The organism is Oligella sp. HMSC05A10, assembly GCF_001808335.1.
Classification (GTDB): domain Bacteria; phylum Pseudomonadota; class Gammaproteobacteria; order Burkholderiales; family Burkholderiaceae_B; genus Oligella; species Oligella urethralis.
In genome coordinates this window covers 1-115343 of the sequence record NZ_KV792844.1, presented here as the reverse complement: position 1 = coordinate 115343, position 115343 = coordinate 1, and the positions used below count along the sequence as shown (strand labels likewise).

Here is a 115343-nt window from a genome sequence, read left to right as displayed (position 1 = left end):
GGCAAGTTTATCCATCCACAGTCGATACGGTGGCGCAGGAATTGATTAACGCATCCATACAGGCGCGTGTGCAGGCTCAGCATTGGCCTAGCGCCACGTTGTATGTGGTCGCAACACCCATTGGTAATTTAAGCGATATCTCGCAACGTGCGCTTTACGCTTTGCAATTGGCGGATGTGATTGCGTGTGAAGATACCCGTGCGACCCAAGTCTTATTAAATGCTTACTCCATTCATAAGCCTTTAATTGCCGCGCATCAGCATAATGAGGCGGGTGTGGCTGATAAGCTGATTGAACGGTTGGCTGCGGGTCAACGGGTGGCGCTGGTGTCTGATGCCGGGGCCCCAGCGGTGAGCGATCCGGGCGGTAAAATTGTGGCTAAGGTGCATGCGGCAGGTTATCGCGTGTGTGCTATACCTGGACCTTCTGCGGTGATTACTGCATTGATGGCCAGTGGATTTAGTAGTGATGAGCAGCCTGCCTTTGCTTTTGCAGGTTTTGTTCCGAGCAAAAAAGGTGCACGCCAGGCCTGGCTTCAATATTGGTTAGCTCAGCCAATGGCCGTGATCATGTATGAAGCACCGCATCGTCTTAAAGATTGTTTTAAAGCCTTAGTAGCTCTTGCGGCTGAGGAACCGACGCGGCGAATTATGGTGGGGCGTGAATTAACCAAGCGCTTTGAAGAAATTGCGGTGTTACCGATAGTTGAGCTTGTTAATTGGCTAAGCGAGGATCCTCAACGAGAAAAGGGCGAATTTGTATTGGTGCTTGAAGCGGCGACACAGGCACAAGCTAAGCAGGACTATGAACCTTTATTAAAGGAGTTGTTAGCCCATGGGATCTCTGTGCGTGACAGCGCAAAAATCCTGCACAAAACCATGGGTGTAGCCAGAGACGAAGCCTACCAAGCAGCGCTAGCGCTAAAAGACAAATAAGCAGCTGTAAAAATGACAGCTGCCTATCTATATTGCCTTGTTGGCTTAAACGATTTTACCTACCATCAGCGCTAGGTCTTAGAGCGTCGGTTTACCCTTGGGTAAAAGCTCGATTTTTACTTGGGCCTTGCCTTTTTGAACCATGCCAAGTGCTTTGGCAGCAGCGTAGGATACGTCAATGATGCGGTTGTCATGAAAAGGACCGCGATCATTAATGCGTACAACAACGCTTTTACCGGTGACCTCATGCGTCACACGAACGACGCTATTTAGCGGTAGCTCCTTGTGTGCAGCAGTTAAGCTGTGCTGATTATAAAGCTCGCCATTAGCCGTTTTGCGGCCATGGAAGCCAGGACCATACCATGAGGCTTCACCTGTCTCGGTAAATTCAGAGATAGAGGCAAAAGGTGTATAGCGTCGACCCTTAACAACGTAGGATTTACCACGTTTGGCGCGTAAGTGCTCAGTTGCTAAACCCTTTTGGCTTTTAGCGCGTAAAGCTGGCTCAGTGTCTAAATCAGTGGTCGCTTTATCCTCCGCTAGCGGACTAACAGCCTCTTTTAGTCTCTCTTCACTATAGGTGGGTGCATTTTCCAAGGTGCCATTAAAGAGGCGTTCGTACTCGCTCTCTGGGAAAATACCATGCACAGTGATACGGAAAGACTCAGTCTTGGCGCTGCTTGAGCCATCGACGATCTCAGTTATTGAGGTGTTTTGCTGCAGGGCGGCGGAGGCAGAATTAGCTGCGAGGATTAAACCACCGGCACTTAACACCGTTAATAATGACTTTTTAATACTCATATGCTTACTGGTTGGGCGTCTGGGCTCGATGCCTGACGCGTAGCGGCTTATGGTCGGAGAATAATTTAGCCAGTTGCTCTACTACATAAACCGAGCGATGCTGACCGCCAGTACATCCAATGGCTACGGTGAGATAACTGCGTGTGTCTTGTTGATAATAGGGTAGCCACTTCTGAATGTAATTGGCAATATCGCTAATTAATTCGTGCACAATATCAAATTGTGCTAACCATAATGCTACGGGCTCATCACGACCAGTCAAGGGACGCAGTTCACGGTCGTAATAAGGATTAGGTAGACATCTTACATCAAAAACTAAATCAGCACTAGTTGGTACGCCAATCTTAAAGGCGAATGACTCAAAGGTTAAGAGGATATTGCTCGTATCGATCCCGACGAGCTCCTTTATCCATGCACGAAGTTGCGCAGGCTTTAAGTTTGAAGTGTCAATGTTGTGTTCTTGCAACTTAAGCGGTGCTAAATACTTTCTTTCGTAGCGCACGCATTCCTCCAAAGAAGGTGCTGCGTGACCGGCAAGGCTGAGTCGCTCAGTTAAGGGATGACGCCGCCGCGATTCGGAATAGCGCTGTAGAATCGTCTGATCATTTGCTTCTAGAAAAATAGTAAGTATCGGCGTGCCCTGACTCCGTAGGGCGGTGATAATATTTGGTAAGTCCCCAATATCCCCCGGTGTTCTGATGTCAATGGCGACGGCGACCTTTTTAATCTCGGCTTCACGCGTGGTTGCCACAAAATCATGCAGTAATTGGATGGGTAAATTATCGACACAGTAGTAGCCTAGGTCCTCTAATTGATTTAAGGCAACACTTTTGCCTGAACCTGAGATACCGGTGATAACAACTAAGGGAGTTATCTCGTCATTCATTGTTTGAGCTTTCCTGTATGGCTAAGGATTGGCGCTTCATAAATTCGGCTAGGGTATCAATGCCTCGCAGTTTTAAAATGGTGTTACGCACAGCGGCTTCAACCAATACCGCTAAGTTACGTCCGGCCAGTACGGCCAGTTTAACACGCAGTGTGGGTACGCCTAAAATGTCTTCGCTTTGATCTTGGAATGGTAAGCGCTCGAAATCTTCACCGTGCGACTTCACTAAATGCACAATCAACTTTAAATTCATCTTGCGCCGAACGGAGGTTTCACCGAAGATGGTTTTAATATCCAGCAGACCGATACCACGCACTTCTAAGAGATTTTGTAAGAGGGGGTTGCAGCGACCCTCGATCACATGTGGTGAAGGACGTGTAAATTCGACGATATCATCAGCCACTAAGCCATGTCCGCGTGATATTAGCTCCAGGGCAAGTTCACTTTTACCCAGTCCAGATTCACCGGTAATTAATACACCTAAGCCCAGCACGTCCATAAAAACACCATGAACGGTCGTTTTGGGTGCAAAATAACGACTTAGATAAATCCGTATCACCTCAATTAAGTAGGCGGCTTCGGCTGGACTGCTTAAGAGTGGGACCCCTTGTTTGCTACAAAAACGATGTAAGGAGGTGGGTACCTCAAGCCCCTCGGCAATAATAATGCAGGGCACATCATGTGTTTTCAGCTCTTTGAGTAAGCGATTTTGAGTAGGCTTTGGTAGGCGAATATAAAAAGTCACCTCTTCGATCCCAAACACTTGAATGCGGTCGGGATGAACCATGTTTAAATGACCCACTAGGTCGGCGGAGGAGAGTGCTTCATCAGTGATGGCTCTGTCACCATGCTCCTCGTTGGCTATCCAAGATAATTTTAAGCTGTCTTTATGCTCGTTGATCAGATCCCGGATAGTAACCATAACGCTGTCTAGTACCTATTGCTGAGTGAATAAATCGTAGATGGCCTCAGGATCATCCAAACTGAGTAACTGCTCTCTCGTCTCTGCATTAGAAAGCGTTTTGGCAAGTGAGGCTAAAATTTCCAAATGCTCTTGGGTGGCGTTTTCAGGCACGAGCAAAATCACCATGATGCCAACATTTTGATTGTCCGGTGCATCAAAAGGGATTGGGTTGCTCAGGCGCATAAAAGCAGCCGCTGGCTTGGTCAAATTAGGGATGCGCCCGTGGGGCACGGCCACACCATGACCTAGTGCCGTCGAACCGAGTCTTTCTCTGGAAAAAAGACTATCAAAGACGGTGGCACGAGGGATGCCTTGAGTGTTTTCAAAGAGTAGCGCTGCCTGTTCAAAAGCACGCTTTTTGCTAGTGACATTGATATCCAAAAGGATGTTGTTGACGCTTAAAATATTAGCAAAATGGTTCATAGGTGAGTTAATTTCCTCAATGAGAGGCTTCTATCATAACCAAAAATCATGTCAAGAATCAAAAACTAGCATCAAGCCAGGTAAATACTTTAAAGTTGATGATATGCTAGTGGCAAATATAATTCAAGAAAGCCGATTAAATCGGTGGTTTAATCGGCCATGCTACCTAATATCTTAAGACTGTAGACCCTTAGACAGCCGCGCGGCGAGCTGAATGTGAGCGGTCATGCTGCTTACCCTTGTGCTTTAGCACCATACGGTCGGCCTTGTCTGCCAAGGCATCAATCGCAGCGTATAAATCATCGGCAACGGATTCGCAAAATAGCTCTTTGCCGGGTACTCGTACCGTAATATCAGCGCAATGCTTAAGCGGCTCCACCGAGAGGTTAACAATCGCAGCCGTCGCGCCCTCGGTGTGACGTAAGACACGGTCTAAGCGCTTAAGCACATACTCTCTGATGGCAGGGGTTAATTCCAAACGATGGGCGTTAATAGATAAATTAGCAGAACTCATAGGGACCTCTCTTAATATATCGTCATGAACTTCTACTCTAGCATGTTGCCAGTTAAAAACAAGATGGCAAATTACGGATAGACATTTTCAGGATTATGTATAGAATAGGTGGAAGTGGCTGCATATCGCTGCGCAAAAGACCGTTTTGTGGCCTAGTGTTGTAAGCTTCAGTTCTTTTTCGCATAATCACCAGTCTTAGTATCATAGCGGCGATGCGATTATTTACTCTTCACCTTAAGATGGTATTAGCATATAGGCAATAAAGCACTATTTTAGGCTATAGTGATGACTTACATACCAATCGTCATCTGACCATATACTCTTCCAGCTGGTTTGCTGATTATCCGGCTGTTAAGACAAAGGCTGAGCATCACCATGAAACACGCTAAGAAAAACACCATCAAAACACCCGCAACCTTATTTTTAGATCGTCAAAAAATACCTTATGAGGTATTTGAGTGTCAGGGCGAGATTGAAGGTACGGCAGAGTTTATGGCATCGTTTTTGGGGGTGCCCACGCATCAGGTGATTAAAAGTATTGTGCTGAGCGATGAGAAGCATAAGGGCTACATGGTCTTACAACACGGTGATCAAACCATTGATACTAAAACCTTAAGAAAGCTATTCGGTGTTAAAAACATTGTGCCTGCCTCCTATGAGTTGGCTCACAAATGGACCGGCTATGAGTTTGGCGGCACCTCACCCTTTGGGATTAAGGCGAAGCTTCCGATTTATGCTGAACGTAGTATTTTTGAGATGGACAGCCTATTTATTAATGGCGGTCGTCGCGGCCTTAGCCTAAAAATCACGCCTGAGGCATTACTGCAAATCGGTGTTAAGCCGATTGAGGCGACAAAGTAAATCGCCTTTAGTCATCTCATGCGAGACTTGCGGCATTTGTTAGAATGGTAGCTCCATCAGATAAGCGATTACTATGCGATTTTTTATCTTAATTTTTGTCTGCGTTGCCGCTTTTTATTTTATCTCCTTTAGTTCTGGTTCAAAAGGTAGTGATGCTTTATATGAGCGTGCCGAGTCTGGCGAAGTGGTTGCGCAAAGGCAATTGGGGGCGCGTTTACTTAATGGCAATGCGTCCGAGCGCAATTATAGTGAAGCCCATAAGTGGCTATTGCAGGCTGCTGCGGCAGGTGATGCGGAGGCGCAAGGATTATTGGGCGTGATTTATCAAAATGGTTTAGGTACCGCCATTAATCAAGCAGAGGCTTTTCGTTGGTTTAAATTATCGGCAGAGGCTGGTTTAACCGAGGCGCAGACTTTTTTAGCGCAAATGTATGAAGAGGGGCGTGGCACCACCATCAATTATGAAAAAGCCTTTCAATGGTATGGTCATGCTGCTGAGCGTGAGGATCCCATTGCCCAAAATGGCTTAGGTATGCTGTATATGCAGGGGCGGGGTGTGCAGCAGGATTATGCCAAGGGTCGCGAGTTGATTCGTGCGGCGGCAGCGCGTGGTTATCCGCGGGCGATTTATAATCTGGCGACCATTTATGAGCAGGGACTGGGTGTTGCAGTGAATCTGCAAAACGCCTTGCGCTGGTATAAAAATGCGGCTTCGCTTGGTTTTGTAGAAGCACAGTATCACTTAGCGACGCTGTACTTTGAAGGGCTTAAGTTGCCACGTGATGATGCGGCGGCGTTGACGCTGTATGCTGAGGCAGCGGCCCAAGATCACGCCGGCGCTAATTATCGCCTTGGGCAAATGTATCAACAGGGCTTAGGCACAGTCGCTGATGCGGCAACAGCGCAGGGCTATTTTCTTAAGGCCTGTGAATTGGGTGAGCAAGCGGCCTGTGCTTTGGTGAAAACAGCAAAGTAGAGACGCTTTAATTGTTAATAGAGTAACCAGGCAATGAGACTACCGCCAATCACTACCAACCAAGGCGGTAGTTGCCAAATCATAAGCGCACAGAGCGCAATTAAAGCAAGTGCAAAATCTTGACTGGAGTCGATCGCATCTAGCCAAGCATGACGATAAAGCGCCGCCAATAACAGACCGACTACCGCCGCATTGACACCCATTAAGGCGGCACGAATAGGGCCTAAGCGCCGTAAACTCTCCCAAAAAGGCAAGGCGCCCAACACTAATAAAAAGGAGGGTAAGAAAATGGCTAATAAGCAAAGCATTCCGGTGATAAAGGGAGCGTAAGCCGTATGCATTGAAGCTCCTAAAAAGGCGGCAAAGGTAAATAAAGGGCCTGGCACGGCTTGTGTTGCACCATACCCTGCCATAAAGGCCTCTGCGCTGACTAGACCGGAGGGTACGGTTTCGGCCTGTAATAAAGGCAACATGACATGCCCGCCGCCAAAGACCAAGGAGCCGGCGCGATAAAAGGCGTCAAACAGTATCAGCGCCTGGTTGGGGAATAGTTTTGCGGCCAGTGGCAGTAGTAATAAAAGTATGAAAAAGAGGCTTAAAAACAGGAGTCCGTGACGTTTTGACATTGGACTTTTGAGCTCGGCATCTTGCCTTTGCGTTTCTGGCTTAAAGCACACTACGCCAATGAGGGCTGCCAATAGCATGACCAGGATCTGACCCCAAGTCGATGGAAATAGCAGTAAATAGCAGGTGGCGGCGATCATCAGGGTAAAACGCGATTTGTCTGGGCAGAGACTGCGCCCCATGCCCCACACCGCTTGGCTAATGACAGCCACGGCCACAATGGCTAAACCATGTAAGACTGAGGGCGGGAGCAGAGCGCTCTCGCCATTGATGGCGTAAGCAATCAGTATAAGCAACAGCGCCGAGGGCATGGTAAAGCCCAGCCAGGCAGCAAAGGCACCGGCATAGCCGGCTTGCGAAATACCCAAGCCCATACCCACTTGACTGCTGGAGGGGCCGGGTAAAAAATGACATAAAGCAATTAAGTCAGCGTATTGTTGCTCTGTCATCCAGCGTCTTCTGACGATCAGTTCATCACGAAAATAACCTAGATGAGCAACCGGACCACCAAAGGAGGTTAGCCCTAGGCGTAAGAAAATAAGAAACACGGACCAGGGGCTGTTGGTAGACACAGTCGACTCCTTTAATTGCTATGAGGTTTTACGTAGCTAAAGTTAAAGACGGCCTTTTCATCTTCATCAGTTTTAGATATAAGGTCGGTTTCCCATTTAAGGTATTGCCTTGCGGCGGCCTTATTGTACTGATGTCTATCATGCAAGAAAAACAAATAGTCGATGCAATCCGCTTCACTCAGTAGCGCGTCGTCTTGGCTCAGTGCATGATTAGTATTAGCAAAAAAATTTGGCTCAATCTGGACTAAATAGATATGCTTAAAGCCTAAATGCGCCAGATCGGCCGCTAACAGTCTATTTTTAGCCTGATTATCACCCATTAAGAGAATGGCTTGGGATTTAGGCGCATTGAATAGGGGTTGTAGCAGTTCATGTTGATGCAGCAAATGGCTACGATTGAGCCAGATGGCGTTGTTTAAATGCTGCTTTTTGAAATCCATGCTGTTGCGTGTGTCGGCAATTAGCAAATCGGCGTGTTGCTGGATAAAATCCTCTAGAGCCTCGGCTGCTATCTCAGTGCTGTGTCTTAAAACAAGTTCAACGCTAGGCCGTTCGGGGAGTCGTTTGCTCAAGTCCTTAGTGCCCTCGCTGAGCGGCAGCAAATAGACTGACCAACCGAGTTGCTTTAACCATGAAGCAACGACAGGGGCACGAATACCGTCGGTATCAATTAAGACGAGGTTGGCATTTCTGACCCCGATAAATTCATCCGTGGCTTGGATTAACTGACCGCCAGGTGTGTGACGAACGATGCTTGGCCAAGCAGCACGCTTAAACTCCTCTTGGGTGCGAATATCGCACACATAGGTCGTGCCTTGCTCTGATGCCAGTAAATTTATCAAATCTTCAAGCGTGATGGTTGGCAGTTCGAAGCGCTGTTGTAGTGCCTGTCCTTTGACTTGCAAAGCGCTTTGGAGGGAGCTATCAATGGCTTCAGGATACTGTCGAGTTGCGCCGTGTTCCAGCTTGAAATCCTCTAAATACCAGCCTTGGGTGCCATTTTCTAGGGCATAAACGGGATTCTTAATGCCAAAATTAATCAGGCTTTGAGCGCCAATAATGCTGCGTGTTCTACCGGCGCAATTAATCACGATGGTGGTACTTTCATCGGCCACCATTTGCGTCGCCCGCAAAGCCAATTCACCGTTAGGGCAACAGATGGCGCCAGGAATATTCATTTTTTGGTACTCTGCCAGCGGTCGTCCATCGAGAATTAATAGCTTGGCACTCGGATCATTCATTAGGGCATGCAGTTGCTGAGCGCTTAGGTGAGGTGTGCGGTACGTCAGCTCTGCTAATTCACCAAAGGTTTTGCTGGGCAAATTAACCCCAGCAAAGGTGTTGTAGCCAGCCTCTTGCCAAGCCTCAATGCCACCCTCTAAGACAGTCACATTGTCATAAGCTAGGCTCTTTAAGCGCTCACTGACTTGCTGCATGAGTTGGTGTTGTTGCGCATTGGTATAGAAGACAATCGGGGTATGTAGATTGGGGACTAATTCCCTTACCCGATATTCTAATAGACTGTAGGGAATAGAAACTGCAAAAAATAAATGACAGGCCCCATATTGTCCATGTTCACGCACATCCAGCAGTGCTATTTCCTGACCGGAGCGGAGTAGTTTTTTTAAGCTTGAAGCACTTATTTTTTTCATCTTGCTAGATTAACGTGAGGTGACACCAAGGTCTTTACTAGTGTAAGTATTATCGTCGAGATTAAAGGCTTTGCGAGCAGTCAGTCGCTCCAAGGGACGACCGTAAAAGTGCAGATGGCGAATCACCGTATCCTCAATCTTAACGGCATGAATATCATCGGCTAATAAAGCAATGCCGCTACCCGGTCCAACTAACACGGTCTCACTCAGCGCTAAGGTGGCTTTACCTGGGACCGAGCCGTCATCAAGACGCTCATAGACAAAATTCTTCTCGGTGCCAACTACGCCAGCAATACAGGCCCACGTGGTGTGATCGTGGGGAACGATTTTTTTGCCCGGTTTCATCACATTAAGATAGAGGGTAAAGCCATCATCCGATGCTTGGTGAATTAAGTAGCGGTTTTGCAGGCTTTCGTCATTGGGTACTTCATACTGAGCTAGATTCCACCAATGTTGATGTGAGGCCAGTTCAATCAAGGCATGCATCACTTGATTAAGGCTTTGGCGAGTGACGCCATCTTGCATGTAGACTGCGGTTTGCTCAAAGAGCGTTTGTATGGCGGCTTCTTTGAGTGCCGTCTCTGCGGCCGTTAAATACTTACTATCACTCATCTACAGTCTCCTACTAGTCGTTTTAATTAACGCTAAGTGTAGCAGATAGCATAGCGCCGGAGCTATGGCTTTTCTCAAGTGATGATTTAGTAATTAGAAAGATTAGGTGGCGTTTTAAGCTATGATATTTGTTAAATATAGAGGAGGAAGTGATGGATCATATTTATGCGATTGATGGGATTGTTCCGGTCATTCATGAAAGTGCCTTTGTCCACCCGACGGCAGTGATTATTGGTGATGTGATTATTGGTCCTGGGGTGTATGTGGGGCCGATGGCGAGTTTGCGTGGTGATTTCGGTCGTATCGTGATGAAAGAGGGTTCAAATATCCAGGACACCTGCGTAGTTCATGGGGATGGGCGTCAAGACACCATTGTTGAGGAGGATGGTCATATTGGGCACGGTGCGGTACTGCATGGTTGCGTGATCGGGCGTAATGTCTTAGTCGGTATGAATGCGGTGGTGATGGATGAGGTCTCGGTTGGCGCAAATAGTATCATTGGCGCCATGGCCTTTGTGAAAAAGGGCATGATGATTCCTGAGTACAGTCTAGTGGCAGGTGCCCCTGCCAAAATCATTAAGCAATTAAGTGACGAGGACTTGCGGCATAAGATCTTAGGTACACACAAGTATCAGCGCTTAGCCAGACGCAGCAAAGCAAGTTTGGTGCGCGTGCAACCCTTGCGTGAGCTCCCAGCCGATCGCCCACGCTTGACCCCGGAGCAGATTCTGCCGGAGTATTTATTAAATAAATAAGGAGGTCATTGACTGATATGGCGCTGTTTGCCCCTGAGAAAATCAAAGAAAATTTCGAATTATTAGCCCAGCGTATTGCGGTAGCCTGCGAACGCGTTGGTCGTAGTCCGGACGAGCTGCGCGTGATCCCTGTGACTAAGGAGTTTGCGCCAACAGCCATTGAAGTGGCTTATGCGAATGGTTATAAGCAAGTAGGCGAAAACAAGGTGCAGGAGCTGGTTGATAAGTACGAGGCACTTAAGCAGGATGGTGCGTATGCGGATTTGGAGTTGATTTTAATCGGTCATTTACAAAGTAATAAGGCACGTTTTCTAGCCGATTATGTGAGTGAGTTTCATGCCTTGGATTCTTTGCGCCTCGCTGCACGTCTCAACCGCTTTATGGTAGAGGCAGGGCGGGTGCTGCCAGTCTACGTGCAGGTTAATACAAGCTTGGAGCAGAGTAAGTATGGTCTGCCGGTGGCAGAGACCTTGGATTTTATTGATGAGTGCGCAGCCTTTAGCCATTTGCGGGTGGTTGGTTTAATGACTTTGGCTATGAATAGTAAAAATGAGGAGGAAGTGCGCCAATGCTTCCGTACCCTAAGGCAGTTGCGTGACCAGGCACAGTTAAAGCATCCCACGGTGCGTCGTTTGTCGATGGGTATGTCGGGGGACTTTGAAATTGCCATCGAGGAGGGGGCGACCGATATCCGAGTAGGGCAAATGATTTTCGGCTCACGTGATATTCCGAATGAATTAGCACATTTCTGGCCTGAAGACCGAGCTCGTTAAGCCCTTAAGTCAAAAGCCGCCACACCATGGCGGCTTTTGATATCTATCGCTTCGCTTAGGACTTAGTCGGTGCGAATCTTAAAATACAAAACCCTATCACGGCTGAGAGAATTGAGCCGATAAAGACACCGATTTTGGCGAGGTCTTGGTGCTCAGCCTCAACAAAGGCAAGCATGCCAATAAATAGACTCATGGTAAAGCCAATACCGCAAAGCGTTGACACACCATAAAGCTGTAACCAAGTAGCGCCATGCGGTTTAGGCGCAAAGCCGCTTTTGATCATCAAAAAAACTGTCGCAAAGATACCGAGTTGCTTACCTACAAAAAGTCCCAGTGTAATACCTAAGACCACCGGATGAAATAGCTGTTCATAAGAGAAGGCGCCGAAGGAGACGCCGGCATTAGCAAAGCCGAAAATAGGAATAATTAAAAAGGAGACCCAGTTAGATAAGGCATGTTCCCAGCGTAATAACAAGGGCTCGGCATCATGCTGTGAGCGTGCCTTATCTGGCTCGCTAACGGGAATGGTAAAGGCCAAGATAACTCCGGCTAGGGTAGCGTGAATACCTGAATTAAGAATTAACCACCAGAGTAATAAGCCTAATACTAAATAGGGTAGGCTGCGCTGGTGGTTTTTAAGATTCAAGGTCGCCAGCATCGCGGTAACCACTAGCGCAATGAATAAATAAATGATTTGTAATTGTTGAGTATAGAATAGGCCGATAATGACGATCACAATTAAATCATCAATCACGGCCAAGGCCATTAAAAAGATTTTTAATGAGATGGGCACGCGACTACCCACCAAGGCCAAGATACCGAGTGCAAAGGCAATGTCTGTGGCGGCAGGTGAAGCCCAACCGGGGGCGGTTAGCGGTTCGTTCCAATTAAAATAGAGATAAATCAGTGCCGGTAGCGTAACCCCAGCAAAGGCGGCTGCAAAAGGAAGAATGCGCTTTTGACGGGTACCTAAGTCGCCTATTAAAAGTTCTCGTTTAACCTCTAACCCAACCAGTAAAAAGAAGATAGCCATCAAGGCATCATTAATCCAATGCAGTATGGATAGATTGAGGAATTTGGCTTCTAAGAAAGCAAAATAGCCATTGGCCAGAGCGGAGTTAGCAAAGACGACGCCGATAATTGAGGCCAGGATCAAAATTACGCCGGCCGCTTGTGGGCTATTAAGAATTTTTGCAGTAAAGCGTTGAGTATGTTGCGTCATAAGATGATAAGACCGTTTAAAAGCGGTTTGGTTTTTTTGCTAAAAGGGTTTTATTCTACCATCTATTCAGATTTTTGTAAGCTACTGAAAGCTGCATGATTAAGCCTTTTAAAACAATTGATTAGTCAATGATGTGGCTGAAATTGTATCGATTTAAAGGATATTTACTTACTTTTTAAAACGAAATTTAATGATCTTTGGCTTTGTAACAGGCTAAGATGAGAGGCATCTTGTTAAAGATTAAACGATTTTTTATTCGCTTATTTTCAACTTATTAAGGAGTAAGAAGATGAAGAAATTAGCATTTATTTTAGGTACTTCCGTGGCCTTAGCGACTAGTGCTTATGCTCAAACGGCTGCGGATGTCGCTGCCACCGATAGTTTAAACAGTAATGCCGAAATCCGTATTACGGAGAGTGTGGTGACTGCCACCCCAGTTGCAGAGGGTGAAGCGCGTATTGATGAGAAAGTGACCGTGACTGAAGTTGCGCCAAACCAAACGCCAAATCAAGCACCAAACCAAGCGGCAGCACCTTTGGCTCAAGAAGCTCAGGGTCTATGGGTTGGTACCGTACCTTGTGCATCTTGCCCTGGCATTGATGTTAAGCTAACGCTTAATGCTGACGGTACCTTTACTATGAACGAGAGCTATCGAGAATCGGCTGATGGTGAATTTAGTACCAGTGGTACGGCGAGTTATACCGCGACTAACGGTGTGCTTACCTTAACAACTGCTGATAATGAAAGCCGTCACTTGTTATTAAAAGACGGTCAATTACTATATATTGACGCCGAAGGTAACGCACGCGCTGATTATGTGTTAAAAAGAGCGCAGTAATTAGTTCTTAACATATTAATCCGTTTCCTAGGAAGTTCTTTATGAAAAAGTTAGCATTTGCTTTAGTTGGTGTGGTGGCTGCCTTATCCTCAGCCTGCGCTCAAGCGACCAAAGAAGCTCAGCCGCAAGCTGAAGAGATGAGTGTCAAAGAGGCGGTTGCCGATGCAAGCACTGAAGCTCAAGCAAATGCTGATCCTACCCCACATGTCGTGGATTGGGATGGACGATGGAGTGGCGTGATTCCCTGCGGTCATTGCGCTGGTATTGAGGTGGATCTTATTTTTAACACTGATGGTACCTATTTAATGCGTGAGGCTGAACTGGAATCACCTCACAAGGTCTCAGTCAATAAAGGTTCCTTAAGCTGGGATGAAGCGACACGTGTGTTGACTTTTAACGGTTATAAAGGTGCAAAAGGCGCTAAGTTGCGGATGCAGTTTGCTGAGGGTCTGGCCGTTTATCTAGATGCCCAGGGTAATTTGATGCCCGATTATCAATTGAGTAAACAGGCTGAGTATCGAGCCAGCTCACAGCAATTGATTTTGCCTTTACAAAGCATTCGGGTTGAGGATAATCATGTGTTTTTTAGTGGTTTATTAAACTTTAAAGAACCGCAAAACGGTGGTTTCAAGTCGGTCAAGGGTGAAGTGATGATTGATTGTGCCAAGCAGCATGTGAGCTTTAAGGATGCTGGCTATTACCCAGAAGCCGATGCCCTGGGTGAGCGTATTGTTGATGTGCCCCAAATGGTTAAGGGTGGTTGGAAGCTAGGCAGCAACAGCGAGGAGAGTGTGTTCTTGCAAGTGGCCGAGACCTTTTGTCCGACAATGTAGCATATAGCAGCTTAAGTCAACTTAAAAAGCGCCATTCTCATGTGAGAAACGGCGCTTTTCTTATGTTTGATGAGTTACTTCGTCGTGTCTAAGTTAGCGAGCTTTTGTTTTTGCTGCAGCACTTCAAGGGCGACTTGATAGCAATCATTGACATGGGCTCGGCCAACAATCCGCATCGCTGCATAACTAATGCCACCAGATAGGACAGGGCCTAAAAAGGGCACAAATTTAAAGCCGGTTTTGGCTGTGCTGGTAGCGGCAATTTTAGCACCAGCGGTAGTCACGGATTTAACCACCGCTTCGCGCGTAATGTATTTGCCGATTAAGCTGGTGCCGATTTTGGTAATGGCAATTAAGGTTATTTGCTTTAATTGCGGGTCTAAGGCTTCTACTTGCTCAGCGGATAAACCGAATTTCTTATTAATTTTGGGCAGTAGCTTCATCAAAATACTGACGTCTGTGGCGATATCCATGCCGGGGATCGGTACCGCCGCCACCGCACCTGAAAAGAATGAGCTGGTATTAACCATTTCATAGCATTCGTCGCGGATTCTAAGTAGCTGTAATTCCTCAATGGAGAGCTTTTCTTTATCTAGCGGCGTTGATTGACGACTTCGCGCTACGGTTGATTGGACGAGCTTGGTGAATTTGGACATATAAATACGCTTTGGAATGTGTTGAGAGTGCTTGAATACTCAATCATACTGCACTAGGCAGCTTCTTGCTATCAAGCAGGCGATGTTGGGGCTCCTTTTTTAGAGATGGGGTGGTTTGGAACTAATTCAAGGGGTTATAACCAACGCCGTACCTGCTGTTTATAGGCGCTAAACTCAGCCTTAAATTTGCTTCCTAACACACGCTCTTCAGGCATAATCTGAAATCGCGTTATATAGAGCAAGTAGAAGATAATCCCGATGCTTGCAAATAGGCTTTGTAAATACACGGCCCACGCTAAAAGTAAACATAATATGGCTAGATACATGGGATTACGACTATAACGATAAATACCTGTCATAACCAATTTAGTGCTCGCACTCGGGCGTTTTGGATTGGCTGTGGTTTTGTGACGAACAAAAGCGATAATGGCACTTAGACCGATAGCTAAAGCAAGCAGCATCAGTAAAGTGCTAATGATTAACTTTGCTTGCCAAGTGATATGAATGATGGGGAATAGTTTGGCCACAAAGTACATAAGTAGTGCGCTTAAAAAGGCGATAAGGGGTGGTGGTAGCAGGAGTTCTAAAGCTTTCATAGGCGATAGTTGCTGGGCTTGTGACGGCCTTGGCTTAGGTGGTGTGTGTAGGTAGGTGTTATGATTCAGCTTAGCACAGTAGTGGCGTGAACTGCAGTAGCGAGGAAAAGCGCTTGATGAAAGTGAGCGTGAGTTATGCTGGTATTTGAGCTGTGTGTCACTGTAGGGGGCGATTGTAGCATTATGGCAATAAAAAACTCGCTAAGCCTTAAAGCTAGCGAGTTTAAAGAATCTCTGGTGGCCTGGGGCGGAATCGAACCGCCGACACAAGGATTTTCAATCCTCTGCTCTACCGACTGAGCTACCTGGCCAACAAAAAATTTATTATATACAAAGATTGGGTAAATGTGAAGACTTTATTGAAAATTGATTAAAAATACTCAATTAATGATCTAAAGCCTGCTGAGTTGTTGTTTTTTGACAGCGCTTGTTTGAGTTGCGGCTGAGTTTTTACCACGCGTTGCCAAGATCGCAAATAGAAAGTCGCAATCAATCATTTCAGTTTGTGAAAAATAGCTAAGGGGCATATAATATAGCCTTATAAATAAGAATTATCGATAGTTTTTTTCTTTGCGAATTAAGGGCTTAACCGGTGCAGTCTGGCGTGCGTCTTAGTTTTTATTATCTAGTTTTGAGTCGATATGTCCACCGATGTTTTAACATTTGGCGTTAACCATCACTCTGCCCCGGTTGATATTCGGGAGCGAGTGTCGATGGCTGGTGATGTTGTATTACCGGCCTTACATGGTTTGCGTTCGATTTTTGGTAATTCGGTCAAAGAAGCGGCTATTCTCTCAACCTGTAATCGCACCGAGATTTACTGTGCCGCCGATCAATCGATTGCGGCTGACATCCCTGCTTGGTTGGCCGAGTTTAACTCATTAAAAGACGATGAGTTAAGACCCTATATTTACCAATTGGATCAGGATAAGGCGGTGCGTCATGCGTTTCGCGTGGCCAGTGGCTTGGACTCGATGGTTTTGGGTGAGGCGCAAATCCTCGGTCAATTAAAAACTGCAGTACGTACAGCAGATGAGGCAGGTACCCTTGGCTCTACGCTGCATCAGTTGTTTCAACGTACCTTTTCGGTCGCTAAAGAGGTGCGTACCAATACCGCCATCGGGGCGCAGTCGATTTCATTTGCGGCAGCGGCGGTGCGCTTATCAGAGCGGGTTTTTGGAGATCTCAAAAATAGCGATGTGCTGTTTATCGGTGCCGGTGAGATGATTGAGCTTTGTGCCGCACATTTTTCTGGTGCTAATCCTCGCTCCATCACCGTGGCTAACCGTACGCCTGAGCGTGGACAGCTACTAGCCTCCCGTTTTAATGGTGGCACCATGAAGTTGTCTGAGTTGCCAGAGCAGTTACATAAATTTGATGTGGTCGTGACCTGTACCGCCTCCACCCTACCTATTTTAGGCTTGGGTATGGTACAAAAGCTTAGTCGCAAGCGTCGTTCAAAGCCCGTTGTGATGGTTGATTTAGCGGTGCCACGTGATGTGGAGCCGGAGGTCGCTCAGCTGGATAATATTTACTTATACACGGTTGATGACTTAGGCCGCTACGTACAAATGGGTCAGGATTCGCGTCAGCGTGCAGTTGGGCAGGCCGAGGCCATTATTGATGCCCGCGTCTTGAATTTTATGCAATGGATGGAATCACGCCGTCTAGTTGTGCCGGTGATTCAGGGCTTAAACCAGCATGCTGAGAGCTTACGTCAAGCGGAGCTGGCAAAGGCTCGTCGACTGTTGGCTAGAGGTGAGGATCCCGAAGCGGTGCTTGAGTACTTAGCGCGCAATCTCACGCAGAAGTATCTGCATGCGCCGATGTCGCAGCTTAACCGTTCCGAGGGTGTGCAGCGTCAAGAGCTACTAAATATCGTGCCGCAGTTGTTTCCCTTTGAGTCAGAGCAGCATTAGCTAGGCTCCTTGTTATCTGCTTTGCTCGCCGGTACTGCGTAGGCGAGTGTTTTTACCCTATATTTCAACCTTCTTCCTAGATAGAATTTTAATTATGAAAGACTCAATGCGATCTCGCTTAGAGCAACTGTCTCACCGTTTAATCGAGTTAGATGCGATGTTATCTGAGCCTGAAGCTGTGAATGATATGGATAATTTTCGCAAGCTCTCACGTGAGCGTGCGGAAATCGATCCCGTGGTGCAGCTTTTTAATGAATATGAAGGTGCCGAAGCGGATTTATCAGCGGCGCAAGAAATGATGAAAGACCCCGAGCTCAAAGAAATGGGTGAGGAGGAATATCATTTACTAAAAGAGAAATTGACAGCGCTTGAAGACGAGTTACAGATTGAGCTGTTGCCTAAAGATCCGGATGACAGTCGCAGCGTGTTTTTGGAAATTCGTGCGGGTACTGGCGGTGATGAGAGTGCGCTTTTTTCTGGCGATTTATTAAGAATGTATACACGTTATGCGGAGGAAAAGGGCTGGCGTGTCGAGTTGATTTCTGAGGCGCCTTCTGAATTAGGTGGTTACCGTGAGGTGATCGCTAGAATTGATGGTGAGGGTGCTTATGGTCGCTTGAAGTATGAGTCCGGTGCGCACCGTGTGCAGCGTGTGCCCGAAACGGAGTCGCAGGGACGTGTGCATACTTCGGCGTGTACTGTCGCCATTATGCCAGAAGCGGATGAATTAGCCGAAGTGGTGCTCAATCCAGCGGATTTGCGTATTGATACCTTCCGTGCCAGTGGTGCAGGTGGTCAGCACGTCAATAAAACCGACTCGGCCGTGCGTATTACCCATATCCCTACCGGTATTGTTGCCGAATGTCAGGATGACCGTTCCCAACACAAAAATAAGGCTCAAGCCATGAGTGTATTGGCGGCGCGTATTAATGATATTCAACGCCAGGAAAGAGAGGCGGCTGAAGCAGCTGAGCGTAAAAGCTTAGTCGGTAGCGGTGATCGCTCTGAGCGTATACGTACCTATAACTACCCACAAGGGCGCGTGACAGATCACCGTATTAACTTGACCCTATATAAATTACAGCAAATTATGGACGGCTCTTTAGATGAGCTCACCGGTGCTTTAATGGCAGAGCGACAAGCAGAATTGCTGGCTGCTTTAAGCCATGACTAAGAGTCTACAGGATTGTCATCGTATTAGAGATGTGTTGGCGCTCCCGCAGTTGCCATTGTTAGAGCGCAGAATGCTGTTGGAATTTGTGTTGGATAAGCCGCGCGCTTGGTTTATCAGTCATGATGATGAAATACTGAGTACTGAGCACAAAGCGCAGTTGCAGGCGCTGTTTGAGCGTCGTTTGGTGGGTGAGCCCTTAGCCTATCTAATTGCTCAGCGCGAGTTTATGAGCTTAAGTTTTAAAGTCACACCCGCAGTACTGATACCGCGCCCAGAAACGGAGCTGTTGGTGGAACAGGTCATCGCCTTTTTAGAGGCATTAAAGGCTCAGGGTCTAAAGCGTCCGCGCGTCTTGGATATTGGTACTGGCAGCGGCATTATCGCGATTAGTATTAAGCATTATTTTCCAGAGGCTGAGGTATGGGCGTCGGATCTGAGTGCGGAGGCCTTGGCCATAGCCCGGGACAATGCACGCACGCTTCAGGTTGATATTGAGCTGCTACAAAGTGATTTATTTGAGGCATTCAACGCCTCAGACAATGGCTTTGATTTAATCGTCTCAAATCCGCCTTATATAGATCGTGACGATCCCCATTTGCAGCAGGGTGATGTGCGTTTTGAGCCGCTAATGGCCTTAACGGATAATGCCGATGGTTTGCGTTTGATCCAACGTTTAGTGGCTGAGGCACCGCGGTTTTTAAAAAGCTCGGCGCCAAATCAAGCGCTGCCAACCGCACTTTGGTTAGAGCATGGTTGGGAGCAGGCGGCGTCGGTGAGGTCGTTACTAACTCAACAAGGCTTTAAGCAGGTGCAAAGCCTGCAAGATTTGGCGGGTATCGAAAGAATTAGCGGTGGACTCTGGGATTCTGCCGCTTAAACCTAGGTCAAGCCCTATAAAGTTCAGGTGTATCGTGTTGTAAAGACCCGAATTAAGCTAAAATAAGCGTTTAGTATCCAGACAGTTATTGCACAGCGTGCAAGCGATTAGTAACGAATTTTAATTAAGGAAGTATGATGAGTACAGATGTTCGTACCTTTATTGATGAAACTGTTAAAGAGCACCCGGTGGTCTTGTTTATGAAGGGATCTGCCCAGTTCCCTCAGTGTGGTTTCTCGGCCAAGGCGATCAGTATTTTACGCGATTTGGGTGTGCGCAAATTAGTGACGGTTAACGTGCTTGATGATCAGGAAGTGCGTGAAGAGATCAAGGTCTACTCTAACTGGCCGACCATTCCTCAACTTTATGTTAAGGGTGAGTTTATTGGTGGTTCCGATATTATGGAAGAGATGCAAAGCAGTGGTGAGCTTAAAGAGCTACTTGACGCCTCAGGTGCGACTGCCGACTAGTTTTCATGAAAAAGCGATTAGTCATTGGGGTGACTGGAGCAACGGGCGCGATTTATGCGGTGCGTATGCTGCAGACGCTCCAGCAAATACCAGAGGTAGAAACGCACTTAGTGGTGTCTTCCTCTGGTGTTGTGAATTTAAAGTATGAAATGGGCATGGATCGTCATGAGCTCTATGCCATGGCAGATCATTGCTATCATTTCAAAGATATTGGTGCAACCCTTGCCAGCGGTGGTTTTAAGACTGATGGTATGCTGATTTTACCTTGTACCATGCATACCTTGGCCTCGTGTGCCATTGGCTTATCGGATAATCTGATTACCCGTACCGCCGATGTGCATCTTAAGGAGCGTCGTAAGCTGGTCTTGGTGGTACGTGAAACGCCCTTTAATCTAGCCCATTTACGTAATATGACGGCAGTCACCGAGATGGGCGGCATTATTTATCCGCCACTGCCTGCCTTTTATCATCATCCTAGCTCCATTGAGGAAATGGTGGCTCACACCAATGCGCGACTTTTGGAAATCTTTGATATTCGTGTCGACGCACCGACTTGGCAGGGCACTCAGGGCTAGTTAAGCCTTATTTTTATTGCTAGTAATACGCGCCGAGGCATCTGCGCTAAAGTGGCTGTCAATATCAATCGCACCTTGGCGTAATTCTCTGAGCGCACTCAAACCGTAGTGGGTACAGGCCAAAATTGCATAGACTGGCATCACTAAACCCATAAAGGGAATGAGGCAGAGTAAACCGCAAACCAAGCCGATAATCCAAAAGCCTTTATGATATTTTTTTAGAATAAATGTGCGCTCGGCGGGTGAGGCGTGCTCGGTAATGGCATCGACTTTGGCGATTTGGGAAAAGGCATAAGCGGTCCAAAAAACACTTAATACAATGGATGCAAAGGGGATTAGCCACAGTGGTAGGGTGACTAACCAACCCACCACAAAGATCACACCGACTTTGATCGCATTAAAGATACTGCGTGAATCGATAAATTTACCGCGCTTTTCCAGGTCTTGATAATGCGTCTTTGCGAGTAAACTGACTGCTAGCGGCGTCACAGCAACTGCAGCAACGGCTAAGCCAATCACTAAGCTAATGGCTGACAAGGCAATAAAGGCAATTAAAGCACTTAGCCAGTCGCTCAAGGTACTCATGCCCCAGAGCGAGGTAAAGCTGCTAAACCAACTCCATTTGTTGGCACTGGCGATAAACCAGTTATCCAAAGGGTTCCAGGCAACAATTAATAATAAAACTAAGCTAAGCACGGTCACGCCAAATGGCATCAGTACCGCCATCAGCATTTTTGGGTGAAGTTGACTGGCTAAGGCTTTGGCCAGCGCATCAATGGGAGTGACGTGGGTGGGCATCCTAGCGTATCCTTGATTTGAAAAAAGAGTTCTAAACGAAGTCATGAGGTGCGTGCAGCAATTCTCAAGTGACAGGCTATTATATGGTGTGAGAGGGCGATTAAATCAATACTTTTGGTAGCAATATGTAGACGAATTGTTTGGAAGGCGCAGAATTTTGTCTTTTTCTTAAAAGATGAGTAGATATATTTATAAAAAAGGAATATAATTTTCTACTTCCCTACGAGAACACGTTCTAGTGTTTTCAGTCAAATGCCCGGGTGGTGAAATTGGTAGACGCAGGGGACTCAAAATCCCCCGCCGCAAGGCGTGCCGGTTCAAGTCCGGCCCCGGGCACCACAAATCCCTCTAAGCTATCAATGGCTTAGGCAGCTATGGTTAGCTGCCGACTCTCCACGCTTTTCAATCTTCCATCATCTTCGCTAGTATAAATACTGCTTTTTAGAGCCCTTGGGCTGACGTATCATAACAGCTGGTTATTGTTAATTAATGGTATCTATCTTTAGAGGTAATTTCATGAGCGATTTGCGCATGAGTATTAATCTTGTGCTGAATAATGAGTTGCAGAGCGTAAGCGCTCATTATCCGACCAATAATATCACTAGCACCATGGTGCAGAGTGCGGCTGAGCGTTTGGAGCGCTTTGCGCCATTGTTGGCTTATTTATTTCCAGAATTGGAAAAATCGCAGGGTATCATTGAGTCAGAGCTGTTGCCCTTGACTCACTATAGCGCCTATGCCTCCAAGGGTGGACGCTTTTGGCTAAAGGGCGACCATGCCTTGGCGGTGGCCGGTTCGGTGAAGGCGCGCGGTGGTATTCATGAGGTCTTGGAGATTGTTGATGAATTAAGTGAGAAGTACTGTTTGATGCCAAATAACTCCGTTATCGATTTGTTGTCCGAACGCGCCCTAGAGGTTTTGGCTAAGTATCAGGTGACGGTAGGCTCCACCGGCAACCTTGGCATGAGTGTGGGGATTATGGCGGCTGCATTGGGGATGCAAGCTACTGTCCATATGTCAACTGAAGCCAAGGAGTGGAAAAAGCAGCATCTTCGTGAGCGAGGGGCGCAAGTCATTGAGCATGCTGGCGACTACAGCCAAGCGGTGGAGGTCGGGCGAACGGAGGCGCTAGCAGATGCCTTTAATCATTTCGTGGATGATGAGCATTCGATTTCTTTATTTTGCGGTTATGCCGTTGCCGGTCGCCGCTTAAAGGCACAATTGGAGCAACTACAGCTCACAGTGAATGCAGAGCACCCGCTGTTTGTGTATATTCCTTGTGGTGTTGGGGGCGCACCAGGTGGTATTGCCTATGGCCTAAAGGAGGAGTTCGGCGACCATGTGCATGTGTTTTTTGTGGAGCCTGAGGACTCTTCTTGCTTTGCGGTGCAGTTACAGCACCTTGATCAGCCGGGCATCAGTATTTATGATGTTGGACAACAGAATCAAACGGAGGCGGATGGCTTAGCCGTACCAGTGGCATCCCAATTAGCGGTTAAGGAAATGCGTCCACGTTTATCGGGTGTGGTGGTGATTGGTGAGGATAATTTACTGCGCAATCTGTATCTGCTAAAAGTGCAGGAGGGGATTCAAATAGAGCCCTCGGCTGCTGCCTCGCTGAGTGGGCCGCAAGCAATCTTCGATACCGCAGAGGGGCAGCAGTATCTGCAACAGCATGGTCTTCAGGAGTACATGCACCAAGCTAATCATATTGTCTGGGCCACTGGTGGTAGTTTGATGCCAGATTCGGAGTATCAGGCCTTTTGGAAACGTGGTATGGCCTTAGATAAGGCCTATAATAAGGCTTAGGCAGGGGCCTCAATTTAATCGTCGGAGAGCTTATTCATTGCGTTTACCTTGGCATGAATAAGCCCTTTTCTGTATTAACGTCTATTAGCGCTTAAAAAATAGCCAGCAAAGCGTTGTGTGCTATTTATCTATATTAACTAAAGCTATATTAGGTGGTGCTAACTTGATTTAGGATTAAACTTTTTCAATCACTGCTTGTAAAACATAGGGCTTTGTAGTGCCTTTTGCTCTTGAAATTGTCGATTCAGTCCTCAGCTAATAACACCATAGACTTTATGGTTAAGAATAATAGGATTTAAAATAATGGTAGATCAGACAAATCAAAGTCAGAATCAAGGCGCTGAAGCACGTACCATGGGTTTTCAGACCGAGGTCAAACAGCTTTTGCAGTTGATGATTCATTCCCTCTATTCCAATAAAGAGATTTTTTTAAGAGAGTTGGTATCTAATGCCTCTGATGCTTGTGATAAATTGCGTTTTGAGGCCATTGCTAATCCACAATTACTGGCAGATGATAGTGATCTGCGCATTCGCGTCAGTTTCGATCCGGAGCTAAAAACCATCACCATTAGTGATAATGGGATTGGTATGAGCGAGGAAGATGTGATTAATAACCTCGGTACCATTGCTCGTTCAGGCACCAAGGAGTTCTTTTCTAAACTCACCGGTGACCAGCAAAAAGATACGCAATTGATCGGTCAATTCGGGGTAGGTTTTTATTCTTCCTTTATTGTGGCCGATGAGGTGGTAGTACGTACCCGCCGTGCCGGTTTGGCTGCGGATGAGGCGGTCGAGTGGCAGTCACGGGGCGAGGGTGAATTTAGTATCAAGCCCATTAGTAAAGACAGTCGTGGTACGGATATTATTTTATTCTTAAAAGAAGATGCTGAAGAGTTTTTAAATAGTTGGAAGCTACGCAGCATTATGCAGCGCTATTCTGATCATATTTCCATTGCCGTACAAATGGAGCAGGAAAATTACGATCAGGAAACGGGCGAAACCACCAAGCGTGGCGAATGGGAAACCATTAACCAAGCGAGTGCGCTGTGGACGCGTAATCGTAATGAGATCAGTGATGAGCAATATGCGGAATTTTATAAGCATATTAGCCATGACTTTGAGGATCCCTTAGCCTGGACCCACCGCCGTGTTGAGGGTCGTAATGAGTACACACAGCTACTCTATATTCCTAAGCGAGTGTCTTTTGATCTTTGGGATCGTGATGCTAAACATGGCGTGAAGTTGTACGTGAAGCGTGTCTTTATTATGGATGACGCAGAGCAGTTATTGCCGATGTACTTACGTTTTGTGCGTGGGGTGATTGATTCCTCCGACTTGCCCTTAAACGTCTCTCGTGAAATTCTGCAAGAAAGTCGTGATGTCAAAGCCATTCGTGATGGTTCGACGCGTAGCGTCTTGTCTTTACTAGAGGATTTAGCAGAAAATCGCCCAGAGGATTATAAAGCTTTTTGGAGTGAGTTTGGTCAAGTGCTAAAAGAGGGTATTGGTGAGGATCGTGGTAATCAGGAGCGCATTGCGAAGTTATTGCGCTTTGCTTCAACGCACGATAATTCGGATGCCCAAGAGGTTAGCTTGGCGGATTATGTGTCACGTATGAAAGAGGGGCAGGATGCCATTTATTATGTGACTGCCGATAGTTTTGCGGCCGCTAAGAGTAGTCCTCATTTAGAGATTTTCCGTAAAAAAGGCATTGAGGTCTTGCTCATGTCTGAGCGGGTTGATGAATGGATGGTCTCTTTCTGGACGGAGTTTGAGGGCAAAAAGCTAGTCTCGGTTTCCAAAGGTGCTTTGGATTTAGATGCGCTTGCCGATGAGGATGAGAAAAAACGTCAAGAGGCGGTGAGTGAAGAATTCAAGCCTTTAGTTGAAAGACTGGAGCAGGCCCTTGGTGAACAAATTAAAGAGGTTAAAGTGTCTTGGCGCCTAGTCGATTCACCGGCTTGCGTGGTTGTTGGTCAGCATGAATTAAGCCCGCACTTGGTCAGTATGTTAAAAGCGGCTGGTCAAGAGGTGCCTAATGTCAAACCGACTTTGGAAATTAACCCAGAGCATGCCTTGATTAAGCGTATTGAAGCCGCTAGCGATGAGGATTTTGCCGATTGGGCTAGTGTGTTGTTAGATCAGGCCATGTTATCAGAGGGGGCGCAGATCGCTGATCCTGCCGCTTTTGTGAAACGCATGAATAGTTTATTTTTAAAGTAAATTATCTGGTTTAAAGGTCGATAGCTGCGAGCGCTTTAAGTAGCCATTAACTCGAGCGCTGCAAGCACCATAGCAAAAGCAAAAAAGCCCACTTTTTCCATCAGGAATCAGTGGGCTTTTATCATGTCGGTGCTTACATTTTAAAGTGCTCACCCAGATAGACCTTACGCACATCCGGGTTCTGAATGACCTCGCTCGGGGTGCCGCTTGTTAGCACCTTACCCTCACTAATGATATAGGCGCGGTCACAAATGCCTAAGGTTTCTCGTACATTATGGTCGGTGATTAAAACGCCGATTTGACGCTCTTTTAAGAAGCGGATAATGCGCTGAATCTCAATCACGGCAATGGGATCGACGCCGGCAAAGGGCTCGTCCAGCAGGATAAAGCGTGGTTGCGTAGCAAGGGCGCGAGCAATTTCTACTCGACGACGTTCACCCCCGGACAGCGACATAGCTGTATTGCTGCGTATATGTTGAATCTGTAACTCATCCAGCAGCTGCTCTAATTTTTCCTTAATCTGTGCTCGAGTAAAGCGCTTAGCCGTAGTCTTATCATACTGCAACTCTAACACTGCCTGAATATTTTGTTCAACCGTTAAACGTCTAAAAACCGAGGCATCCTGGGGTAAATAGGATAAACCTAGTTTAGCGCGTTGATGAATGGGATAGGCGGTGATTTCTTTACCGTCTACCTCAATGCGACCAAAATCAGCTGGAATCAGGCCAACAATCATATAAAAGCTGGTGGTTTTACCGGCGCCGTTAGGTCCAAGTAAACCCACCACCTCACCGCTGCGTACGGTCATTGAAACATCTTGTACCACCGCTCGCTTACCATAGACCTTACGTAAGCCGGTGACTTGCAGTAGATTGAAGGCTTTACTACTGGCTGTGTTTTGCTTGCTCAGTATTTCTGTCTCAGGCATAGTGCTTTTTAGATATCGGGAGTTTGAATGCTGGAGGGCATGGGTTTGCCCTGGTACTTGCTACGACATGCTTCGACTGCACGATCAGCCTTACTACGAGGCTGTACCAGTGAGCGCACGCGACCAGGTTCGGGGCTTTGGGGGCCGCCTTGAGCGGCATAGGTTTTATTTTTGCTATCATAAACCACCCGTTCGCCCCGTACCGTATCCACCGGTTGACCGCATACATAGCGGGTGACAACAGCCTGCCCAATCATGGTGACTACCTCAGTCTTGCCGTTATACTCAGCGCGTGAGCCGATCGCTCGAATTAGCTCGTAGTTTTCTAAATCCTCTTCCAGTAGTTCCACAAGTTTAGAAGAAGTCATGGTGGCTTTGCCGTGTCTAAAGCCCTCGGCATCTTCGACAATATTTAGCTGGTCGGAGCTAAGTCTAAAGAGACCGCGGGTGAGGATCACATTACCACTGAATTGGGTGGTTTTAGAGAGATCATCATAATTTAAGGTATCAGACAACACCAGGGTCTCGGGCTCTTGCGCCTGCTCTGTTTGAGCGTAGGCATAGGAACTGAGTAAGACGCTAAGGCTAAGTGCTAAGGCGGAGAAAGTGTTCATAGGCCTCTTTAATTTGAGTTGCTGTTAGAGTTAGGCATATCCTTAGGCGCAATACGTACGCCGCTATTGGCATATACCTCCAGTTTTCTGGTGTTATTATTGTATTTCATTCCCTCACCTACTAAGCGAGAATCACCCTGAATCACGATCGCCGGTTCATCGGTTTCAATGATATCCTCATCCGGGTGAACGATGAGCTTTTCGCTGGTGATGTCTAATGCCTTGCTGTCAGCGGTAGGAAAACGATGTACATGCCCTTTGCCCAGCATATGGATGAGCGATACATTATTATAAGCCCAAGCAGTGTTAGAAGAGGCAATAACGCGTGGTGAATCGGGCCGCTGACTGATAAGCTGAGGCTTACTAATCTCGTAGGCGCCGTTATGCGGATAATGTCGCATTTCTGAACCGTCCAAGCGGGTCACTGGCAAAGCATCGGCATCGGCCTGGAGCATGGTAAAGCTACCAGACCAAGCATCCGGCTCACGACTCTCGGCAACCTGAGTCTCTACTGGAAAGGCACGGTCGGCATAATCCGCTGCCCACCATGTGATAGCAACCAGTCCCAACAGGATAAAGCAGGCGATGATGGCCGGTAGACGATCTTTCATACGGGGTCCTGCAGTAGCGTTTATTGAATGACTTCACCGATCATTGGCTGCTCATGGCTGAGAAGCGGTCCGAGTAGACCCTGACTCGCTAGAATCATATCGCAATGCTCGCGCGCAGCACCATGACCACCGGCTAATTGACTCACCCAATCGGCAGCTTGCTGTACATAGACGGGCGCATTTGGGACTGATAAGGCGAGTCCGACGCGACGCATGGCGGGGAGATCAATCACATCATCACCGATAAAGGCCACCCGTTCTAGCTCGATAGCTAGGGTTTTGCTGAGCTCAACTAAGGCATCAGCCTTGTTGCGGACATTTTGTAGTAAATGCGTGATACCCAATTCGGCGCTGCGGCGGGTGGTGATTTCACTTTGGCGACCCGTCATGAGTGCGACCTCAATGCCGCTTTGCTTAAGCATTTTAAGGCCGTGCCCGTCTAGCGCATGAAAGCGCTTTTGACTTTCACCATTGGCTGTATAGTACAAGCCACCATCGGTTAGTACGCCATCCACATCAAAAATCACTAATTCGATCAGACTGGCGCGCTCTTTGACCGCAGCGGGTATTTTAGAAAGAACTAAGGATTCGACCGGGTGGGGGATATGAGGTTTTTTCATAAGACTATCTTTATCGTGAGTGATGGATTAAATGACTTTGGCGCTCATTAAATCATGCATATTAAGTGCGCCCACTAAAGCGCCATCATCGTCAATCACAATGATTTGGCTTAATTTGTTTTGTTCCATCAATGAGGCCGCATCAACCGCTAGGGCCTTAAAATGAATGGTTTTAGGATGATGGCTCATCACATCCTGGATTGTTAAATTGCGTATATCACCCTCACGGGAAATTAAACGGCGTAAGTCACCATCCGTAAAAATGCCGATGGGCTTGCGCTGATTATCGATAATAATCGTCATGCCAAGATGCTTGGCGCTCATCACCGCTAAGGCCTCGGGCAGCAGGTACTCGGGCGTGATGATCGGCAAATCCTCGCCACTGCGCATCACATCCTGTACATGCGTGAGTAAACGTCTACCAAGGGCTCCGCCTGGGTGTGATAAGGCAAAATCCGCAGCTCCAAACTCTCTAGCTTGTAAACACGCAATCGCCAAGGCATCACCTAGCGCCAAGGCAACGGTGGTGCTATTAGTCGGGGCAAGATTTAAAGGACAAGCCTCACGCTCAATGGCGCCGTCTAAATAAACATCGGCCAGCTTGGCTAAATCCGACTGACGGTCACCAGAGATGGCAATAATTTTAGTGCCTAAGCGCTTGACCACGGGTAAGCTAGTGGAGAGCTCAATGCTTTGCCCTGAATAAGAGATGGCCAACACAATATCACTGCCAGTCACCATGCCCAGATCGCCATGCAGGGCCTCTGCGGAATGGACAAAAAATGCGGGTGTACCGGTAGACGCAAGGGTGGCGGCGATTTTGCGACCGATATGGCCGGACTTACCAATCCCCATCACCACCACACGCCCCTGACAAGCGAGGATTAACTGTGCTGCGGCAACAAAGTCATCACCCAAGCGCTGTCCAAGTTGAGTCAGCGCCTCGGCTTCGGCAAATACGGTTTGCTGGCCAGTCGCTAGAATCAATGCGGGGTCAAAGCTTTTTTTGTTGTCCATATGCAAAATTATACGTTAGGCGGCAGACTAATGCAGTGCTTTAATTGTTTAATCGTTATAATGAAACGCTGTGTTTTCATTGTTTAAGAGCTGCAAAAGAGATGAGTATCACTGACCCCCGCCAACGTGTTCTTAACACGATTCGTAATATTCCCGACTGGCCTGAAAAGGGCGTTACCTTTAGGGATATTACCCCTGTTTTACAGGACCCCGTCTGTTTTCGTTCGCTCATTGATATTTTCGTGTATCGCTATATGCGTACTCGTATCGATTTGGTGGCTGGGGTAGATGCGCGTGGTTTTATTGTTGGTAGTGTGCTGGCATATGAACTAAATGTTGGTTTTGTGCCAGTGCGCAAAAAGGGTAAATTGCCCTTTGATACCTTGTGCGAGGATTATGAGCTAGAGTACGGTACCTCCTCCGTAGAAATTCATACTGACGCCGTGCGTCCAGGGCAGCGCGTTTTATTGGTGGATGATTTAATTGCTACCGGTGGTACGATGTTGGCAGCGAGCCGTTTGCTACAGCGTTTGGGGGCTAATGTCGTGGAAGCGGTGTGTATTATTGATTTGCCCGAGCTCGGTGGCTCTAAGTTGATCGAGGAAGAGGGGCTTAACGTATTTGCGGTGTGTCAGTTTTAGTGCATAGCGCACAGTATGATGGTAGCCCATGACACAGGTTTGGGCTACCTATCACTAGGCTAGTGGCTACCGAGGAACCATTTATAGCCCGGATTATCCGTCTCATCCACATAGGGATAGCCGATATTGGCTAAAAAGCTTTTTAATTGCGGATTATCTTTTTCCGGTACTTGAATGCCGACCAAAACCTGGCCAGAGTCGCCGCCATTATTGCGGTAGTGGAATAAGCTGATATTCCAATCCGGGTTCATCTGCCCTAAGAAGTTTTTCAAGGCACCAGGCTTTTCCGGAAACTCAAATCTAAACAGTTGCTCATTAACCGCAAAGGGTGAGTGACCACCTACCATATAGCGCAAATGCGTTTTGGCTAGGCTGTTTTTGCTGAGGTCATGCACTTCAAAGCCGGCTTTCTTAATTTCCTGATGGAGCTCATCCGCTTCACTCGCGTTATGAATGGCGACCCCTAAGAAAATATGTGCAATATCTGCATGTGAAATGCGATAGTTAAACTCCGTCACGGGACGATTGCCTACCGCCTCACAAAGACGTCTGAAACTACCCCTTTCTTCAGGGATCGTCACGGCTAGCAGCGCTTCTGTCGCCTCACCCACATCGGCACGTTCAGCCACAAAGCGCAAACGGTCGAAGTTCATATTAGCGCCGCTATTAATTGCTACAAAGGTACAGTCCCGTAGCTGATGCTGTTGAATATATTTTTTCGTGCCGGCCAGTGAGAGTGCGCCGGAGGGTTCTAAGACATTACGCGTATCTTGGAACACATCCTTAATCGCTGCACACACCTCATCCGTGGTCACGGTAATAAAATCATCCACATGCAGCTTGGTCAGGCGGAAGGTCTCGGCGCCTACCTGCTTTACCGCCGTACCGTCAGAAAAAAGACCGACCTCTGGTAAGTTAACTCGGCGATTGCGCTGCACACTTTTTACCATGGCACAGGAATCCTCAGTTTGTACGCCGATGATCTTGGTTTGAGGCTTGAGCGCTTTGATATAAGCGGCCACACCGGCAATTAAACCACCCCCACCAATGGGTACGAAAACCGCATCAATATGATTAGGGTGTTGCTGTAAAATTTCCATCGCCACGGTACCTTGACCGGCAATCACATCGGGATCGTCAAAGGGGTGGACAAAGGTTAGGCCCTCTTGCTCCTGCAGCTTGACCGAGTGAGCGTAGGCATCAGAATAGCTGTCACCATGTAACACGACCTCACCACCAAAGCGCTTAACCGCATTCACCTTGACCTCAGGGGTCGACACCGGCATCACAATCACGGCTCTACAGCCAAGCTTGTTGGCAGAGTAGGCCACGCCTTGGGCATGGTTACCGGCTGAGGCGGCAATCACACCGCGCTTTAAAGCCTCCTCGGGAAGATTGGCCATTTTATTGTAGGCACCACGTATCTTAAAGCTGAACACCGATTGCATATCCTCGCGCTTTAGTAAAATCGTATTGTGCATACGGGCAGAGAGGATGTTGGCCCTTTCGAGGGGAGTTTCAAAAGCAACGTCATAGACTTTAGAAGTCAAAATGCGTTTAAGATAGTTGTCTACAGCCATGATCTGAGGTGCTAATTAGCTAAAGTGTATATAGGAATAACATCTCAGGTTATCACATCTTTAGGGAAAATAATACTAAAGGTACTGCCTTTGTGCAGGGCACTTTCAATTTTGAGTTGAGCGTTATGGCGAAGCACAATATGCTTGGTGATGGCTAGACCCAGACCGGTGCCGCCAGAAGCGCGGGAGCGGCTTTTATCCACGCGGTAAAAGCGCTCGGTTAAGCGAGGAATATCCTGCGGCGCAACCCCTAAGCCAGTATCCTTGACGCTAAACACAGCATCCCCGTTAGCTTTGAGCCCCCAGCGTACCTGAATGCTGCCACCAGCCGGTGTATAGCGCACTGCATTGGTCATTAAATTGGTAATGGCTGACAGTAGTTCGGTTTGGTTACCAAAAACATTGAGTTCAGGATCAATCGCGTATGTAAACTCATGCTGACCATTGGACAGCGTTTCAGCTTGGGTTGAGGCAACATTAATTAAGGAGCTCAACTTGATGCTTTCGCCGCCGCTTAGTTGGCTGGACTCTAAGGTAGAGAGGGTCAGTAAATCGGCCACAATAGCTTGCATCCGATGGGCTTGTTCACGCATTAAGGTGCCGTAATGCGCAAGTTGCTCCTCACTTAGAGCATGTGGTGGTAAGTCATTAATCGTTTCTAAAAAGCCAATCAGCACGGTTAAAGGGGTGCGTAACTCATGCGACACATTGGCCACAAAATCTTGTTGTGCCGTACGTAGTCTTTCCAGGTGAGTAATATCTTGGCACAGCAGTAAAAAGCCGCGACTAGAGTGACGCGTTAATTCAAAACGCAAAATAATATCTTTATTATTCTGATGCGACTCTAAAATCAACGCTTTATTCCACTCGCCGCCTTTTGCATAGTCATAAAACTCGGGGAAACGCACGAGATTAAAAATATTAAAACCCACATCTTTGGTGGGATTAATGCCCAAAATCCTCATCGCTAAGGTATTTGCCCACTCAATATGGTAGTCGGGCGTTAGGGTAATCGCAGCATAGGGTAGTGCTTGAGCGGCGGAGAGGATGGTGTTACTGGTATGCTCTAGATTTTCTATATAGCGACTTTGTTGACGTAAATGTCGATAGATAGGATGAATGATGTCCTCATATAATCCCACATGCGGCGGCGGTGGCTCAGACGGCGTCTGAGCCCAGTTAGCGGCTTGTTTGTACTTCTTAAAATCTAGCAATAAGTAGATAAAAATACAGAGCGCATAAAGAAATATCGCCCAGCTTATCTCAAATTGCACTTGTAATAAAACAAAAAAAACCGTGAGAAGGGCAAAAAAGATAAGCCGTGATTTGAATCGCATCAATACTCCAGCGCTAAATTTCAATCAGAAGATAGGAATTTAGTAGTTTAGCTGATACTAATTGCTTTTTGTAGTAAAGCGATAACCGCTACCACGCACAGTTTCAATCATCTGATCATGTGCGGTGCTGTTTAAAGCTTTGCGCAGGCGACGAATATGCACATCGACGGTACGCTCTTCCAAGAAAACATGGTCGCCCCACACCTGATCTAATAATTGGTTGCGGCTATAAACCCGCTCTGGATGGGTCATAAAGAAGTGCAGTAGGCGGAATTCGGTAGGACCTAAAGCGATTTCCTTGCCATTGCCCTTGACACGGTGAGATACCGGATCTAAGTGTAGACCGTTGATCTCAATTTCATCGTCGGTCAATTGCGGCGCACGGCGGCGTAATACCGCCTTAATACGGGCCATCAATTCCTTAGGTGAAAAAGGCTTGGTAATATAGTCGTCGGCACCGCTTTCTAAACCCTCAACCTTGTCGCTTTCCTCACCTTTAGCGGTCAGCATAATAATTGGCACTTCCTTGGTGCGTTCTGTGTTGCGCAGTTGGCGCGCCATTTGTAAGCCTGACAGACCAGGCAGCATCCAATCAAGTAAGATTAAATCGGGCAGTTCAGCATCGATCAGTAACTTTGCTTGCTCGGCATCATCGGCACGTAATACCTTGTGACCAGCAAAAGTTAAATTGACGGCAATTAATTCCTGAATTGCCGGTTCGTCTTCAACTACGAGAATAGTGCTTGCCATAATGAAGTAAAATGTTAAAGTTAATAGGTTTTGATTCGTGCTAGCGGTGCTATTTGTATTGATATAGCAGCTTTGCCGATCATAACGATAGAATATGACATGTTTGTGACATTACGGAAAGAATACCATGGATACACAACCGCAAGCGCCTAAAAATACCTCTCAGACGTCAGTGAGCGAGGAGGTTTTAGGCCACGAGCAGAGCGTCACCGAAGGCCAGGCACCGGCCCAAACGCATTTCGGATACAGTACGGTGCGAGAGGATGAAAAGGCTGGCCGCGTGGCTGAAGTTTTCCATTCAGTGGCAGCCAAGTACGATCTGATGAATGATTTGATGTCAGGTGGTTTGCATCGCCTGTGGAAGAAGTTCACCATCGGCAAAGCCCGTCTACGTGAGGGCATGAAGGTGTTAGATATTGCCAGCGGTACGGGCGATTTAGCCATCGCGTTCGCCAAGCGGGTAGGTACCAGCGGGGAGGTGTGGCATACGGATATTAATAGCTCCATGTTGGCGGTCGGTCGTGATCGCCTGTTGGATCAGGGCTTTTTAGTGCCCTCCGTCGTCTGTGATGCCGAGCATTTGCCTTTTGAGGATAATTATTTTGATCTGGTGACCGTGGCCTTTGGCCTACGTAATATGACGCACAAGGATCAAGCCTTAGCAGAAATGTACCGCGTCTTAAAGCCGGGTGGCCGTTTGTTAGTATTAGAGTTTTCCAAGGTTTACAAGCCTTTGGCGCCGATCTATGATTTGTACTCTTTTAATGTTTTACCCGTATTAGGTAAGTACGTGGCCAGTGATGCTGACAGCTACACTTATTTAGCCGAGTCGATTCGCATGCATCCAGATCAGGAGACGCTCGCTGAGCTGATGAGAAATGTCGGTTTTGATCGCGTAAATTACAACAACCTGACAGCAGGTGTGGTAGCCTTGCATGAGGGTTTAAAACTTTAGTGATAATTGTCGGTCTAAGTACCTGCAGGATCATTTTTTTAAAGATTTTTTAAAAGGCTTTATGTTATGCGCAAATCATTTTCTCGCTTAGTAGCCGCTTTTACCATCGTGATTTCTACGCTGACCATGCTTGGCGTTACGATGGACGAAGCAGAGGCACGTCGTATGGGTGGCGGTAGTAGTTTCGGTCGCCAATCCTCTAATGTTATGAAGAATCGCACACCGGCGCAGGCGCCTCGTGCTAATCAACAACAAAGCGCCCCAAATGCTAATCAGGCCACGCCTAATCGTAGCGGTGCGGCAGCTGCTGGAGCCCAGGCTCAGCGTTCCGGTATGTCCCGCTTTTTGGGACCCATTGCTGGTATTGCTGCCGGTTTGGGTATCGCTGCCTTATTATCTAGCTTAGGTCTGAGCGGTGCCTTGTTAGAGTTTTTATCAAGCGCGATTTTAATTGCTCTGGTGATTTTTGCGGTGATGTTTGTGGTACGTCGCTTACGTGGCAATCAGGCTAAACCTGCCACTCAGGGTGCCTTTGGTGCACAGCAAGGTGCAGCACAGGATTTTTATAGCCAACGTGAGACACATGACTATACGCAACAACCGCCGCGCGCTCCAGGTGTGTTTAATCGTGCGCCGGAAGCGCAGCCCTCCGCAGCAGCGCAGCCAGTCGCTGAGTCGATGGAGAGTGCACAACCAGTCGATCCTTCGTGGTTTGTGCCTGCAGGTTTTGATACCATGACCTTCCTTAAGGTGGCCAAGGAGCAGTTTGTGCGTATCCAGGGCTTATGGGATCGGGGCGATGTGGAGCAATTAAAGGAGTTCTTGACAGAAGATTTGCTGACAGAGTTGAGCCCACAAATCCGTGAGCAGGCCGAGCAAGGGGCACACCCTACCGAAGTGGTATTGCTTAACGCTGAATTACTCGGCATGGAGCAGGTGGCCGGCGGTCATTTAGCGAGTGTGCGCTTCTCCGGTATGTTGCGTGAGGAGCCGGGTCAAGAGGCTTTCCGCTTTGAGGAGGTTTGGAATCTCTACAAGACAGCGGATAGTGGCTGGTTAGTTGCCGGGGTTCAACAAATCCCTGGGGGCTATGCGTCTTAGTGCCGGCGCTTTTCAGCGTGACTTGTTTTAGGTATAAAGGCTTCTTTTTTAAAGAAGCCTTTACCATTTTATCGGCTCGATAAGCTAAACTATCTTTTTTAATTTAATCGGGATTTGTATGCTGTCCTCCCTGTTTCAGCCAAAGTTGATCTTGGTTCGTTTATTTAATTCCTTGCTGCAGCAAGAACCTTGGGCGCAAGAGCGTATGCGGCAGTACCTCGGCAAGACAGTCAAATTTCAATTGCCGCTGTCTTCCTTGGTTTTAAGTATCAATGCGCATGGCTTAGTGGCTTTGAGCGAGAAGGAGGCGGTGCCGAATGTTATCGTCACCGTGAAGGCAGAGGATATGAGTGCTTTGCTACAGGAATTAAGTCGTGCTAAGCCTGGTAGTACGCCGGATATTAAGCGCTTGATGTCTTATGTATACATTGAGGGTGAGGCGGGTTTGGCAAATTTAGTTTCCGATTTGGCGCGTGATTTGCGTTGGGATCGAGCGTCGTATCTAGCTAATTTGATCGGACCCGTATTAACGTCGCATTTACTTAGAACCGAACGCCTGCTGTTGGAGCGGGGGCAAGCGGGTGTGAAGACTTTATTGAGAGTCGGCGCCGACAGTCTTAGCTATGATCAAGAAATTTTAGTGGCAAGCGTTCAGTTTAATGATCTGAATCGTGAGATTGAGGCCTTAGAACAGCGTTTAGGTGCCTTAGAAAGTACTTTGGCAAAGGGTCAATAGCGGAGTTCAGCATGTTTAGATTCAGAGCCTTTATTATTCTCTTTGTCATGTACAAATATGGCTTGGAGGAATTGTTGATCGATGCCATTCCTCAACGCCCTTTGTTACGACGCATTATCAGTTTATTTGGTAGAAAGTCTAAGTACAAAGAGCCGCGTGGCGTGCGACTACGTCTTGCTTTAGAAAGTTTGGGGCCAATTTATGTAAAGTTTGGTCAGGTACTCTCCACCCGTCCCGATATTGTGCCATTGGACATTGCTGAGGAATTAGTCGCCTTGCAGGACAGAGTGCCTCCCTTTTCCTCTGAAGAGGCGGTGGCAATCGTTGAGAAGTCACTGCGTAAGCCAATTGCGCAGTTATTTGCTCGCTTTGAGCGTGAACCTATTGCCTCGGCTTCAGTGGCCCAGGTGCATCGTGCCGAAACCCATGATGCAAAACAAGTGGCGGTGAAGATTTTGCGCCCCGGCATTATTAAAACCATTGAAAGTGATTTGGCTTTAATGCGTTCAGCTGCAGCGGTGGTACATTGGTTATTACCTGATGGGCGTCGCTTACGTCCTAAAGAGGTGGTGGCTGAATTCGATAAGTATTTACATGATGAATTAGATCTGCAGATTGAAGCCTCAAATTGCAGTCAGTTACGCCGTAATTTTGAACTCGAAGGACGTGAAAAACTGCTTAAGGTGCCCGAGGTTTATTGGCCACTGACCTCAAGCCAGGTGTTTACCATGGAGTGGATTGAGGGCATACCCATTAATCAGATGGCACAGCTTCAAGCCCAGGGTGTGGATATTAAAAAGCTCGCACGCGAGGGGGTAGAGATTTTCTTTACTCAGGTCTTTGATGATGGTTTTTTCCATGCTGATATGCACCCGGGTAATATCCTCGTGACCCAAGATATTGATGCTAGGGGTCGTTATGCGGCCTTGGATTTCGGGATTGTGGGTACCTTGTCCGAGTTTGACAAAAACTACTTGGCACAAAACTTTTTGGCTTTCTTCCAGCGTGATTATCGGCGCGTGGCTCAATTACATATTGAATCGGCTTGGGTACCACCAGAGACGCGCGAGGAGGAGTTAGAGGCGGCAGTGCGCGCAGTGTGCGAGCCCTATTTTGATTTGCCATTATCGGAAATTTCTTTAGGTGCGGTATTAATGCGTTTATTCCAAACTTCTAAGCGCTTTAATGTGGAAATTCAGCCGCAATTGGTGCTGCTACAAAAAACCCTATTAAATGTAGAGGGCATGGGTCGACAGCTCGATCCCGATCTGGATTTATGGCAAACTGCCAAGCCTTTTTTGGAGCGCTGGATGTATCAGCGTGTAGGACCTCAAGGTGTATTGCAAAAGCTTAAAAAGGAATCGGTGCATTGGGCTCAGTTATTACCAGAGGTGCCGCGCTTAGTGCATACGGCCTTGAGTGAGCAGGGCAATTTACCTAAAATCGCCGCGGAGCTAAAGGCACTGCGACGATCCCAAAAAAATAATCGTTTCCTTTTATATGTGATGGCAATATCTCAATTAGTCATTGCCGTGTTAGCTGTGATTTACTGGAGATAGTTATGAACATCCGCTTCGAACATAAGATATTAACTGTGGACGAGTGTTTAAAGGCCTTGGACGAGGGTAGGCTAAAGCGACCTTTAATCTTTACCAATGGGGTCTTTGATATTTTGCACCGCGGTCATGTCAGTTATTTGGACCAGGCAGCACAGTTAGGTGCTAGCTTGATTGTGGCGGTTAATACGGACGACTCGGTGAAGCGCCTGGCTAAGGGTGAGGAGCGTCCTTTAAATTGTTGCGAAGATAGGCAGGCCTTGCTAGCGGCGCTGTCAAGCGTGAGCGCAGTAACTCACTTTAGTGAGGATACGCCTTATCAGCTGATTGAACGTTTAAGGCCTGATGTGATTGTTAAGGGCGGTGATTATCAAATGCATTTGTTGCCTGAAACGACGTTGGTTGAGAGTTGGGGCGGCAGGGCAGTGGCGATTCCTTTTGTCTACGAGCGCTCAACCACGGCCTTGGTCAAAAAAATCAGACAATAAAAAACCGGTATCAAGATACCGGTTAATGTGTGCGTTCTGACTCGGGCGCCCCAAAGTTAGAACTTAAAGTTTGAGGCTACGGCGCCACGCAGTGGTTTGATATAGCTTTCTAATAGCACCTCGGATTCAAAATTGGCGGCATCCGTGCGCACAATACGATGCACTTCCATTAATGGGGCTTGACCAACGGTAATAATCAAACGACCGCCAATCGCTAGTTGATACTTTAATGAATCCGCCACAGTGGGTACCGAGCCAGTCACTAAAATGGCATTAAACTCGTTATTACCCCAGCCGGCACGGCCATCACCAACCTCTACCTGTACATTGGTGATGCCAGCTTGTCTTAAGTTTTTCTGAGCTTGGGCCGCAATGCGAGAATCAATCTCTACACTGTGCACCTGTCGACAGAGACGGCTTAGTAAGGCGGCTTGGAAACCACTACCGGTACCAATTTCTAGTACAGAGTCTTCAGGCTGAAGCTGTAATTCCTGAGCAAACAGTGCCTCCATCTTAGGGCAGAGCATGGATTCGCCGGTTTTGCTGCCGTCTACCTCAATCGGTACCTCTAGATCGGCAAAGGCAATATTATGATACTTAGGATCCATAAAGCGAGTGCGATCTAGCGCTAATAAGGCGTCCAAGACCTTATCGTCAAGAATACCCCAAGGGCGAATTTGTTGCTCAACCATGTTGTAGCGGCTAAGCTCTAGGGAATTAATAGGTTTATTCATACCCGACTCTCAATTATCAAACGTTGCGTGGGAACATCAATAAATTCTGAAATTGCTTAATTTTAACGCTTAAACTAAATTAAAACTAGGGATTTACCACCATTGATGGAAATGATGTAGGGGGCCATGACCTGAACCTACCTCCATCTCATCGGCACGCTCAATGGCTTTGATTAAATAGGCTTTGGCGTCTTTGGTGGCTCGAACAATATCATCGTCGCGGGTGGCGAGGGCGCAAATGGCGGCCGAATATGTACAACCTGTGCCATGGGTGTTTTTGGTGTTAATGCGCTGATTAGGTAGTTCGATCATTTGATCGCCGTTAAATAGTAAATCGACCAGTTCATTGTGCGGTAAATGACCCCCTTTAAGTAGTACCCAACGTTCATCAGTTTGCTTGAACAGCTGATGCAGCTTTTCCGCTAGTTGATACATTTGCTTCTTGGTCTCAGGGGTGGACTGTGAGGTTAAGATCGCCGCTTCCGGTAGGTTAGGCGTAATCATCGTGGTTTGCGGGATCAACGCCTCAATCAAGGTGGGTACTGAGGAATGCGGTAGCAATTGATCGCCACCCTTAGCCACCATCACGGGATCCAAGATGCAATGACGATGTCCCTCATAGGCGATTAGCTCTTCGGCAACCGCTTCGATCACTGGACTTTCACCAAGCATGCCCAATTTAATGGCGTCGATTTGAACATCGTTAAAAAGGGTTTTGAGCTGCAAACGAATAAACTCGGGCGGTACTGGCATCACCCCGGTCACGCCCTGGGTGCTTTGTGCAGTCAGTGCGGCAACCACCCCGCAAGCATAGGTGCCGAGGGCGCTCATGGCTTTAATGTCGGCTAAAACACCAGCGCCGCCAGAGGGATCAACGCCAGCAATTGATAAGGTACGTTGTGTCATATCGTGAAAATATCCATGATATTAATTTGATTTAATTCATCGCTTTTTAGAGCCTAGTATAATCTAAATATACAGTTTTTCTTAAGCATATAAAATAAAAAGGTAGGTTTAGCGATGGCTCAAAACACAACAGACAATAGTACAATCCCAGACCCTAGCGTAGCCGCTGCCCCCAAAGGCACGACTAGCGTAGGTAAAAAGGCGAGTAGCGCTAAGAAAGCGACTGCCAAAAAAGCGACTAAAGCGGTCAAAAAAGTGGCTAAAGCGGTCAAAACCACCTCAGCGGCCACTAAAAAAACTGGGGTAGCAGCTAAGACTGGCACAACGGCAGCTAAAAAGACCTCCACCGCAGCTAAAACCCGTCGCACCACGGCTAAAAAAGCTTCCCCTGCCACTAAGGCGCCAAGCAGAAAAGCACCAGCGACAAGACCAGCAAAGCAAGCCAAAGTCATCGAGCCAAGCAAGCTTGATACAGCTACGCCACAAAGCATCACTGACACCGATGATATTAAGGAAATTCTCGAAGCGCGCAAGGAGGAGTTGGAAAATAGCGTTGAGCGTCTTGGCAAGTTAATTGAAAGCATTGAGGGTGATACCTTATACGGTGACAGCCTTGACGAAACGCGTAAGCTCTTCGTAGAGGACCGCATTGATGCGAAGCATGATCGCCAGGTGCAAATTATTTCACAGTTATTAGGCGAAAAGCTGTCTGCGCCTTTTGATGAGCAGCAGGAGTTTATTCGTGATCTCTTAGATAGCCTGGCGGATGATGAGCGTCGTGATCTGGTGCGCGCAATTCGCTCAGAAAGACGTCGCATGGCCGCAGCACGAGCAGCCGAATATGATCGTGTATTAGCAGACGATTATGATGTTGAGGGTGTGTATCCCTACAAATACCTGATGTCACGCCGTAATTATGAGTACCAAAAGTACGATCTGCAAGTTGAATTGTTGAAGTTGCAGTCGTGGGTACAAGAGACTGGCGAGCGTGTGGTAATTATTTTTGAAGGTCGTGATGCTGCCGGTAAGGGGGGCACCATTAAGCGCTTTATGGAGCATTTAAACCCACGTTTTGCACGTGTGGTGGCTCTACAAAAGCCTACCGAGACAGAGTCAGGTCAGTGGTACTTCCAACGCTATGTACAGCACTTGCCGACCAAGGGTGAAATCGTGCTATTTGACCGCTCTTGGTATAATCGCGCCGGGGTGGAACGGGTGATGGGTTTCTGTACCGATGCGCAGTACATGGAGTTTATGCGTCAAGTGCCAGAATTTGAGCGAAACTTGGTGTCGAGTGGCATTCACTTAATTAAATTCTGGTTCTCGGTGAGTCGTGATGAGCAATTGCGTCGCTTTAAGCAACGTCAGACGCATCCCCTAAAGCAGTGGAAGCTATCACCGGTTGACTTGGCTTCGCTTGATAAATGGGATGATTATACTGCCGCTAAAGAGGCGATGTTCTACCATACCGATACCAGTGATGCGCCGTGGACTGTGGTCAAATCCAATTGTAAGAAACGGGCGCGTTTAAATGCGATGCGCTACGTACTACATCGCTTTGATTACGCAAATAAAGACATTAAGGCAGTAGGTAAAATCGATCCTTTATTGGTGGGTCGTGCTAATGTCATTTATGAAGCAGGTGAAAATGACTTAGGTGCTAAGTCGTAGTTTCATTGGCGGCTACCTAATGATTTATTTTGAAGTTTAAATTTATCGGGAGTTTTTATGGAATATCAATACGATCTTTTTGTTATTGGTGCAGGTAGTGGCGGCGTGAGAGCTGCTCGTTTTGCTGCTCAAGCCGGAGCAAAAGTGGCGATTGCCGAGTCTAAGGATTTAGGCGGTACCTGCGTGAACGTCGGTTGTATTCCTAAAAAGCTCTATAGTTATGCTGCCCAGTTTAATGAGGCCTTTAGCGAAGCTGCCGGCTATGGTTGGTCAGTGGGTGAGACTAGCTTGGATTGGGAGGTACTAAAGCGTCAACGTGCTCAGGAAATCACGCGCTTAAACGGTATTTACGATAATCTGATTAAAAATTCAGGGGCTGAACTGATTCGTGGTTGGGCCAAGTTGCTTGATGAGCATACGGTTGAGGTTGAGGGCCAGCAGTATAGCGCCAAGTATATTTTAGTTGTGCCTGGCGGTTGGCCGATGGTGCCCGACATGCCAGGCAAAGAGCATGTGATTACCTCCAATGAGGTGTTCGATTTACCTGTGTTTCCTAAACGCTTTTTAATCGTGGGTGGCGGTTATATTGCGTGTGAATTTGCCTCCATTTTTAATGCCTTAGGCTCCCAGGTTACCCAGCTTTACCGTGGCGAGCAGGTGTTGCGAGGTTTTGACGGTGATATTCGTCAGCATATAAGCGAGGAAATGCGTAAAGCAGGTGTTGATCTACGGGTTCAAAGCGATGTCGCCTCGATTGAGAAAAAAGCGGATCATTATCTGGTGCATCTCAAAAATAACGACACGCTTGAGGTGGATGCCGTGATGTATGCCACTGGTCGTGTCCCTAGAACCGCTGATTTAGGCCTAGAAAGGGTGGGCGTCACACTCGGTCAACGAGGTGAGATCCTGGTTGATGAAAACTACCGCAGTAATATCCCATCCATTTTTGCCTTAGGTGATGTCACCGATCGGGTTCAGTTAACACCTGTTGCGACTGGTGAGGCCATGGTGCTGGTGGATTATTTATTTGGCAAGGGTGAGCGTAAGCTGAGTTATGACAATATTCCGACAGCTGTTTTTACGCATCCTAATATTGGTACTGTGGGTTTGACCGAAGAAGAAGCGCATGAGCAATTTGATAAGGTGGTGATTTATCGTACCGATTTCCGACCACTAAAGCATACGCTTAGCGGCAGCAGTGCCCGTACCATGATGAAGCTCGTGGTGGATAAAGCCAGTGATAGGGTTGTGGGACTGCATATGGTGGGCGATGATGCCGGCGAAATTACACAAGGTTTTGCTGTCGCAATAAAGGCTGGTGCAACCAAAGCAGTTTTCGATAGCACCATTGGTATCCATCCGACGGCAGCTGAAGAGTTTGTGACGATGCGTCAACCGGTGACTGAATAAAGCAATTTTTTTCATCTATTAATTAAAGCTCCTATCTGTACGGAGCTTTAATTGTTTGCATGAATTGTTATTAACAAGGGAGCTTTTTATGAGAGATAGTATTCTTGGAGTGCTGGAGAGTATTGGCCTAGCTGATAACACCCTAGTCGTCAAGATTGTATTTCTTCTGTGTATTTTAACCATCACGGTTGTTTATTATTTTACGGCTAAGACCTTGGTCGATCGTATTTTTCGTCGTTTTTTACAGAAGACCAAAGGCTCCTTTTTACCGATTTTAGGGCAGTCAAAAACCCTGCATTATGTGTATTTAACCACCGTGATTATGGTCTTCCGTGCGCTCAGCGAGTTGTTGCTTGAGTCACAGGATGATTTTCTACGGTTGATTATGATGGTCGCACGGGTGTTGATACTGATCTTTTCGGCCCTTTCCATTGCCTCCTTTGTTGATGTACTAGGGCGCATGGCAAGACGTAATCATAAGTTGGACGCCTTACCGGTACAGGGTTTTCAACAAACGTTTAAATTAGTGATTGCGGTCATCACCATTATTTTGATTATTTCCGTGCTGATGGGGCAATCGCCGGGCATTGTGATCAGTGGTTTCGGTGCGATGACGGCGGTGTTGATGTTGGTGTTCCAGAGTCCGATTATGGGTTTTGTGGCAGGTATTCAGTTATCAGCTAATAACATGCTCAGAGTAGGGGACTGGCTTGAAATGCCCAAGTACAATGCGGATGGGGATGTGGTGGAAATCGGTTTAACCACGGTAAAGGTGCAAAACTTTGATAAAACGGTCACCACCATTCCAACCTCTGCTTTGATTTCTGATTCCTTTAAAAACTGGCGCGGCATGCAGGAGTCGGGTGGTCGCCGTATTAAGCGTCAAGTGTGTATTGATATTAATAGCATTCGTTTTATCGATGCTGAGGAGTTGCAAAAAATGAGCGGCAGTCGTCGCTTAGCGCAGTACTTAGTTGCTAAAAGTAAAGAAATTTCCGAGCACAATAAGGAGCTTGCTGCAGAGGGGATGGCACGCTTTTTGGATCAGCGCCATTTAACCAATATCGGCACCTTTAGGGCTTATATTGTGGCTTATTTAAAGCAGCACCCGAGGATTCATCAGCATATGACGATTATGGTGCGACAGATGGCAGCCACCGCTGAAGGGGTGCCGTTGGAGGTCTACTGCTTTACCAATACCACCGCCTGGGGCGAGTATGAAACGATTCAAAGCGATATTTTCGATCATATTTTTGCTGTTGCTCATGTCTTCGGATTGCGTATTTTCCAGGCACCCTCTGGTTATGACTGGCGCTGTGTAGCAGAAGCGACTCTGAAGCAAGCGGAAGAGCACGTGGAGTAGTTGTTTTGGGCTAATGGCTAGGCGCAGCGTGCCCGCTTATTAGCCCAAGCTTTATTTTATGTTATCGCTATGTTTTACCGATTGATAGTTAATTTGCGTAAACCTGGCAATCAGTTATGGTTAATGCCAACGGCCGGTGCCTTGTTGGCGTTGTTGATTGCCGCTGCCGCTGCTTGGGTCAATGTATTTGTGCCACCAAGCTTTTTGCCAGACATTGATTTAGATACCCTGCAGAGCTTATTGGATGTGATTGCTTCCAGTATGTTGGCGGTCAGTACCTTTTCTTTATCCATTATGGTGTCGGCTTTTTCCTCCGCCTCCAATGGTGCTACACCGCGTGCCACCGAATTGGTCATGAGTGATGATAATACACGGATGGCAATTGCTAGTTTTATTTCGGCTTTTATTTATGCCATTATTGCCAGAGTTGCGTTGGGACTGGGCTACTATGGACAAAATGGTCGTTTTGCCTTATTTATTGCCACATTATTTGTATTGCTGTATTTGATCATTACGCTGATTCGTTGGGTGCATACTTTATCGTTATTGGGGCGTTTAGCGAATACGCTGAGTAAGATTAAAGCCGCTACGCAAAAGCCCTTGCGTGAAGTGCGTCTACGACCCAACTTAGGCGCGACTTGGCAAGGCACCGTGGATGACAGGGCAAAAGCGCTGAGGCACAACAAGAGCGGTTTTTTAACCCATATTGATTTAGCCGGTTTACAAAAAAAGGCTGAAGATAGTGACTGCTATTTGCATATTATGGTGCGCCCAGGAGAAATGATTCTCCCTAGTACGGTGTTGGCCTTAGTGCAATTCAGGTCGAATGATGATAGTGAGCAGGCGCTAGCCAATATGAGGAGTTGTTTTGTGGTGGATGTAGCGCGCAGTTTTGAGCAGGATCCGGCATGGGGCTTTTTAGTGATGAGTGAGGCGGGGCAGCGCGCCTTGTCTCCCGCCGTTAACGATCCGGGTACAGCGATTCAAGTGATGTATGATTTGATGTCTTTACTGATTGAGGAGGTAGAGACAGATGAAGCACAGGCCTCGGACTCAGGCTTCGATCGCTTATCGATTGTCGCTATTGACTATCAAGAATGGTTGGTGGATGCTTTCTTGCCTTTAATGCGCGATGGTGGGCATATGCTTGAAGTGAATTTGGTGATGCAAAAGGTGTTGGCAGGCATTGCCCAGCATGCGCCTGAATCTGGTGTGCGTCATGCCGCAAAAGAGGTGGCGGAGGTGGCGCTTGAGCGCGCTGAAAAGGCGCTAGTATTTGATGCGGACCGGCAACGGCTGCGTGAAAAGCATGAGCGTCTTTTTGCTTGAGGGGGTGGGCTAATAGTTTATCAGACACCATAAAAAACAGTTCTATTTGATACTAACTCATTGATTCGTAGGGTAATGAAAAGCTGTCTCGACAAAAATGATGAATAAAGGAGAAAGTTGGGTGGCTTTTTAATTTTGTAAATTTATTAGTTCGTCGTCACGACCTCGGTTCGGACGGCGAATTTTTATTTGTACTAAAGCAATGATGTAAAACAGGGATAAGTACTAGCTTGCGAGCAGTTGGAAGGCGATGTACAGTTAGTTACTGTCTATTACTATATATTGGAATGTACACATAAAGGGGGCCCATGATCATACGAATTATTGATGTGATAAATGAGGTGATTGGGAAAATAGTGTCTTTCATAGCCATTATTTTTGCAGTCATCATTATCTATGAAGTGTTTATGCGTTACGCCTTACATCAACCCACCCGATGGTCATTTGATGTTACAAAGCAGCTTTACGGTTTTTATTTTATGATGTTGGGTGCTTATGCCCTAAAGCACCAGGCTCATGTGCGTGTAGATCTTCTGGTCCAGCATTTATCAAGAAGAGCGCAGAAATGGGTAGACATTGCTGGATACCTTATCTTTTTCTTTCCTTTTAGTTGGATATTCTTAACTCGCAGTTATGAGTTTGCTATGCGTTCAGTAGCACAGGCAGAAACTACTTATGGTGCTGTGCAATTGCCCATTTATCCACTAAAAATTTCGATGGTTGTTGCCGCTGCTCTGTTGCTTTTGCAAGGAGTGGCTGAAGTGCTTCGCCTGCTGTTTAAAAAGGATGTATAGCTCATGTCAGGTGAATATATTGCATTAATTATGGGTGGCCTACTTTTGGTAGGTTTATTTATGGGGCACCCCCTAGCTTTTGTCTTGGGCGGTGTTGCGGTATTGGGGGCGTTTATTGCTGGCAAGCCGATGGTCTTGGGTATTGTGATCAACCGTATTTATGGTGACGTGCTTGATAACTATACCTTAATTGCCATCCCTTTGTTTATTTTAATGGCACGATTTTTATCGGATTCAGAAGTCACAGATAAGATGTTTGAAGCCCTACGTCATTTGCTTTCACGCGTGCGTGGGGGCTTGGCTTTGGCTGTTGTGTTTTTATCCATGCTGTTGGCAGCAACGACTGGAATTATAGGCGCATCAATTACTGTCACTGGTATGATGGCATTGCGTCCAATGCTTAATTACGGCTATAGCCCGCGACTTACAACGGGTGTGATTGCGGCTTCTGGTTGTTTAGGTATTTTAATCCCACCGTCAATTATGCTGATTTTAATGGCCAGTTATTCACCTTTATCTATTGGTGAGTTGTTTGCCGGGGCATTGATTCCTGGTCTTTTACTAGGTCTGTTATATGCCGCATGGGTGGTGTTTGTTGCTTGGCGTGACCCAGCCAGTGCGCCGTCTGTGGAGCCTGAAGAGAAAATTAGTCGTGCTGAATTGACGAAGATGCTTATTATTGAAGCCGTGCCACCTATTTTGTTGATTTTGGGTATTTTGGGCTCAATGCTTCTAGGTGTTGCAACGGCCACCGAGGCTTCTGCCATTGGTTGTTTGCTGTCGTTTATTTTTGTGGTACTTCGCGGAAAGTTTCGCTGGCGGATGTTTTTGAGTGCGCTTTATGAGACAGGTCGTACCTCTGCAATGATTTTATTTATTGTGGTAGGAGCGACTGCTTTTACCGGGGTATTTAATATCACGGGCGGTTTAAGTGCAGTGCAGGAATTGATGCGAAGTCTGGATATGGCACCTTGGGCTTTGATTATTGTGATGTTATTTGTCGTTTTTGTCTTGGGTTGTTTCCTTGATTGGACCGGTATCGTGCTTTTATCTTTCCCGATCTTGTTACCTTTAGTTCAAGAAATGGGTATTAGCATTTTATGGTTTGTTGTGTTGGTAGCAGTGCTTCTTCAGACTTCTTTCCTAACGCCACCATTTGGTTACGCTTTGTTTTATTTACGGGCAATAACGCCTAAATCGATCCAAACGATTGAAATTGTTAAGGGGGTTATTCCTTTCATTTTCATCGTTATTTTAATGTGTATTTTATGCGCTATTTTCCCAGGTTTAATTACTTGGTTACCTCAAGTGTTATATGGGAATTAATTTATAAGATAAGGAGACAAAATGTCATTAATTAAAAAAACAGTACACGTATTAGTAGGAACTGCTATTTTGGGTGGCATGGGTTTAGCACAGGCAGCACCAAAAAAGTGGACGATGACCAGTACATGGCCAGCTTCTATTGAGTTGATTGAAACTGATAAGAAATGGGTGGAATTAGTTAATAAGCTTGCCGGCGATGAATTACAAATTGAATTCTTTGAGGGTGGCTCGCTAGTGCCAAGTGGTGAGGTTTTTAGTGCGGTAGAATCAGGCACTATTGAAGCAGGTGCAGATTGGCCGGGTTATTGGGCTGGTCGTAACCCCGCATTTTCTCCTTTAGCAACGCACTCCAGTTTGTTTAATGCAATGGATTATGCTAACTGGATTAATGAGTGGGGCGGTGCCGAAATGTATAATGAAATTTTCGGCAAGTATGGTATGGTGTATCTGCCATTTAATGTCACCAATAATGAATCAGGCTTCCATACAGTTGATCCTGTTCGTAATATCGACGAAATTAAAGGTAAGCGTTTACGCTTATCTGGCCTAGAACAAGGTCAAGTGCTTGAAAAGATTGGTGGTACCCAAGTTTCTATGGCGGGTCAGGAGCTTTATCAATCACTAGAACGAGGCGTAATTGATGGCGCTGAATTCTCAACCCCTAATGTTGATGTGTCTGCTGGCTTACATCAGGTGACTAAGCATTGGACTACCCCAGGTTGGCACCAATCGGCTTCTGTTTTTGGCGTGATGATCAATAAAAAGGCTTGGGATGCTTTAAGTCCTGCTACTCAGGAAAAGCTTAAGATTGCAGCTCAAGCCACGATGATGTGGGGTATCACTAATTCAGAAAAACAAGCACTTAAGGGTGTTCGTACCTTCCAGAAAGCAGGTGTAGAAATCCATCGCTTTAGTGAAGAAGACTTAGAAGCTATTCAGAAAGTAACTAACGAAGTGATGGTTAACGTTGCTTGCAGTAACCCTGATGCTGCTAAAGTCTACGCAAGTCAGATAGAGTATCTTCATGACTATAAAGATTGGCGTGAAATGTCTAAGCCTTTTAATTTAGGTCGTAGTATTGAGGGTCCAGATTTAGAGAAAATCAAGGCTTGCGCATCGAAGTAATTTTTAAAGGTTGGTCTTTTCATACATAACAATAAAGCACCTATTTAGGTGCTTTATTGTTAAGACTAAGTTCAGACTACAGTGTTGGCATTGAAAACTGAACCCCTTCACGAACTGATGCACTCGGCCAACGTTGTGTGATGGTTTTACGACGAGTAAAGAAGCGTACACCATCTGACCCGTACATAAATAAATCGCCGAATAAAGAGCGTTTCCATCCGCCGAAACTTTGATAAGCAACGGGTACTGGCAAGGGGATATTAATACCAACCATGCCTACCTTAATATTGTCACTAAAATATCGAGCTGCTTCACCGTCACGAGTATAAATACAAGTGCCGTTTCCGTATTCATGCTGATTAATTAGTTCCATGGCTTCTTCCATTGAGCTAACACGCATCACTTGTAATACGGGACCAAATATCTCAGCTTTATAGCTATCCATATCTTTAGTGACATGGTCCAAAAGCGTGGCGCCAACAAAAAAACCATTCTCATACCCTTCAGGCTTGGTATCAGTGCCGTCAACAACAAGAGTTGCACCTTGCTCAACACAACTGCGTATATGAGCGATAACTTTGTCTTTGTGCTCAGCTGTGATAACCGGCCCAAAATCATTGCTGGCGTCGTGGTAGGCGCCGATTTTCAGTTTCTCAATTGCTGCACTCAACTGAGCAATCATTTTGTCAGCAATTTCGTCGCCGACAGCAACCGCGACTGAAAGTGCCATACAACGTTCACCGGATGAGCCGAAAGCCGCACCCAATAATGAGTTAACGACATTGTCTAAATCGGCATCAGGCATCACAATTGCGTGGTTTTTAGCACCGCCCAAGGCTTGACAGCGCTTGCCATGAGCAGTAGCTTTACTGTAAATATATTCGGCGATGGGTGTGGAGCCTACAAAGCTGATAGCCTCTACATCTCTATGTTCTAGTAAAGCATCAACCGTTTCTTTGCTACCGTTGACTAAGTTAAGTACACCGTCAGGTAGTCCAGCCTTTTTCATTAACTCAACAACAAATAGGGTGGCACTTGGATCTCGTTCAGATGGTTTTAAAACGAAAGTATTGCCGCAAGCAATTGCTAGTGGGAACATCCATAGTGGAACCATCACCGGGAGGTTAAATGGTGTGATGCCAGCAACAACACCGAGCGGGTGGAATTGACTCCAAGAATCAATTTCAGAACCTACATTGCGGCTGTGCTCACCCTTAAGTAGTTCAGGGATGCCGCAAGCAAACTCAACGTTTTCAATAGCGCGCTGTAATTCGCCGCGAGCGTCATGGACAATTTTTCCGTGTTCCTCGCCGATTAAATGACAAATTTCATCTGCGTGATGCTCAAGAAGTTCCTTATACTTAAACATGATACGCGCTCTTTGTATGGGCGTGGTTTTGCTCCACGTTGGAAAAGCAACTTTAGCGGCTGCTACAGCTTGATCAATAGTTTTAGTATTGCCAAGCAGAACTTCTCTGCTGATAATCCCTTTTGCCGGGTTATATACTGGCTGGCTTCTCTCACCATCAGTTATTACTTGGCCGTTTATATAATGACCTACTTTTTGCATTGACTTCTCTTTGATTAAATTAAGTATTTATAAGTCATTGGAACCGCTTACCATAGTCCATGGTATAAGTTCAGCATTTCCTCTTTGGATGGTATGCGTGGGTTGTTATTAGGCGAACCTGATGCAAAAGCCTGTTCAACCATTGTTTCTACTACGCAATCAAACTTTGTTTTTTCTACGCCGAACTCAGCTAAGGTGGGCACTTGTAGTTCTTGATTTAAATCCTTCAGAAATTCAATTAGTTTTGCATTGGCTTGAGCAACTCCATCGTCCTCATTGGCAACACCTAAAGCCAAGGCACATTCTGCATAACGTGTTGCGGCCAATGGTATTGAGAACTCAGTGACTGAGGGGAGTAACATTGCATTAGAAAGTCCATGAGGTACATGAAAAAAAGCACCAATAGGACGACTCATACCATGCACTAAAGCTACGGATGAATTGCTGAAGGCAATACCAGCTAGGGTTGAACCTAACATCATTTTTTCACGCGCTTGTTCATCATTACCATTGTGATAGGCTCTTTTAATATTGGGGCCAATTAAGCGCAAAGCGGCAAGACATTGCTGATCGCTAAAGGCATTACGTTTTTGACTGACATATGCCTCAATCGCATGGCACATTGCGTCAATACCTGTGTCGGCTGTTGTACGTGGTGGTACACTGAGTGTTAAGCTGTAATCAATAATTGTGGCAATCGGCATAAATGCAATGCCAACGCAAAGCAACTTCTCATTGTTTGCTTCATCTGTGATAATTGTGAACTTTGTCGCTTCAGATCCAGTGCCCGCTGTGGTTGGAATAGCAATAATAGGCAGATTTTCTTCGTTTACTATGCGTGGAAATTTGTAGTCACCTATCACGCCCCCGAACTTTCCTAAAATGCCGATTGCTTTGGCGCTGTCTATGGGGCTACCGCCGCCCAAGGCAATCAGGCAGTCAAAATCACCGTTTTTTAATATGTTAACACCACCCATAATTGAGGTGTCAGTTGGCTCTGGGATGGTGTCGTCAAAGACTTCGGTAGTAAATTGTTGAGCATCCAAAACGGTTTGTATTCTTTTAACGTAGCCAAGTTGTACCATCATCTTGTCTGTTACAATCAAAGGCTTCGAAACTCCAAGGGATTCCATAATTGCAGGTAATCTCTCACAAGCGTTTTTGCCTACTTCCATAATACGCGGCAGGATAATGGTATTAGCCATACTTAGTCTCCTAAAGGATAGAGTAAGATATTAAATTTGGTTGGTTTTTATTTTTTATAGTGATACGATTTGTATCGTTATAATTGTATTTTATGGTAATTATGTTAGGAATAGATCTAGGGGTTATTCTAGGTTTTTAACGACAGCGTTGATGCAAGGGGTCGCCTCGGTGAAAAGAAAAAAGGGTTCTAGTGTTGAACGGGTAATGCAGATTATAGAGATGGTTGCTGAGGCTCCTCGTCCAGTCAGCCCGGCCGAACTTGCTTTAGAATTGGATATTCCTAAACCCAGTATTCACCGCCTTGTCAATCAATTACAAGAAGAAGGTTTTTTAACCTTAGATGTGCAAGGTGGGGTGATTTGTGGTCATCGAACTCATAAGTTGATGATGAGTTTACTAAAAAGTAATTTTATTTATAAAACAGAGCGTCAAGCTGTTTTGCAAAAACTCAGCAATAAAATTCAGGAAACGGTGGGGATTGCATTTATCCAGGATTTAGAGATTGTTTATATGGATAGGGTGTTATCCAATTGGCCTTTGCAAATTAATATACCTGAGGGTCATCGAATACCAATATGGGCTAGTGCTAGTGGTAAGCTGCTTTTGTCCTATATGTCGGTAGCACAGCAAAAAAAAATTATTGATAGTATGCCAATACGTGTTTTGACAAAAAACACAATTATCGATAAGGATGAACTGATTAACTGTCTGAAACACACGAATAAAAATGGCTATGGGGTGGATAATGAAGAGTTTATCCCTGGTATGGTGGCATGCTCTGTACCTGTACCTAATGGTGATAAAACACCCTTCGCAACGATTTTTACTCATGCACCCACTGTCAGAAAATCAATGGATGAACTGCTCAGCTATTTAGATGATATGCATTTAGCTGCGGCTGAGCTCGCCGCTATTTTTGCCAGATTAGAAAAAGATAGTTAGGACTATGCTTTTAAATTACGTAATTCTTTACGGATGATTTTGCCCGTAGTCGTCATTGGCAGTTCATCCAAAAAATGAATTTGTCGCGGATATTCGTGTGCTGCGACCCGAGTACGTACGTGGTCCTGTAAATCCTTTTTAAGCTGCTCGCTTGCTACATAGCCTTCTTTTAGTACAACAAATGCTGTGACAATCTCTGTGCGATCTGGATCCGGGATACCGATAACCGCCGCCATACTGATAGCAGGGTGACTTAGTAGTCCGTCTTCAATTGGACCAGGGCCGATACGGTATCCAGCGCTAGTAATTACATCATCATCGCGCCCTATAAAAAAGAAATAAGAGTCTTCATCCATCACGCCACGATCGCCGGTGAGTAGATATTCACCATTAAATTTTTGCTTAGTGGCTTCAGGGTCGTTCCAATAGTAGAGGAACATCACTGGGTCAGGTTTTAAGACAGCAATATCACCTTCTTCACCCGCAGCGACGGGCTCACCTGCGGAGTTGATAATCGTAACATGATGGCCGGGTACAGCTTTACCCATACTGCCGGACTTAGGGGCAAACTTTTTCGCACAACTAGAAACAATCATATTGCACTCGGTTTGACCATAAAACTCATTGATTATGAGATTTAAATTGTCTCGGCCCCAGTCAAGTAGTTCTTTCCCGAGTGTTTCACCACCACTAGCGATTGAACGTAACTTTAATTGTGACCACCTTTGCTGTGGTTTTTCTAAAAATCGCAGCATTTTAAGCGCAGTTGGTGGTAAAAAAGTATGGGTGATTTGATGTTTGTTCATTAAACTAAAAGCATCTTCTGCGTTGAATTTAGAGGCGCGAGAGGCAACTACAGGGCGTCCGTGATGCCATGCCGGCAAAAGCAAATCTAATAGTCCACCAATCCAAGCCCAGTCTGCGGGTGTCCAGAAAATGGTATCATCACTATCCATCTCATTGTTGTGGGAAGTTTCAACGCCAGGTAAATGACCGAGTAACACCCTGTGTGCATGGCAGGCACCCTTTGGTTTACCGGTAGTGCCTGAAGTGAAAATAATGATAGCAGGATCTTCGGCGAGGGTATTTGCGACTTCAAAAGTTAGTGGTTGAGCATTAAGCTCAGACCAGAACGAAAGAGCCTTTTCATCGCTATACTCTTGATTGATATTAAAAATATTTTTTAAACAAGGAATTTCACTACGTATCGTATTGATTTTATCTAAGCCGCCCTGATCGGTAATTAGGGTAGTAATTCCGGCATGAGCGATTCTAAAACTAAGCGCATCCAAGCCGAACAAAGCAAATAGCGGAACGGCAATAGCACCTAACTTATAAGTCGCTAAATGAGCAATGCCGGTTGCCAAACCCTGAGTTAATAAAATACCAACACGATCGCCTTTTTTTACGCCAGTCGCTTTAAGTGCATTGGCAAATTGATTAGAAAAATCACGCAGTTGATCAAAACTGTAGTGCTTGGTCTCACCAGCAACTTCTTCTATTAGTGCTAATCGTCCACTACCGTCGGCCCATTTATCACACGTGTCGACAGCAATATTGTAATACTCAGGTATTTGCCAAGAAAATCTGCTCATTTTTAACCATCCCTCCTAATTAAAATCACACACGCTCATACACCACAAAATCAAAATCATAATTATTGTCAATAGGTTGGGGGCTACGGCTAACTTCCTTCCAGGTGTTTTTATCTAGTGCTGGAAAGGCGGTATCACCCTCAATCTGATTGTGAATTTCAGTGGCATAGACTTTATTAACCACATCAGCTGCCAGCGCTTCGGCATAAATCTGCCCACCGCCGATAATAAAAATATCCTGCGCCGGTGCTTTTTCTTTGGCTAGGGCAATCGCAGCGTCGAGATCAGCAACGAGTTCAGCGCCTTCGGCGATATAGCTGGCATCACGGCTAATCACAATATTCAAACGCCCTGGAAGGGGACGCCCTAAGGACTCCCAGGTGATGCGGCCCATAATAATCGGCGCACCCATGGTGGTCTTTTTAAAATAGGCTAAATCCGCAGGGATGTGCCAAGGCATTTGTCCCTGCAGACCGATGATATTGTTTTTTGAATAAGCCACAATAATATTAATACTTGGCATGCTTTATTCCTTTGTAAAGCGCTAATTTATACAGCCACTGGCGCCTTGATATGTGGATGGTGCTGATAGTTTTCAAACTCAAAATCTTCAAAGCGATAATCGAAAATTGAGTCAGGTTTGCGCAAAATCTTTAATTGAGGGTAGGGGTAGGGCTCACGCGATAACTGCTCCTTGACCTGCTCAAAATGGTTGGAGTAAATATGTGTATCGCCCCCAGTCCAGATAAATTCACCTACCTCTAAGCCGCATTGCTGAGCAATCATATGGGTGAGTAGTGAGTAGCTCGCAATATTAAAAGGCACGCCTAGGAAAATATCGGCGCTACGTTGATAGAGCTGACAAGACAGCTTGCCTTCTGCCACATAGAATTGAAATAAACAGTGACAGGGCGGTAACTTCATCTCATCGATATTTGCCACGTTCCATGCCGCCACAATATGACGGCGTGAGTCAGGATTGCTTTTGAGCTGCGTCATTAATTGTGCAATTTGATCGATGCTGCCACCGTCTGGTGTTGGCCAACTGCGCCATTGGACTCCATAAACGGGACCCAATTCCCCCGCTGCATCAGCCCATTCATCCCAAATCGTTACCCCATGCTCCTGTAACCAACGAATATTAGAATCACCACGTAAAAACCATAGTAATTCATAAATCACGCTGCGCAAGTGGATTTTTTTTGTAGTAACGAGCGGAAAGCCCTGTTGTAAATCAAAGCGCATCTGATAGCCAAAATGTGAGCGTGTGCCGGTGCCTGTGCGATCCGACTTGTCAACACCATGGTCAAAGACAAAGCGCATCATTTGCTCATACTGATCAGAGCGAGCTGCCTGATTGCTAGTGAAAATATCCTGTGAACTCATTACTTAAACTTCCTCAATCCGATAGGAATGTGTAATTTCAGCGGTTTTATTTAGCATGGCCACGGCGGAACAATACTTTTCATGGCTTAGGTTAATGGCGCGTTCGACTACTTTGTCTTGTAAGTCGCGACCGCTGACGATAAATTCGAAGTGAATTTTGGTAAATACCTTGGGGTCTGTTTCAGCACGTTCCGAGGTGATATTTAAACGACAACGGCGAATATCCTTGCGGCTGCGTTGTAAAATCATCACCACATCATAGGCTGAGCAGGCACCAGCGCCGCTTAGCAAGGTTTCCATGGGGCGAGGGGCCAGATTATTACCGCCGCCCTCAGGCGGTCCATCCACGGTTAAGGTATGACCACTACCGGTTTGGCAAACAAATAACATACCCTCGGGACCATTCCATTCGACAGAGCATTGCATAATCTGATTTCCTTATAGCTATTCTTAAGATTCAATCGTATCTAACATTATGCCGTTTTAGTAGCGCTAATGGGTTATTTGATGGCTAAAAGAGGGCTAAAAATTAGCGACTACACGGTATGGGCATGTTAGTGTATTGAAGTTTTTTTGAAAAATGTCAAAAATACAACAATCACATCGTGCACCTAGGGTTTTCATTAGTTTTTTCTTGCAACGCAACAAAAACTTTGTTAATATTTAATTGTTGTCGGGTTATTAGGGTTTGTCCTATAGCTCGCAGTGATTTAAACTGGAGTTTGATTAGTTTTCTCCTTACTAACTCAGACTTTAGTTTATGCAGATGTCTCCTCCACCCTCCTCCTTTGGTGGATTTGCCCGGAATCTTTTGATTCCGGGTTTTTTTTGCAAAAAATTTGCTGCCCTAATGCTCAGTCGATGTAAGGACGGCTGGCCAAACGTCTGTTTTTATCAACAATGGCTGAACATGTCCAATAAATAACAATTCATCGTTGTTGCAAATTACAATATCTTTTAATACCTTAATACTCCCTCAGCTGTTAGACTTGCAGCACACAGGGTAGAGGCATTAAGTGGGCGTCAGTGCAAATGACTTACTTAAGTGCCTTTTTCAACTAATTCATTCTTTTTATAGTAGAACGTTGTGACAGAAGCTTGGCAATATCTTTTGATTTGTATTGTGGCTTTTTCGGTGGGCGGTTTGATTATCGCCTCCGAGCGTTGGCATGGGCGCTTTACTGGTGACTCTGATCTGAATAAGCCACAGGCCTCGCATGTACGGTCCACGCCGCGTATTGGTGGCTTAGCCGTGTTCGCGGGGACCTTGGCGGGCTTGTTGGTTTTAGGGAGGCCGGACAATACTACGCTCAATTGGTTTTGGCCAGCGCTATTTGTGGCTGCCATGCCGGTGTTTGTGGCAGGCATTTTAGAGGATATTACCAAGGACATCGGTGCGGGTAAGCGTTTATTAGCAGCCTTTGCATCGGCTGCCATTGCCTGGTGGTTTTTTGGTGGCGTCTCCCGTGTAGGCTTTGAATGGCTTGATTGGGTGCTTAGTTTTTGGCCGGTATCTTTACTCTTTACTATGGTAGCGGTCGGTGGCTGTACCCATGCCATGAATTTAATTGATGGGATGAATGGTCTTGCCGGCATGGTCTCTTGCTTAATTGCCATTTCACTGGCCTTAGTAGCCTATCAGGTCAATGACACGGCAATTTTTGTCATCGCTTTAGCCATGGCTTCTGCGGTGATGGGCTTTTTGGTGTGGAATTTTCCCTTCGGGCGCGTGTTTTTAGGCGATGGTGGCGCTTATTTTATCGGCTTTATGTTGGCTGAGTTGGCGGTGCAATTAGTAGCGCGCAATCCTTCGGTATCACCTTTTTATGCCATTGCGGTGCTGTTTTATCCGGTTTTTGAAACCATGTTTTCGATTTGGCGTCGTCGCTTTATCCGTAAAGTGCGGGTAGATCAGCCGGATGCCTTGCATTTACATCAATTAATTTTCCGCCGCTTAGTGAGAGTGACCTTCAGTCGTGATAGTCGCGACAGTGTACCGGCCTTATGTAATGCCTTAACCTCACCTTATTTGTGGGTACTGTGTTTGATTGGTTTAGTACCCGCCACGATTTTCTGGGATCAGGCATGGTTCCTATGCCTGTCTATGTTTGTGTTCTCAGTGCTATATTTGTGGCTGTACTCGCGTTTAGTGAACTGGCGTTGTCCGCGTTGGTTGTTATTACCCTCTGTGTTTAGTCGCAGATAAATGATATGTATTATTGTGTTGTTAGGAGTTTGCCTTGAAGTTGGAAGATATTAAACTTGCAGTGATTGGTCTAGGCTATGTGGGTTTGCCACTGGCCGTGGAGTTTGGTAAAAAGCGTTCGGTGATTGGTTTTGATATTAACCGTCAGCGCGTTGAGGAATTACAAGGCGGTCATGATCATACGCTTGAAGTCGGGTCCGAGGATTTGGCAGCAGCAACGCATTTGCGTTATGCCCACGATCCTGAGGAATTACGCGAGGCCAATGTCTATATTGTGACGGTACCAACACCGATTGATGCGTATAAGCGTCCTGATTTGACCCCCTTAATTAAGGCCTCGGAGATGTTGGCTAAGGTCTTGCAGCGGGGTGATATTGTGATTTATGAATCCACGGTTTACCCCGGGGCGACTGAGGATGATTGTGTGCCAGTGCTAGAGCAGTTTTCTGGTCTTAAGTTTAATCAGGATTTTTTTGCCGGCTATAGTCCAGAGCGTATTAATCCAGGTGATAAGGAGCGTCGCGTTAGCAATATTGTGAAGGTGACTTCAGGCTCTACGCCCGAGGTGGCAGCCTTAGTTGATCAGTTGTATCAGCAAATTATCACCGCCGGTACGCATCAGGCACCGAGTATTAAGGTGGCTGAAGCGGCCAAAGTGATTGAGAACACACAACGTGATGTCAATATTGCCTTAATTAATGAATTAGCGATCATTTTTAATCGTATGGGCATTGATACGGAAGCCGTGCTAAAAGCTGCCGGCACCAAGTGGAACTTCTTGCCATTCCGTCCGGGTTTGGTGGGTGGTCATTGTATTGGTGTGGACCCCTATTATTTAACCCATAAAGCGCAGTCTATTGGTTATCATCCCGAGATTGTGTTGGCGGGTCGTCGTTTAAATGACAGCATGGGTACCTATGTTGTGGCTCAGCTGATTAAAGCCATGACAAAAAAGCGAATTCAGGTGCAAGATTCTCGCGTCTTAGTCATGGGTCTGACTTTTAAGGAAAATTGCCCGGATCTGCGTAACACACGGGTAGTGGATATTATTCATGAACTGGCCGAATACAATATTAACGTCGATGTCTATGATCCATGGGTAGATCCAGAAGAATGTGAGCGTGAATACGGTATTAAACCCATTCAAAGCCTAGCAGAGGGCGTGTATGATGCGATCATACTGGCGGTGGGGCATCATCAATTTAAAGCGATGGGGGCAGCTAAAATCCACGCCACCGGTAAACCTGAGCATGTATTGTACGATCTCAAATATCTCTTTGATGAGTCTGAGACTGATTTGCGTCTGTAGTCTTTGTGGGTTTGCTTAATTTATTTTTAACATCGTTATGAGTACTAAATTTGAAGCAGTCAAGCAACAACTCCTAGCCCAACCCAAAACATGGTTGGTTACGGGCTGTGCTGGTTTTATCGGCTCCAATCTATTGGAGTTTTTATTAAAGCATCAGCAAAAAGTCGTGGGTCTGGATAATTTTTCCACCGGCTTTCAGCATAATCTTGATGAAGTGCAAGCTCAGGTGACGCCTGAACAGTGGGCGGGTTTTCGCTTTATTGAGGGCGATATACGTGATTTGGCGACGTGTCGTGAAGCGGTCAAGGGCGTGGATTATGTCTCTCATCAGGCAGCCTTAGGCTCGGTGCCGCGCTCCTTAAATGACCCGCTCACAAGCAATGCGGTCAATATTGACGGTGCCTTAAATATGATGGTGGCGGCGCGTGATGAGGGGGTACAGTCCTTTGTTTTTGCAGCCTCTAGCTCGACCTATGGTGATCATCCGGCGCTCCCTAAGCAGGAGCCGATCATTGGTAATCCCTTGTCGCCTTATGCGGTGACTAAGTATGTCAATGAATTATACGCCCGTGTTTTTGCCATGAGTTATGGTTTTAAATCCATTGGTTTGCGTTATTTTAACGTCTTTGGTAAGCGTCAAACGCCGGACGGCGCATATGCGGCCGTGATTCCTAAGTGGACGGCGGCGATGATCCACGGTGAGCCAGTGGTGATTAATGGCGATGGCGAAACCAGTCGCGACTTTTGCTATATCGATAATACGGTGCAGGCAAATATTCTCAGCGCCTTGCAGATGCCAGACTCTGGTTTTGAAGTGTATAACGTGGCCCTAAATCACCGTACCTCACTCAATGAGCTCTTCGGCTTTTTACAGGAGCTGTTGCAGGAAAATGGCATTGCTTATGAGCAAGCGCCTATTCACCAGGACTTTAGAGCAGGTGATGTGCGACATTCCCAAGCCGATATCTCTAAAATCACTCAGCAACTGGGTTATCAGCCAACGCATAGTATTCGAGAGGGCTTGGCTGAGGCCATGCCGTGGTATATCAATTTTCTGAAGTAAGTCGTGTTGTCTAAGCGTCTTAAAGCTCTGGACGGAGACCACCTGCGAATTGCCAAAGGCGCTTTGCGGGTGGCTTTTTTCTTGTTTATCGGGAAAATAGCGGGTGCGCTCAAAGAAATGGCGGTGGCAAATCGCTATGGGGTGAGTGATGTGGTCGATGCCTACCAGTTCACCATGACCATGAGTACCTGGTTGCCGAGCACCTTGGTGGGCGTTTTTTCGATGGTGCTAATTCCTAGCTTTGTGAAGTTGCGGCATGATGTTGAAGCAGAGCAGCATCGCTTTATTTCCCAATGTGAGGGCATCTTATTGCTGCTCGGGGTGTTGCTAAGCGGCTTGACCTTTTACTTATGGCCATGGGTGCTAACGCACGCGGCCGAGGGCTTTAGTGCGGAGACCAAGGCCTTGAGTCAACGTATGATTTATGGCTTTGCCCCCACGGTGATTCTGATTCTGCTGATTGGTCTCAGTATGTCCCGCTTAAGAGCGCGTGAAAAACATATTAATACCTTGTTAGATAGTTTGCCTGCGCTCTTTATTTTATTGTGGATTTTACTGAGTCCAGGTGATACCTCAGTGGTGCCTCTGTTATGGGGCACCTTATTAGGCTATCTGGTGCAGGCATTCGTTTTACAAATATTAGCCGCGCGGGCTGAACCGCATCGCGCTTGGTTTAAGCCCTCGATTAGTCTATCGTCACCGTATTGGGCGGCGGTGATCAGTGCTGCCGGTGTGATGTTAATCGGGCAGGTCGCCATGAGCTTTGTGGGACCCTTGGATCAAATGATTGCGGCAAAACTCGGTGATAATGCGAATGCCACTTTGGGTTATGCGGCACGGGTGCTATCGTTAATTATCGGCTTGGGGGCAGCTTCTGTGGGGCGTGCCGCCTTGCCGGTGTTGGCCGATGTACAGGCACAAGGTGAGTATGCCAAAGCGCGTTCAATGGCCCTAAAATGGGCCTTAGGGATGATGGGGCTTGGCGTGTTGGCGGTGCTAGTGCTGTGGTTATTGAGTCCTTACTTGGTGCAATTACTCTTTCAACGTGGCGCCTTTAGTGCGGACAATACTGCTACAGTCACTTCCGTCATGCGTTATGGCTTATTACAACTCCCGTTTTATTTTGGTGTGTTGATTTTAGTTCAATTGATGGCCAGTCAAAATCGCTATACCTTGATGGCAGCCATCGCCGTGGCAAATTTCGCACTTAAAGCGGTATTAAGTTTCTACTTAGCTCCTATCATGGGTGCTGAGGGTATTATGTTAGCCACAGCCATGATGTATTTACTATCTTTTTGCTGTTATTTTGTGGCAGTGACGGTGATTAAGCCCGGATTTGTGAAAATCTGAAACGGATCGGTATTGTGATAGCCAAGCTGGGACAAATTTCTTAAAATTACGATGAGCGTGCTTAAGTTTCAATAGGTTGTATGTTAAGGAATCAATTACATAGTCGCATTCTTCTATATATTCCCTCGTTGCGTGGTGGGGGAGCGGAGCGTGTCGCTGTTGAGTTGGCTAGGCGTTGGGCGTACGATGGCTATGAAGTGATTGTATTGACGCAAGCAGATCCCGCCACCGATGTTTACCCATTGGATGCGCGCGTGCAGCGCGTCAGTTTAGATACTTTCGGTAGGACTGGTTTGTTTGCGCATTTGACGCAGATTCGACGCTTACGTCGTGAGCTTAAGCGTTATCGTCCAGATCTGTTGGTGTCTTTTATGACATCCGCATCAATTTTTTCGGTGATAGCAGCGATGGGCTTACCTTGTCAGGTGATTGTGACGGAGCATGCTTATCCACCTTTTCAAAAGCTGTCAAAGCATTGGCAGCGTCTCAGACGATTTTTTTATCCTAAAGCTGCGCGCGTTGTTACCTTAACCCAAGCGACTGCCGATTATTTAAAAAAAGAGATTCCCAAAGCCTCCTTTTGCGTAATTCCAAATGCGGTGCAATGGCCTCTGGAGCAGCATGAGCCTAGAGTGCAAATACCCAAGGGGGAGGGTAAAAAATGGCTCTTAGCCGTCGGTAGGCTGCAGCCCGTCAAAGGCTTTGATTTATTGATTAAAAGCTTTGCTAAGTTTGCCGATGCCTATCCTCAGTGGGATTTATTGATTTTAGGAGAGGGGCCAGAGCGTGATAGTTTAGCGCAACAAATTGAGCGTGCTGGTCTGCAACAACGTGTCTTTTTAGTAGGGCGTGTTGGTAATATGCAGTGGTGGTATAGTCAAGCTGATTTATTTGTGCTGAGCTCGCGCTCCGAGGGTTTATCAAATAGTCTACAAGAGGCGATGTCCTGTGGTTTGCCTTGCGTGGCTTATGATTGTGATGTGGGCCCACGCGAGTTAATTCGGCATGATATTGACGGCTATTTGGTGTCGCAAACTGAGTCCGTTGATGCACTAAAAGACAGCATTGTCAGCTTGATTCGAGACCCTCAACGCATGGAGGATTATGCTCGGCGTGCGGTAGATATGCGTGACCGCTATAGTATGCGCCGCATTAGCGGTATGTGGCATAAGCTCTTCCAAGACGTTTTACAAAATAAACGCTAAAAGGCCATCCAATGCAGCCACTTGAGGCCGCAGCAAGCGGCAGAAAAATCCTTATACTGATCAGCTCAATGAACGCCGGTGGTGCCGAACGGGTGGTGGCCACCTTGGCGAATAATTGGGTGCGTCTAGGTCATGAGGTACGAATTGTGCCTTGTTTTGCGCAAGGCACCGGTCAGTCTTTTTACCCCCTTGATGAGCGTATTGATTTGCATTGGCTGGCCCAAGACCTACCTCGATCCAAACTTTTGGCTCGTCTGTTTAAACCCTTGGTGCTGCGTCGTTTACTTAAACAATGGCAAGCGGATGTGGTCGTTTCTTTTTTAACAAATGTCAATGTCACGGCGCTACTAGCAACGCTCGGCCTAACACAGCCGGTCATTGTTTGTGAGCGCACCGATCCCTTATCAGAAAGCCATTTGCCACTGATATTGAGAAAGCTTAGAAAAGTGCTTTATCCCAAAGCGGCTGCGGTGATGCTACAAACGCAGGCTGCCGCTAGCGATTATGCAGCGTTAAATCCCGCTATTAAGCAGGTGCCGACCATTGCTAATCCGCTATCTGATGCTTTGGTGGCGGAATTACGTACAAGCGCGAGCGCTCAAGCAAGGCCAGAAGCAAGTCAGTCGCCGCCTAAGGTATTATTGGCGATGGGGCGCTTGGTGCCCATTAAGCAATACGCTTTTTTAATCAATTGCTTTGCGGCAGTGGCCAAGGATTTCACCGATTGGCAATTACATATTTATGGCTCAGGTCCCTTAGCGGAATCCTTGCAAGCACAGATTGATGAGCTAGGCTTATCAAATCAAGTGCTATTAAAGGGAGCGACCAAAACGCCTTGGCAATGTATGCGTGCTGCTGATGCCTTTGTGATGACTTCTGAGCGTGAAGGCTTTCCTAATGTGTTATTAGAGGCCATGGCGAATGGCTTAGCCTCGATTGCCATTGATTGCCCCTATGGTCCAGCCGAAGTTAGCCAAGGGGGTAACTTGGCCCTATTAGTGCCATTCTCCAAGAACAGTGCGGGGCACTATGATCACAGCACGCAGGCGGCATTTATTGATGCCTTAAGACAGTTGCTGGCCAATGATGCGCTTAGGCAACGTTTGGCGGCAGAGGGTCAAGCCTATGTGCTCAAAGAATACGCCACCGAACGCATTTTGCAGCATTGGGAGGCCTTGTTTCAAACCTTAGGGATTAAGTCCTGTGTGACTGCCCAAAGCTCAGCGCCTAAGGGTTTAAAGGTGTTGCATTTAATCAGTGGTTTAGGCCATGGTGGCGCAGAAACGGTGCTGCAGCGCTTGGTGACTCATGCTAAAAAAGACCGGCATTGTGTGCTTAGTATGCAGGATGAGGGGGTGATTGGTCCGGCACTGCGGGCAGCGGGTATTGAATTGCATTGCTTAAACATGCCACCCGGCAAAATGTCCATCGGCGATTTTATGCGCCTACGCAAGACCTTAAAGCAATTAGCCCCCGATGTGGTGCAATGCTGGATGTACCATGCCGATATGGTGGGCGGTTTGGCAGCGCGTTTGGCCGGTATTAGGACGGTGCTTTGGGGGGTGCGTAACTCCGGCGATAATCTAGCCAGCAGTAGCCGTTCCTCCTATATTTTAGCCCGCTATTTTGCTTGGACTTCGTATTTGATTCCCCGTTTGATTGTGTTCTGTGCCGAGTTGGCAGCACAGCGGCATCGTGCCTGGGGTTACCAAGCTGCTAAAATTCGTGTGATTCCTAATGGCTATGATCTTAGTCGTTGGCAGCCAGCAAGCCCTGCACATAAAAAGGCCATGCGAGAGCAGTTGGGTCTGGCCATTGAGGATGAGGTGATCGGCTTTGTGGCCCGTTGGAACCCATTAAAAAATCATGCCAATTTGATTCAAGCGATGGCACATTTGCAAGCACAGCGCCCTGGTCTTAAATTATTGCTTATCGGTGAGGGCTTGGATAGCAGTAATGCAGAGCTCATGGCGCTCTTAGCCGAGGCCCAATTAGTGGTGGGGCAGCAGGTGTTGCTACTCGGGCGGCGGGACGATGTGCCTGCCTTAATGCCTATTTTAGATCTGCATGTATTAGCGAGCTTGGCCGAGGGTTTTCCCAATGTGGTGGCCGAAGCCATGGCTTGTGAAGTGCCAAATGTGGTCACCAATGTAGGCGATGCCGCCTTTATTGTAGGGGAGGTAGGTTGGGTCGTGCCACCCCAGGATGCGGCTGCCCTAGCGCAAGGCATTGATCAAGCACTGACGTTTTTAACCGGTGCTGAAGCCGCTCAGTTTAAGCGGCAATGCCGTCAACGGGTATTGGATAATTTCAGTCTACCCAAAATGGTTCAAGCCTATGAAGCAGTTTGGCGTGAAGCCATAGACAAATAAGGGAACGGTACGTATGCAAAAAATACTTATGGTGGTCAATAACCCAGCATTTTTTCTCTCCCACCGTTTAAATGTTGCACTAGCCGCTAAGGCGCAAGGTTACCAGGTGGTGATTGCCACCATGGATGGTCCGGCAGTAGCCACGATTAAAGCGCATGGCTTTGAGCATGTGGTATTCCCAATGCGTCGTAGTGGCATGAACCCCGTGATTGAATTAGCGAGTATCTGGGCGCTTTATCGAATGTTTAAGCGGGTACAACCGGATTTAGTGCATTTGGTAACGATTAAGCCGCTGCTTTACGGTGGCATTGCCGCTCGTTTAGCAGGCATCAAGGCGGTGGTCTATGCGGTCTCCGGCATGGGTTTTTTATTTACCGGTGAGCGCAGCCAATTGAATGTGGTTAGCTTGATTACACGTCAACTCTATCGTTTAGCGCTAGCGCACCCGAATAGTCGCGTGATTGTGCAAAATACAACGGATAAAGCCACCTTGCAATCGATGACGCAGCTTAAGGATGAGCAATTAGTATTAATCCGTGGTTCGGGGGCGGATTTAAATCATTACCAATACTTGCCGGAACCCCCGGCACCACCTATCGTGGTGACGATGGCAGCACGCTTACTACGAGATAAGGGGGTTAGGGAGTTTGTGAGTGCAGCGCGTCTTGCTAAGGCCCAAGGGCGTGATGATATTATTTGGCAATTAGCGGGGAGTCCCGATCCTGGTAATCCTGCCTCTATTAGCGAGCAGGAGCTGGCCCAATGGCAGCGTGAGATTCGCTATCTAGGTGAGGTGGAGGATATCGCTGAGTTGTATAGTCAATCTCACATAGTTGCTTTGCCCTCCTATCGCGAGGGCCTACCAAAGTCCTTAGTTGAAGCTGCTGCCTGCGGTAGGGCGGTGGTGACGACTGATGTGCCGGGTTGCCGAGATGCCATCGAGAGCGGCGTCACCGGTTTTTTAGTGGAAGTGTGTGATGCTGAAGCGCTCTATGAGGCGGTGTTGAAATTGGCAGATGATGCGGAATTACGTCAATCCATGGGGCGTGCCGGTCATCAACTGGCTTTGGAGGAGTTTGACGAAAAGCTGATCGCAAATAAGCAAGTAGCCCTTTATCAGGCACTACTTGCTTAATCTATTGGCTTAGAATGGCAATTCACTCTGCGGTCTAATTGCTAAAATAGCTGCTCTAAACTCTGCTTTAATACGTCTTAACGCCTCCTCATTCTGTGCCTCAAAGCGTAGTACCACCACCGGGGTAGTATTGGAAGCACGTGCTAAGCCAAAGCCGTCAGCATATTCTGCGCGTACGCCATCGATTTGATTGGTACTGAGTGCGCTAGGGAATTGGCCCTCACGCTGTAGTCGTTCAATCAAGGCATGTGGCTCGCCTTCTTGCATGGCTAGCTTTAATTCCGGTGTGGAAAGATCCTGCGGTAGTGCTGCTAGGGTGCCATTCGGATCCTCGACTTGGGAGAGAATTTCTAATAAACGAGCGCCCGCATATAGACCGTCATCAAAGCCGTACCAACGCTCTTTAAAGAAGATATGACCACTCATTTCACCGGCTAAGGGGCTGCCGATTTCGGCCATTTTTGCTTTGACCAACGAGTGACCGGTCTTCCACATTAAAGGCTTACCGCCGGCAGCTTTAATCGCTTCACCGACATGCCGACTGCATTTCACATCATAAATAATGGTGCTGCCAGGAACGCGCTTTAATACATCTCTTAAAAAGAGAATTAATTGGCGATCGGGCCAGATAATCTCACCGCTTTTAGTGACCACACCCAAGCGGTCGGCATCCCCGTCAAAGGCTAAGCCAAGCTCACAATCGGTATTTTGTAGATGCTTGATAATCGCTTGTAAGTTGTTTGGATCGGCTGGGTCGGGGTGGTGATTAGGAAAGCTACCATCGACCTCACAATAGAGTTCATCGACCTCACAGCCCAAGGCTTGAAAAAGCTTGGTGGCTGCCACCGCACCTACGCCATTACCACAATCAATAACGATTTTCATGGGGCGGGCTAATTTGACATCACGGCTAATACGGGCAATATACGCTTCGATCACATTCTCTGTAGTGGCTTGGCCCTGCGCCTCGGGTGTACGCTCCGCTGCAATTGCTGTACCGCTTAAGGCCTGCATCTCTCTATGCAGTGAGGAAATATCTTCGCCGTAAATGGCCTTGCCGTCTAGCATGATTTTAAAACCATTGTAGGCGGGCGGATTATGACTGCCGGTAATGGCAACCGCTAGGCCGATGGCATGCTCAGCTGCTTGATAATAAACCATCGGCGTAGGCACCATGCCGATATCCAGCGTATTGATACCCTCAGCACGCATGCCTGCCGTGAGTGCCGCTGCGAGTTCGGGACTGCTGTGCCGGCCATCATAGCCCACCACGGCCTCATGAATACCCAGTGTCAGTGCGCGTCGTGCCAAGGCGCGCCCTAGTAACTGCGCAAACGGGGCATTTAATTCGCTGGGCACAATGCCGCGAATATCATAGGCTTTATAGACTTGTGGCGGGAGCTCGAGAAATTGTGTCACAAAATCACCTTTGCATGAAGTACAGTACATTAAACAGTTAAAGAAGTATAATACCAGTACATTAGGATATGTCCGCATTTCATCTATTATTTAGGTTTCATAATGAGTTTAATCAATGATTTAGTTAGTATCGTCGGCGCCGAGCACGTATTAGAGGGTGAGGAAGCGGCGCCATATTTAAGCGATTGGCGTAATCGCTACAAGGGTCGTGCCCAAGCGGTGGTTCGTCCGGCTAATACGCAGGAAGTGGCTGATGTTGTTAAGCTATGCGCTCGTTATGAAGTGCCGATGGTGACACAGGGTGGTAATACCGGCCTTTGCGGCGGGGCCACCCCGAGTAACAAAGGCGATGCGGTGCTGATTTTGATGACTCGTCTAAACCATATTCTTAACGTCGACACGGTTAACGATACCATCACGGTACAGGCGGGTTGTATTTTGCAACAGGTACAGGAGGCCGCCGCTAAGCATGAGCGTTTATTCCCGTTAAGCTTGGCCGCCGAGGGGAGTTGCACTATCGGTGGTAATCTTGCTACCAATGCTGGTGGCACCCAGGTGCTACGCTATGGTAATGCCCGCGATTTAGCCTTAGGTCTTGAGGTGGTGACACCCGAAGGCGATATTTTGAATGGTCTTAAGGGCTTACGCAAGGATAATACCGGTTACGACTTACGCAATTTATACATCGGTAGCGAGGGTACCTTAGGTATTATTACGGCGGCGACCTTAAAGCTGTATCCACAGCCGGCTGCCGAGTGCACTGCCTTAGTTGCCTTTGAGTCCTTGGATGATGCCTTATATATGTTGAACTATTCACGCAAAGGCTTTGCCTCACGCTTGGAAGGCTTTGAGTTGATGTCGGACTATTGTCTGAAAATTGTGAATGAGTGCTTCCCTGAGCAGTCCTTGCCATTGAGTTTGGATTACCCGTGGTATGCTTTAATTCATATTGCCGACAGCGATAGTGAGGAGCAGGCACGCGAGATTTTCCACCGTGTGTTAGAGCAAGCCTTAGAGGACGATATTATTCAGGATGCAGTTTTAGCCGAGTCCTTACAGCAGGCGCATGATTTGTGGCATTTGCGTGAGAGTATTCCTTTGGCTGAAGCGATGGTAGGTCAGGGGATTAAAAACGATATTTCAGTACCTATCTCCAGAATTGCGCCTTTTGTGGATGATACCAATACAGCCTTACAGTCATGGTACCCAGGCGTGCGACACATTATTTTCGGTCATTTAGGTGACGGTAATTTACACTATAATATCGGCGCCCCGGTTGGCGAAGAAGAGGGCTTTTTATCGAAGCAGGAAGAGGCCTTTAAAATCGTTTTTGATAGTGTGGTTGACTACGATGGTTCAATCAGTGCTGAGCATGGTATCGGTCAGCTCAAAAAGGATATGTTGCCTGACTATAAAGACGAGGTTGAGATCGCTGTGATGCGCAAAATTAAGCGCGCACTTGACCCCCTAGGTTTGATGAACCCAGGTAAAGTCATTGATAGCGTGGATTTTGATTATTAATTGAGTCCAAGGCTTAATCTCATAGCAGACCCGGTAAGCGCGTGTTACCGGGTTTTTTGTGTGCTGAACGTTTTAGTAGCGTTGACATTTCACACAATAGTAGGTGGCGCGTTGACCCTGGACGATTTTTCTAATTGGCGTGCCACAGACATGGCAGGGCTGATTTTCCCGATCATAGACATTGGCATGAATTTCAAAATAGCTGCCGGGCTCACCGTTGGCGTTTAAAAAGTCTCTGAGGGTGCTGCCGCCACTGGCTAGCGCTGCATTCAAAGTGCTTAAAATGGCAGCGTGTAAGCGCTCAACACGAGCTTTGGAGAGCGATTGTGCACTCACCTTTGGGTTGATCTTGGCTAAAAAAAGACTTTCGGAGGCGTAAATATTGCCTACGCCTACTACGATATCGCCGGCTAACAGCGCCGTTTTAATGGCTTTTTTCTTGCGCTTTAAACCCTGGTATAAATGCGCTATTGTAAAATCCTCACTCAAAGGCTCCACCCCTAGTTGCTTTAATAAGGGGTGCGCTAACACGGGTCCATCGCCATGAGGATGCCAGACCACTGCCCCGAAACGGCGTGGATCATTGAGTCGTACGGTAATATGACCGAAATCCCAAATCACATGATCATGCTTTCGCAGTAGCTCCTCGGCGTGGCATAGACGCATGGAGCCGGACATGCCTAAATGCACTAATAACACACCGCTTTCAAAGTGTAAGAGTAGGTACTTGCCACGACGTTCACATTTTATTAATAATTGACCACTCAAAATCTCTGCCAACTCAGGTAAAATGGGCCAACGGAGCTGTGCTTGATAAATGCTGAGCTTATGTAGGCGTTGACCCTCAATGGCCGGTGCAAGTCCGCGACGCGTGGTTTCGACTTCAGGTAATTCTGGCATAATGTGTGATTAAACTAGTTTATTTGCTGGAGCAACTCGATTTTGCTAAAAAAAATACTAACGCTTCTTACTCTATCACTTTCTGTTCAGGCAGGTAGTCTGGCGACGCCTTTTTACGCCCAAGCGCTTGATACTGCTCCCTTTGCTGCACGTCATTCCAATCTCTTATTCAAAACGCCTAAGGAGATGGGGGAGATTGTATTAAAGCCCTATGTGAGCGTAGAGGATATTTATCAGCTCACTATCATGCATTTGGCGATCGAGGACGAGTACTATGATATTGCTGGACCGATTGCCTTAGAACTCGCAAAATCCAAGGGTTCTAAAGAGCTGGCCAAGATGGCGAGTGCCATTTATGCCATGCTGGAAGAGCCTGAGCGCGCCTTAGAAGCGGCGGCTTTATGGCGTGGCCTGGATGATGAAAGTGAAGAGGCTCATCTGAATTATTTAATCGTTGCAGCCCAAACGGGTGAGTATGAGGGCTTGACCAAGGAGTTAAAACGTCGCTTAGCCCTAAATGTGGCTGCACCAGACGTGGCCTTAGCTGAGGTGGCGGAGTTTTTAGGTCGTCTTAATCAGCCGCAAAAGGCCTTGGAGATATTTCAGGAGTTGATTGCTGAGCCTTTAGCGGTCGCACCTGGTCTTATCAGTGTGTTCTTATCGGATTTTGCGATGTATGCTAACGATGAGGAAATGGCATGGAATGAAGCATTACGGGCGCTGCATGATAAAACGCTCTCGCCCGAGGTGAGCGCAATGGCGGCTAGGCGTATCCTGCAGCTCTCTGAGGGACCGCGTAATTTACAGGCCTTGCACCTAGTGAGTCAATACATTGAGGCCCATCCTGAGCAGCGTGCGGTACGCTTATTGTATGCGCATGTGTTGACGCGGGATAAAAAGTTCGATTTAGCCTTAGAAGAGTTGGCTAAGATGAATGAGCTTAATCCTGAAGACTTTGATTTACTGTACTATCGTGCCCAGGTTGATTATCAAGCAGGAAATCTGCAGGATGCGTTACTGTATTTAGGGCAGTACTTGGCAGTGCAGGAGCAGCGCCGTGAGTCCTTGCCCGATGATCGGACAAATGCTCAAGCCTCGGCGACCGATGCCTATTTTTTAATGGCAAAAATCTATGAGGATTTAGGTGAATATCAAAAGGCGATTGAGCAGTTGACACTGATTGATGAGCCAGCAGCGCAGCATGATGCCTTAATTGAGCAGGCTGCCCTCTACATTAAGTTAAAACGCTATACCCAAGCGCATGCCTTATTAGAGCAAATTCAACCCGAAGATGATGAGCAGAGCTATGTGCGTGCCTTATTGATGAATGCTGCGCTTAGTCGGGATCGGGGCGAGTACACGATGGGTTTGGAATACATTGAGCGAGCCCTAAAGTACTATCCTAATAATCTCTTTATACGCTATAGCCAAGCGATGCTGTTTGAGCAGATGGGTGAAGTGGATAAGGCCATTGCCTTATTAGAGCAGATTTTGCAGGAGGATCCTTTTGATTCCGAATCGTATAATGGCCTCGGTTATGTGTTAGCGGATAATGATCTCCGCTTAGCGGAGGCGACGGAATTGATTGAGCGCGCCTTAGCGATGGCACCGGATAGTGTACATATTCAGGATAGTTACGGTTGGCTGAATTTTCGCTTAGGGCATTTCGCTTTGGCGCAGAGCTATTTGGAAATGGTTTGGGCTAAAGAGCCGATGGCCGAAGTGGCAGCGCATTTGGCCGATGTTTATTATCAAATGGGTGATAAAGGCCAGGCTTTTGAGTATTTACAAAAGGGTTATGAGCTCAATGCCGAGGATCTTACACTAATCGATACGATTGAGCGTTTGGGCTATACCCCTAGCGAGCCGCCAGCGCCGGCTGTCTCAGTTGAGACGGATGGCGCCCCGCAGGAAGCGAGCTCATCAACAACACCTGATTAATCACAAAGGAATATTATGCAGTTTATCCTAAGGAAGGCGTTTATTAGTTTATGCTTAGTTGCCACGGCGCTGTTAGCGGCGTGTAGTGTGACGCCAAGCGTGGACCAACAGCAGATAACAGAGCAAACACGCATTGGTCGCTTTGCGGTATTGGCCTTTGATAAGCGCGAAGGAGTCAATAAGGACGCCGTGCAAGGCGGCTTTGTATGGCGTGATCTTGGCGCCAATCTAGTATTGGATCTGACCAATCCCTTGGGTAGTACCTTAGCCCGGGTGGAGGTCAGTGATTTTCAATCGGTCTTAATTAATAGTGCTGGGCAGCGCATGGTGGCACCGAGTCCGGATGATTTGTTGGCACGAGTCTTAGACGGTCGCCCTTTGCCGGTGAGTGGTATACGCTATTGGGTCAAAGGGGAGTTAATGCCGACGGCCCAAGCGCTGGGGGTAACGCACGATGAGCAAGGGCGCTTACTCACGGCCGAACAAAATGGTTGGCAGATTAGCTTAAGTGAGTATGATGCCAAGGGCCCTACGCGAATGCATTTGCTACGCAATGAGCCAGCCGAGCGTATTAGTGTGCGTTTGAGTGTCGATCGCTAGGGCATGATGAGTGCATTAACGATCAAGACCCCCGCCAAGCTAAATCTTTTTTTGCATGTGACGGGCAGACGTGAGGATGGTTATCATCTGCTGCAAAGTCTTTTTGTGCCTATTGCATGCTACGATCATTTAAGCTTCAAGCTTAATGTGCATGGGCAAATTCGTCGTCTCACGGACAATGCCGGCATTGCGGAAGCCGATGACTTGGTGATTAAAGCGGCACATGGCTTAAAAAAACTGGTGGGACGCACTGATTTGGGCGTGGCGATAGCATTACAGAAAAACATTCCCAGCGGCGCAGGCTTGGGTGGCGGCTCAAGCGATGCGGCAGCGACCTTAATGGCGCTTAATCAGCTTTGGGATTTGCAGCTAAGGCGTGATGAGTTGTTGTCTTTGGCTTTGCAATTAGGGGCCGATGTGCCTTATTTTCTGTATCAAGAAGCAGCGCTGGTTGAGGGGATTGGTGAGCGTATTACACCGCTACGGCAGGACTTAAGGGAGCGCTTGGCGGGGGCGCATTATGTATTGTTGGTGCCTAAACTAGCTATTCCCACGGTCAGTATTTTTCGCGATCCCCGCTTAAAAAGAGATACGTCGCAACTGAGCGTGGCGCAACTTGAAAAGGCGCTGGCTGAAACCGAGCCACTTTGGCGCTATGGGCATAATGATCTGGAGTCTGTAGCGCGTAAGCAGCACCCTGCCTTAGAGGCGATGGTGCAATGGTTGCGTGATTTAGGGATTGAGGTGCGGATGAGTGGGGCCGGTTCCGTGTTTTTTGCGGTGTGTCACACGTCACAGCAGGCTGAGGAGATGGTAGCGCAAGTAAGACAAGCCTATGCTGAATTGCTACAGCGCACAGATGCTGTGGCCGAGCTATTGTGTAGCTTGGCATTGCGTTGTGTAGCCGTAGCGGCGATCTAGTTGATAGCCGTAGGGCAAGGGTATGTCGTCTTTATGTTGCACTTTTGAAACAAATACCTTGTTCTTTTAGATAAAAAGCCTTAAAGCGCTTGTCTTTATCTTAAAACGATGTATAATTTTATCTTTCAGGTGTTGGGCTGTAGCCAAGCTGGTTAAGGCACCGGATTTTGATTCCGGCATGCGAAGGTTCGAATCCTTCCAGCCCAGCCACACTGATTATGCTTTTTTGATTGACCGTACGCTTACGACTAGTTCAACACAGATTATGTGCCTTTCTTGGTTGTAGCTAGTACGGTTTTTTTGTGCCAAAATTTTCTAGCGGACACAATCTCAGGTATTGTCATGACCTATAGCCCTAATTTGCACGAGCAAGCCAGCGAGCACCCTCATTTTATGATTTTTACGGGGACCGCTAATCCTCGTCTCGCCGTTGATGTTGTCAATCACTTAAATATGTCCTTAGGACAGATGACAGTAGGTCGCTTCTCTGATGGGGAGGTGATGGTCGAAATTCTTGAAAATGTCCGTGGTCGCGATGTTTTTGTATTGCAGCCGACCTGCGCGCCGACCAATGATAATCTCATGGAGATTATGGTGATGGTGGATGCCCTACGACGTGCTTCCGCGGGTCGTATCACAGCGGCTATCCCTTATTTCGGATATGCGCGCCAGGATCGTCGTCCGCGTTCAGCGCGAGTAGCAATTACTGCCAAGGTGGTAGCCAATATGCTGCAGCGTGTTGGTGTGGATCGGGTATTAACCATGGATTTACACGCCGATCAGATTCAGGGCTTCTTTGATATCCCAGTGGATAATATTTACGCGGGTCCGGTGCTATTAGCAGATATTGCAAAGCAGAATTATGAAAATCTCTTAGTGGTGTCACCAGATATCGGTGGTGTGGTGCGTGCCCGTGCCCTAGCTAAGCAATTAGAAGCGGATTTAGCGATTATTGATAAGCGTCGTCCGCGCGCTAACGTCTCCGAGGTGATGAATATTATCGGTGATGTTGAGGGTCGTACCTGCTTATTGATGGATGATATGGTCGACACCGCAGGTACGCTTTGTAAGGCTGCCGCCGCACTTAAGGATCGTGGCGCCAAGGCAGTGTATGCTTACTGTACACACCCTGTGCTATCAGGTGGTGCGGTTGAGCGTGTGGCTGATTCCGCCCTGGATGGTTTAGTTGTGACCGATACGATTCCATTACGTGATGATGCCAAAGCATGTGCTAAGATTCGTCAGCTCTCTACCGCTGCGCTTTTAGGTGAAACCATTGAGCGCATTGCCTCTGCTGAGTCTGTGAGCTCCTTATTTGTGGACTAAGCTCATCAGTGAGTCGATTTTAGCAGCAAGTGATTTTAAGGTTTTTAGCTTAGGCGCTGGTCGCGGCGCTAAGCGAGCGTTTATTGTCAGTGATGACGATAGGCGTTAATTAGGCCTGATACTGATCAGGTATTTTTTATTTTGGAGTTTGTTATGAAATTTTCAGCCACTTCGCGTAGCGTTCAGGGTTCGAGTGCGAGCCGCCGCCTGCGCCGCGCCGGCCGTGTACCTGCCATCGTTTATGGTGGTAAGGGTGAGGCCCAGAGCATTGAGTTAGATCACAACGAGATTTACCACTCATTACGTAAACCAGGTTTCGGTTCTTCTGTACTGGATATGAACTTAGATGGTAAAACTCAAAAGGTATTATTACGTGCTGTTCAATGGCACCCATATAAGCCTATCGTATTACACGTTGACTTCCAGCGCGTTCGTGCGGACGTTGCGATTGTGACTCGTGTACCACTTAGCTTTATTAATGCAGATGAATCTCCTGCGGTTAAGATTGACGGTGCTAATATCAACATCGTACTTAACGATATTGAGGTTAGCTGCTTGCCAGGTGATTTACCAGCCGAAATCGTTGTTGATCTGGGCGAAATGAAAAATGGCGATGTGTTGGATGTGGTTAGTATCACAGCGCCTGAAGGCGTTGAGTTCCTAACGCCTGAAACTGAGACGGTTGCAACGGCTCATATCGTTGCCGCTCAGGTTGAGGAAGAGGATACGGCTGAAGACGCCGCCGAAGGCGAAGAAGCTGACGCTGAGAAGCCTAGCGAAGAATAATTTCGACAGGCCATAGTGCTTAGCCCTTGCATGCGTTAAACTTGCATGCAAGGGTTTTTTTATGTGGTTTTAAATAAATGACTGAAGCAATTCGTTTAATTGTGGGTTTAGGTAATCCAGGCGCTAAGTATGAGGCGACTCGGCATAATGCCGGATTCTGGATGCTGGATTTATTAGCCGAGGATTTTCATGCGGATTTTAAGCTAGAACATAACTTTTTCGGTGAAGTAGCGAAGTTTAGACGAGGCGGGGAGACGATTTACCTGTTAAAGCCTGCCACCTATATGAATCTGTCTGGTAAGGCAGTACAGGCGCTTAGCCATTTTTATAAAATACCAGTGCAAAGTATGTTGGTGGTGCACGATGAGCTGGATTTAATGCCAGGACAGATTAAATTAAAACGCGGCGGTGGTCATGCAGGTCATAATGGCTTACGTGATATTCAATCCAAGCTAGGTAGTAACGATTACTGGCGTTTGCGCGTCGGTATTGGTCATCCGCGTAGTTTAAATCTTAGTCAAGGGGTAGCTGACTTTGTCTTGCATATGCCCTCAAAGGTGGATCATGAGCATATTGTGGCGTGTTTGTACCGTGCGCGACAGGCAATCCCTGCCTTATTAGATGGCGACAGGGATCGGGCCAATCGGCTGTTGGCAGAGCCTAAAGCATAGGGATTAGCATGAGTCAGAATTCCTTATTTACTCAACCACAAGTACCGCAGGGGCGTAAAAGACCCCCTGCACCGCATCAAGCCGAGCGTTTCCGTGAGCAAATGCGTGATTTTTTTCGCTTTATTGTGAAGCCAGATTTCCGGCGCGGTCATGGACGAGGTAGCGGTGACGGCTGGTTTAAGGATTGGCAGCTAAATCTGCCTTGGCGGCGCTTATTACAGTGGGCGGCCTTTATGTGGGCGGTGAATATTTTAGTACTTGCGCCCATTGCCTTAGTCGCAGCGGATGGTGCTGGGGCGACCCATCGGCTAGAATTTTCTTATAGTATGGTGCCTTTGGCGGTGATTTGGGCACCGATTGTGGAGGAAATACTCTTTCGCTACAGTGCACGCAGACCAGTCGTGGCGATTTGGTTGGTGCCACTAATGTTCTTTGTGCTGTTGCGGCAGGGTACGGTGATTGGCACCTTAGGCTTAATCTTGGTGCTAGCCATTATTATGCAACTGTATCCAAGGCTCGGTCTCACCACTGCTGAGGCGCGCCTACGCTTACCTTTTAAGGTGTTAAAGCTGTATCGCCACGTTTTTGTGTGGCTGATGCATTTATTGGTCTTTGGCTTTGCCTATATGCATATTTACAATTATGAGTTTGAGCACATTAGTATTATTGCTGTGTTGGCGATGGTATTGCCGCAGTGGTTTTCTGGGCTCGCGCTGATGTGGATGCGTATCCGCTATGGCATTGCTAATGCGATTTATTTACATGCGATTTTTAATGGTGGACCGGTTTTATTGCTGCTTGGGGTCAAGCTAGCTGGTATTCCGCTCAGCTAAGTAGAAGTTTTTAAAGCACTTTTTTCTAAAAGGAACAAAGCGTGATTTCGCTGTGTCCAAGCGTATTAAGGGTTAAAATAGCGGATTATTCTTTATCGTTATCTAATGAATTTTCAGGATTACTATGGCACTTCAATGTGGTATCGTCGGTTTACCTAATGTCGGTAAATCAACCTTATTTAATGCATTAACCAAAGCGGGTATTGCCGCAGAAAACTATCCTTTCTGTACGATTGAGCCTAATGTGGGTATTGTCGAAGTGCCCGATCAGCGTTTAAATCAACTCGCTGAGATTGTTAAGCCGCAACGTATTTTACCCGCCACCGTTGAATTTGTTGATATTGCCGGTTTAGTAGCCGGTGCCTCTAAGGGTGAGGGACTGGGTAATCAGTTCTTAGCAAATATCCGTGAGACCCATGCCATTGCGCATGTGGTGCGTTGCTTTGAAGATGATAATGTGGTTCACGTTTCCGGTCGGGTCGACCCCATTGGCGATATTGAAGTGATCAATACCGAGTTGGCCTTAGCTGACTTGGCCTCAGTTGAGCGTGCTCTGGAACGCGCTCAACGCACCGCTCGCTCAGGCGACAAGGAGGCGCAAAAGCTTTGTGCCTTATTAGAACGCATTGTGCCCGTATTAAACGAGGCAAAAACGATCCGCAGTATGAATCTGGATGAGGATGATTTAGCCATGCTTAAGGGCTTTAGCTTTATCACAGCTAAACCGGTGCTTTACGTGGCTAATGTACGCGAAGACGGCTTTACGGATAATCCGCATCTGCAGGCAGTGCAGGAGTACGCTGCGGCGGAAAATGCGGAGGTGGTCGCTGTGTGTGCGGCGGTGGAGGCGGAAATTGCCGATCTAGATGATGAAGACAAAGCTGTATTCTTAGAGGATATGGGGATGGCTGAACCGGGTCTGAATCGTGTGATACGCGCAGCCTATAAGCTCTTAGGTCTACAAACTTACTTTACCGCTGGTGTCAAGGAGGTGAGAGCGTGGACGATTCATATTGGCGATACCGCTCCGCAGGCGGCCGGCGTGATCCATACCGATTTTGAGCGTGGCTTTATCCGGGCCCAAACCATTGCCTTTGATGATTTTATTCAGCTCAAGGGTGAGAGCGGTGCCAAGGAAGCAGGTAAAATGCGTGCCGAGGGCAAGGATTACGTGGTGCATGATGGCGACGTGATTAACTTCTTATTTAATGTCTAATGACTCATGAATAAATGGCTTAAGCGTAGTGGCATCGTACTGGTACTACTGATATTGACCGCTGTTGTGGGTGGGGCGATTTTCTTACTTAATTTTGACCCTAAGGTGTATCAGGATCGTCTGGTTAAGGAGATTAAGCTGCGCTATGAGCGGGATTTAAAAATTAACGGCGAGATAGAGCTCTCGCTATTTCCTCGTATCGGCCTGCGTGTGACTGATGTCAGCTTATCCAATAAAAACGATAGCAGTGAATTCAGTTCCATGCAGGAGGTGCGCTTTGCCGTGGCGCTGTGGCCTCTCTTGTTTGATCGCTTTTTAGTCGATCATGTGAAGGTCAACGGCTTTAAATCGCATATTGTACGCTATGCGGATGGCAGTTTAAATATTGATGATTTTTATGCACTGCCTCTAGACTTTGATAAAGAGCATATGGCGCGTCGTCGTCAGCAGGCCGCCGCCGAGGAGCTGCCGATCGCCGAGCGTGCTACTCGTCTGGCGGCTAATGAGTTCAAAATCGATATTGCCGGTTTGGACTTGGAAAATGGCACGGTGCTAGTCGAGGATCAAGCCAGCAAGCGTCAATTTAGCCTGGATAATATGAGTATTCATACTGGCCGTATCACCTTTGGTGAGCCTTTTTCCCTGGCTTTAAATGCCAAGCTGGATGCTCGACACCCGACGGATGATGCCACCCTAAATGTACGCAGTCGCTTGCGTTTTGAACCTGCGGCTTCGATATATCAGGTGGAGCAGATTGATGCGACGTTACAGGGGCAGATTAAGGGCTACCGCGTAGCTGAAGCTGCCTTAAACGGTCGCTTCAGTGTGGATAATTTTGCTGGCGATGCCCATGGCAAAGCCTTGCGTTTGTTGCTTAATTTAAATGCCTTGGACGAATCGAAGCGGCTGTCCCATATTGATCTCGATGTGCGTGCGGATGAGGTTGGTTTAAATCGTATCGACACTCAGTTATTGGCTAAAAATTTAAGTATTAAGGGAAGTACCGCCGACCATCAGAAACGCAGTTTGGCGTGGGAGCTAAATAGTCCTAATCTTAATCTCTCCGGCTTTGATGCGGCTGCTGAGCCATTGACGGGTACCGTGCAGTTTAGGGGGGAGGAGAGCATGGACGTGAATGTCTCGCTAGATGGTTTTAGCGGTCTTGCCTCCAATCTCAAAATACGAGAAAACACGCTTAAGGGACGGTATCTGACCTCGGCTAATCGAGCCATTGATATTGATTTAAGTTCACCTTTAAGCATTAATTTACTGAGTGGGGAGTTTAGTTATCCTGCCTTACGTGGTTTACTCCGCTTAAGTGATGGGGACTTGCTCCAAGAAGCGCCGGTGATCGCCTCAATTCGTGGTGATTTAAGAAGTAGTTCGATGGACTTTAATGTGGATGCGGTGATGGATGCGGAGCGCATGAATTTATCTGGCACCCTAAAAAGTTTTTCCAAGCCTTCCATCGATTTTAAATTAAGTGCAGAATCACTGGCATTAGATCACATCCTCGGGGTGGATTCTGATTTGCCCTTAGCCTCGTTGATGCTTGAATCGGATGCTAAGGATAAGTCTCAGGCGGCTGCAGCGGCGAATCAAACTAGCACAGCGGCAGCAGTTGAGGAGGCTCCTAGCGCTAAGCCTAACAAATCAAGAAGTTTAAGTTTAAAGCAAGAGCTTCTGGCACGCTTAAGTGGCGTGGGTGTATTTGATATTGCCAAGATGAGCTATCGTGGTCTGGATTTTCAGGACTTGAGTGCGACTTTATTTTTCGACTCATCTAGTGATATTAAAATCGACGCCTTGCGTGCTAAGTTCTTTGGTGGTGAGCTTGCCGCTAATAGTCAAATGTCCTTAGATGATGGTTCACTCAAGGTGGATTTAAAGCTCAAGGATGTCGATATGGCATCCTTGCTACAGGGCTTTAAAGCACGTGCTTTATTGAGTAGTCGCGCTGATATTGATTTGGCGCTAGCAACACAAGGCCTTAGTGAAAAGGAATTACTGCAAAACTTAAACGGTCAATTAAGCCTTGATAGTGCTGAGGGCAAGTGGCATGGTTTTTCCATGAAGCGAGTGTTGGATGATGTGACTCATATGATTGACACCGGTTCTCAGCAGTTGCGCTTTGAGCAGAGTGAAACCACCCCCTTTAAGCGCTTACGCTTTGCTGCTGATGTGAATAATGGCATTATGCACTTTAGCAAGTTACATGCGGATAGTAGTGATTTTTCCCTAGTAAATAAGGATGAGTCCAGTCAATACAATATGCTTGATGGGCACTTCGATTTCAATCTGCAATTAAACGCAAAGCAGCCTGTTAGCGTGAGCCGTCAAGGCGTTAACGTGCAGGTTAAAGGCTTCAGTATCCCCATTCGTTTGTGGAATGATGCAGAGCTGATTCAGGTAGAGACAGCGCTACAGGAGCTATAGCCGTTGCTTGGAGCAAGGTCTGCCTTGATAAGGCAAGTGGCACATCATGGCAAGATCTTGTGTAAATCATCTGCTAAATCGGTAGCTTGCTATTGGCGGTGAGGCGACGGAATTTTTCCATCAATTCCTCTTCGGACTCTCGCCATTCAGGGTCGGGATGAATGCAATCAATAGGACAAATCACTTGGCACTGAGGCTCGTCATGATGGCCTTTACACTCCGTGCATTTACTAGGGTCGATCACATAGACCTCCGAGCCCATATAAATCGCTTCATTTGGGCATTGGGGTTCGCATACATCACAATTGATGCATTCGTGATCAATATAGAGAGCCATAATTTACCTTAAACAAAAAAGCTTAGTCTGGGCCGTTATTTTTTAGCGTCTCATTTAATAGCGCTACTTGCGCTTTGGCCTCAGCTAAGGCGTCTTTACGCTCCTCGGCCTTTGCTTTGAGCCAACGCTCGACCGAAGGAAAGACTAATTTACTCACATCACCACCCATCAAGGCAACCTCACGCACAAAGGTACCCGAAATAAACTGGTACTGATCGGATGGTGTCATAAACATCGTTTCTACGTCTGGCAGTAAATAACGATTCATACCTGCCATCTGGAATTCATACTCGAAATCCGATACGGCACGTAAGCCCCGGATAATCACGCGACCATTATTTTCGCGGACAAAGTCTTTGAGTAGACCGCTAAAGCCCTTGACCGTGACATTAGGGTAATGATCCAATACCTCATGGGCAATTTTAAGGCGCTCTTCTAAGGTAAAACAGGGATTTTTACCGGCACTACGAGCTACGCCCACAATCACATGATCGAAGAGACCGGCGGCACGACGTACTAAATCCTCGTGTCCACGCGTTAATGGGTCAAACGTACCCGGATAAATAGCAATTTTCATTATATTTTCCCTGAATGGATTGAACGAAATATTATAAGATATTTAGCTAGCTGTTTCAGAAATATAATGATACAAATAAAAGTGACTGGCACCCGCTTGGTCCTGTCGCAGTAGTTCAAAATCAGCGGGTAGCAGCACTGGCGTCGCACTTTCGAGATACACCAAGGTGCCATTTTTACAAATCGAGGGCAGGGCAGCGATGCTATGCTGCAGCAGCTCTTCATCAGCAAAGGGGGGATCTATCAAAATCAGATGAAAGCGACTGTGGTCCATACGCTTAAGCACTAAGCGAGCATCGTGATCATTAATGCGCACCTGATGCAGTTGATGCTTGTCGCGGAATTGACGTAGTGCAGCAACGGCCTTAGGGTGACTTTCCACCATCTGTACATGCTGTGCCCCACGTGATGCAGCCTCAAAGCCTAAAGCACCGCTACCAGCAAATAAGTCAAGCACCGATTTATCGGAAAAATCGCCATCCCAAAAGTAGTTTAACCAGTTAAAAAGTGTCTCACGCACACGATCTGGCGTGGGGCGTAAACCCTCAACGCTAACGACGGGTAGGTTGCTACGCTTTAAGGTGCCACCGATAATGCGAATTTTTTGTGGCATCGAGCGTGTGTTAGCTGCTTTTTTCATTGATAGAATCGTATCCTATACTCCACTCATGGCTGATGCTTTTATATTAATCTATCTGCCCTGTATAAACCAGTATAATATGAACCAAAATGGGGTTATTGTTTAGTGAGAGTGTATGTTTAGATTTTTTAAGCGTAAAAAAGCAAAAGAAGAAAATCAAGCGAGTCAAGAAGCTGAAGTTGCGCAAGCGCATGAGCAGGAGGAGCCCGTCACCACGAGTACTGACACGGTGACGGCGGAAACTGTGGAGGAGTCTGCCGTCGCGATAGAGCGAGTGGAGACGGTGGCGCCTACAGTTGAGTCGAGTGTGACACCCGTGCCCCTTGAGCCGCAGCCCGAGGTGCTCGTGACTGAGGTTGAGGCGGAGGCTGAGGCAAGCTCTCCGGCGCCAGTCGCTGACGCTGAAATGGTGCCAAGCCCAGTGGTGACTGAGGCAGCGCCAGCCAAGAGCTCTTGGATGCAGCGCTTGCGTCAGGGCCTTTCTCGTACAGGCTCCAGCATTGGTTCACTGTTTGTGGGCGTCAAGGTTGACGAGGCCTTATTTGAAGAGCTAGAAATGGCATTGCTGATGGCGGATGCCGGCATTGAGGCGACCGAGTCCTTGTTAGCTAAGCTCAGAACCAAGGTTAAGCAACAGCGTATTGAAGATGCTGCAGAGGTTAAGGAAGCGCTAAAAGCCTTATTAAGCGAGCATTTAAAGCCCTTAGAAAAAGACTTTATGTTGCCGTTGGATGGCACCTCAGTCGTCATGATTGCTGGCGTTAACGGCGCAGGTAAAACCACCTCCATCGGTAAGTTAGCACATCATTTCCAGGCTGCTGGTGCGAGTGTGTTGTTAGCCGCCGGGGATACTTTCCGAGCAGCGGCACGGGAGCAATTGGTCGAATGGGGCAAGCGCAATCAGGTGGCGGTGATAGCACAAGACGGCGGGGATCCTGCCGCCGTTGCCTTTGATGCGGTCAATGCCGGTAAAGCCCGTAAGGCCAATGTGGTGATGGTCGATACGGCCGGACGTTTACCGACCCAATTGCACCTGATGGAAGAGCTTAAAAAAATTAAGCGAGTGATTAATAAGGCCGATAGCGAAGCACCGCATGAGGTATTACTAGTGGTTGATGGTAATACGGGCCAAAACGTGATTACTCAAATTAAGGCCTTTGATGCGGCCTTGGGCTTAACCGGTTTAGTAGTGACCAAGTTAGACGGCACGGCCAAGGGCGGTACCTTAGCGGCTGTGGCAGCAGGCAGCCAAGGCGTGCGACCGATTCCGGTCTATTGGATTGGGGTTGGTGAGTCATTGCATGATCTTCAGCCCTTTTCAGCGGCTGAATTTGCCAATGCCTTGCTTGGCTAAATGCATACTACTGGACTGAGGGCAGCATGGTCGGGCGCAGGCGCTTAGACGGTCAGTTCTACCATGCTCCACGCCAGGGCCTTGAGTAACCATTGCTGTAACTCATGACTTGCTGCTAGCGCAAATGCTTCGGTTTGAGCTTGCTGCTCACTAGGGTGGCTGAGTTCCGTTGTGGCAGGGCTACCTTGTGCTAAGCGTTGTTGGTAGGCGCTAAGTTGCTGATGCAGTTGATGGAATCGAGCATCGCTAGATGAGGTCACATCCGTCGCCGAATTAAGCTCCATAAAATGTGACCAAAGCCTTTGTAATTGCTCTATGGCCTGACACAGTGCAACTAGGTGGGCAGCGCAATCCAAATCAATGCGGGTTGCCATATCGCTGCGGTCAATGGCAGCTATCACCGCAGCATTGCGAGCAATCAGCTCCAAATACAGCTGCGTGTCTTTTTTAAGTTGTGCACTGCTCACTACCACATCAGTGCCATTGCGCTGCTGGGGAGAGAGGGCCGGCTGCCAGAGCTTAAAATCTTGCAAGCTCTGCCTTAACTCATGGTGATTAGAGGTGACACCACGAGCCTTTAAAGCCGCCACCTGATTCGCTAAGCTATCGCCCCGTTCAGCCTTACTTCTAAAATCTAAGATAAATTGCAGTTCATGCTGCCAAGAGGCCGCTAATTCAAAAATCGCCCTGGATTGACCCGTTTTAAGCTCTAATTCCAACTCATAAACGGGTAATTCTAGGGTTGCAGCGCGAATCACACCCACATCATAAGCCAGTTCAACCAGACCATGTTGACTGCGTTGGCAGCTTAAATGGCGCTGTATATCGGTCTCAAAGCGCGCTGTTAATTCAGTACCTACGTGCTTAAGGTGGTTAAAGGTTTCCTCTGCGGGCGTGCCTTGATAAACACTGAGATCCAAGGTGGCATCAGGGCGCACGTGATTATACTCAATCTTGCTAAGCGCATCCGTACCGGGTAATTTGATGGTTTGTACCCAGGTGTCTGCCTCTTTGCGCAGACGTAAGGCGATGCCAGCACGAGCTAAGGCTCTATCATCGGTGTCAAAATAAATCGCATGCAAATGAATGGTTTCGGCGTCTGGCGTGCGCAGTAGTTTCTCGACGGTTGAGCGCGACGAAGCCAGGATATGGAGTTTAAGCTCTTGCTCAATTGACATAGGACTAGGCGTCTACCTTGCTTTCTTCTACAGCCTTGGTCACGGCTTCTTTGCCCTCGGCTAGGCTTTGGTAAAGCCTAGTTTTAGCGCTCTCGGGTAGCTGTGCCAATAACTCACTGAGCCATTGGTTATAGGCAGTTTCCATCTTGGCAAAGGCTTTTTTACCTTTGGTTGTCATTTTAATAAAGGTGCTACGACGATCTTGACGACTTGTGTTGCGACTGATAAGTCCCGCTTTTTCTAGCTGGAGACTGATGGCGGTAATGTTACCGTTACTTACCATTAAACGCTCTGATAGTTCACCCATTTTTAGACCCTGAGGCTCACTCGCGAGTTGAGCCAGTAAATCGTAACGCGGTGTGGTCATATTGAAATGTAGACGCAAACGATTACGTAGCTCATTTTGAATTAAGCTGTTAAAGGCAGCGAGTCTCAGTGCTAAGCGTAGATCATCGCTACTTGAATCGTTGATTCGAGTCTCTAAATCAATGTTCATGGGGATTCCTTAATGGCTGATTTTGTTTTGTATATCTCAACAAGCCAGTAAAAAATGTTGGCCTGCGGCAGTAACGCCTAACTAGATTGTCTTATATGATTTTTGCATAAAAATCATTGGATAGCGATAGCTTAAATGTAAACTATTCTTACATTAACAGTGCCGCTGAGCGAGGCATGAAGTTGAACATCGAAGTAAAAATGAAGAGTAGTAAGGGTGGATTTAAATTTAATTAGCCGGACAGATTATCGTGCCTTGGATGGCGTTGCAAGTCCTAAAAATAAATGCGCTTTAGTTCTATCGCTATGCGCTAAGGGGTACAATAGCAATATCTTTTTTAATTGTTGGAATGATACATGATGAGTTCTGCACACAGTCTTTCTAATGACCTTGTTGAAAGCGGTGAAAGTGCCTCCGTTATCTCCTCTGTCACTGAGATTATTGAGGAGTTACGTCAGGGGCGGATGGTGATTCTGGTTGACGAAGAGGATCGCGAAAACGAGGGCGATCTGCTGATGGCGGCGGATTTTGTGACCCCTGAAGCGATTAATTTTATGGTCACCCATGCTCGTGGTTTAGTCTGTTTGACCCTAACCGGTGAGCGTAGCGATCAGCTCGGTTTAGGTTTGATGACAAGCAATAATCAGAGTGGCTTTGAAACAAACTTTACCATTTCCATTGAGGCCGCAGAGGGGGTGACCACCGGAATTTCTGCCGCTGATCGAGCAACCACCATTAAGGCCGCGGTAGCACCGGATGCGACGCCGGAGGATGTGGTGTCGCCGGGTCATATTTTCCCGGTGCGGGCGGTGCCGGGTGGTGTCTTGATTCGTGCCGGTCATACCGAGGCAGGTTGTGATCTGACGGCGATGGCGGGCTTGACGCCGGCAGCGGTGATTTGTGAGATTCTAAAACCCGATGGGGAGATGGCGCGTTTGCCGGATTTGATCGAGTTTTCAAAGGAGTTCGGCATCAAAATCGGTACTATTGAGGATTTGATTCAGTACCGTAGTGAGCATGAATCCATGATCAAACGCCTGGGCTCCAAGCAGATGATGACTCCTTGGGGTAGCTTCCAAGCGGTCTCTTATCAGGATAAAACCAGCGGTGCGACCCATATTGCCTTAGTGCATGGTGAGATTCATCCTGAGCGTGAGGTCTTGGTACGAGTGCATGAACCGGTGACGATGTTGGATATTCTTGATTGTGAGGATAAGTCACACAGCTGGGGCGTAGCGGCTTCCCTAAAGGCGATTAGTGATGCCGAGAGCGGGGTGATGGTGATGTTAAATTGTGATCAAAGCCATAGCAGTGCCGAGGTGGCTAATCAGGTCTCGACTTGGGGGGCTGAGCCGGTGCCAGAAGCGCCTAAAGGACGTAAGCATGATCGCTATAGTTTACGTACCTATGGTGTGGGCGCACAAATTTTAAAGGATTTGAATGTTTCTCAAATGCGTTTAATGGCGACACCAGTTAAAATGCCAAGTATGGCTGGTTTCGGTTTGACCATAACCGGTTTTTATCAAGAGCAATCTCATGATGCCTAGCGGCTCATCGAGCTTAAGCATGATTTATCGATAAAGGACTTTATATGAAACCTTATAAAATAGCACCTGATTTAAATGGTGAGGATCTGCACATTGGTATTGTTTGCGCTCGATTTACCGAGTCGATTACCAATATGGAATTAGAAGCGTGCTTGGCTGAGCTAGGTGATTTAGGGGTGCAAGAGGAAAATATCATGGTCGTCACGGTGCCCGGTGCCTTAGAAGTCGGTTTTGCGCTGCATGAGATGGCCCAAACAGACGAGTTTGATGCCTTAATTGCTTTAGGTGCAGTGATTCGTGGTGAGACTTATCACTTCGAGGTGGTTAGTAATGAATCCGCTGCTGCCATTACTCGGGTGGCTTTAGATACGGGTATTCCGATTGCTAACGGCATTCTGACCACGGAAGATGAGGAGCAAGCTCAAGAGCGTGCTGCGCAAAAGGGTATCGATTGTGCGGTAGTGGCGATTGAAATGGCAAATCTTGTCGGTTATTTAGCGCCCGAGGTAGAGGCCGACGATGAGGATGATTTTGAGGATGAAGACTTCGACGACGATGAGGCGGACGAAGACGATAACAAGTAGAAGGGATCAAGTTGAGTATTAAAAAAAGCGCACGGCGTCGTGCGCGAGAGTTAGCCTTGCAGGGCTTGTACGGTTATTTTATTGCTGGCGATGGTGCTGAGATTGGTCTCATCGAGGCCAATCTTAGAGATCTAGAGGGCTATGAAAAGGCCGATCAGGAATTACTCGAGCGCTTATTGCATGGTGTCGTGCAAGAGCACAGTGCCTTGCAGGCGGATATTGAACCGTATCTAGATCGCCCGCTCAAGGATCTCTCGCCGATTGAGTATAGTGTGTTAATGATTGCCACTTATGAGTTTAAGAATTGCTTGGATGTGCCATACCGCGTCGTGATTAATGAAGCGGTAGAGATGACCAAGGAGTTTGGCGGCACTGACGGCTTTAAGTTCGTTAACGGGGTGCTAGACAAATTAGCAGCGGTGTTACGAGCGGTCGAGGTAGAGGGCGGTCGCTAGTGGATGAGTTCGCTTTAATTCGCCAATACTTTAGCCATAGCACGGCCTCGATCGCAAAGAGTGCTTCCTATGTGGGTGTTGGCGATGATTGTGCGGTGTTGCAGCCACCGCAGGGCGAACTGGTCATCTGCAAGGATGTGTTAATTGAGGGTAGACATTTTTTTTCAGATGTCGACCCTTTTTTATTGGGTCACAAAGCCTTAGCGGTTAATCTTTCCGATATTGCTGCCATGGCTGCTAAGCCCATTGCTTGTCTATTAGGCTTGGCCTTGCCGCGGGCAGATGCGCCGTGGTTGGAGGCCTTTAGCCGAGGGTTTAACCGTCTTGCCGAGCGTTATGATTGCGCTTTAGTGGGCGGTGATACTACCCGCAGTGATGCCGGTATATTTATTAGTGTCACAGCGCTTGGCTTGGCGCAGCAACCCTTACCTTTACGCGCCAATGCCCAGATCGGTGATGATATCTGGGTGAGTGGCGACTTAGGTGCACCTAACATCGCCTTAGGGCTATTATTAAAGCAGCAGCAAGCAAGTCTTAGCGAGCAGGAGCTGGCACTGCTGGCTGCCACGCGGCTGCGTTTAGAACAGCCAGAGCCACAAGTCCACTTGGGCCAATTATTAAGGCCTTATGTGCATGCCATGATTGATATCTCCGATGGCCTATTGCAGGATTTATCACATCTATTGACAGTCTCTCAACTTGGCGCCATTGTTCATGCTGAGCAGTTGCCGATGCATCCAGCCTTGCAGGCGGTAGAGGCAAAGCATGCTCTGGAGGCAGTGTTGGCCGGGGGCGATGAGTATCAGCTATGCTTTAGCGCTGCGCCCGATTATCGCAGACAGATTGAGCAATGTGGCTTGCAAGCTGGTACCGCAGTGCAGCGAATAGGACAAATTACTGCAGCGAGGGAGTTGATATTGCTTGACGCGGCAGGGCAAGTGGTAGAAAATTTGCCTCAGGGCTTTAATCACTTTCCATAACCTTATTTTTTATGAACGATCAAAGTATTTCTCTAGATAAGGCAATTCAGCCGAGTCTTTCTTGGATCTTTAAGAGTCCACACCGTTTTTTAGCCTTTGGCTTTGGTTCCGGATTGATTCGACCCGCACCGGGGACGTGGGGCACGGTATTAGCTTTATTTTTATGGTTACCTTTATCCCATGTGTTGAGTAATGACTGGCTGATGGGTGGCTTTTTATTACTTTGCTTTTTATATGGTATTTACTGCACTCAAAAGGTCTGCGCTGAGTTGGGTGTGGTCGACCATAGCGGGATTGTCTGGGATGAATGGGTGGCTTTTTGGTTGGTGCTTTTTATCACCACGCCCATTGCCGACTCACCTTCGTGGTATTTGATTTATTTTGTACTATTTAGGGTGTTTGATATATTAAAACCTTGGCCAATTAAGTACTTTGATGAGCGTTTACAAAATGGTTTCGGCGTCATGTGGGATGATATCGTCGCTTCCCTCTATGTGCTGTTTTCTGTGGCGGTGATAGTCCGTTTGATGGGAGTGATAATAGGCTAATGAAGGATGTTTTTTATGAGTTTGCCGAGCAGTCAGCGCGTTTAGGCGAGTATTTGCAGCATCATGGTGTTTTATTAAGTACTGCGGAGTCGTGTACCGGCGGTCTGCTCAGTGGCATTATTACCATGACCCCAGGTTCAAGCCAGTGGTTTGATCGTGGTTTTGTGACCTATAGTAATGACGCAAAAATGGCGATGTTAGATGTGGCTGCTAATACCCTTGAAAAGCATGGCGCTGTGAGTGAAGAAGTGGCAATACAAATGGCTGAAGGCGTCTTATTTAATGTACCTACTTCCGCCCTTGCGGTGAGCGTGACTGGGGTTGCTGGACCGGGTGGGGGCACCGAGGCGAAGCCCGTGGGGATGGTGTGCTTTGCGTTGGCTAAGCGCACGAGTGAGGGCATTGTGACCCTGCCTTATACCCGTTATTTTGAGGGTGATCGTACTGAGGTGCGCTTACAAAGTTGCTATTTTATTATTGATCAGTTAATTAATGTACTTAAGCCGTCTAGCGCCAGTTAATGGCTGACGGCTCGACGCACTAGCGGTTTTATGCTTGTTGCGCTAAAAACTGCTCGCGGACGGCATTAATCGCATCACGTGTGGCCTTTGCTTCTGCTGCTGCCGCTTCTTGCCAATCAATATCTGAGCTGGCATAGAGAATTGCACGGGCGGAGTTGATTAGTAGTCCTTGCCCCTTGCTGTTGGCGCCCGCCATCACCGTGGCTTCAATATCACCACCCTGAGCACCAATACCCGGCACTAATAGCGGCATCTCATCACCGACACATTGACGTACCTTGGCGATTTCCTCAGGGAAGGTGGCGCCCACCACCAGCGCACATTGACCGGAATAATTCCATTTGTCAGCAACCGTTTTAGCGACTTCAAGATAAAGCGGGGTACCGTCTGCTGATTCAAAAAACTGGAAATCCGAGCCACCCTGATTGGATGTGCGACATAGAATAATCACCCCCTTATCTTCCCATGCTAAATAGGGCTCAATTGAATCGAAGCCTAAGTAGGGGTTGACCGTAATCGCATCAGCGCGATAGCGCTCAAACGCCTCCTTGGCGTAATGATCAGCGGTGGTACCGATATCACCACGTTTGGAATCTAAGAGAATGGGCAGATCCGGGTAGGTGGTGCTGATGTAGTGACATAGCTGAGTTAAGGCCATCTCTGCACCCTGTGAGGCAAAATAGGCAATTTGTGGTTTAAAGGCGCAGGCATATGGAGCGGTCGCATCAATAATGCCCTTACAAAAGTCAAAGATGGGCGTCTTGCTTTGTAAAATGGACTCTGGCATGCGTTGCTGATCTGGATCTAAGCCTACGACCAGTAAAGAGTTTTGTTTATCCCAAGCGTTTTGTAATTTATCAGTAAACTTATACATACAATCAATTAGAGAAGAGCAGTCATTAAATCAAATCAGCTGCCCCTATTGTAGGGCTAACCGCTCTTTAACGCTTGCGATAGGCGCAAAATAAAAATAAAAAATAAAAAACGGCACCTCGTAGATTGAGGCGCCGTTTTATGCTATAAGCAGCGATGCTATGTGATAGTGGCTAGCTTAGAAGCCCATGCCACCCATACCACCCATACCGCCCATATCAGGCATTGCTGCAGGTGCAGGATTTTCCTGAGGTAGCTCAGCAACAGCAGCTTCAGAGGTTAGTAGTAAACCGGCCACAGAAGCAGCGTTTTGTAATGCAGAGCGGGTTACTTTAGTTGGGTCAAGTACACCTTGCTCAACTAAGTCACCGTACTGGTCGGTAGAGGCGTTATAGCCGTAGTTACCTTCGCCTTTGATAACCTCGTTCACAACCACACTTTCTTCCTCACCGGCGTTAGCAATGATGGTGCGTAAAGGTGCTTCGATGGCACGTAGAATTAAACGGATACCAGCGTCTTGGTCAGGCGTGTCACCTTTAAGTGCGGCGACAGCGGCTTTGGTGCGGATAAGCGCAACACCACCACCAGGCACAATACCTTCTTCAACCGCTGCGCGAGTTGCGTGTAACGCATCCTCAACACGTGCTTTTTTCTCTTTCATTTCAACTTCAGTGGCAGCACCCACGCGGATAACAGCAACACCACCGGCTAATTTAGCCACACGCTCTTGTAATTTTTCGCGGTCGTAATCAGAAGTAGACTCTTCGATTTGTGCGCGGATTTGCTTAACACGAGCTTGGATGTTAGCGCCATCACCGGCACCGTCAATAATGGTCGTGCTTTCTTTGGCCACTTCGATGCGCTTCGCTTGACCAAGCATCTCAATGGTAGCTGTTTCTAAAGACATACCAGTTTCTTCAGAGATAACGGTACCGCCAGTTAAGATAGCGATATCTTCAAGCATGGCTTTACGACGATCACCAAAGCCAGGTGCCTTCACTGCAGTGGTCTTAAGAATACCGCGGATATTGTTAACTACTAGGGTAGCTAAAGCTTCGCCCTCAACATCCTCAGCAATGATTAATAGCGGACGGCTAGATTTGGCAACTTGCTCTAGGATAGGCAATAAGTCGCGGATATTGCTGATTTTTTTGTCGTAAATTAAAACAAAAGGCTCATCTAGTGCAGCCACTTGCTTTTCAGGCGCCGTGATGAAGTATGGAGAGAGGTAACCGCGGTCAAACTGCATACCCTCAACCACATCTAATTCATTTTCTAAAGACTTACCGTCTTCAACCGTGATCACACCCTCTTTACCCACTTTGTCCATGGCGTTAGCGATGATTTCACCGATAGAAGTATCGCTGTTAGCAGAAATAGAACCAACTTGGGCAATTTCCTTAGAGGTAGTGCAAGGCTTAGAAAGCTGTTTAAGCTCCTGAACCGCAACTGCAACGGCTTTGTCGATACCGCGCTTAAGATCCATTGGGTTGATGCCAGCAGCAACGTACTTAATACCTTCTTGTACGATGGCTTGAGCTAATACAGTCGCAGTGGTAGTACCGTCACCAGCACTGTCAGAGGTTTTAGAAGCAACTTCTTTAACTAATTGAGCACCGATATTTTCGAAACGGTCTTTTAGTTCGATTTCTTTAGCAACAGAAACACCGTCTTTGGTTACGGTAGGGGCACCGAAAGAGCGCTCAAGTACTACGTTACGACCCTTAGGGCCTAAGGTTGTTTTAACAGCATCTGCGAGGATGTTTACGCCGCGAACAATACGTGAACGGGCATCATCACCAAAAAATACTTGCTTTGCAGCCATGTTTAATTTCCTTTTATTGATCGAGCCTGATATCTCAGGATAGATTAAAAATTCTTTATAAAAACTCGCTGAGTCTTAACCCAGCGTCAGAGCATCTGTCGTCGATGATTAGTCAATAATTGCCAAGATATCGGATTCTTGAACGACTAATAAATCTTCACCATCAACTTTCACTGTTTGACCGGTGTACTTGCTGAAAAGTACTTTATCGCCAACTTTGACTTCCATTGGGATAATGGAGCCGTTATCAGCTTTTTTACCAGCACCAACCGCAATTACTTCACCTTGATCAGGCTTTTCAGCGGCAGTTTCAGGGATCACAATACCTGAGGCTGTAGTGCGCTCATTATCTAAACGCTTGATGATTACGCGGTCTTGTAAAGGACGTAATGCCATGTGAAACTCCTTAAAGAATTTAAATAACTAATTATAAAACTCATGAAAACGGGAGAGTTTTAGCACTCTGCCCCAATGAGTGCTAATTATATGGGCGAATTTTGTTCTTTCAAGGCTGGGTTAACCTTTTGTTACAATTTAACCGGGAACGGACGCCTGAGCCTACTAGAGTGCATTAGGGAAGCCGTAGAAGTAATTCCACAGCACTAAGACCGTACTGAGGCTAAAGAATGAGGCAAAGGTCATGACGATCAAATGGCCCGAGGTATGGCTCTCACCGTATTGCATCCCGATAAGTGCATAGAGCGTAGCAGCGGGCGCGGAGGCCAGCAATACGCCTGACATCACGGTGATATGATCGGTGACGCCATAAAGCGTAAAGCCAGCAAAAATAAGCGCTGGGAAAAGCACTAATTTGCCCAGGCAAATTGGAATCGCCGCTTTGATACTGGAGCGGAAACGAATGGCGTTAAGATTGGCACCAATGGCAAAAAGTGCGACAGGCGCTGCCGCAATACTCAGCATCGTAAGTGTTTTTCTGACGGGTTCTACCACGCCCAGACCCAGGAGGGAGAAAATGATCCCACTTAGAATGGCAACAATGGGTGGACTGCTAACGATTTTTTTAAGTGCGGTGAGAAATAATTTAAAGAGGTTTTTCTTTTTACCAGACGATAGTTCGCAGAGCAAAATGGTGGGTAGTACGCCCAACAAATTTTCAAAAAGCAGGTTCATGCTGAGAAAAATAGCGGCTTGTTCTAAGCCGATGACCTGCGCTAATACCGGATAGCCTAAAAAAGCGGTATTACAAAAGATGAGCCCTAAGCCATTGAGCGCAGATTGTACCGCCGTGCGACCCAGTACTTTAAGGCTGATGAGTAGTCCGGCCCAGTATAGGCAGATGGTGATACCACCATAGACAAACACATAGTCAAATAAAAAGGCGCTGCTAATATCTAGGGTAGAAATGGCATTAAACACCAAGGCAGGATAGGCAAAGTTAAGTACAAAACTGCCTAGCCCCTTATTATTTTCCAAGCTTAAAAAGCCTAACTTAACCGCACCGTAACCTACGCCGATCAGTAGAAAAAGCGGCAGGGTAATGTTGAGAATCGTGATCATTGATATAAATCCGGGTTATAACAAAGCAAAAGTATATAGATATCAGTAATAGCTATGCGTTATATAAATGGTAGATATTTTTATTTAGCGGTAATGAGTGACTATGTTAGTATCTTAATTATCGCTTCGCTGATTAAGTCTATCAGAGTTATCGGCGATTCTAATTATTTACGGCTTGATGTGTTATGTTATTTAAGCTGTATTGAATTATCTACCAGACGAAGGAGTGTTTATGTCATTACGTATTAACGATATCGCACCAGATTTTACTGCTGATACCACCGAGGGCGAAATTAAGTTCCACGATTGGATTGGTGACAGCTACGCAATTATTTTCTCTCACCCTAAGGATTTTACCCCGGTATGTACGACTGAATTCGGTGCTGTTGCAAGATTAGCGGCTGAGTTTGAAAAGCGTAACACCAAGGTGATCGGTGTGTCGGTGGATAGTGTTGACGAGCATGTGAAGTGGAAAAATGACATCAGTCACTTTGCCAAGGTGCCTGCTAACTTCCCGATTATTGACGATACCTCACTAAACGTGGCAAAGCTTTACGATATGCTGCCAGCAGAGGCTTATTTGCCTGACGGTCGTACGGCAGCCGATAGTGCCACCGTACGTACGGTATTTATTATTGGTCCTGATAAGAAGATTCGTTTAAGCTTAACCTACCCAATGTCTGTTGGTCGTAACTTTAGCGAAATTTTACGTGCCTTAGACGCTATTCAGGCGACAGATGGTGTGGCCCTTGCTACGCCTGCTGACTGGCAGCCGGGTGAGGATGTGATTGTGGCTTTAAGCCTTGATGATTCACAAGCTGAAGCAAAATTTGGTGAGCTTAATAAGGTCCTGCCTTATCTACGTTTTGCTAAGTGCCCGTCTAAGTAATTGGCGCCACGCAGCTTAAAGCGTCATTGCTTCATTTAATTAAGGCCCGTAGCGTTAAGTCGCTCGGGCCTTAAATTTACTTATGTGCTAGCATCCGCTAGTCTAACAAAAAGGGTCTGCCAGTGACCGGTGTGCTTGGTGAGGCCATATCCTGCTTGGACATGATGCCAGCCTCATAGGCTAGACGGCCAGAGCGCACAGCCAGTTTAAAGGCTTCCGCCATCTTGACGGGATCATGCGCCTTGGCCACGGCTGAATTCAGTAGTACCCCATCAAAGCCCATTTGCATGGCGATGGCGGCATCCGCTGGGGAGCCGATACCGGCATCTACTATCAGCGGGACATCGGGTAAGCGGTTGCGCAAAATGCGTAAGGCATGAGGATTGGTCAAGCCCTGACCCGAGCCGATAGGCGCACCCCATGGCATCAATAGCTTACAACCAACATCCAATAATCGGCGGCAGGTGACTAAATCATCCGTGCAGTAGGGGAAGACCTCAAAGCCGTCCTTAACTAGCTGCTCGGCTGCATCAATTAAGTTAATCGGATCGGGCTGCAGGGTGTAGTCATCACCAATGACTTCGAGCTTAATCCAATGTGTCTCAAAGATTTCACGCGCCATATGGGCAAGGGTAATGGCTTCACGGGCAGTTTTACAGCCAGCGGTATTTGGCAGTAAGTGCTTGCCGCTTTGCTTAAGAATCTGGAAAAAAGGATTATCCACCCCCTCCGTCGTGCTTTGGGTTAGAGGATTTGCACCCGCTGGTAACTGACGCTTAAGTCCAACGGTAATTACATCTGTCTCGGCTGCCTCAATTGCCTGAGCTAAAACAGCAGGCGAGGGGTAGAGTGCGGTACCTAAGAAAAAACGACTGTTGAGGCTGACGCCACCAATGTTAAAAGTAGTTGACATCGTGACTTAGCCCCCAGTGATCGGTGAAAAGGTAAACACTTCATCGTGTGCTTTTAAAATGTAGTCAGTGCGCTGCTGACGCGGCACAAACACCTCATTGACGGCGGTCGCAACTAAGCTGGGGTCGAGCGCTTGCGCCGTCTCACGCTGCCATGCTTCGACCACTTGCGACAAGGTGATGTCGGCTGGGAACTGTCTGTCTTCTCCATTAATCTTTATCGTAATCATGCTTAACTCTACCTTAAAGCGTTGCTAAAACGGGTATCTCCAAAGCCGCATTGAGGGCATCCTCGATCATGGCAGGCGCAATCATCCAACCATGTCTGAAGAGACCATTAATGCGACTTAAACCCTGCTCAGTTTCAATGCGTGGGAAGTTATCCACCAAGGCTGGGCGTAAATTAGTTTCAGTGTGAACTAATCGTGCCTCGGCTAAGCCAGGTAACACACTATGTGCCGCGGCTAGGAGCTCCACGGTGGTTCGTAAAGAAACCGGTGATCGATCCTCGCTTTCAATGGAGCTCGCACCAATCACAAAAATATTGTTTTGCCGCGGTACGATATAGACCTGATAGCGTGGATGCAATAGGCGCAGCGGTCGATGTAACGCCACCTCGGGCGCTTGCACCCAAAAAATTTCACCGCGCACACCACGTATATTTTGACAGGAAAGCTCGGTGGGGTGTGGGTATTTCAAGCGTCTGGCACCAACGCCACGACAATCAAAGACCCAATCAAAATGATGCCGTTTATCACCCACCACTATCTCGCCCGGATGTAAACTATCCACCTGCACGCCCCAATGCCAGCTCACGTCCTTAGCCTCTGCGCATAAGGCACGCATGGCTAGACCCGTGTCAACCTGTCCCTCTTGCGGTAGCAGCCACGCATGCGCCGGACCCTGAATGGCAGGCTCTAAGTCCCTCAGCTCCTTGATCGTGATGGCTCTGGGCGTATCCTCTGGATTAGGCGTCTTACGCTGTAATAAATGAATCATCTGCTCGGCGGCACCCTCATCACCCTGGTGGGCAAGCATCAAACTACCTTTGAGACGTAGATCAATGCGATTGTCCATGCGCTCGGCAAGCGCAGCCCAAATCGCTAAGGAGCGCTGACCTAAGGCATACACATCATCATCACCCGTATCCATTTCTGCTAAGGGGCATAGCATCCCAGCAGCGGTCCAACCGGCAGCGACCCGTGCGTGAGCGTCAGGCGCTGGATCAAAAACCGCTACCTGATAGCCATGTGTCGATAAGGCATAGGCTAGTAAACGTCCGGCTAAGCCGGCTCCGGCAATTCCAATTTGCATAAGACATCCAGTGAAAGCAAAGAATTATTATATCCTACCGCAAGTGCGCTTGCGTTGCTTGAGGCGTGAAGCGAAATGGTACACTACTATGTTTCTAAACGACGATCAAAGATGATTAATGCAGGGTGATTTGCTATCAGCCAAAGAAGTGTTGCGGCATGTATTTGGTTATGATGAATTTCGTAGTGAGCAGGAGGCGATTGTAGCGCATCTAACTCAAGGTGAGGATGCCTTGATTTTAATGCCGACAGGCGCTGGTAAGTCACTTTGCTACCAAATTCCTGCATTGTTGCGACCTGGTGTTGCGGTGGTGGTATCGCCCTTGGTGGCCTTGATGCACGATCAGATTGATGGCTTACGGGCGCTTGGTTTGTCAGCGCTCAGTTTACATGCGGGGATGGACTGGGATGAAATGCGTGCTGCGGAAGCGGCCGTTGCTCGGGGTGAGGTTAAGTTTTTATATGTGGCCCCGGAGCGTTTTGATAATCCACGTTTTTTACGTCTACTCGATAGTTTGCAAATCGCGCTCTTTGCGATTGATGAAGCGCATTGCGTATCGCAATGGGGCCATGATTTTCGACCAGCGTATTTGGACTTGTCGATTTTGCCTGCACGTTGGCCTAGCACACCGAGAGTCGCTTTAACAGCCACCGCCACGGAGTTAACGCGTCAGGAAATTGTTGAGCGCTTGCAATTACAAGGTGCGAAGCAGTTTATTAGCAGTTTTGACCGCCCCAATATTCGTTACGAGCTGGTAGAAAAAACGAAAGAAAGGCAGCAGTTACTCAGCTTTATCAATCAGCGGCATGCCGGTGAATCGGGCATTGTGTACTGCCTATCGCGCCAGAAAAGTGAAGCAGTGGCCGCATTTTTAAAGCAAGCTGGTATCCGAGCCTTACCGTATCATGCGGGTCTGAGCGCTGAAGTGCGTTATGAAAATCAGCGCATCTTCCAACAAGAAGACGGCGTGGTGATGGTGTCAACCATTGCCTTTGGTATGGGGATTAATAAGCCGGATGTGCGTTTTGTTGCGCATATCGACATGCCCCGCTCGATTGAGGCCTATTATCAAGAAACCGGGCGCGCTGGGCGTGATGGCTTGCCAGCCACGGCTTGGTTAGCCTACGGCTTACAAGACGTGATGCAGCAACGTAAATTAATTGAGTCTTCTCAAGGGGATGCGGCGTTTAAGCAGCGATCTATGGATGCCTTAAATGCTATGTTGGCTTTTTGTGAGGCCACGTCTTGTCGGCGTCAGCGTTTATTAGCCTATTTTGGTGAGACGGCTGCAGCTTGCGGTAATTGTGATATTTGTTTAGAGCCACCGGTCTTGTGGGATGCGACGGTTGCTGCTCAAAAGTTGTTATCAACCATTTACCGATTGCAGCATGAGTATGGGGAGTATAGCGGGGCGAAGCATTTGGTGGATATTCTGCATGGTAAAAAGACCGCTCGTGTGATGCAGCAAGGGCATGATGCCCTAACTGTCTTTGGCATTGGCCGTGAATTGGATGAGGCTCAATGGCGTGGGCTGATTCGTCAGTTGCTAGCTGCAGCCTATTTGGATATGCACTCTGAAGGCTTTAGAAATACCTATAGCTTAACTAAAAAAAGTGAGGATTTATTGTTTGCCAAGAAGAAGATTTGGCTAAGAAAAATCCCGCCACTCAGTAAAGCATATTCCAATAATCAAATGCCGGTTCAGAATAGACCGCTATTTGATTTAGGGCCGGCTGAGACAAGGCTATTTGAGGCATTAAAAACATGGCGCTTACAAGAAGCGAAAAGTAATGGGGTGCCGGCCTACGTTATCTTTAAAGACATTACACTCTATCAGATCGTGATGAAGCAGCCTCAAACGCAAGCCGATTTAGCCCAAATTGAAGGTATTGGTGATAAGAAAATCAGTCAGTACGGTGAGGCAATTTTAGCCCTCTTAAAATAGGCTTGGTGCCTCATCATCCGCTGCGCCGAGGGTGCTTGGTGCTTTTAAGCCCAGGTGCTGCCAGGCAATGGCGGTAGCAATACGACCACGAGTGGTGCGTTGTAAATAGCCATTTTGAATTAAATAGGGCTCAATCACATCCTCAATGGTATCGCGCTCTTCGCCAATGGCTGCGGCCAGGTTATCCACCCCGACCGGGCCGCCGTTAAACTTATGAATGATGGTTTCTAGGAGCTTTCTATCCATCAGATCCAGACCCTCGGGATCCACTTCTAACATAGCTAAGCCGGCGCTGGCGGTGGCTGCATCAATGAGACCGTTATTGCGAATATCCGCATAATCACGGATACGTCTTAAGAGACGATTGGCAATACGTGGTGTGCCCCGCGCCCGCTTGGCAATTTCCAAACTTCCTTCAGGTGCGATGGCGGCATTGAGTAAATGGGCACTGCGCGTGATAATCTGCTGTAGCTCCTGGCTGGTATAAAACTCCAAACGTTGTGTAATACCGAAACGATCGCGTAGCGGATTGGTCAGCATACCGGCTCGTGTGGTGGCGCCGACCAGGGTAAAGGGCTGCAGATCGATTTTGACACTGCGTGCCGCTGGACCTTCACCGATTAAAATATCAATCTGAAAGTCCTCCATCGCCGGGTAGAGAATCTCCTCAACCACTGGCGAAAGACGATGAATTTCATCAATAAACAGCACATCGTTTTTATTGAGATTGGTCAGCAGGGCGGCAAGGTCGCCAGCACGCTCCAGCACCGGCCCTGAGGTCTGATGCATTTGCGAGCCCATCTCATGCGCAATAATATGGGCTAAGGTGGTTTTTCCCAAGCCGGGCGGGCCAAATAGTAGCACGTGATCAAGTGACTCACCGCGTCGCTTAGTGGCTTCAATAAAGATTTCCAACTGTTCACGGGCACGTGTCTGACCAGTGTAATCGGCTAGGCGCTTAGGCCGTAGGGCACGCTCCACCGATTCCTCCGCACCGGAGGCGGCATGGCCTGAGACTAGACGTGTATCAGCCTCTGTTTGCGTGCTTAAATTATCGGAAAATATCGCCATAATCACCCTATCGATCAATTACTTGGACAAAAGCTTTAGCGCTTGTCGGATACCTTCGGCAACTTCAATCTCAGGCGCTAGTGCTTGCAACACCTTGTGTAATTCGCGCTCGGAGTAACCCAGTGCCATCAGGGCATTGGCAATGTCCTGCCGTTGTTGTGCTGGGCTATTAGTCGCTGTGGCTGAAGGTAATGCACCTAATTTACCACGTAATTCCAAGACCATGCGCTCAGCGGTTTTTTTACCGATACCCGGTATTTTACAGAGTAAAGACAGATCATCCTCAGCCACTGCAATCGCTAATTGCTCAGCACTGATCCCAGATAAAATCGCTAAGCCCGTGCGTGGACCAATACCGCTAATTTTAATTAGGGTTCTAAAGGTTTGACGCTCGGCGTCCTGCAAAAAGCCATACAGTTGTTGCGCATCTTCTCGCACCACAAAATGGGTGTAAAGTTCAATCTCTTCGCCTAGCGCCGGTAAATCGTACAGATTATTCATTGGCACAAAGACATCGTAGCCAATGCCATTGACATCAACGCAAATCAGGGGAGGGGATTTTTCAATCACTTTGCCGCGTAAACGACCAATCATATCGTACTCCGAGTCTCGAACTAGCCTATTAAACGACCGTGACGAATACGGTGTTTAACGGTTAACGAGCTTTTTTTATGTGCTTGTAATGTGTGCGAGAGTGCGCCCGCATGGGCGTGGCAAATGGCACAAGCCAAGGCATCGGCGGGGTCGGGGGCAGGTTGTGCCGATAGTTTTAGAATATACTGCACCATGGCTTGAACTTGCTCCTTGTGAGCATGACCACGACCGACCACGGCCTTTTTAATTTGTAATGCGGTGTACTCGGACACGGCTAAGCCCTTTTGCGCTAGGCTCAGCATGGCTGCACCGCGGGCGTGTCCGAGTAAGAGGGTGGATTGAGGATTGGTGTTGAGAAAGACCTTTTCAATAACCGCCACATCGGGCTGGTAAGTGTCAATCACCTCAACTAAGTGGTCGCCAATAGCCCGTAGTCTTTCGTAAAGTGCAGCTTCGGTGGGCACCACAATGGTGCCGCTCGCCACATAACTGAGCTTAGCATCCTGGTAGTCAATAATGCCAAAGCCGGTTTTACGAAGTCCCGGGTCAACGCCCAAAATTCTCATTGAGTTTTAACCATCCTCTGCCCTGCTGCTTAGTGGCGGAAGTGACGCATTTTGGTAAAGACCATGGCAATCCCATGCTCATCTGCGGCTGCGATGACTTCATCATCACGAATACTACCGCCCGGCTGAATCACGCAATTGGCACCGGCCTCAACCACCACATCCAAACCGTCACGGAAGGGGAAGAAAGCATCCGACGCAACCGCCGTGTCCTTTAAGCTTAAACCATTAGCGTCTGCTTTAATCGCTGCAATACGTGATGAGTCTAAGCGGCTCATTTGACCGGCACCTACGCCCATGGTCATACCATCAGCGCAGAAGACAATGGCATTCGACTTCACAAAATGAGCTACCTGCCACGCAAATAACAGATCCTTCATCTGCTTCTCAGTCGGTTGTTTTTTGGTGACCACTTCAATTTGGGTTGGATCTAGAGGGGTTAAATCCGGATCTTGAATTAACCAACCACCGCCCACACGTTTTGCATCAAAGGCGTTGCGACCGTCGCCGGCAGGGATTTCCAAGACGCGCACATTTTTCTTATTCGCTAAAAATGCTAAGGCATCCTTGCTATATGCGGGCGCTAATAAAACCTCCAAGAATTGCTCACTCACCGCTTGGGCCGTCGCTAAATCAACCTCACGGTTAAAGGCGATAATGCCGCCAAAGGCAGAAGTCGGGTCGGTTTTAAAGGCTTTTTGATAGGCTTGTAAAGGACCCTCGGCCATTGCCACACCACAAGGGTTAGCGTGCTTAACAATCACACAAGCGGGTACTTTAAAGGAGCGTACACATTCCCAAGCAGCGTCGGCATCGGCGATATTATTATAAGAAAGCTCTTTACCCTGATGCTGCTTGTACGTACTCAGTAGTCCGGCGGCGCGGGTATTCGTGTCGATGTAGAAAGCAGCGCTTTGATGTGGATTCTCACCGTAGCGCATGGCTTGTTGCTGCTTCATTTGCACCGTGATAATACCCGGCCATGTGCTTTGCGCTGGGGTCTCATGTTGTGCCGGTTCAGCCGCTTCTAAGCTGCTAAGGTAGGCTGCGATGGCGCCGTCATAGGCAGCGGTATGGGCATAAACCTTGGTCGCTAAGCGTAAGCGTAAAGCATAGGAAGTCTCGCCCTTTTGGTCTAATTCCTCCAACACCTCAGCATAGTCACTAGGATCGATAATCACTGTGACGCCGCCTTTTTCTGTGCCGTGGTTCTTCGCTGCCGCACGTAGCATGGCGGGGCCACCGATATCAATATTTTCCACCGCATCAGCAAAGGTGCAGTCAGCTTTGGCAATGGTCTGCTGGAAAGGATATAAATTTACCACCAAGAGATCGATGGTATCAATCCCATGCTCGGCAATGGTACGTAGATGATTTTCATCATCACGACGTGCCAATAAACCGCCGTGAACCTTAGGGTGTAAAGTCTTGACGCGACCGTCCAAAATCTCGGGCGAGTTGGTGTACTCGGCCACTTCAGTCACGCGTAGTCCCTCGTCCTTGAGGAGCTTGGCGGTACCGCCAGTGGATAAAAGCTTTACGCCCCGTGCCGCTAACGCTTTGGCGAAATCAACAATACCTGTTTTGTCGGATACCGAAAGAAGTGCAGTGATTTGTTTCATAGTCGTTTAATTAATAATGTCGTAGGTAAGAAGTTTTTTGCGTAAGGTGTTGCGCGTAATGCCTAACATCTCCGCTGCTTTGGATTGGTTAAACTGGCTTTTTTCCATCACCATTTCGAGCGTGGCTTTTTCAACGCACTGCATGACCATATTCCAGATCTGACTGGCTTCCGCCTCGTCTCCTAAGGTGTTGAAATAAGCCTCCAAATGAGCGCGCACGCAATCATGCAATGGTGGGGTCTGGGTCTGCTTATTCATGATGAAAAATCTATTGTTATTAGCTGATTATTTGTTATGACCATTGGAGTGATCGAGGCTTAAGCACTTAGTTCAAGCTCAGCTTGTTGCTCAAACCAATCAGCCAACACCTGGCTCTGCTGTTGACAAGACTCGATCGTATTTAAATGGCGACGTAGGGTGTCACTGCCGGAGAAACGACTTAAATACCAGCCGATATGCTTACGTGCAGTGCGCACACCGGTATGTGCACCGTAAAAATGATAATGCTCCTCAAGATGCGCTAAGAGCACCTCCTTCATCTCCTTGAGCGTAGGGGGCGGTAGCAAGTTGCCGCTACTTAAGTAATGGGCAATTTCTCTGAAGATCCATGGGTTGCCTTGGGCTGCGCGGCCAATCATAATGGCATCCGCTCCCGTATAGTCTAGCACTTGCTTAGCCTTTTGAGGGCTATCAATATCACCATTAGCTATTATAGGTATTTTGACAATTTTTTTCACTGCAGCGATGGTTTTATACTCTGCTTGACCTTGGTAAAAGTCACAGCGTGTGCGACCATGAATGGTTAATGCGCTGATGCCGATGCTTTCGGCGAGTTTGGCAATTGTCGGTGCATTAATGCTTTGAGCATCCCAACCGGTGCGGATCTTAAGTGTCACCGGTACCTCATAAGGTTGACAGGCACTCAGCACGGCCTCAAGTATGCGTGCTACCAGTGCCTCGTCACGTAATAGGGCAGAGCCGGTGGCAACCTTACAGACCTTTTTAGCAGGGCAGCCCATATTGATATCAATGATTTTGGCGCCTTTTTCAATATTAAAAACGGCGGCTTGTGCCATCATCTCAGGATCAGCACCGAGGATTTGTACTGCAATGGGATCGACCTCGCCACGGTGATCTAAGCGTCTGGCTGTTTTAATGGTATTCCACAACTCGGGATTGCTCGCGGCCATTTCTGACACAGCATGACCAGCCCCTAGGCGTTTACAAAGACGCCTAAAAGGTCTGTCGGTTACACCTGCCATCGGTGCAACAAAGACATTATTGGGGAGTTGCCAAGGACCAATCTGCATAACTGCTTAATAATATTACGGAAATTAGTATTGTGTTGTAAAATCGATGGAGCATTATAACGCTCATTCACATCACAAAGATGGTAGTAAACGCTTTTTCTTCTTAATATGAACTTAACACTCGCTCACTGGCTAAGGCCGTGGGAATTTTCTCCGACCTTAATTATTTGTTTTTTGCTTTCGGCTTATTTGTTTTTTATAGGAAGCCGCAGGAAGCCCATCAATGCATCTCGCCAGATTTTATTTTGGTCGGGATGGGTGTTATTGTATCTTTCGATGCATACTCATGTGGATTACTATGCTGAGCGCGTGTTTTTTATTCACCGTGCGCAGCATTTGGTATTACACCACTTGGCGCCGCTGATGATTATGCTGTCTTATCCAGGTCAAGTTATGCGCGCTGGCATGACGCGTGGTATGCGTCAACAGCTTCAGCGTTTTAATCAAACCGCCTTTGGTCAGGCGTTGATCTATTGGCTCACCCATAAACTCTTTATCCCTTCTTTGTTTGTCTTTTTAGTGATTATTTGGCTGTTCCCGACCATTCAGTTTTACTCGATGTTAAATGTCAATATCTATCGTTTTATGAACTGGTCGGTGGTAGTGAGTGGTCTTCTATATTGGAATTTGATTGTGGATAGACGGCCGTACCATCCACCAGTCATTACGGCTAAAAGCAGTTTGGGTAGGTGGTGGCAAAAACGTACCTTGCCTGGTAGTCCTGCGGTGATGTCACCGTTGGAGCGTGTGCTATCACCTGTTTTTACCATGGCGCCGCAAATTGTGGCAGGTGCTTATATTGCTTTTACCTCGACCGATTTATATCCCTTGTTTGAAATTTGTGGTCGTGCTATTCCGATCTCAGCAGTACAGGATCAGGGCTGGGGTGGTTTGATTATGTGGGTGCCAGCGGGGGCGGTTGAAACCTTTGGTATTTTAGTGGCGGCTATGACGTGGTGGCGTTTGCATGCTCAGGGTCGGATTTATCATGGAAATAGACCGACGAATTATGTGGCGAGACAGGTTAAGACGGCTTGAATATAAGTGAACTGAACATATAAAGCACGTGCTCATTTTGCAGTAAGCAATAATAAGATTAAAAAGAGAATATTGGTTTAGGCTGCATGTTGGCAATAAAATGAGAGATGGCATTTAAACCTTGGTATAGCTTAGTTATTGATTTGCATAAGTAAAAGATGCGCCATTAATGCGTGTTTAAACCAATGTTATTGACTCATACTTTAGGGTTAGAGCGAGAGCAAGGCTTGAGTTTGCCATTTTTAATAGTTAAGTTGGTTTTCGCAGCTATCATTTGCCATTTAATAAGTTTTACATATTACTTGTCTATGATGTTTGCTTAATTTAAGCCCGTTAAGTGAATAAGGAAAATCCGTTGGTTGTCGTTAGTTCTCTGTTCTTACGTGGGTCGATAGTCGCTGGGCTGTCGGCTTTTTTTATGTCGAACGCTTTGGCGCAATCTGGTTCTGTTGTGTCCTCCCCAAATGAGGCTCAATTTGAAGAGCAACGTCAGCAACAACGCGAGGCGTTGCAGCAGGCAACACGTCAATCCCAAGACGATGTGCGTTTAGTCGGTCCTGAGTTAGAGGAGCCGTCTTTCCGTACCTTGGCAGCGATCGGTGAGGAATCGCCATGCTTTCCGATCAAGAACTTAAGTTTGGAGGGCCAAGAGGCCAGTCGTTTTCAATTTGCTTTAGAGGCTGCAATAACTCGCGCAGGGTTTAAAGAGGGGCAATGTGTTGGCGTTCAAGGTATTGAGCTCTTAAGTGTCTATGCGCAAAATGCCTTAATTGATCGTGGCTATACCACAAGTCGTGTGGTGCTTGAAGCGCAAGACTTAAGTCAGGGGCATCTAAGACTAACACTTATCCCAGGTTATGTGGGGGAGGTTATTCTTAGTCCTGACGGTGCGCAAGGGTTTGGACATGCTCGTATGCGATGGCTGCAAAATGAGATGCCAGTCCGACGCGGCGAGGTGTTTAATTTACGCGATATTGAGCAAGGCCTAGAAAATTATCGACGTCTACCTACAGCGCAAACATCCATACGGATCGAAGCGGCAGACAGGGCGCAGTACAGTGATGTGCATGTGGATTGGCAGCAGCGTCATGTGCCATTTCGACTCAGTATGGGCTTTGATAATTCGGGTAGTCGACAGACTGGACGTTATATAGGCACCACCACTTTCTCAGGCGATGGTCTCTTGGGTTTAAGTGATTTGTTTTATGTGTCATATAACCGTAGCCTAGGTGATAGGTTGAGCCTTCGTGATGACGATGGTCATCGAACTAAAGGGCGAACTGACAGTTACTCTTTGCATTACTCGATACCTTGGGGTTATTGGCAGTTTTTTTATAATCAAAGTTACTATCGATACCATCAGGCGGTGGCTGGCGCTTATGAGCATTATGACTATAACGGACGCAGTTTAAATCGTGAATTAGGTGTGAGTCGCACCTTATACCGAGATCAACGACGTAAAACGCAAGCTAGTTTTAAGTTATGGCAACGTCGTTCAAATAATTACATTGCGGATGCCGAAATTGATGTGCAACGCAAAAAAATGGGCGGGTGGCAAGCATCGGTTTCTCATAAGGAATTCATAGGAGCCAATACCTTAGGGCTTGATTTGTCCTACCGTCGAGGCACGGGCATATTCAATAGTGAGCAGCCTGCTGAGCACTTGTTTGGTGAAGGCACCTCACGCATGCGTGTGCTAACCGCCGACGTGAATTGGTCTATGCCATTCACTTTGGGTCAAGAAAGTTTAGTCTGGGATAGTCGTGTCCATGCGCAGTGGCATAAGAGCCCACTCGTTACTCAAGATCAATTGGCGATCGGGGGGCGTTATAGCGTACGCGGCTTTGATGGAGAGCTGTATTTGATGGCTGAGCGCGGTTGGTATTGGCGTAATGACGTGGCTTGGCAATATCGACCCAATCATCAAGTCTATGTGGGCGCCGACGTGGGTCGAGTAAGTGGCCCATCATCATCTTACTTACTAGGACAAACCTTGGCAGGGGCAGTGATTGGTTTACGTGGGCAGCTGACTTTTGGCTCATCACCTCATAGCAACCCGCAAGGGTACTACGACTTCTTTGTCGGTACACCGATTAAAAAACCGTCAGGCTTTAAAACGAAGCGTGTAGTGATTGGATTTAGCTTAAATTTTTCTTATTAGACAGTGTATTAATCTCACTTAATAGAATGGCGCGGTTTGAATTGACGGCGTAACAAGATACATATGAATCAGTCTTTTTATCACATTATTTTTAATAAAACACGTGGTCAATTAATGGTGGTGAGCGATATTGCCAGCCGCAACGGTAAGGCATCAAGAGAACAAGGTTCGAAGCCAACGTTACCCATTTGTACGTATGTTCCGGTTAGAGCACTGACATTTAGTGTCTTATTGGCCCTAAGTGCTGTCTCAATGAGTCACGAGGCGCTAGCCCAGATTCGTGCGGATAAGTCAGCGGCAAAGCATCAGCAAGCGACAATTTTGCAAACAGCAAATGGTCTGCCACAAGTCAATATTCAGACCCCCACGAAGGCCGGGGTGTCGGTTAACCAGTACAGTCAGTTTGATATTGCGCGCCAAGGGGTTATTTTAAATAATAGTCGCCAAGCGGTATCAACCCAGTTGGCCGGTTGGGTTCAGGGTAACCCACATTTGGCGCGTGGTGAAGCCAAGGTGATTGTGAATCAGGTCAATAGTCGAGAGCCGAGCCACTTACATGGGTTTACCGAGGTGGCGGGTCGTCGCGCCGAGGTGGTGATTGCTAACCCAGCAGGCATTGCAGTCAATGGCGCAGGCTTTATTAACGCACAGGGCGTCACCCTAGCCACAGGCCAAGTGCAATTAAACGCACAAGGCCAATTGACTGGGATGTCAGTTACTCAGGGCACGGTACAGATTGGCGCTGATGGGCTTAATAGCAAGGACGCCAATTATACGCAACTCATTGCCAAGACCGCTGATATACAAGGTGGTATTTGGGCTAATGACCTAAGTGTCTCAACGGGTACACAAACGGTAAGCTTTAGTGGGTCTGATCTTAATCAGTCGGTAACCTTAGCACATCAAGTAAACAGCGCCCAGCAATCACTCAATACCAATGAGGCAAACCAGCAAGCGCGCTCCGCCGACAAGGCGAGCATTGCAATTGATGTTGGCCATTTAGGCGGCATGTATGCTAATTCAATTGTATTAGTGAGTAATGACAAGGGGGTCGGGGTTAATAACTCAGGGCAGTTATTTGCTGGTCAAGGGAAATTGCAATTAAGTGCGGATGGGCAATTAACAAATCGCGGGGAGATGGTTGCCACTGCTGGATCAGAGGGTCACCCATCTGCCGCGTTACAAGTTGCGAGCCAAACGATTGAAAACCATGGCACGATGGCGGCACAGGCTGTTAATTTAAAAGCGGGCCGTATTAAAAATAACAGTGGTTTAATCACAGCGCGTCATGAGCTAAGACTGCACACTGAGCAATTGACAAATACTGATAACGCCAAGGTGGTTGCTGCGCGTTTGGATATTCAAGCCCAAGAGCTATTTAATCGACAATCGTCCATCGAGCAAAGTGGCACACAAGGTCTGACGATTTCCTCTGGGCAATTGAATCAACGCGGTGAGTTAGGCACGACAAGACAGCTTGCTGACGAGCAAACGCTTTCTCATGGCGCTGTTTCTGACACCGGCTCAACTGTTGCCGTTACACCCTCAAGTGACACTAAGACAGCGGGCACATCTCAGTTTGAACAAAAGAAACTACCAAGTTTAGCCAGCGGTGTGATCGAAATTAAAGGCATGCTGAGCAATGAAAGTGGGCAGCTTTTAGCGAATGGGGATATCCATCTGGCGGTGAATCAGGACTTTAGTAATCACGGCGACATTCGGGTCGCCTCGCTTCAGACATCTGGAACGCATTGGCAGAACCGCGGCAAGATTGAGGTTGAAAATTTAAAATTAACAAGTCGTCAAATTGATAACAGTCAAGGGCGTCTCTACTCCCCTAATACAATCACACTTGCTGCTCAGAAACTTGATAATCGTCAAGGGAGTATCAGCACGTCGTCTGATTTACGTATTTCAACGACGGGCGATGTGGATAATAGTGAGGGTCAGTTACTCGCAGAACAAGCGATGCACGTGACAGCGCAACGTTTACATTCCAATCAAGGGATAATCTCAGCGGCAGGCGCAGGAGGGTTGACTGTCGACATTGAAACAGAACTGGATAATACCAGTGGACTACTTGGTTCCCAAGGGGATTTGGTGGTCAAGGCGCTTGGCGGTTTGCAGCATCAGGCTGGACGGTTAGTGGCTGATGGGGCGGCTACTATTGAGGCGGGTTCTTTAGCGGCTCAAGAGGGCTTGTTTTTAACGCAGGGCAGTTTGAATTTGCAGGTGGCACAAACGGTGCAGGCGGATGGTGCGCAGTTACTGAGTCATCAGGACATGCGCTTGCAGGCTGGGCAGTTGACAGCGAGCAATGCCACGCTCAGTGCTAAAGGCGATGCGCTGGTAACGCTTGACGGTGCGCTGGAGACGAAACAAGGTGTATGGTCAGCAGGGCAGGCACTGACCGTTCGGACGACGACGGGACAGACGCAAGGCACGCTTTTTTCAGCAGAAGACCGTCTAGTGATGGACGCAACGGAGATGCATCATCAAGAGTCTCAGCTGCTTGGCAAGTCGGTGCGTGTGACGGCTGATCATGCGCTTAATTTACACGACACGGTGGTGTCAGGACAGGATACGGTTGATTTGCTGTCGGACGGCAGTCTGAGCTTAGAAACGAGCCAGCTCCAAGCGGGGGAGCAGTTGAGGCATCATGCTGAGACACAGTTACGCCTCCATGGGCTTCAAGCGCAGGCTAAGAACGTGGAATTCCATGCCGGGGAGCGTTTAGAGGCGACGCATAGCGAATGGCTAGTCGATGAGAGCTTGACGTTGAAGGCGAAAGCGATTGACGTAACCGAGACGAGTTCTGTGGCAGGCACCATCCGTGTGAGCGCAAATCAAGCTTTTAATCATCGAGACAGTGTGATGGTGGGGGAGCAATCGGTCCAGATCCAAGCGCAGACGGTGAACAATCAAGCAAGTCATGTGGTGGCGGCTGAGGATTTGACGGTGACAGCGCGAGAGGCCATTCGAAACCAAGAGGGCACGCTGTTAGCGGAGGAACAGCTGCAGTTGAGCTCCGCATTGGTGGATAATCAAGGGGGTACCTTATCTGCTCAAAATGGTCTTAGCGTGCAGGGAGCTCAAAGGCTTCACAATCAATCGGGACTGATTGTCGCCGATGAGCACGTTCATTTGCAGGCGACCACGGTAAATAATCAGGGTGGTCAGGTGTCAGCAGGAGCCGATTTGCGACTGAGGGATAATGCTCAACTCAATAATCAACACGGCGTATTGGTTGCCAAACAGACGATTGATGTGGTAACGGCTCATGTAGACAATCAGCAGGGCCAGATTCACGCCAAGCGTGATGTACGGATTCAAGCCAGTCGCCACTTGAAGAATGAGGGCGGAGAAATCTTGGCTGCCAACACAGTGACAATTCGTGACCCCGCACACACCCCAACACAACGTCGTTTAGTGATCGCGCAAGATGCGACTGGCATCATTCAAGGGACTGTGGGAACGACCTTGGTTGCGCGTGATCTACAAAGTAAGGCGCGATTGGAGACGCCGGGCGACTTGCGTTTGGATGTGGTAGAGAGTTTGACGAACACGGGTGGCCTACAAGCGGGTGGTGATTTATCGTTGACTACGCTAGGGCAATTTACGAATCGCGACACGGTGTATAGCGCACAGACCTTAACGGCTCAAGCAGCGCGCATTGATAATACGGCGAGTGGCGAGCTGCTGGGTGAGACGGCGGTTAGCGTGATTGCCAATGACGGGGATGTGGTCAATCGCGGCTTAATAAATAGCCACGGTCTGACGAGAGTGACGGCCACTGGCATTATCGATAATATTGGTAGCGGTCGCCTCTATGGTGATATGGTGGCACTACAAGCAACGACCTTAGTTAACCGCGAAGAAAAACAAACTGATGGCACCACGAAGGCGGCGGTGATTGCCGGTCGTGAGCGGGTGGATATCGGTGTGCAAACGCTTCAAAACCAAGCAGAGGGGTTGATATTTAGTGGGGGTGAGTTAGCGATTGGTCGCCGTTTAAATGATCAACAGCAGGCAGAAGGTCAAGCTCGCCTTCTCCTCAATCGTGGCGCCACGATTGAGTCGGTGGGGGACATGCAGCTGAATGCGCAGACGATTGCAAATGAAAATCCTCAATTTGCATTGGAAAGAGTCGAAGTGGCTACGCCTGAACGCATGGACTTTATCGTGCACGATTCAAATAGCTATGACACACGTGTGAATAAGAAGGATTTGAAAGAGCGTAAATGGAGTCGTCGTGCGTCGGAATTTGTCAGCAAGGGCCCAGAAGATTATGCGCAGTTGATACCCGGTGAGACGCCGTTGTGGTCGATAAAAAATACGTGCATGCCACGCTTTGGGGCGACTTGCTTTTTATCGACACAACTCACTAATTTTGATAAATATGGGCCCGATAACCCAGCGTGGACTTATTTCGGTATTACCCCAGGTATTGTGCCTGAACCGGTCGCACCACAGGTGCCCTCTGCACCAACCGTTGCTGAACCGACAAGTTGCGCTTTTATTTTTGATACTGATGATCGCAGAACGTGTCGTAGTGCGCAGCAGACTTGGAATGCTTACCGAGAAGCGCTGTCTACCCATGAGCACAAGCAGGCCGAGTATGAGCAGGCCTATCAGGCATGGATGGCCACTGATGGTCAACGTTGGCATGCCTTAAATGACGCACTTAATTCCTATAATCAGCAGTACCAACATCAATTTAGGCATCGCTATACGGAATACTGGATTACGCGAAGGGTGTTTGAGGACCAGATTGTGACATCGCGGCCTGGGGATTTGATTGCAGGCGGTAATTTAACGATTAATGCCGATCGTCTGAGCAATGATAAAAGCCGCATTGTGGCCGGTCAGGCTTTAAAGGTCAATGCGCGTGAGATTGAGCAAATTGATGCAAAAGGGCTGCGGACGATAGAGGATAAAGGTAACAGTCGTTATGCTTGGGAACGCTGGCGTGGAGGCTTCAGACGTTATCATCAACGGGAGTATGGCCCAATAGTACCTTTTGAAGCCATCGAAGTACAAACCATTGATCTTCCCGTTTCTGTCTATCAGGCATTTACTCGGGTTGATACGCAGAAAGAGACCCCTACTCCTTTAGCAAGGCAAGCTGAGGTGGTAACGAGAGCGCAACAATCGACTGTTGTTGCGGGTAATGCGGAGGCTATTGGTGCACCTTCCTTGGAGCGCCTGCCAGCGCCTGATGCGAATCAAGCGCCTTGGGAGGATCGATTGAGTTTCCAAGGTGAGCTCGGTGAAGTTCAAACCATCGGTGGCACGCTTAGCGAGATGCTACGAGTACATTTGCCAAACTCGAGTCTTTATCGCGTGAATGCTCAACATGGCAGTTATTTAGTTGAAACCGATCCCGCCTTTACAAACCATCGCCAATGGCTAAGCAGTGACTACATGTTACAGGCATTGGCGACGGACCCTGCGCGAATGATGAAACGTTTAGGCGACGGTTACTACGAGCAGCGATTGTTAAATGAACAAATTCTGCAATTGACGGGTCAGCGCTTTTTAGACGGTTATGAAAATGACGAAGCGCAGTTTAAAGCATTGATGCAGCAGGGCGTGACCTTTGCCAAGGCGCATCAGTTAACGCCAGGGATTGCGTTAACCGCGGCACAGGTGTCGCGCTTAACCAGTGATATCGTTTGGTTAGAGGCGCAGACAGTAACGTTACCGGATGGGACAAGGCAAGAGGTGCTGGTGCCACGAGTGTATGTGAAACCACGTCAAGGGGATCTAGCTCATAGCGGTGCATTATTGGCAGGCCATCGCGTTGAATTGAGCGTGACCGATGGCTTTGTGAACAGTGGCACGGTGGCTGGTCGAGAGTTGGTCACGATTGAAGCGGGCCGTATGGATCAGGCCTTGGCCCGAGTGCAGGCAAAACGCGTGGGGCTGACGGCGAAGCGGGATATGACCTTAAGTGGTAGTAGCGTTCATGCGACTGAGGTTGCGAGTCTTCGTGCGGGTAGGGACCTCATGCTAGAAAGTGCCACTTATCACACCGAAGCGGAAGTGACTGGTGATCGTGGCACGTATTTTAGTGGGGTGCGTCAAGGCATTGACCGATTAGCCAGTGTGCAGGTAACCAACGACGCAGCGCAGCTATTACTTGACGCGGCTCAGGACCTCACCTTAACGGCGGCGTTAGTGAGCAATACGGGTCAGGACGGGCAGACGCAACTGGTTGCGGGCCGTGATCTTAGCTTGGGGACGGTAACGACGGGGTATCGTCAAGACAGCGTGGCGGATGCACGCAATTACACTAAAGAAGCACGTTGGCAAGAGACGGGGACTGCGATTCAGACCGTTGGAGATATCCATTTGCACGCCGGTGAGCAAGCGACGCTGCGAGCAGCAGAGCTGACGAGCGAGCATGGTCTCTTGCATGTGACAGCCAAGGATAACCTCACGATTGAAGCTGGGCGTGCTGAGTCGCGTCATGATGAGCGCCATGTGACAAAACACCGTCGCTTCTTGGGCAGTAAATCAAAAGAAACACATTGGTTCAGTGAGCGAGATGAGAGCGTGGCGAGTGAGCTTACCGCGGCTCAGGTCGTGCTACAGAGTGGTAAAGACATGCAGATTATGGGTAGCGACCTGATCTCGGATTACGGCACGCAGTTGCACGCTGCGGGTGACATTAGCCTTAGTGCGGCTAAGGAGTATGCGTTTAGTGATTACTATGAGAAAACGAAGAAATCAGGTGTTTTTGGTACTGGTGGTCTCGGCTTTACGATTGGTCGACAATCAACAGAAATCGAGCATGACCGACGTGATGGCACCTTACGTGGTAGCCTTGTCGGGAGTTTAGCTGGTGATACGGTGATTCAGGCAGGCCGTCGTTATAGGCAGGAAGCCAGTACGGTCTCAGCACCCCAAGGTGATGTTCTGATCACTGGCCAAGCTGTCACGATCACTGCGGGTGAGCAACCGTATTCTGAGTACTATCGACGCACGGATAAGCAAAGTGGTCTGACCGTGGCTGCGAGTGTACCGGTGGTGGATGCGGCAAAGAACATTCAGCATGCGATTGAGTCGATTGGCGAGAGTAAAAACCATCGAACTCAAGCCATGGCGGTGGCGAATAGTGCTTGGCGACTCTATGAGGGCGTGGAGCTGTTACAGGGGCAGCCGATTGGTCTTGATGCCGCAAAAAAAGCCAGTGTGTCGGTAACCCTTGGTTCGCAAAAAAGTCACGTATCGCAACAACACAGTGGCCATACGGTGGCGCCTAGTCAGATGCTGGCGGGTAAGACAGCCACCGTGATCGCGCACGGTGCGGGCGAGGACTCTCATCTGCGTGTCATCGGTTCAGATGTGTTGGGTTTAGGGGGTACGCACCTTGTGGCTGAGAACGATATTATCTTGCTGCCGGCCACAGAAACCGAGCGCAGTCGCAGTCAGAACAGCACCTCAGGCTGGAACGTTGGGGTAGCGATGAGCTTAGGCGAAGGCGCACCGACCGTGGGTATCACTGCGGGTGCCAATCGAGGCAAAGGTTACGGCGACGCCGACAGCGTCAGGCACCGCCAGACACAGACTGGTGATAGCACCAGCCTGACGACATTACAGGCAGGGGATACGACCACCTTGCGCGGTGCGCAGGTGTTGGGCGAGA

At 47.6% G+C, this 115343-nt stretch carries 105 protein-coding genes and 3 tRNA genes (1 of these 108 running past the window's edge); 59 read left to right on the top strand and 49 right to left on the bottom strand.

Annotation, left to right across the window (positions count from 1 at the left end; all coding sequences use genetic code 11):
* A protein-coding gene (gene rsmI, locus HMPREF3144_RS00540; protein WP_083290343.1) for a 16S rRNA (cytidine(1402)-2'-O)-methyltransferase crosses the window boundary here: on the top strand, nucleotides 1–935 show its 3' portion. It extends 13 nt beyond the left edge of the window; 935 of the gene's 948 nt are visible here — the last part of the coding sequence; its start codon lies beyond the left edge, outside the window; the stop codon is at nucleotides 933–935.
* Between the two features lie 78 nt (nucleotides 936–1013).
* Here the strand turns inward: rsmI and HMPREF3144_RS00535 are convergent, their stop codons facing one another.
* The 5 genes from HMPREF3144_RS00535 to hpf form a co-directional block, all read right to left on the bottom strand.
* Entirely contained in the window at nucleotides 1014–1736 is a 723-nt protein-coding gene (locus HMPREF3144_RS00535; RefSeq protein WP_070475648.1) for a septal ring lytic transglycosylase RlpA family protein, read from the bottom strand.
* Between the two features lie 4 nt (nucleotides 1737–1740).
* Complete coding sequence (gene rapZ / locus HMPREF3144_RS00530) at nucleotides 1741–2610, bottom strand: RNase adapter RapZ (RefSeq protein ID WP_161797540.1); 870 nt, start codon at nucleotides 2608–2610, stop codon at nucleotides 1741–1743.
* A gap of 4 nt (nucleotides 2611–2614) precedes the next feature.
* Complete coding sequence (hprK, locus tag HMPREF3144_RS00525) at nucleotides 2615–3544, bottom strand: HPr(Ser) kinase/phosphatase (RefSeq protein WP_070475645.1); 930 nt, start codon at nucleotides 3542–3544, stop codon at nucleotides 2615–2617.
* A gap of 15 nt (nucleotides 3545–3559) precedes the next feature.
* Entirely contained in the window at nucleotides 3560–4009 is a 450-nt protein-coding gene (locus tag HMPREF3144_RS00520; protein ID WP_036557956.1) for a PTS sugar transporter subunit IIA, read from the bottom strand.
* Nucleotides 4010–4199: 190 nt separating this feature from the next.
* Complete coding sequence (hpf, locus tag HMPREF3144_RS00515) at nucleotides 4200–4523, bottom strand: ribosome hibernation-promoting factor, HPF/YfiA family (protein ID WP_036557958.1); 324 nt, start codon at nucleotides 4521–4523, stop codon at nucleotides 4200–4202.
* A 375-nt stretch (nucleotides 4524–4898) separates the two neighbouring features.
* Between hpf and HMPREF3144_RS00510 the strand changes: the two genes are divergently transcribed.
* Both HMPREF3144_RS00510 and HMPREF3144_RS00505 read left to right on the top strand, forming a co-directional pair.
* On the top strand, nucleotides 4899–5384 hold the full coding sequence (locus tag HMPREF3144_RS00510; RefSeq protein ID WP_018025909.1) for an aminoacyl-tRNA deacylase: 486 nt from the start codon (nucleotides 4899–4901) through the stop codon (nucleotides 5382–5384).
* Nucleotides 5385–5457: 73 nt separating this feature from the next.
* The gene (locus tag HMPREF3144_RS00505; RefSeq protein ID WP_070469417.1) at nucleotides 5458–6360 is read left to right on the top strand and encodes a tetratricopeptide repeat protein; all 903 of its coding nucleotides are present in this window, start codon (nucleotides 5458–5460) and stop codon (nucleotides 6358–6360) included.
* Nucleotides 6361–6374: 14 nt separating this feature from the next.
* Here the strand turns inward: HMPREF3144_RS00505 and chrA are convergent, their stop codons facing one another.
* Genes chrA through HMPREF3144_RS00490 form a run of 3 tightly spaced genes read right to left on the bottom strand, consistent with a single transcriptional unit; the run spans nucleotide 6375 to nucleotide 9820 of the window.
* Nucleotides 6375–7556, bottom strand: a complete 1182-nt coding sequence (chrA, locus tag HMPREF3144_RS00500; protein WP_070475642.1) for a chromate efflux transporter — start codon at nucleotides 7554–7556, stop codon at nucleotides 6375–6377.
* An 11-nt stretch (nucleotides 7557–7567) separates the two neighbouring features.
* Nucleotides 7568–9208 carry a rhodanese-like domain-containing protein gene (locus tag HMPREF3144_RS00495; RefSeq protein ID WP_070475639.1) on the bottom strand — a complete coding sequence of 547 codons (1641 nt, stop codon included), beginning with the start codon at nucleotides 9206–9208 and terminating at the stop codon, nucleotides 7568–7570.
* Between the two features lie 9 nt (nucleotides 9209–9217).
* On the bottom strand, nucleotides 9218–9820 hold the full coding sequence (locus HMPREF3144_RS00490; protein WP_070475636.1) for a cysteine dioxygenase family protein: 603 nt from the start codon (nucleotides 9818–9820) through the stop codon (nucleotides 9218–9220).
* Between the two features lie 152 nt (nucleotides 9821–9972).
* Here HMPREF3144_RS00490 and HMPREF3144_RS00485 point away from each other — a divergent pair, with 152 nt between their 5' ends.
* Both HMPREF3144_RS00485 and HMPREF3144_RS00480 read left to right on the top strand, forming a co-directional pair.
* On the top strand, nucleotides 9973–10575 hold the full coding sequence (locus tag HMPREF3144_RS00485; RefSeq protein ID WP_018025904.1) for a hypothetical protein: 603 nt from the start codon (nucleotides 9973–9975) through the stop codon (nucleotides 10573–10575).
* Between the two features lie 17 nt (nucleotides 10576–10592).
* Nucleotides 10593–11348 carry a YggS family pyridoxal phosphate-dependent enzyme gene (locus HMPREF3144_RS00480; protein WP_070475633.1) on the top strand — a complete coding sequence of 252 codons (756 nt, stop codon included), beginning with the start codon at nucleotides 10593–10595 and terminating at the stop codon, nucleotides 11346–11348.
* 55 nt (nucleotides 11349–11403) lie between these two features.
* Here the strand turns inward: HMPREF3144_RS00480 and nhaA are convergent, their stop codons facing one another.
* Nucleotides 11404–12570, bottom strand: a complete 1167-nt coding sequence (gene nhaA / locus HMPREF3144_RS00475; protein WP_070475630.1) for a Na+/H+ antiporter NhaA — start codon at nucleotides 12568–12570, stop codon at nucleotides 11404–11406.
* A 289-nt stretch (nucleotides 12571–12859) separates the two neighbouring features.
* On the opposite strand from nhaA, the gene HMPREF3144_RS00470 reads away from it, so the two are divergent.
* Complete coding sequence (locus HMPREF3144_RS00470; protein ID WP_070475627.1) at nucleotides 12860–13408, top strand: copper resistance protein NlpE; 549 nt, start codon at nucleotides 12860–12862, stop codon at nucleotides 13406–13408.
* A gap of 41 nt (nucleotides 13409–13449) precedes the next feature.
* A complete protein-coding gene (locus tag HMPREF3144_RS00465; protein ID WP_070475624.1) occupies nucleotides 13450–14241 on the top strand; it encodes a copper resistance protein NlpE in 792 nt (263 codons plus the stop codon).
* Nucleotides 14242–14315: 74 nt separating this feature from the next.
* Here the strand turns inward: HMPREF3144_RS00465 and HMPREF3144_RS00460 are convergent, their stop codons facing one another.
* The 3 genes from HMPREF3144_RS00460 to HMPREF3144_RS00450 form a co-directional block, all read right to left on the bottom strand.
* Nucleotides 14316–14897, bottom strand: a complete 582-nt coding sequence (locus tag HMPREF3144_RS00460) for a hypothetical protein (protein ID WP_018025899.1) — start codon at nucleotides 14895–14897, stop codon at nucleotides 14316–14318.
* Nucleotides 14898–15031: 134 nt separating this feature from the next.
* Complete coding sequence (locus HMPREF3144_RS00455) at nucleotides 15032–15493, bottom strand: methyltransferase family protein (RefSeq protein WP_070475620.1); 462 nt, start codon at nucleotides 15491–15493, stop codon at nucleotides 15032–15034.
* A 235-nt stretch (nucleotides 15494–15728) separates the two neighbouring features.
* Nucleotides 15729–15804: transfer RNA gene (locus tag HMPREF3144_RS00450), tRNA-Phe, on the bottom strand.
* Nucleotides 15805–16134: 330 nt separating this feature from the next.
* Here HMPREF3144_RS00450 and hemA point away from each other — a divergent pair.
* From hemA to HMPREF3144_RS00425, 5 genes are all read left to right on the top strand, one after another.
* Nucleotides 16135–17412, top strand: a complete 1278-nt coding sequence (hemA, locus tag HMPREF3144_RS00445) for a glutamyl-tRNA reductase (RefSeq protein ID WP_070475617.1) — start codon at nucleotides 16135–16137, stop codon at nucleotides 17410–17412.
* Nucleotides 17413–17506: 94 nt separating this feature from the next.
* Entirely contained in the window at nucleotides 17507–18586 is a 1080-nt protein-coding gene (prfA, locus tag HMPREF3144_RS00440; protein ID WP_036557984.1) for a peptide chain release factor 1, read from the top strand.
* Nucleotides 18579–19463, top strand: a complete 885-nt coding sequence (prmC, locus tag HMPREF3144_RS00435; protein ID WP_070475614.1) for a peptide chain release factor N(5)-glutamine methyltransferase — start codon at nucleotides 18579–18581, stop codon at nucleotides 19461–19463. Before prfA ends, prmC begins: the two co-directional genes overlap by 8 nt.
* Nucleotides 19464–19600: 137 nt before the next feature.
* A complete protein-coding gene (grxD, locus tag HMPREF3144_RS00430) occupies nucleotides 19601–19933 on the top strand; it encodes a Grx4 family monothiol glutaredoxin (RefSeq protein ID WP_070475611.1) in 333 nt (110 codons plus the stop codon).
* A gap of 5 nt (nucleotides 19934–19938) precedes the next feature.
* Nucleotides 19939–20508 carry a UbiX family flavin prenyltransferase gene (locus HMPREF3144_RS00425; protein ID WP_018025892.1) on the top strand — a complete coding sequence of 190 codons (570 nt, stop codon included), beginning with the start codon at nucleotides 19939–19941 and terminating at the stop codon, nucleotides 20506–20508.
* Here the strand turns inward: HMPREF3144_RS00425 and HMPREF3144_RS00420 are convergent, their stop codons facing one another.
* Nucleotides 20509–21306: an EI24 domain-containing protein gene (locus HMPREF3144_RS00420; RefSeq protein ID WP_018025891.1), complete on the bottom strand. Its 798-nt coding sequence runs from the start codon at nucleotides 21304–21306 to the stop codon at nucleotides 20509–20511.
* A gap of 254 nt (nucleotides 21307–21560) precedes the next feature.
* Here HMPREF3144_RS00420 and HMPREF3144_RS00415 point away from each other — a divergent pair.
* From HMPREF3144_RS00415 to htpG, 3 genes are all read left to right on the top strand, one after another.
* Nucleotides 21561–21645: transfer RNA gene (locus HMPREF3144_RS00415), tRNA-Leu, on the top strand.
* A gap of 192 nt (nucleotides 21646–21837) precedes the next feature.
* A complete protein-coding gene (locus HMPREF3144_RS00410; protein WP_246823818.1) occupies nucleotides 21838–23115 on the top strand; it encodes a D-serine ammonia-lyase in 1278 nt (425 codons plus the stop codon).
* A 303-nt stretch (nucleotides 23116–23418) separates the two neighbouring features.
* Nucleotides 23419–25338, top strand: coding sequence for a molecular chaperone HtpG (gene htpG, locus HMPREF3144_RS00405; protein ID WP_048768014.1), 1920 nt, complete (start codon nucleotides 23419–23421; stop codon nucleotides 25336–25338).
* Between the two features lie 133 nt (nucleotides 25339–25471).
* Here the strand turns inward: htpG and lptB are convergent, their stop codons facing one another.
* The 5 genes from lptB to HMPREF3144_RS00380 are packed head-to-tail and all read right to left on the bottom strand — an operon-like array spanning nucleotide 25472 to nucleotide 29128.
* Nucleotides 25472–26266 carry an LPS export ABC transporter ATP-binding protein gene (lptB, locus tag HMPREF3144_RS00400; protein ID WP_018025888.1) on the bottom strand — a complete coding sequence of 265 codons (795 nt, stop codon included), beginning with the start codon at nucleotides 26264–26266 and terminating at the stop codon, nucleotides 25472–25474.
* Nucleotides 26267–26274: 8 nt separating this feature from the next.
* Nucleotides 26275–26880, bottom strand: coding sequence for a lipopolysaccharide transport periplasmic protein LptA (gene lptA / locus HMPREF3144_RS00395; RefSeq protein ID WP_018025887.1), 606 nt, complete (start codon nucleotides 26878–26880; stop codon nucleotides 26275–26277).
* An 8-nt stretch (nucleotides 26881–26888) separates the two neighbouring features.
* Entirely contained in the window at nucleotides 26889–27491 is a 603-nt protein-coding gene (lptC, locus tag HMPREF3144_RS00390) for an LPS export ABC transporter periplasmic protein LptC (protein ID WP_018025886.1), read from the bottom strand.
* 20 nt (nucleotides 27492–27511) lie between these two features.
* Nucleotides 27512–28111: a KdsC family phosphatase gene (locus HMPREF3144_RS00385; protein ID WP_018025885.1), complete on the bottom strand. Its 600-nt coding sequence runs from the start codon at nucleotides 28109–28111 to the stop codon at nucleotides 27512–27514.
* A 27-nt stretch (nucleotides 28112–28138) separates the two neighbouring features.
* A complete protein-coding gene (locus HMPREF3144_RS00380; RefSeq protein WP_070475605.1) occupies nucleotides 28139–29128 on the bottom strand; it encodes a KpsF/GutQ family sugar-phosphate isomerase in 990 nt (329 codons plus the stop codon).
* Between the two features lie 101 nt (nucleotides 29129–29229).
* Between HMPREF3144_RS00380 and HMPREF3144_RS00375 the strand changes: the two genes are divergently transcribed.
* Complete coding sequence (locus HMPREF3144_RS00375; RefSeq protein ID WP_018025883.1) at nucleotides 29230–29769, top strand: adenine phosphoribosyltransferase; 540 nt, start codon at nucleotides 29230–29232, stop codon at nucleotides 29767–29769.
* A gap of 59 nt (nucleotides 29770–29828) precedes the next feature.
* On the opposite strand, the gene ilvA is transcribed toward HMPREF3144_RS00375, so the two are convergent.
* From ilvA to phoB, 3 genes are read right to left on the bottom strand one after another with little or no spacing between them, the layout of a single operon-like run.
* Nucleotides 29829–31349 (bottom strand): threonine ammonia-lyase, biosynthetic, encoded by a 1521-nt coding sequence (ilvA, locus tag HMPREF3144_RS00370; RefSeq protein WP_036558003.1) that lies wholly within the window; start codon nucleotides 31347–31349, stop codon nucleotides 29829–29831.
* Between the two features lie 44 nt (nucleotides 31350–31393).
* Complete coding sequence (gene phoR / locus HMPREF3144_RS00365) at nucleotides 31394–32686, bottom strand: phosphate regulon sensor histidine kinase PhoR (RefSeq protein WP_018025881.1); 1293 nt, start codon at nucleotides 32684–32686, stop codon at nucleotides 31394–31396.
* A gap of 57 nt (nucleotides 32687–32743) precedes the next feature.
* Nucleotides 32744–33436 carry a phosphate regulon transcriptional regulator PhoB gene (gene phoB, locus HMPREF3144_RS00360; protein ID WP_048768008.1) on the bottom strand — a complete coding sequence of 231 codons (693 nt, stop codon included), beginning with the start codon at nucleotides 33434–33436 and terminating at the stop codon, nucleotides 32744–32746.
* A 127-nt stretch (nucleotides 33437–33563) separates the two neighbouring features.
* Between phoB and ubiE the strand changes: the two genes are divergently transcribed.
* The 5 genes from ubiE to rfaE2 all read left to right on the top strand — a co-directional run bounded on the left by ubiE (nucleotide 33564) and on the right by rfaE2 (nucleotide 38272).
* The gene (ubiE, locus tag HMPREF3144_RS00355) at nucleotides 33564–34391 is read left to right on the top strand and encodes a bifunctional demethylmenaquinone methyltransferase/2-methoxy-6-polyprenyl-1,4-benzoquinol methylase UbiE (protein ID WP_246823817.1); all 828 of its coding nucleotides are present in this window, start codon (nucleotides 33564–33566) and stop codon (nucleotides 34389–34391) included.
* A 66-nt stretch (nucleotides 34392–34457) separates the two neighbouring features.
* On the top strand, nucleotides 34458–35492 hold the full coding sequence (locus tag HMPREF3144_RS00350) for a Tim44 domain-containing protein (protein WP_070475601.1): 1035 nt from the start codon (nucleotides 34458–34460) through the stop codon (nucleotides 35490–35492).
* A gap of 151 nt (nucleotides 35493–35643) precedes the next feature.
* Nucleotides 35644–36228 carry a ubiquinone biosynthesis accessory factor UbiJ gene (locus HMPREF3144_RS00345; protein ID WP_231552474.1) on the top strand — a complete coding sequence of 195 codons (585 nt, stop codon included), beginning with the start codon at nucleotides 35644–35646 and terminating at the stop codon, nucleotides 36226–36228.
* Nucleotides 36229–36239: 11 nt separating this feature from the next.
* Nucleotides 36240–37787, top strand: coding sequence for a ubiquinone biosynthesis regulatory protein kinase UbiB (gene ubiB, locus HMPREF3144_RS00340; protein WP_036558011.1), 1548 nt, complete (start codon nucleotides 36240–36242; stop codon nucleotides 37785–37787).
* 2 nt (nucleotides 37788–37789) lie between these two features.
* A complete protein-coding gene (rfaE2, locus tag HMPREF3144_RS00335; RefSeq protein WP_018025875.1) occupies nucleotides 37790–38272 on the top strand; it encodes a D-glycero-beta-D-manno-heptose 1-phosphate adenylyltransferase in 483 nt (160 codons plus the stop codon).
* Nucleotides 38273–38328: 56 nt separating this feature from the next.
* Here the strand turns inward: rfaE2 and HMPREF3144_RS00330 are convergent, their stop codons facing one another.
* Together HMPREF3144_RS00330 and thiD are read right to left on the bottom strand one after the other, a co-directional pair.
* Nucleotides 38329–39006 carry a protein-L-isoaspartate O-methyltransferase family protein gene (locus HMPREF3144_RS00330; RefSeq protein ID WP_018025874.1) on the bottom strand — a complete coding sequence of 226 codons (678 nt, stop codon included), beginning with the start codon at nucleotides 39004–39006 and terminating at the stop codon, nucleotides 38329–38331.
* A 93-nt stretch (nucleotides 39007–39099) separates the two neighbouring features.
* Nucleotides 39100–39912 carry a bifunctional hydroxymethylpyrimidine kinase/phosphomethylpyrimidine kinase gene (gene thiD, locus HMPREF3144_RS00325; RefSeq protein WP_018025873.1) on the bottom strand — a complete coding sequence of 271 codons (813 nt, stop codon included), beginning with the start codon at nucleotides 39910–39912 and terminating at the stop codon, nucleotides 39100–39102.
* 114 nt (nucleotides 39913–40026) lie between these two features.
* Here thiD and ppk2 point away from each other — a divergent pair, with 114 nt between their 5' ends.
* From ppk2 to dctP, 7 genes are all read left to right on the top strand, one after another.
* The gene (gene ppk2, locus HMPREF3144_RS00320; protein WP_018025872.1) at nucleotides 40027–41583 is read left to right on the top strand and encodes a polyphosphate kinase 2; all 1557 of its coding nucleotides are present in this window, start codon (nucleotides 40027–40029) and stop codon (nucleotides 41581–41583) included.
* 57 nt (nucleotides 41584–41640) lie between these two features.
* Nucleotides 41641–42993 (top strand): glutathione-disulfide reductase, encoded by a 1353-nt coding sequence (gorA, locus tag HMPREF3144_RS00315; RefSeq protein WP_070475598.1) that lies wholly within the window; start codon nucleotides 41641–41643, stop codon nucleotides 42991–42993.
* A gap of 88 nt (nucleotides 42994–43081) precedes the next feature.
* Nucleotides 43082–44356: a mechanosensitive ion channel family protein gene (locus HMPREF3144_RS00310; RefSeq protein WP_018025870.1), complete on the top strand. Its 1275-nt coding sequence runs from the start codon at nucleotides 43082–43084 to the stop codon at nucleotides 44354–44356.
* A gap of 69 nt (nucleotides 44357–44425) precedes the next feature.
* Nucleotides 44426–45685: a DUF2254 domain-containing protein gene (locus HMPREF3144_RS00305; RefSeq protein WP_048766769.1), complete on the top strand. Its 1260-nt coding sequence runs from the start codon at nucleotides 44426–44428 to the stop codon at nucleotides 45683–45685.
* Nucleotides 45686–45993: 308 nt separating this feature from the next.
* Nucleotides 45994–46479 (top strand): TRAP transporter small permease subunit, encoded by a 486-nt coding sequence (locus tag HMPREF3144_RS00300; RefSeq protein WP_018025868.1) that lies wholly within the window; start codon nucleotides 45994–45996, stop codon nucleotides 46477–46479.
* Nucleotides 46480–46482: 3 nt separating this feature from the next.
* The gene (locus tag HMPREF3144_RS00295) at nucleotides 46483–47805 is read left to right on the top strand and encodes a TRAP transporter large permease (RefSeq protein WP_018025867.1); all 1323 of its coding nucleotides are present in this window, start codon (nucleotides 46483–46485) and stop codon (nucleotides 47803–47805) included.
* Between the two features lie 21 nt (nucleotides 47806–47826).
* Nucleotides 47827–48930, top strand: coding sequence for a TRAP transporter substrate-binding protein DctP (gene dctP, locus HMPREF3144_RS00290; RefSeq protein WP_018025866.1), 1104 nt, complete (start codon nucleotides 47827–47829; stop codon nucleotides 48928–48930).
* A 76-nt stretch (nucleotides 48931–49006) separates the two neighbouring features.
* On the opposite strand, the gene HMPREF3144_RS00285 is transcribed toward dctP, so the two are convergent.
* A complete protein-coding gene (locus HMPREF3144_RS00285) occupies nucleotides 49007–50500 on the bottom strand; it encodes a CoA-acylating methylmalonate-semialdehyde dehydrogenase (RefSeq protein WP_070475594.1) in 1494 nt (497 codons plus the stop codon).
* Nucleotides 50501–50547: 47 nt separating this feature from the next.
* Nucleotides 50548–51705: an iron-containing alcohol dehydrogenase gene (locus HMPREF3144_RS00280; protein WP_018025864.1), complete on the bottom strand. Its 1158-nt coding sequence runs from the start codon at nucleotides 51703–51705 to the stop codon at nucleotides 50548–50550.
* A gap of 169 nt (nucleotides 51706–51874) precedes the next feature.
* Here HMPREF3144_RS00280 and HMPREF3144_RS00275 point away from each other — a divergent pair, with 169 nt between their 5' ends.
* Nucleotides 51875–52648, top strand: a complete 774-nt coding sequence (locus HMPREF3144_RS00275) for an IclR family transcriptional regulator (RefSeq protein ID WP_208854079.1) — start codon at nucleotides 51875–51877, stop codon at nucleotides 52646–52648.
* 2 nt (nucleotides 52649–52650) lie between these two features.
* Here HMPREF3144_RS00275 and HMPREF3144_RS00270 read toward each other — a convergent pair whose 3' ends face one another.
* The 4 genes from HMPREF3144_RS00270 to HMPREF3144_RS00255 are packed head-to-tail and all read right to left on the bottom strand — an operon-like array spanning nucleotide 52651 to nucleotide 56055.
* Nucleotides 52651–54243, bottom strand: coding sequence for an acyl-CoA synthetase (locus tag HMPREF3144_RS00270; RefSeq protein ID WP_070475591.1), 1593 nt, complete (start codon nucleotides 54241–54243; stop codon nucleotides 52651–52653).
* 25 nt (nucleotides 54244–54268) lie between these two features.
* The gene (locus tag HMPREF3144_RS00265) at nucleotides 54269–54766 is read right to left on the bottom strand and encodes a dihydrofolate reductase (RefSeq protein WP_070475589.1); all 498 of its coding nucleotides are present in this window, start codon (nucleotides 54764–54766) and stop codon (nucleotides 54269–54271) included.
* A gap of 26 nt (nucleotides 54767–54792) precedes the next feature.
* Complete coding sequence (locus HMPREF3144_RS00260) at nucleotides 54793–55629, bottom strand: thymidylate synthase (protein WP_070475586.1); 837 nt, start codon at nucleotides 55627–55629, stop codon at nucleotides 54793–54795.
* 3 nt (nucleotides 55630–55632) lie between these two features.
* Nucleotides 55633–56055, bottom strand: coding sequence for an OsmC family protein (locus tag HMPREF3144_RS00255; RefSeq protein ID WP_018025859.1), 423 nt, complete (start codon nucleotides 56053–56055; stop codon nucleotides 55633–55635).
* 661 nt (nucleotides 56056–56716) lie between these two features.
* Between HMPREF3144_RS00255 and HMPREF3144_RS00250 the strand changes: the two genes are divergently transcribed.
* The 7 genes from HMPREF3144_RS00250 (at nucleotide 56717) to HMPREF3144_RS00220 (ending at nucleotide 66269) form a co-directional block, all read left to right on the top strand.
* Complete coding sequence (locus HMPREF3144_RS00250; protein ID WP_018025858.1) at nucleotides 56717–57835, top strand: MraY family glycosyltransferase; 1119 nt, start codon at nucleotides 56717–56719, stop codon at nucleotides 57833–57835.
* Between the two features lie 34 nt (nucleotides 57836–57869).
* Nucleotides 57870–59144 (top strand): Vi polysaccharide biosynthesis UDP-N-acetylglucosamine C-6 dehydrogenase TviB, encoded by a 1275-nt coding sequence (tviB, locus tag HMPREF3144_RS00245; protein ID WP_018025857.1) that lies wholly within the window; start codon nucleotides 57870–57872, stop codon nucleotides 59142–59144.
* A 37-nt stretch (nucleotides 59145–59181) separates the two neighbouring features.
* Nucleotides 59182–60207 carry an SDR family oxidoreductase gene (locus HMPREF3144_RS00240; protein WP_070475582.1) on the top strand — a complete coding sequence of 342 codons (1026 nt, stop codon included), beginning with the start codon at nucleotides 59182–59184 and terminating at the stop codon, nucleotides 60205–60207.
* A gap of 3 nt (nucleotides 60208–60210) precedes the next feature.
* Nucleotides 60211–61557: a murein biosynthesis integral membrane protein MurJ gene (murJ, locus tag HMPREF3144_RS00235; protein ID WP_026156771.1), complete on the top strand. Its 1347-nt coding sequence runs from the start codon at nucleotides 60211–60213 to the stop codon at nucleotides 61555–61557.
* A gap of 80 nt (nucleotides 61558–61637) precedes the next feature.
* Nucleotides 61638–62762, top strand: a complete 1125-nt coding sequence (locus HMPREF3144_RS00230) for a glycosyltransferase family 4 protein (RefSeq protein WP_018025854.1) — start codon at nucleotides 61638–61640, stop codon at nucleotides 62760–62762.
* Nucleotides 62763–62773: 11 nt separating this feature from the next.
* Nucleotides 62774–65134, top strand: coding sequence for a glycosyltransferase (locus HMPREF3144_RS11335; RefSeq protein WP_083290341.1), 2361 nt, complete (start codon nucleotides 62774–62776; stop codon nucleotides 65132–65134).
* Nucleotides 65135–65147: 13 nt separating this feature from the next.
* Entirely contained in the window at nucleotides 65148–66269 is a 1122-nt protein-coding gene (locus HMPREF3144_RS00220; RefSeq protein ID WP_070475578.1) for a glycosyltransferase family 4 protein, read from the top strand.
* Between the two features lie 9 nt (nucleotides 66270–66278).
* Here HMPREF3144_RS00220 and HMPREF3144_RS00215 read toward each other — a convergent pair whose 3' ends face one another.
* Nucleotides 66279–67718, bottom strand: a complete 1440-nt coding sequence (locus HMPREF3144_RS00215) for a phosphomannomutase/phosphoglucomutase (protein ID WP_070475574.1) — start codon at nucleotides 67716–67718, stop codon at nucleotides 66279–66281.
* Nucleotides 67719–67790: 72 nt separating this feature from the next.
* Here HMPREF3144_RS00215 and HMPREF3144_RS00210 point away from each other — a divergent pair, with 72 nt between their 5' ends.
* On the top strand, nucleotides 67791–69209 hold the full coding sequence (locus HMPREF3144_RS00210; protein ID WP_018025850.1) for an FAD-binding oxidoreductase: 1419 nt from the start codon (nucleotides 67791–67793) through the stop codon (nucleotides 69207–69209).
* 72 nt (nucleotides 69210–69281) lie between these two features.
* Here HMPREF3144_RS00210 and mutM read toward each other — a convergent pair whose 3' ends face one another.
* The gene (gene mutM, locus HMPREF3144_RS00205) at nucleotides 69282–70109 is read right to left on the bottom strand and encodes a bifunctional DNA-formamidopyrimidine glycosylase/DNA-(apurinic or apyrimidinic site) lyase (RefSeq protein ID WP_070475571.1); all 828 of its coding nucleotides are present in this window, start codon (nucleotides 70107–70109) and stop codon (nucleotides 69282–69284) included.
* Between the two features lie 42 nt (nucleotides 70110–70151).
* On the opposite strand from mutM, the gene HMPREF3144_RS00200 reads away from it, so the two are divergent.
* The 10 genes from HMPREF3144_RS00200 to HMPREF3144_RS00155 all read left to right on the top strand — a co-directional run bounded on the left by HMPREF3144_RS00200 (nucleotide 70152) and on the right by HMPREF3144_RS00155 (nucleotide 80839).
* Nucleotides 70152–72050, top strand: a complete 1899-nt coding sequence (locus HMPREF3144_RS00200) for a tetratricopeptide repeat protein (protein WP_115342697.1) — start codon at nucleotides 70152–70154, stop codon at nucleotides 72048–72050.
* A 15-nt stretch (nucleotides 72051–72065) separates the two neighbouring features.
* Nucleotides 72066–72650 carry an outer membrane lipoprotein LolB gene (locus HMPREF3144_RS00195; RefSeq protein ID WP_070475568.1) on the top strand — a complete coding sequence of 195 codons (585 nt, stop codon included), beginning with the start codon at nucleotides 72066–72068 and terminating at the stop codon, nucleotides 72648–72650.
* A 3-nt stretch (nucleotides 72651–72653) separates the two neighbouring features.
* Nucleotides 72654–73571, top strand: a complete 918-nt coding sequence (ispE, locus tag HMPREF3144_RS00190; protein ID WP_070475567.1) for a 4-(cytidine 5'-diphospho)-2-C-methyl-D-erythritol kinase — start codon at nucleotides 72654–72656, stop codon at nucleotides 73569–73571.
* A 133-nt stretch (nucleotides 73572–73704) separates the two neighbouring features.
* Nucleotides 73705–73781: transfer RNA gene (locus tag HMPREF3144_RS00185), tRNA-Gln, on the top strand.
* Nucleotides 73782–73964: 183 nt separating this feature from the next.
* Entirely contained in the window at nucleotides 73965–74897 is a 933-nt protein-coding gene (locus HMPREF3144_RS00180; protein WP_026156769.1) for a ribose-phosphate pyrophosphokinase, read from the top strand.
* Between the two features lie 153 nt (nucleotides 74898–75050).
* Nucleotides 75051–75683 (top strand): 50S ribosomal protein L25/general stress protein Ctc, encoded by a 633-nt coding sequence (locus HMPREF3144_RS00175; protein ID WP_070470046.1) that lies wholly within the window; start codon nucleotides 75051–75053, stop codon nucleotides 75681–75683.
* Nucleotides 75684–75760: 77 nt separating this feature from the next.
* Nucleotides 75761–76354, top strand: coding sequence for an aminoacyl-tRNA hydrolase (pth, locus tag HMPREF3144_RS00170; RefSeq protein WP_036558048.1), 594 nt, complete (start codon nucleotides 75761–75763; stop codon nucleotides 76352–76354).
* Nucleotides 76355–76362: 8 nt separating this feature from the next.
* Complete coding sequence (locus HMPREF3144_RS00165; RefSeq protein WP_070475564.1) at nucleotides 76363–77187, top strand: hypothetical protein; 825 nt, start codon at nucleotides 76363–76365, stop codon at nucleotides 77185–77187.
* Nucleotides 77188–77311: 124 nt separating this feature from the next.
* Nucleotides 77312–78403 carry a redox-regulated ATPase YchF gene (gene ychF, locus HMPREF3144_RS00160; protein ID WP_070475561.1) on the top strand — a complete coding sequence of 364 codons (1092 nt, stop codon included), beginning with the start codon at nucleotides 77312–77314 and terminating at the stop codon, nucleotides 78401–78403.
* Between the two features lie 6 nt (nucleotides 78404–78409).
* The gene (locus HMPREF3144_RS00155; RefSeq protein WP_070475558.1) at nucleotides 78410–80839 is read left to right on the top strand and encodes an AsmA family protein; all 2430 of its coding nucleotides are present in this window, start codon (nucleotides 78410–78412) and stop codon (nucleotides 80837–80839) included.
* Between the two features lie 73 nt (nucleotides 80840–80912).
* Here HMPREF3144_RS00155 and HMPREF3144_RS00150 read toward each other — a convergent pair whose 3' ends face one another.
* From HMPREF3144_RS00150 to HMPREF3144_RS00140, 3 genes are read right to left on the bottom strand one after another with little or no spacing between them, the layout of a single operon-like run.
* Nucleotides 80913–81176 (bottom strand): YfhL family 4Fe-4S dicluster ferredoxin, encoded by a 264-nt coding sequence (locus HMPREF3144_RS00150; protein WP_070475555.1) that lies wholly within the window; start codon nucleotides 81174–81176, stop codon nucleotides 80913–80915.
* A gap of 22 nt (nucleotides 81177–81198) precedes the next feature.
* Nucleotides 81199–81753, bottom strand: a complete 555-nt coding sequence (coaD, locus tag HMPREF3144_RS00145) for a pantetheine-phosphate adenylyltransferase (protein WP_070475551.1) — start codon at nucleotides 81751–81753, stop codon at nucleotides 81199–81201.
* 42 nt (nucleotides 81754–81795) lie between these two features.
* The gene (locus HMPREF3144_RS00140; RefSeq protein WP_081941492.1) at nucleotides 81796–82392 is read right to left on the bottom strand and encodes an RsmD family RNA methyltransferase; all 597 of its coding nucleotides are present in this window, start codon (nucleotides 82390–82392) and stop codon (nucleotides 81796–81798) included.
* Nucleotides 82393–82507: 115 nt separating this feature from the next.
* Here HMPREF3144_RS00140 and ftsY point away from each other — a divergent pair, with 115 nt between their 5' ends.
* Entirely contained in the window at nucleotides 82508–83746 is a 1239-nt protein-coding gene (ftsY, locus tag HMPREF3144_RS00135; RefSeq protein ID WP_036558053.1) for a signal recognition particle-docking protein FtsY, read from the top strand.
* 44 nt (nucleotides 83747–83790) lie between these two features.
* Here ftsY and HMPREF3144_RS00130 read toward each other — a convergent pair whose 3' ends face one another.
* Both HMPREF3144_RS00130 and HMPREF3144_RS00125 read right to left on the bottom strand, forming a co-directional pair.
* Nucleotides 83791–84924 carry a CYTH domain-containing protein gene (locus HMPREF3144_RS00130; RefSeq protein WP_070475547.1) on the bottom strand — a complete coding sequence of 378 codons (1134 nt, stop codon included), beginning with the start codon at nucleotides 84922–84924 and terminating at the stop codon, nucleotides 83791–83793.
* Nucleotides 84925–84928: 4 nt separating this feature from the next.
* On the bottom strand, nucleotides 84929–85420 hold the full coding sequence (locus HMPREF3144_RS00125; RefSeq protein WP_070475544.1) for a MarR family winged helix-turn-helix transcriptional regulator: 492 nt from the start codon (nucleotides 85418–85420) through the stop codon (nucleotides 84929–84931).
* A gap of 359 nt (nucleotides 85421–85779) precedes the next feature.
* Between HMPREF3144_RS00125 and ribBA the strand changes: the two genes are divergently transcribed.
* Genes ribBA through HMPREF3144_RS00095 form a run of 6 tightly spaced genes read left to right on the top strand, consistent with a single transcriptional unit; the run spans nucleotide 85780 to nucleotide 90055 of the window.
* Nucleotides 85780–86967, top strand: coding sequence for a bifunctional 3,4-dihydroxy-2-butanone-4-phosphate synthase/GTP cyclohydrolase II (gene ribBA, locus HMPREF3144_RS00120; RefSeq protein ID WP_048766800.1), 1188 nt, complete (start codon nucleotides 85780–85782; stop codon nucleotides 86965–86967).
* Between the two features lie 44 nt (nucleotides 86968–87011).
* Nucleotides 87012–87551 (top strand): 6,7-dimethyl-8-ribityllumazine synthase, encoded by a 540-nt coding sequence (ribH, locus tag HMPREF3144_RS00115; protein ID WP_018025832.1) that lies wholly within the window; start codon nucleotides 87012–87014, stop codon nucleotides 87549–87551.
* Between the two features lie 11 nt (nucleotides 87552–87562).
* Complete coding sequence (nusB, locus tag HMPREF3144_RS00110) at nucleotides 87563–88006, top strand: transcription antitermination factor NusB (RefSeq protein ID WP_018025831.1); 444 nt, start codon at nucleotides 87563–87565, stop codon at nucleotides 88004–88006.
* Nucleotides 88006–88986, top strand: coding sequence for a thiamine-phosphate kinase (gene thiL, locus HMPREF3144_RS00105; protein ID WP_070475539.1), 981 nt, complete (start codon nucleotides 88006–88008; stop codon nucleotides 88984–88986). The genes nusB and thiL overlap by 1 nt, the downstream gene beginning before the upstream one ends.
* Before the next feature lie 11 nt (nucleotides 88987–88997).
* Entirely contained in the window at nucleotides 88998–89534 is a 537-nt protein-coding gene (locus HMPREF3144_RS00100) for a phosphatidylglycerophosphatase A family protein (RefSeq protein WP_070475536.1), read from the top strand.
* Nucleotides 89534–90055: a CinA family protein gene (locus HMPREF3144_RS00095; RefSeq protein WP_018025828.1), complete on the top strand. Its 522-nt coding sequence runs from the start codon at nucleotides 89534–89536 to the stop codon at nucleotides 90053–90055. The genes HMPREF3144_RS00100 and HMPREF3144_RS00095 overlap by 1 nt, the downstream gene beginning before the upstream one ends.
* Before the next feature lie 28 nt (nucleotides 90056–90083).
* On the opposite strand, the gene pyrF is transcribed toward HMPREF3144_RS00095, so the two are convergent.
* From pyrF to HMPREF3144_RS00075, 4 genes are all read right to left on the bottom strand, one after another.
* Nucleotides 90084–90929: an orotidine-5'-phosphate decarboxylase gene (gene pyrF, locus HMPREF3144_RS00090; protein WP_070475533.1), complete on the bottom strand. Its 846-nt coding sequence runs from the start codon at nucleotides 90927–90929 to the stop codon at nucleotides 90084–90086.
* A 177-nt stretch (nucleotides 90930–91106) separates the two neighbouring features.
* Nucleotides 91107–92753, bottom strand: a complete 1647-nt coding sequence (groL, locus tag HMPREF3144_RS00085; protein WP_070475530.1) for a chaperonin GroEL — start codon at nucleotides 92751–92753, stop codon at nucleotides 91107–91109.
* Between the two features lie 108 nt (nucleotides 92754–92861).
* Nucleotides 92862–93149 carry a co-chaperone GroES gene (gene groES / locus HMPREF3144_RS00080; RefSeq protein ID WP_018025825.1) on the bottom strand — a complete coding sequence of 96 codons (288 nt, stop codon included), beginning with the start codon at nucleotides 93147–93149 and terminating at the stop codon, nucleotides 92862–92864.
* A gap of 165 nt (nucleotides 93150–93314) precedes the next feature.
* Nucleotides 93315–94271 carry an AEC family transporter gene (locus tag HMPREF3144_RS00075; RefSeq protein WP_036558061.1) on the bottom strand — a complete coding sequence of 319 codons (957 nt, stop codon included), beginning with the start codon at nucleotides 94269–94271 and terminating at the stop codon, nucleotides 93315–93317.
* A 232-nt stretch (nucleotides 94272–94503) separates the two neighbouring features.
* Between HMPREF3144_RS00075 and HMPREF3144_RS00070 the strand changes: the two genes are divergently transcribed.
* Entirely contained in the window at nucleotides 94504–95160 is a 657-nt protein-coding gene (locus tag HMPREF3144_RS00070) for a peroxiredoxin (protein ID WP_018025823.1), read from the top strand.
* Nucleotides 95161–95257: 97 nt separating this feature from the next.
* Here HMPREF3144_RS00070 and HMPREF3144_RS00065 read toward each other — a convergent pair whose 3' ends face one another.
* The 3 genes from HMPREF3144_RS00065 to HMPREF3144_RS00055 are packed head-to-tail and all read right to left on the bottom strand — an operon-like array spanning nucleotide 95258 to nucleotide 97385.
* Entirely contained in the window at nucleotides 95258–96073 is an 816-nt protein-coding gene (locus HMPREF3144_RS00065) for a thiazole synthase (protein ID WP_018025822.1), read from the bottom strand.
* Nucleotides 96074–96079: 6 nt separating this feature from the next.
* Nucleotides 96080–96301, bottom strand: a complete 222-nt coding sequence (gene thiS / locus HMPREF3144_RS00060) for a sulfur carrier protein ThiS (RefSeq protein ID WP_048766793.1) — start codon at nucleotides 96299–96301, stop codon at nucleotides 96080–96082.
* Nucleotides 96302–96314: 13 nt separating this feature from the next.
* Complete coding sequence (locus tag HMPREF3144_RS00055) at nucleotides 96315–97385, bottom strand: FAD-dependent oxidoreductase (RefSeq protein ID WP_070475526.1); 1071 nt, start codon at nucleotides 97383–97385, stop codon at nucleotides 96315–96317.
* Nucleotides 97386–97503: 118 nt separating this feature from the next.
* On the opposite strand from HMPREF3144_RS00055, the gene recQ reads away from it, so the two are divergent.
* Complete coding sequence (gene recQ, locus HMPREF3144_RS00050) at nucleotides 97504–99330, top strand: DNA helicase RecQ (RefSeq protein WP_070475523.1); 1827 nt, start codon at nucleotides 97504–97506, stop codon at nucleotides 99328–99330.
* On the opposite strand, the gene ruvB is transcribed toward recQ, so the two are convergent.
* Genes ruvB through dusB form a run of 6 tightly spaced genes read right to left on the bottom strand, consistent with a single transcriptional unit; the run spans nucleotide 99322 to nucleotide 104493 of the window.
* Entirely contained in the window at nucleotides 99322–100401 is a 1080-nt protein-coding gene (ruvB, locus tag HMPREF3144_RS00045) for a Holliday junction branch migration DNA helicase RuvB (RefSeq protein WP_018025818.1), read from the bottom strand. The two genes, recQ and ruvB, sit on opposite strands and share 9 nt — an antisense overlap.
* A gap of 18 nt (nucleotides 100402–100419) precedes the next feature.
* Nucleotides 100420–100995 carry a Holliday junction branch migration protein RuvA gene (gene ruvA, locus HMPREF3144_RS00040; protein WP_036558068.1) on the bottom strand — a complete coding sequence of 192 codons (576 nt, stop codon included), beginning with the start codon at nucleotides 100993–100995 and terminating at the stop codon, nucleotides 100420–100422.
* Nucleotides 100996–101015: 20 nt separating this feature from the next.
* Nucleotides 101016–101561 (bottom strand): crossover junction endodeoxyribonuclease RuvC, encoded by a 546-nt coding sequence (gene ruvC, locus HMPREF3144_RS00035; RefSeq protein ID WP_070475520.1) that lies wholly within the window; start codon nucleotides 101559–101561, stop codon nucleotides 101016–101018.
* Nucleotides 101562–101590: 29 nt separating this feature from the next.
* Complete coding sequence (gene purH / locus HMPREF3144_RS00030; protein WP_036558072.1) at nucleotides 101591–103183, bottom strand: bifunctional phosphoribosylaminoimidazolecarboxamide formyltransferase/IMP cyclohydrolase; 1593 nt, start codon at nucleotides 103181–103183, stop codon at nucleotides 101591–101593.
* A gap of 6 nt (nucleotides 103184–103189) precedes the next feature.
* The gene (locus HMPREF3144_RS00025) at nucleotides 103190–103441 is read right to left on the bottom strand and encodes a helix-turn-helix domain-containing protein (RefSeq protein ID WP_018025814.1); all 252 of its coding nucleotides are present in this window, start codon (nucleotides 103439–103441) and stop codon (nucleotides 103190–103192) included.
* Between the two features lie 59 nt (nucleotides 103442–103500).
* The gene (gene dusB, locus HMPREF3144_RS00020; protein ID WP_036558076.1) at nucleotides 103501–104493 is read right to left on the bottom strand and encodes a tRNA dihydrouridine synthase DusB; all 993 of its coding nucleotides are present in this window, start codon (nucleotides 104491–104493) and stop codon (nucleotides 103501–103503) included.
* A gap of 108 nt (nucleotides 104494–104601) precedes the next feature.
* On the opposite strand from dusB, the gene HMPREF3144_RS00015 reads away from it, so the two are divergent.
* The 3 genes from HMPREF3144_RS00015 to HMPREF3144_RS00005 all read left to right on the top strand — a co-directional run.
* Nucleotides 104602–105531, top strand: coding sequence for a cytochrome c oxidase assembly protein (locus HMPREF3144_RS00015; RefSeq protein WP_026156766.1), 930 nt, complete (start codon nucleotides 104602–104604; stop codon nucleotides 105529–105531).
* 418 nt (nucleotides 105532–105949) lie between these two features.
* Complete coding sequence (locus HMPREF3144_RS00010; RefSeq protein WP_018025811.1) at nucleotides 105950–107692, top strand: ShlB/FhaC/HecB family hemolysin secretion/activation protein; 1743 nt, start codon at nucleotides 105950–105952, stop codon at nucleotides 107690–107692.
* A gap of 63 nt (nucleotides 107693–107755) precedes the next feature.
* Nucleotides 107756–115343: two-partner secretion domain-containing protein (locus tag HMPREF3144_RS00005; protein WP_141742698.1), on the top strand; the 7588-nt coding region annotated here is incomplete at its 3' end.

Bases quoted from the DNA above. Each gene is read 5' to 3' on its own strand.
- HMPREF3144_RS00535 (WP_070475648.1), bottom strand. From the start codon at position 1,736: ATGAGTATTAAAAAGTCATTATTAACGGTGTTAAGTGCCGGTGGTTTA.
- hprK (WP_070475645.1), bottom strand. From the start codon at position 3,544: ATGGTTACTATCCGGGATCTGATCAACGAGCATAAAGACAGCTTAAAA.
- HMPREF3144_RS00520 (WP_036557956.1), bottom strand. From the start codon at position 4,009: ATGAACCATTTTGCTAATATTTTAAGCGTCAACAACATCCTTTTGGAT.
- hpf (WP_036557958.1), bottom strand. From the start codon at position 4,523: ATGAGTTCTGCTAATTTATCTATTAACGCCCATCGTTTGGAATTAACC.
- HMPREF3144_RS00510 (WP_018025909.1), top strand. From the start codon at position 4,899: ATGAAACACGCTAAGAAAAACACCATCAAAACACCCGCAACCTTATTT.
- HMPREF3144_RS00505 (WP_070469417.1), top strand. From the start codon at position 5,458: ATGCGATTTTTTATCTTAATTTTTGTCTGCGTTGCCGCTTTTTATTTT.
- HMPREF3144_RS00495 (WP_070475639.1), bottom strand. From the start codon at position 9,208: ATGAAAAAAATAAGTGCTTCAAGCTTAAAAAAACTACTCCGCTCCGGT.
- HMPREF3144_RS00490 (WP_070475636.1), bottom strand. From the start codon at position 9,820: ATGAGTGATAGTAAGTATTTAACGGCCGCAGAGACGGCACTCAAAGAA.
- HMPREF3144_RS00485 (WP_018025904.1), top strand. From the start codon at position 9,973: ATGGATCATATTTATGCGATTGATGGGATTGTTCCGGTCATTCATGAA.
- HMPREF3144_RS00480 (WP_070475633.1), top strand. From the start codon at position 10,593: ATGGCGCTGTTTGCCCCTGAGAAAATCAAAGAAAATTTCGAATTATTA.
- nhaA (WP_070475630.1), bottom strand. From the start codon at position 12,570: ATGACGCAACATACTCAACGCTTTACTGCAAAAATTCTTAATAGCCCA.
- HMPREF3144_RS00470 (WP_070475627.1), top strand. From the start codon at position 12,860: ATGAAGAAATTAGCATTTATTTTAGGTACTTCCGTGGCCTTAGCGACT.
- HMPREF3144_RS00465 (WP_070475624.1), top strand. From the start codon at position 13,450: ATGAAAAAGTTAGCATTTGCTTTAGTTGGTGTGGTGGCTGCCTTATCC.
- HMPREF3144_RS00460 (WP_018025899.1), bottom strand. From the start codon at position 14,897: ATGTCCAAATTCACCAAGCTCGTCCAATCAACCGTAGCGCGAAGTCGT.
- HMPREF3144_RS00455 (WP_070475620.1), bottom strand. From the start codon at position 15,493: ATGAAAGCTTTAGAACTCCTGCTACCACCACCCCTTATCGCCTTTTTA.
- hemA (WP_070475617.1), top strand. From the start codon at position 16,135: ATGTCCACCGATGTTTTAACATTTGGCGTTAACCATCACTCTGCCCCG.
- prfA (WP_036557984.1), top strand. From the start codon at position 17,507: ATGAAAGACTCAATGCGATCTCGCTTAGAGCAACTGTCTCACCGTTTA.
- prmC (WP_070475614.1), top strand. From the start codon at position 18,579: ATGACTAAGAGTCTACAGGATTGTCATCGTATTAGAGATGTGTTGGCG.
- grxD (WP_070475611.1), top strand. From the start codon at position 19,601: ATGAGTACAGATGTTCGTACCTTTATTGATGAAACTGTTAAAGAGCAC.
- HMPREF3144_RS00425 (WP_018025892.1), top strand. From the start codon at position 19,939: ATGAAAAAGCGATTAGTCATTGGGGTGACTGGAGCAACGGGCGCGATT.
- HMPREF3144_RS00420 (WP_018025891.1), bottom strand. From the start codon at position 21,306: ATGCCCACCCACGTCACTCCCATTGATGCGCTGGCCAAAGCCTTAGCC.
- HMPREF3144_RS00410 (WP_246823818.1), top strand. From the start codon at position 21,838: ATGAGTATTAATCTTGTGCTGAATAATGAGTTGCAGAGCGTAAGCGCT.
- htpG (WP_048768014.1), top strand. From the start codon at position 23,419: ATGGTAGATCAGACAAATCAAAGTCAGAATCAAGGCGCTGAAGCACGT.
- lptB (WP_018025888.1), bottom strand. From the start codon at position 26,266: ATGCCTGAGACAGAAATACTGAGCAAGCAAAACACAGCCAGTAGTAAA.
- lptA (WP_018025887.1), bottom strand. From the start codon at position 26,880: ATGAACACTTTCTCCGCCTTAGCACTTAGCCTTAGCGTCTTACTCAGT.
- lptC (WP_018025886.1), bottom strand. From the start codon at position 27,491: ATGAAAGATCGTCTACCGGCCATCATCGCCTGCTTTATCCTGTTGGGA.
- HMPREF3144_RS00385 (WP_018025885.1), bottom strand. From the start codon at position 28,111: ATGAAAAAACCTCATATCCCCCACCCGGTCGAATCCTTAGTTCTTTCT.
- HMPREF3144_RS00380 (WP_070475605.1), bottom strand. From the start codon at position 29,128: ATGGACAACAAAAAAAGCTTTGACCCCGCATTGATTCTAGCGACTGGC.
- HMPREF3144_RS00375 (WP_018025883.1), top strand. From the start codon at position 29,230: ATGAGTATCACTGACCCCCGCCAACGTGTTCTTAACACGATTCGTAAT.
- ilvA (WP_036558003.1), bottom strand. From the start codon at position 31,349: ATGGCTGTAGACAACTATCTTAAACGCATTTTGACTTCTAAAGTCTAT.
- phoR (WP_018025881.1), bottom strand. From the start codon at position 32,686: ATGCGATTCAAATCACGGCTTATCTTTTTTGCCCTTCTCACGGTTTTT.
- phoB (WP_048768008.1), bottom strand. From the start codon at position 33,436: ATGGCAAGCACTATTCTCGTAGTTGAAGACGAACCGGCAATTCAGGAA.
- ubiE (WP_246823817.1), top strand. From the start codon at position 33,564: ATGGATACACAACCGCAAGCGCCTAAAAATACCTCTCAGACGTCAGTG.
- HMPREF3144_RS00350 (WP_070475601.1), top strand. From the start codon at position 34,458: ATGCGCAAATCATTTTCTCGCTTAGTAGCCGCTTTTACCATCGTGATT.
- ubiB (WP_036558011.1), top strand. From the start codon at position 36,240: ATGTTTAGATTCAGAGCCTTTATTATTCTCTTTGTCATGTACAAATAT.
- rfaE2 (WP_018025875.1), top strand. From the start codon at position 37,790: ATGAACATCCGCTTCGAACATAAGATATTAACTGTGGACGAGTGTTTA.
- HMPREF3144_RS00330 (WP_018025874.1), bottom strand. From the start codon at position 39,006: ATGAATAAACCTATTAATTCCCTAGAGCTTAGCCGCTACAACATGGTT.
- thiD (WP_018025873.1), bottom strand. From the start codon at position 39,912: ATGACACAACGTACCTTATCAATTGCTGGCGTTGATCCCTCTGGCGGC.
- ppk2 (WP_018025872.1), top strand. From the start codon at position 40,027: ATGGCTCAAAACACAACAGACAATAGTACAATCCCAGACCCTAGCGTA.
- gorA (WP_070475598.1), top strand. From the start codon at position 41,641: ATGGAATATCAATACGATCTTTTTGTTATTGGTGCAGGTAGTGGCGGC.
- HMPREF3144_RS00310 (WP_018025870.1), top strand. From the start codon at position 43,082: ATGAGAGATAGTATTCTTGGAGTGCTGGAGAGTATTGGCCTAGCTGAT.
- HMPREF3144_RS00305 (WP_048766769.1), top strand. From the start codon at position 44,426: ATGTTTTACCGATTGATAGTTAATTTGCGTAAACCTGGCAATCAGTTA.
- HMPREF3144_RS00300 (WP_018025868.1), top strand. From the start codon at position 45,994: ATGATCATACGAATTATTGATGTGATAAATGAGGTGATTGGGAAAATA.
- HMPREF3144_RS00295 (WP_018025867.1), top strand. From the start codon at position 46,483: ATGTCAGGTGAATATATTGCATTAATTATGGGTGGCCTACTTTTGGTA.
- dctP (WP_018025866.1), top strand. From the start codon at position 47,827: ATGTCATTAATTAAAAAAACAGTACACGTATTAGTAGGAACTGCTATT.
- HMPREF3144_RS00285 (WP_070475594.1), bottom strand. From the start codon at position 50,500: ATGCAAAAAGTAGGTCATTATATAAACGGCCAAGTAATAACTGATGGT.
- HMPREF3144_RS00280 (WP_018025864.1), bottom strand. From the start codon at position 51,705: ATGGCTAATACCATTATCCTGCCGCGTATTATGGAAGTAGGCAAAAAC.
- HMPREF3144_RS00270 (WP_070475591.1), bottom strand. From the start codon at position 54,243: ATGAGCAGATTTTCTTGGCAAATACCTGAGTATTACAATATTGCTGTC.
- HMPREF3144_RS00265 (WP_070475589.1), bottom strand. From the start codon at position 54,766: ATGCCAAGTATTAATATTATTGTGGCTTATTCAAAAAACAATATCATC.
- HMPREF3144_RS00260 (WP_070475586.1), bottom strand. From the start codon at position 55,629: ATGAGTTCACAGGATATTTTCACTAGCAATCAGGCAGCTCGCTCTGAT.
- HMPREF3144_RS00255 (WP_018025859.1), bottom strand. From the start codon at position 56,055: ATGCAATGCTCTGTCGAATGGAATGGTCCCGAGGGTATGTTATTTGTT.
- HMPREF3144_RS00240 (WP_070475582.1), top strand. From the start codon at position 59,182: ATGAGTACTAAATTTGAAGCAGTCAAGCAACAACTCCTAGCCCAACCC.
- HMPREF3144_RS00230 (WP_018025854.1), top strand. From the start codon at position 61,638: ATGTTAAGGAATCAATTACATAGTCGCATTCTTCTATATATTCCCTCG.
- HMPREF3144_RS11335 (WP_083290341.1), top strand. From the start codon at position 62,774: ATGCAGCCACTTGAGGCCGCAGCAAGCGGCAGAAAAATCCTTATACTG.
- HMPREF3144_RS00220 (WP_070475578.1), top strand. From the start codon at position 65,148: ATGCAAAAAATACTTATGGTGGTCAATAACCCAGCATTTTTTCTCTCC.
- HMPREF3144_RS00215 (WP_070475574.1), bottom strand. From the start codon at position 67,718: ATGTACTGTACTTCATGCAAAGGTGATTTTGTGACACAATTTCTCGAG.
- HMPREF3144_RS00210 (WP_018025850.1), top strand. From the start codon at position 67,791: ATGAGTTTAATCAATGATTTAGTTAGTATCGTCGGCGCCGAGCACGTA.
- mutM (WP_070475571.1), bottom strand. From the start codon at position 70,109: ATGCCAGAATTACCTGAAGTCGAAACCACGCGTCGCGGACTTGCACCG.
- HMPREF3144_RS00195 (WP_070475568.1), top strand. From the start codon at position 72,066: ATGCAGTTTATCCTAAGGAAGGCGTTTATTAGTTTATGCTTAGTTGCC.
- ispE (WP_070475567.1), top strand. From the start codon at position 72,654: ATGATGAGTGCATTAACGATCAAGACCCCCGCCAAGCTAAATCTTTTT.
- HMPREF3144_RS00180 (WP_026156769.1), top strand. From the start codon at position 73,965: ATGATTTTTACGGGGACCGCTAATCCTCGTCTCGCCGTTGATGTTGTC.
- HMPREF3144_RS00175 (WP_070470046.1), top strand. From the start codon at position 75,051: ATGAAATTTTCAGCCACTTCGCGTAGCGTTCAGGGTTCGAGTGCGAGC.
- pth (WP_036558048.1), top strand. From the start codon at position 75,761: ATGACTGAAGCAATTCGTTTAATTGTGGGTTTAGGTAATCCAGGCGCT.
- HMPREF3144_RS00165 (WP_070475564.1), top strand. From the start codon at position 76,363: ATGAGTCAGAATTCCTTATTTACTCAACCACAAGTACCGCAGGGGCGT.
- ychF (WP_070475561.1), top strand. From the start codon at position 77,312: ATGGCACTTCAATGTGGTATCGTCGGTTTACCTAATGTCGGTAAATCA.
- HMPREF3144_RS00155 (WP_070475558.1), top strand. From the start codon at position 78,410: ATGAATAAATGGCTTAAGCGTAGTGGCATCGTACTGGTACTACTGATA.
- HMPREF3144_RS00150 (WP_070475555.1), bottom strand. From the start codon at position 81,176: ATGGCTCTCTATATTGATCACGAATGCATCAATTGTGATGTATGCGAA.
- coaD (WP_070475551.1), bottom strand. From the start codon at position 81,753: ATGAAAATTGCTATTTATCCGGGTACGTTTGACCCATTAACGCGTGGA.
- HMPREF3144_RS00140 (WP_081941492.1), bottom strand. From the start codon at position 82,392: ATGAAAAAAGCAGCTAACACACGCTCGATGCCACAAAAAATTCGCATT.
- ftsY (WP_036558053.1), top strand. From the start codon at position 82,508: ATGTTTAGATTTTTTAAGCGTAAAAAAGCAAAAGAAGAAAATCAAGCG.
- HMPREF3144_RS00130 (WP_070475547.1), bottom strand. From the start codon at position 84,924: ATGTCAATTGAGCAAGAGCTTAAACTCCATATCCTGGCTTCGTCGCGC.
- HMPREF3144_RS00125 (WP_070475544.1), bottom strand. From the start codon at position 85,420: ATGAACATTGATTTAGAGACTCGAATCAACGATTCAAGTAGCGATGAT.
- ribBA (WP_048766800.1), top strand. From the start codon at position 85,780: ATGAGTTCTGCACACAGTCTTTCTAATGACCTTGTTGAAAGCGGTGAA.
- ribH (WP_018025832.1), top strand. From the start codon at position 87,012: ATGAAACCTTATAAAATAGCACCTGATTTAAATGGTGAGGATCTGCAC.
- HMPREF3144_RS00100 (WP_070475536.1), top strand. From the start codon at position 88,998: ATGAACGATCAAAGTATTTCTCTAGATAAGGCAATTCAGCCGAGTCTT.
- HMPREF3144_RS00095 (WP_018025828.1), top strand. From the start codon at position 89,534: ATGAAGGATGTTTTTTATGAGTTTGCCGAGCAGTCAGCGCGTTTAGGC.
- pyrF (WP_070475533.1), bottom strand. From the start codon at position 90,929: ATGTATAAGTTTACTGATAAATTACAAAACGCTTGGGATAAACAAAAC.
- groL (WP_070475530.1), bottom strand. From the start codon at position 92,753: ATGGCTGCAAAGCAAGTATTTTTTGGTGATGATGCCCGTTCACGTATT.
- groES (WP_018025825.1), bottom strand. From the start codon at position 93,149: ATGGCATTACGTCCTTTACAAGACCGCGTAATCATCAAGCGTTTAGAT.
- HMPREF3144_RS00075 (WP_036558061.1), bottom strand. From the start codon at position 94,271: ATGATCACGATTCTCAACATTACCCTGCCGCTTTTTCTACTGATCGGC.
- HMPREF3144_RS00070 (WP_018025823.1), top strand. From the start codon at position 94,504: ATGTCATTACGTATTAACGATATCGCACCAGATTTTACTGCTGATACC.
- HMPREF3144_RS00065 (WP_018025822.1), bottom strand. From the start codon at position 96,073: ATGTCAACTACTTTTAACATTGGTGGCGTCAGCCTCAACAGTCGTTTT.
- thiS (WP_048766793.1), bottom strand. From the start codon at position 96,301: ATGATTACGATAAAGATTAATGGAGAAGACAGACAGTTCCCAGCCGAC.
- HMPREF3144_RS00055 (WP_070475526.1), bottom strand. From the start codon at position 97,385: ATGCAAATTGGAATTGCCGGAGCCGGCTTAGCCGGACGTTTACTAGCC.
- recQ (WP_070475523.1), top strand. From the start codon at position 97,504: ATGCAGGGTGATTTGCTATCAGCCAAAGAAGTGTTGCGGCATGTATTT.
- ruvB (WP_018025818.1), bottom strand. From the start codon at position 100,401: ATGGCGATATTTTCCGATAATTTAAGCACGCAAACAGAGGCTGATACA.
- ruvA (WP_036558068.1), bottom strand. From the start codon at position 100,995: ATGATTGGTCGTTTACGCGGCAAAGTGATTGAAAAATCCCCTCCCCTG.
- ruvC (WP_070475520.1), bottom strand. From the start codon at position 101,561: ATGAGAATTTTGGGCGTTGACCCGGGACTTCGTAAAACCGGCTTTGGC.
- purH (WP_036558072.1), bottom strand. From the start codon at position 103,183: ATGAAACAAATCACTGCACTTCTTTCGGTATCCGACAAAACAGGTATT.
- HMPREF3144_RS00025 (WP_018025814.1), bottom strand. From the start codon at position 103,441: ATGAATAAGCAGACCCAGACCCCACCATTGCATGATTGCGTGCGCGCT.
- dusB (WP_036558076.1), bottom strand. From the start codon at position 104,493: ATGCAGATTGGTCCTTGGCAACTCCCCAATAATGTCTTTGTTGCACCG.
- HMPREF3144_RS00015 (WP_026156766.1), top strand. From the start codon at position 104,602: ATGAACTTAACACTCGCTCACTGGCTAAGGCCGTGGGAATTTTCTCCG.
- HMPREF3144_RS00010 (WP_018025811.1), top strand. From the start codon at position 105,950: ATGTCGAACGCTTTGGCGCAATCTGGTTCTGTTGTGTCCTCCCCAAAT.